The sequence below is a fragment of the Streptacidiphilus cavernicola genome (genome assembly GCF_042510955.1).
Taxonomy (GTDB): Bacteria; Actinomycetota; Actinomycetes; order Streptomycetales; family Streptomycetaceae; genus Streptacidiphilus; species Streptacidiphilus cavernicola.
In genome coordinates this window covers 1-113,792 of record NZ_JBHFAB010000025.1, presented here as the reverse complement: position 1 = coordinate 113,792, position 113,792 = coordinate 1, and the positions used below count along the sequence as shown (strand labels likewise).

General features: G+C 73.6%; 96 protein-coding genes and 1 tRNA gene (1 of these 97 running past the window's edge). 52 read left to right on the top strand and 45 right to left on the bottom strand.

The window, feature by feature from the left end; translation table 11 throughout:
• The 3 genes from ACEZDE_RS27570 to ACEZDE_RS27560 all read left to right on the top strand — a co-directional run.
• Nucleotides 1–917, top strand: the 3' portion of a protein-coding gene (locus ACEZDE_RS27570; protein ID WP_380541485.1) for an N-acetylglucosamine kinase. It extends 64 nt beyond the left edge of the window; 917 of the gene's 981 nt are visible here — the last part of the coding sequence; its start codon lies beyond the left edge, outside the window; it ends in the stop codon at nt 915–917.
• A gap of 62 nt (nt 918–979) precedes the next feature.
• The gene (locus tag ACEZDE_RS27565; protein WP_380541482.1) at nt 980–1,279 is read left to right on the top strand and encodes a CopG family transcriptional regulator; all 300 of its coding nucleotides are present in this window, start codon (nt 980–982) and stop codon (nt 1,277–1,279) included.
• A gap of 127 nt (nt 1,280–1,406) precedes the next feature.
• Nucleotides 1,407–2,033, top strand: a complete 627-nt coding sequence (locus ACEZDE_RS27560; RefSeq protein WP_380541479.1) for a hypothetical protein — start codon at nt 1,407–1,409, stop codon at nt 2,031–2,033.
• A 237-nt stretch (nt 2,034–2,270) separates the two neighbouring features.
• On the opposite strand, the gene ACEZDE_RS27555 is transcribed toward ACEZDE_RS27560, so the two are convergent.
• The 7 genes from ACEZDE_RS27555 to ACEZDE_RS27525 form a co-directional block, all read right to left on the bottom strand.
• Complete coding sequence (locus tag ACEZDE_RS27555; protein ID WP_380541476.1) at nt 2,271–3,377, bottom strand: methyltransferase domain-containing protein; 1,107 nt, start codon at nt 3,375–3,377, stop codon at nt 2,271–2,273.
• Nucleotides 3,378–3,973: 596 nt separating this feature from the next.
• Nucleotides 3,974–4,279, bottom strand: coding sequence for a hypothetical protein (locus ACEZDE_RS27550; protein WP_380541473.1), 306 nt, complete (start codon nt 4,277–4,279; stop codon nt 3,974–3,976).
• A gap of 78 nt (nt 4,280–4,357) precedes the next feature.
• A complete protein-coding gene (locus ACEZDE_RS27545; RefSeq protein WP_380541470.1) occupies nt 4,358–5,584 on the bottom strand; it encodes a helix-turn-helix domain-containing protein in 1,227 nt (408 codons plus the stop codon).
• Between the two features lie 292 nt (nt 5,585–5,876).
• Complete coding sequence (locus ACEZDE_RS27540; protein ID WP_380541467.1) at nt 5,877–6,029, bottom strand: hypothetical protein; 153 nt, start codon at nt 6,027–6,029, stop codon at nt 5,877–5,879.
• A 48-nt stretch (nt 6,030–6,077) separates the two neighbouring features.
• Nucleotides 6,078–6,782: a peptidyl-tRNA hydrolase gene (locus ACEZDE_RS27535; RefSeq protein WP_380541465.1), complete on the bottom strand. Its 705-nt coding sequence runs from the start codon at nt 6,780–6,782 to the stop codon at nt 6,078–6,080.
• Between the two features lie 22 nt (nt 6,783–6,804).
• Nucleotides 6,805–7,503, bottom strand: a complete 699-nt coding sequence (locus tag ACEZDE_RS27530) for a ThuA domain-containing protein (RefSeq protein ID WP_380541462.1) — start codon at nt 7,501–7,503, stop codon at nt 6,805–6,807.
• A 147-nt stretch (nt 7,504–7,650) separates the two neighbouring features.
• A complete protein-coding gene (locus tag ACEZDE_RS27525; RefSeq protein WP_380541459.1) occupies nt 7,651–8,775 on the bottom strand; it encodes a LacI family DNA-binding transcriptional regulator in 1,125 nt (374 codons plus the stop codon).
• 216 nt (nt 8,776–8,991) lie between these two features.
• Here ACEZDE_RS27525 and ACEZDE_RS27520 point away from each other — a divergent pair, with 216 nt between their 5' ends.
• The 3 genes from ACEZDE_RS27520 to ACEZDE_RS27510 are packed head-to-tail and all read left to right on the top strand — an operon-like array spanning nt 8,992 to nt 12,108.
• Nucleotides 8,992–10,146: a Gfo/Idh/MocA family protein gene (locus tag ACEZDE_RS27520; RefSeq protein WP_380541456.1), complete on the top strand. Its 1,155-nt coding sequence runs from the start codon at nt 8,992–8,994 to the stop codon at nt 10,144–10,146.
• Between the two features lies 1 nt (nt 10,147).
• On the top strand, nt 10,148–11,257 hold the full coding sequence (locus ACEZDE_RS27515) for a dihydrodipicolinate synthase family protein (protein WP_380541453.1): 1,110 nt from the start codon (nt 10,148–10,150) through the stop codon (nt 11,255–11,257).
• Nucleotides 11,254–12,108: a sugar phosphate isomerase/epimerase family protein gene (locus ACEZDE_RS27510; protein WP_380541450.1), complete on the top strand. Its 855-nt coding sequence runs from the start codon at nt 11,254–11,256 to the stop codon at nt 12,106–12,108. Before ACEZDE_RS27515 ends, ACEZDE_RS27510 begins: the two co-directional genes overlap by 4 nt.
• A gap of 20 nt (nt 12,109–12,128) precedes the next feature.
• Here the strand turns inward: ACEZDE_RS27510 and ACEZDE_RS27505 are convergent, their stop codons facing one another.
• Nucleotides 12,129–13,136: a hypothetical protein gene (locus ACEZDE_RS27505; protein ID WP_380541447.1), complete on the bottom strand. Its 1,008-nt coding sequence runs from the start codon at nt 13,134–13,136 to the stop codon at nt 12,129–12,131.
• A 371-nt stretch (nt 13,137–13,507) separates the two neighbouring features.
• Here ACEZDE_RS27505 and ACEZDE_RS27500 point away from each other — a divergent pair, with 371 nt between their 5' ends.
• Nucleotides 13,508–15,406 (top strand): glycoside hydrolase family 9 protein, encoded by a 1,899-nt coding sequence (locus tag ACEZDE_RS27500; protein WP_380541444.1) that lies wholly within the window; start codon nt 13,508–13,510, stop codon nt 15,404–15,406.
• A gap of 3 nt (nt 15,407–15,409) precedes the next feature.
• On the opposite strand, the gene sigJ is transcribed toward ACEZDE_RS27500, so the two are convergent.
• Nucleotides 15,410–16,333 carry an RNA polymerase sigma factor SigJ gene (gene sigJ, locus ACEZDE_RS27495; RefSeq protein WP_380541441.1) on the bottom strand — a complete coding sequence of 308 codons (924 nt, stop codon included), beginning with the start codon at nt 16,331–16,333 and terminating at the stop codon, nt 15,410–15,412.
• A gap of 86 nt (nt 16,334–16,419) precedes the next feature.
• Nucleotides 16,420–17,646: a carboxylate--amine ligase gene (locus ACEZDE_RS27490; protein WP_380541438.1), complete on the bottom strand. Its 1,227-nt coding sequence runs from the start codon at nt 17,644–17,646 to the stop codon at nt 16,420–16,422.
• Nucleotides 17,647–17,818: 172 nt separating this feature from the next.
• Between ACEZDE_RS27490 and ACEZDE_RS27485 the strand changes: the two genes are divergently transcribed.
• From ACEZDE_RS27485 to ACEZDE_RS27475, 3 genes are read left to right on the top strand one after another with little or no spacing between them, the layout of a single operon-like run.
• Complete coding sequence (locus tag ACEZDE_RS27485) at nt 17,819–19,048, top strand: FAD-dependent oxidoreductase (RefSeq protein WP_380541435.1); 1,230 nt, start codon at nt 17,819–17,821, stop codon at nt 19,046–19,048.
• Between the two features lie 16 nt (nt 19,049–19,064).
• Entirely contained in the window at nt 19,065–20,840 is a 1,776-nt protein-coding gene (locus ACEZDE_RS27480; protein ID WP_380541432.1) for a glycosyltransferase, read from the top strand.
• 11 nt (nt 20,841–20,851) lie between these two features.
• Complete coding sequence (locus ACEZDE_RS27475; RefSeq protein ID WP_380541429.1) at nt 20,852–22,237, top strand: glycoside hydrolase family 16 protein; 1,386 nt, start codon at nt 20,852–20,854, stop codon at nt 22,235–22,237.
• Between the two features lie 5 nt (nt 22,238–22,242).
• On the opposite strand, the gene ACEZDE_RS27470 is transcribed toward ACEZDE_RS27475, so the two are convergent.
• The 8 genes from ACEZDE_RS27470 to ACEZDE_RS27435 form a co-directional block, all read right to left on the bottom strand.
• Nucleotides 22,243–23,067: a polysaccharide deacetylase family protein gene (locus ACEZDE_RS27470; protein ID WP_380541426.1), complete on the bottom strand. Its 825-nt coding sequence runs from the start codon at nt 23,065–23,067 to the stop codon at nt 22,243–22,245.
• The gene (locus tag ACEZDE_RS27465; RefSeq protein WP_380541423.1) at nt 23,064–24,029 is read right to left on the bottom strand and encodes a glycosyltransferase family 2 protein; all 966 of its coding nucleotides are present in this window, start codon (nt 24,027–24,029) and stop codon (nt 23,064–23,066) included. Before ACEZDE_RS27465 ends, ACEZDE_RS27470 begins: the two co-directional genes overlap by 4 nt.
• Nucleotides 24,029–25,354 carry a lipopolysaccharide biosynthesis protein gene (locus ACEZDE_RS27460; protein WP_380541420.1) on the bottom strand — a complete coding sequence of 442 codons (1,326 nt, stop codon included), beginning with the start codon at nt 25,352–25,354 and terminating at the stop codon, nt 24,029–24,031. The genes ACEZDE_RS27465 and ACEZDE_RS27460 overlap by 1 nt, the downstream gene beginning before the upstream one ends.
• 6 nt (nt 25,355–25,360) lie before the next feature.
• Nucleotides 25,361–26,731, bottom strand: coding sequence for a glycosyltransferase family 2 protein (locus ACEZDE_RS27455; RefSeq protein WP_380541417.1), 1,371 nt, complete (start codon nt 26,729–26,731; stop codon nt 25,361–25,363).
• Nucleotides 26,728–27,576, bottom strand: a complete 849-nt coding sequence (locus ACEZDE_RS27450; RefSeq protein WP_380541414.1) for a glycosyltransferase family 2 protein — start codon at nt 27,574–27,576, stop codon at nt 26,728–26,730. Before ACEZDE_RS27450 ends, ACEZDE_RS27455 begins: the two co-directional genes overlap by 4 nt.
• 322 nt (nt 27,577–27,898) lie before the next feature.
• Nucleotides 27,899–30,013: a putative bifunctional diguanylate cyclase/phosphodiesterase gene (locus ACEZDE_RS27445; RefSeq protein ID WP_380541411.1), complete on the bottom strand. Its 2,115-nt coding sequence runs from the start codon at nt 30,011–30,013 to the stop codon at nt 27,899–27,901.
• Nucleotides 30,010–30,816: an SAM-dependent methyltransferase gene (locus ACEZDE_RS27440; protein ID WP_380541408.1), complete on the bottom strand. Its 807-nt coding sequence runs from the start codon at nt 30,814–30,816 to the stop codon at nt 30,010–30,012. Before ACEZDE_RS27440 ends, ACEZDE_RS27445 begins: the two co-directional genes overlap by 4 nt.
• Before the next feature lie 102 nt (nt 30,817–30,918).
• Nucleotides 30,919–31,848 (bottom strand): oxidoreductase, encoded by a 930-nt coding sequence (locus tag ACEZDE_RS27435; RefSeq protein WP_380541405.1) that lies wholly within the window; start codon nt 31,846–31,848, stop codon nt 30,919–30,921.
• A 117-nt stretch (nt 31,849–31,965) separates the two neighbouring features.
• Between ACEZDE_RS27435 and ACEZDE_RS27430 the strand changes: the two genes are divergently transcribed.
• Complete coding sequence (locus ACEZDE_RS27430; RefSeq protein ID WP_380541402.1) at nt 31,966–34,308, top strand: ArnT family glycosyltransferase; 2,343 nt, start codon at nt 31,966–31,968, stop codon at nt 34,306–34,308.
• Between the two features lie 94 nt (nt 34,309–34,402).
• Here the strand turns inward: ACEZDE_RS27430 and nagB are convergent, their stop codons facing one another.
• Together nagB and ACEZDE_RS27420 are read right to left on the bottom strand one after the other, a co-directional pair.
• Nucleotides 34,403–35,185, bottom strand: coding sequence for a glucosamine-6-phosphate deaminase (gene nagB / locus ACEZDE_RS27425; RefSeq protein ID WP_380541399.1), 783 nt, complete (start codon nt 35,183–35,185; stop codon nt 34,403–34,405).
• Between the two features lie 163 nt (nt 35,186–35,348).
• Entirely contained in the window at nt 35,349–36,092 is a 744-nt protein-coding gene (locus ACEZDE_RS27420) for an AraC family transcriptional regulator (protein WP_380541396.1), read from the bottom strand.
• Between the two features lie 54 nt (nt 36,093–36,146).
• Between ACEZDE_RS27420 and ACEZDE_RS27415 the strand changes: the two genes are divergently transcribed.
• From ACEZDE_RS27415 to ACEZDE_RS27400, 4 genes are all read left to right on the top strand, one after another.
• A complete protein-coding gene (locus ACEZDE_RS27415; RefSeq protein ID WP_380541393.1) occupies nt 36,147–37,364 on the top strand; it encodes an MFS transporter in 1,218 nt (405 codons plus the stop codon).
• A gap of 119 nt (nt 37,365–37,483) precedes the next feature.
• Entirely contained in the window at nt 37,484–40,804 is a 3,321-nt protein-coding gene (locus tag ACEZDE_RS27410; protein WP_380541390.1) for a LysM peptidoglycan-binding domain-containing protein, read from the top strand.
• A gap of 36 nt (nt 40,805–40,840) precedes the next feature.
• Complete coding sequence (locus ACEZDE_RS27405) at nt 40,841–42,112, top strand: transglycosylase family protein (RefSeq protein WP_380541388.1); 1,272 nt, start codon at nt 40,841–40,843, stop codon at nt 42,110–42,112.
• A gap of 171 nt (nt 42,113–42,283) precedes the next feature.
• Nucleotides 42,284–42,991, top strand: a complete 708-nt coding sequence (locus ACEZDE_RS27400; RefSeq protein WP_380541385.1) for a hypothetical protein — start codon at nt 42,284–42,286, stop codon at nt 42,989–42,991.
• Between the two features lie 56 nt (nt 42,992–43,047).
• Here the strand turns inward: ACEZDE_RS27400 and ACEZDE_RS27395 are convergent, their stop codons facing one another.
• Nucleotides 43,048–43,440: a YciI family protein gene (locus tag ACEZDE_RS27395; RefSeq protein WP_380541517.1), complete on the bottom strand. Its 393-nt coding sequence runs from the start codon at nt 43,438–43,440 to the stop codon at nt 43,048–43,050.
• 239 nt (nt 43,441–43,679) lie between these two features.
• On the opposite strand from ACEZDE_RS27395, the gene ACEZDE_RS27390 reads away from it, so the two are divergent.
• From ACEZDE_RS27390 to ACEZDE_RS27380, 3 genes are all read left to right on the top strand, one after another.
• Entirely contained in the window at nt 43,680–45,500 is a 1,821-nt protein-coding gene (locus tag ACEZDE_RS27390; protein ID WP_380541382.1) for an MFS transporter, read from the top strand.
• A gap of 213 nt (nt 45,501–45,713) precedes the next feature.
• Complete coding sequence (locus tag ACEZDE_RS27385) at nt 45,714–47,390, top strand: cellulase family glycosylhydrolase (RefSeq protein ID WP_380541378.1); 1,677 nt, start codon at nt 45,714–45,716, stop codon at nt 47,388–47,390.
• A 55-nt stretch (nt 47,391–47,445) separates the two neighbouring features.
• Complete coding sequence (locus ACEZDE_RS27380) at nt 47,446–48,597, top strand: GH12 family glycosyl hydrolase domain-containing protein (RefSeq protein ID WP_380541375.1); 1,152 nt, start codon at nt 47,446–47,448, stop codon at nt 48,595–48,597.
• Nucleotides 48,598–48,687: 90 nt separating this feature from the next.
• On the opposite strand, the gene ACEZDE_RS27375 is transcribed toward ACEZDE_RS27380, so the two are convergent.
• The 5 genes from ACEZDE_RS27375 to ACEZDE_RS27355 form a co-directional block, all read right to left on the bottom strand.
• Nucleotides 48,688–50,283 carry an APC family permease gene (locus tag ACEZDE_RS27375; RefSeq protein ID WP_380541372.1) on the bottom strand — a complete coding sequence of 532 codons (1,596 nt, stop codon included), beginning with the start codon at nt 50,281–50,283 and terminating at the stop codon, nt 48,688–48,690.
• A 160-nt stretch (nt 50,284–50,443) separates the two neighbouring features.
• Nucleotides 50,444–50,878, bottom strand: a complete 435-nt coding sequence (locus ACEZDE_RS27370; protein ID WP_380541369.1) for a MarR family winged helix-turn-helix transcriptional regulator — start codon at nt 50,876–50,878, stop codon at nt 50,444–50,446.
• A 106-nt stretch (nt 50,879–50,984) separates the two neighbouring features.
• The gene (locus tag ACEZDE_RS27365) at nt 50,985–51,188 is read right to left on the bottom strand and encodes a cold-shock protein (protein ID WP_380501362.1); all 204 of its coding nucleotides are present in this window, start codon (nt 51,186–51,188) and stop codon (nt 50,985–50,987) included.
• A 303-nt stretch (nt 51,189–51,491) separates the two neighbouring features.
• A complete protein-coding gene (locus tag ACEZDE_RS27360) occupies nt 51,492–52,448 on the bottom strand; it encodes an alpha/beta fold hydrolase (RefSeq protein ID WP_380541366.1) in 957 nt (318 codons plus the stop codon).
• Nucleotides 52,449–52,517: 69 nt separating this feature from the next.
• Complete coding sequence (locus ACEZDE_RS27355; protein ID WP_380541363.1) at nt 52,518–52,685, bottom strand: hypothetical protein; 168 nt, start codon at nt 52,683–52,685, stop codon at nt 52,518–52,520.
• 86 nt (nt 52,686–52,771) lie between these two features.
• On the opposite strand from ACEZDE_RS27355, the gene ACEZDE_RS27350 reads away from it, so the two are divergent.
• Genes ACEZDE_RS27350 through ACEZDE_RS27340 form a run of 3 tightly spaced genes read left to right on the top strand, consistent with a single transcriptional unit; the run spans nt 52,772 to nt 55,037 of the window.
• The gene (locus ACEZDE_RS27350; RefSeq protein ID WP_380541360.1) at nt 52,772–53,746 is read left to right on the top strand and encodes a helix-turn-helix domain-containing protein; all 975 of its coding nucleotides are present in this window, start codon (nt 52,772–52,774) and stop codon (nt 53,744–53,746) included.
• Nucleotides 53,747–53,750: 4 nt separating this feature from the next.
• Complete coding sequence (locus ACEZDE_RS27345) at nt 53,751–54,344, top strand: pentapeptide repeat-containing protein (RefSeq protein WP_380541357.1); 594 nt, start codon at nt 53,751–53,753, stop codon at nt 54,342–54,344.
• Nucleotides 54,345–54,365: 21 nt separating this feature from the next.
• On the top strand, nt 54,366–55,037 hold the full coding sequence (locus ACEZDE_RS27340; RefSeq protein ID WP_380541354.1) for an NAD(P)H-binding protein: 672 nt from the start codon (nt 54,366–54,368) through the stop codon (nt 55,035–55,037).
• 7 nt (nt 55,038–55,044) lie between these two features.
• On the opposite strand, the gene ACEZDE_RS27335 is transcribed toward ACEZDE_RS27340, so the two are convergent.
• The 4 genes from ACEZDE_RS27335 to ACEZDE_RS27320 all read right to left on the bottom strand — a co-directional run bounded on the left by ACEZDE_RS27335 (nt 55,045) and on the right by ACEZDE_RS27320 (nt 60,762).
• Nucleotides 55,045–58,026 (bottom strand): SGNH hydrolase domain-containing protein, encoded by a 2,982-nt coding sequence (locus ACEZDE_RS27335; RefSeq protein WP_380541350.1) that lies wholly within the window; start codon nt 58,024–58,026, stop codon nt 55,045–55,047.
• A 26-nt stretch (nt 58,027–58,052) separates the two neighbouring features.
• Nucleotides 58,053–59,747 carry a glycosyltransferase family 2 protein gene (locus ACEZDE_RS27330; protein ID WP_380541347.1) on the bottom strand — a complete coding sequence of 565 codons (1,695 nt, stop codon included), beginning with the start codon at nt 59,745–59,747 and terminating at the stop codon, nt 58,053–58,055.
• A 152-nt stretch (nt 59,748–59,899) separates the two neighbouring features.
• Nucleotides 59,900–60,367: an SRPBCC family protein gene (locus ACEZDE_RS27325; RefSeq protein ID WP_380541344.1), complete on the bottom strand. Its 468-nt coding sequence runs from the start codon at nt 60,365–60,367 to the stop codon at nt 59,900–59,902.
• Entirely contained in the window at nt 60,364–60,762 is a 399-nt protein-coding gene (locus ACEZDE_RS27320; protein ID WP_380541341.1) for an ArsR/SmtB family transcription factor, read from the bottom strand. The genes ACEZDE_RS27325 and ACEZDE_RS27320 overlap by 4 nt, the downstream gene beginning before the upstream one ends.
• 123 nt (nt 60,763–60,885) lie before the next feature.
• Here ACEZDE_RS27320 and ACEZDE_RS27315 point away from each other — a divergent pair, with 123 nt between their 5' ends.
• Nucleotides 60,886–62,142 (top strand): FAD-binding protein, encoded by a 1,257-nt coding sequence (locus tag ACEZDE_RS27315; protein WP_380541338.1) that lies wholly within the window; start codon nt 60,886–60,888, stop codon nt 62,140–62,142.
• A gap of 22 nt (nt 62,143–62,164) precedes the next feature.
• Here the strand turns inward: ACEZDE_RS27315 and ACEZDE_RS27310 are convergent, their stop codons facing one another.
• Both ACEZDE_RS27310 and ACEZDE_RS27305 read right to left on the bottom strand, forming a co-directional pair.
• Nucleotides 62,165–63,343: a magnesium and cobalt transport protein CorA gene (locus tag ACEZDE_RS27310; RefSeq protein WP_380541335.1), complete on the bottom strand. Its 1,179-nt coding sequence runs from the start codon at nt 63,341–63,343 to the stop codon at nt 62,165–62,167.
• A gap of 301 nt (nt 63,344–63,644) precedes the next feature.
• Nucleotides 63,645–64,610: a DUF1152 domain-containing protein gene (locus ACEZDE_RS27305; RefSeq protein ID WP_380541332.1), complete on the bottom strand. Its 966-nt coding sequence runs from the start codon at nt 64,608–64,610 to the stop codon at nt 63,645–63,647.
• A 100-nt stretch (nt 64,611–64,710) separates the two neighbouring features.
• On the opposite strand from ACEZDE_RS27305, the gene ACEZDE_RS27300 reads away from it, so the two are divergent.
• The 4 genes from ACEZDE_RS27300 to ACEZDE_RS27285 all read left to right on the top strand — a co-directional run bounded on the left by ACEZDE_RS27300 (nt 64,711) and on the right by ACEZDE_RS27285 (nt 67,894).
• Nucleotides 64,711–64,784: transfer RNA gene (locus tag ACEZDE_RS27300), tRNA-Met, on the top strand.
• A 172-nt stretch (nt 64,785–64,956) separates the two neighbouring features.
• A complete protein-coding gene (locus tag ACEZDE_RS27295; protein ID WP_380541329.1) occupies nt 64,957–66,480 on the top strand; it encodes a DEAD/DEAH box helicase in 1,524 nt (507 codons plus the stop codon).
• Nucleotides 66,481–66,650: 170 nt separating this feature from the next.
• Nucleotides 66,651–67,208 (top strand): hypothetical protein, encoded by a 558-nt coding sequence (locus tag ACEZDE_RS27290; protein WP_380541326.1) that lies wholly within the window; start codon nt 66,651–66,653, stop codon nt 67,206–67,208.
• A complete protein-coding gene (locus tag ACEZDE_RS27285; protein ID WP_380541323.1) occupies nt 67,208–67,894 on the top strand; it encodes a hypothetical protein in 687 nt (228 codons plus the stop codon). The genes ACEZDE_RS27290 and ACEZDE_RS27285 overlap by 1 nt, the downstream gene beginning before the upstream one ends.
• A 58-nt stretch (nt 67,895–67,952) precedes the next feature.
• Here ACEZDE_RS27285 and ACEZDE_RS27280 read toward each other — a convergent pair whose 3' ends face one another.
• Entirely contained in the window at nt 67,953–68,180 is a 228-nt protein-coding gene (locus ACEZDE_RS27280; RefSeq protein WP_380541320.1) for a DUF6458 family protein, read from the bottom strand.
• 191 nt (nt 68,181–68,371) lie between these two features.
• Here ACEZDE_RS27280 and ACEZDE_RS27275 point away from each other — a divergent pair, with 191 nt between their 5' ends.
• The 5 genes from ACEZDE_RS27275 (at nt 68,372) to pgi (ending at nt 73,069) form a co-directional block, all read left to right on the top strand.
• Complete coding sequence (locus tag ACEZDE_RS27275; protein ID WP_380541316.1) at nt 68,372–68,743, top strand: STAS domain-containing protein; 372 nt, start codon at nt 68,372–68,374, stop codon at nt 68,741–68,743.
• A 22-nt stretch (nt 68,744–68,765) separates the two neighbouring features.
• On the top strand, nt 68,766–69,230 hold the full coding sequence (locus ACEZDE_RS27270) for an ATP-binding protein (RefSeq protein ID WP_380541313.1): 465 nt from the start codon (nt 68,766–68,768) through the stop codon (nt 69,228–69,230).
• Between the two features lie 342 nt (nt 69,231–69,572).
• Nucleotides 69,573–70,154: a response regulator gene (locus tag ACEZDE_RS27265; RefSeq protein ID WP_380541514.1), complete on the top strand. Its 582-nt coding sequence runs from the start codon at nt 69,573–69,575 to the stop codon at nt 70,152–70,154.
• Entirely contained in the window at nt 70,151–71,353 is a 1,203-nt protein-coding gene (locus ACEZDE_RS27260) for a sensor histidine kinase (RefSeq protein WP_380541310.1), read from the top strand. Before ACEZDE_RS27265 ends, ACEZDE_RS27260 begins: the two co-directional genes overlap by 4 nt.
• Nucleotides 71,354–71,404: 51 nt before the next feature.
• The gene (gene pgi, locus ACEZDE_RS27255; RefSeq protein WP_380541307.1) at nt 71,405–73,069 is read left to right on the top strand and encodes a glucose-6-phosphate isomerase; all 1,665 of its coding nucleotides are present in this window, start codon (nt 71,405–71,407) and stop codon (nt 73,067–73,069) included.
• Between the two features lie 46 nt (nt 73,070–73,115).
• Here pgi and ACEZDE_RS27250 read toward each other — a convergent pair whose 3' ends face one another.
• Complete coding sequence (locus ACEZDE_RS27250; protein WP_380541304.1) at nt 73,116–73,910, bottom strand: SDR family NAD(P)-dependent oxidoreductase; 795 nt, start codon at nt 73,908–73,910, stop codon at nt 73,116–73,118.
• A gap of 86 nt (nt 73,911–73,996) precedes the next feature.
• Between ACEZDE_RS27250 and ACEZDE_RS27245 the strand changes: the two genes are divergently transcribed.
• A complete protein-coding gene (locus ACEZDE_RS27245) occupies nt 73,997–74,896 on the top strand; it encodes a thioesterase family protein (protein ID WP_380541301.1) in 900 nt (299 codons plus the stop codon).
• 141 nt (nt 74,897–75,037) lie between these two features.
• Here ACEZDE_RS27245 and ACEZDE_RS27240 read toward each other — a convergent pair whose 3' ends face one another.
• Nucleotides 75,038–76,213, bottom strand: a complete 1,176-nt coding sequence (locus ACEZDE_RS27240) for an ROK family protein (RefSeq protein ID WP_380541298.1) — start codon at nt 76,211–76,213, stop codon at nt 75,038–75,040.
• 74 nt (nt 76,214–76,287) lie between these two features.
• Between ACEZDE_RS27240 and ACEZDE_RS27235 the strand changes: the two genes are divergently transcribed.
• Nucleotides 76,288–78,501 carry an alpha-galactosidase gene (locus ACEZDE_RS27235; protein ID WP_380541295.1) on the top strand — a complete coding sequence of 738 codons (2,214 nt, stop codon included), beginning with the start codon at nt 76,288–76,290 and terminating at the stop codon, nt 78,499–78,501.
• A 245-nt stretch (nt 78,502–78,746) separates the two neighbouring features.
• Nucleotides 78,747–82,295 (top strand): choice-of-anchor D domain-containing protein, encoded by a 3,549-nt coding sequence (locus tag ACEZDE_RS27230; protein ID WP_380541292.1) that lies wholly within the window; start codon nt 78,747–78,749, stop codon nt 82,293–82,295.
• Nucleotides 82,296–82,355: 60 nt separating this feature from the next.
• On the opposite strand, the gene ACEZDE_RS27225 is transcribed toward ACEZDE_RS27230, so the two are convergent.
• The gene (locus ACEZDE_RS27225; RefSeq protein ID WP_380541289.1) at nt 82,356–82,847 is read right to left on the bottom strand and encodes a GNAT family N-acetyltransferase; all 492 of its coding nucleotides are present in this window, start codon (nt 82,845–82,847) and stop codon (nt 82,356–82,358) included.
• A 107-nt stretch (nt 82,848–82,954) separates the two neighbouring features.
• Here ACEZDE_RS27225 and ACEZDE_RS27220 point away from each other — a divergent pair, with 107 nt between their 5' ends.
• On the top strand, nt 82,955–85,375 hold the full coding sequence (locus tag ACEZDE_RS27220; protein ID WP_380541286.1) for a Tex family protein: 2,421 nt from the start codon (nt 82,955–82,957) through the stop codon (nt 85,373–85,375).
• Between the two features lie 152 nt (nt 85,376–85,527).
• Here the strand turns inward: ACEZDE_RS27220 and ACEZDE_RS27215 are convergent, their stop codons facing one another.
• The 6 genes from ACEZDE_RS27215 to ACEZDE_RS27190 form a co-directional block, all read right to left on the bottom strand.
• A complete protein-coding gene (locus ACEZDE_RS27215; protein WP_380541283.1) occupies nt 85,528–87,159 on the bottom strand; it encodes a glycoside hydrolase family 13 protein in 1,632 nt (543 codons plus the stop codon).
• Nucleotides 87,160–87,226: 67 nt separating this feature from the next.
• Nucleotides 87,227–90,235, bottom strand: coding sequence for an AAA family ATPase (locus tag ACEZDE_RS27210; protein WP_380541280.1), 3,009 nt, complete (start codon nt 90,233–90,235; stop codon nt 87,227–87,229).
• The gene (locus ACEZDE_RS27205; protein ID WP_380541277.1) at nt 90,235–91,392 is read right to left on the bottom strand and encodes an exonuclease SbcCD subunit D; all 1,158 of its coding nucleotides are present in this window, start codon (nt 91,390–91,392) and stop codon (nt 90,235–90,237) included. The genes ACEZDE_RS27210 and ACEZDE_RS27205 overlap by 1 nt, the downstream gene beginning before the upstream one ends.
• Before the next feature lie 51 nt (nt 91,393–91,443).
• Complete coding sequence (locus ACEZDE_RS27200) at nt 91,444–92,085, bottom strand: nucleoside/nucleotide kinase family protein (protein ID WP_380541274.1); 642 nt, start codon at nt 92,083–92,085, stop codon at nt 91,444–91,446.
• Between the two features lie 128 nt (nt 92,086–92,213).
• On the bottom strand, nt 92,214–93,737 hold the full coding sequence (locus ACEZDE_RS27195; protein ID WP_380541271.1) for an MFS transporter: 1,524 nt from the start codon (nt 93,735–93,737) through the stop codon (nt 92,214–92,216).
• Nucleotides 93,738–93,852: 115 nt separating this feature from the next.
• Complete coding sequence (locus ACEZDE_RS27190; RefSeq protein WP_380541267.1) at nt 93,853–94,668, bottom strand: MerR family transcriptional regulator; 816 nt, start codon at nt 94,666–94,668, stop codon at nt 93,853–93,855.
• Between the two features lie 93 nt (nt 94,669–94,761).
• On the opposite strand from ACEZDE_RS27190, the gene ACEZDE_RS27185 reads away from it, so the two are divergent.
• The 7 genes from ACEZDE_RS27185 to ACEZDE_RS27155 all read left to right on the top strand — a co-directional run bounded on the left by ACEZDE_RS27185 (nt 94,762) and on the right by ACEZDE_RS27155 (nt 101,336).
• Nucleotides 94,762–95,052 (top strand): YiaA/YiaB family inner membrane protein, encoded by a 291-nt coding sequence (locus ACEZDE_RS27185; protein ID WP_380541264.1) that lies wholly within the window; start codon nt 94,762–94,764, stop codon nt 95,050–95,052.
• A 42-nt stretch (nt 95,053–95,094) separates the two neighbouring features.
• Nucleotides 95,095–95,880 (top strand): hypothetical protein, encoded by a 786-nt coding sequence (locus ACEZDE_RS27180; protein ID WP_380541261.1) that lies wholly within the window; start codon nt 95,095–95,097, stop codon nt 95,878–95,880.
• A gap of 201 nt (nt 95,881–96,081) precedes the next feature.
• A complete protein-coding gene (locus ACEZDE_RS27175) occupies nt 96,082–96,891 on the top strand; it encodes an MHYT domain-containing protein (RefSeq protein ID WP_380541258.1) in 810 nt (269 codons plus the stop codon).
• An 82-nt stretch (nt 96,892–96,973) separates the two neighbouring features.
• Nucleotides 96,974–99,892, top strand: a complete 2,919-nt coding sequence (locus ACEZDE_RS27170; protein ID WP_380541255.1) for a sensor histidine kinase — start codon at nt 96,974–96,976, stop codon at nt 99,890–99,892.
• A 23-nt stretch (nt 99,893–99,915) separates the two neighbouring features.
• Nucleotides 99,916–100,359: a roadblock/LC7 domain-containing protein gene (locus ACEZDE_RS27165; protein WP_380541252.1), complete on the top strand. Its 444-nt coding sequence runs from the start codon at nt 99,916–99,918 to the stop codon at nt 100,357–100,359.
• 4 nt (nt 100,360–100,363) lie between these two features.
• The gene (locus ACEZDE_RS27160; RefSeq protein ID WP_380541249.1) at nt 100,364–100,759 is read left to right on the top strand and encodes a DUF742 domain-containing protein; all 396 of its coding nucleotides are present in this window, start codon (nt 100,364–100,366) and stop codon (nt 100,757–100,759) included.
• Complete coding sequence (locus ACEZDE_RS27155; protein WP_380541246.1) at nt 100,740–101,336, top strand: GTP-binding protein; 597 nt, start codon at nt 100,740–100,742, stop codon at nt 101,334–101,336. Before ACEZDE_RS27160 ends, ACEZDE_RS27155 begins: the two co-directional genes overlap by 20 nt.
• A gap of 37 nt (nt 101,337–101,373) precedes the next feature.
• On the opposite strand, the gene ACEZDE_RS27150 is transcribed toward ACEZDE_RS27155, so the two are convergent.
• Both ACEZDE_RS27150 and ACEZDE_RS27145 read right to left on the bottom strand, forming a co-directional pair.
• On the bottom strand, nt 101,374–102,165 hold the full coding sequence (locus tag ACEZDE_RS27150; protein WP_380541243.1) for a lysophospholipid acyltransferase family protein: 792 nt from the start codon (nt 102,163–102,165) through the stop codon (nt 101,374–101,376).
• Between the two features lie 157 nt (nt 102,166–102,322).
• Nucleotides 102,323–102,790 carry a DUF4395 domain-containing protein gene (locus tag ACEZDE_RS27145; RefSeq protein WP_380541240.1) on the bottom strand — a complete coding sequence of 156 codons (468 nt, stop codon included), beginning with the start codon at nt 102,788–102,790 and terminating at the stop codon, nt 102,323–102,325.
• Between the two features lie 208 nt (nt 102,791–102,998).
• Between ACEZDE_RS27145 and ACEZDE_RS27140 the strand changes: the two genes are divergently transcribed.
• From ACEZDE_RS27140 to ACEZDE_RS27115, 6 genes are all read left to right on the top strand, one after another.
• Nucleotides 102,999–103,409, top strand: coding sequence for a thioredoxin family protein (locus tag ACEZDE_RS27140; RefSeq protein ID WP_380541237.1), 411 nt, complete (start codon nt 102,999–103,001; stop codon nt 103,407–103,409).
• A 225-nt stretch (nt 103,410–103,634) separates the two neighbouring features.
• Nucleotides 103,635–104,420 (top strand): electron transfer flavoprotein subunit beta/FixA family protein, encoded by a 786-nt coding sequence (locus tag ACEZDE_RS27135; RefSeq protein ID WP_380541235.1) that lies wholly within the window; start codon nt 103,635–103,637, stop codon nt 104,418–104,420.
• A gap of 55 nt (nt 104,421–104,475) precedes the next feature.
• The gene (locus ACEZDE_RS27130) at nt 104,476–105,444 is read left to right on the top strand and encodes an electron transfer flavoprotein subunit alpha/FixB family protein (RefSeq protein ID WP_380541232.1); all 969 of its coding nucleotides are present in this window, start codon (nt 104,476–104,478) and stop codon (nt 105,442–105,444) included.
• Nucleotides 105,445–105,574: 130 nt separating this feature from the next.
• Nucleotides 105,575–106,972 carry an AMP-binding protein gene (locus tag ACEZDE_RS27125; protein WP_380541511.1) on the top strand — a complete coding sequence of 466 codons (1,398 nt, stop codon included), beginning with the start codon at nt 105,575–105,577 and terminating at the stop codon, nt 106,970–106,972.
• 48 nt (nt 106,973–107,020) lie between these two features.
• Entirely contained in the window at nt 107,021–107,980 is a 960-nt protein-coding gene (locus ACEZDE_RS27120) for an ROK family protein (RefSeq protein ID WP_380541229.1), read from the top strand.
• Between the two features lie 97 nt (nt 107,981–108,077).
• A complete protein-coding gene (locus tag ACEZDE_RS27115) occupies nt 108,078–109,097 on the top strand; it encodes an NUDIX hydrolase (RefSeq protein ID WP_380541226.1) in 1,020 nt (339 codons plus the stop codon).
• 3 nt (nt 109,098–109,100) lie between these two features.
• Here the strand turns inward: ACEZDE_RS27115 and ACEZDE_RS27110 are convergent, their stop codons facing one another.
• Nucleotides 109,101–109,607, bottom strand: a complete 507-nt coding sequence (locus ACEZDE_RS27110) for a DUF1990 family protein (RefSeq protein WP_380541223.1) — start codon at nt 109,605–109,607, stop codon at nt 109,101–109,103.
• Between the two features lie 59 nt (nt 109,608–109,666).
• Between ACEZDE_RS27110 and ACEZDE_RS27105 the strand changes: the two genes are divergently transcribed.
• The 4 genes from ACEZDE_RS27105 (at nt 109,667) to ACEZDE_RS27090 (ending at nt 113,698) form a co-directional block, all read left to right on the top strand.
• Nucleotides 109,667–110,491, top strand: coding sequence for a DUF4184 family protein (locus ACEZDE_RS27105; protein ID WP_380541220.1), 825 nt, complete (start codon nt 109,667–109,669; stop codon nt 110,489–110,491).
• Between the two features lie 77 nt (nt 110,492–110,568).
• Nucleotides 110,569–111,792 (top strand): geranylgeranyl reductase family protein, encoded by a 1,224-nt coding sequence (locus ACEZDE_RS27100; protein ID WP_380541508.1) that lies wholly within the window; start codon nt 110,569–110,571, stop codon nt 111,790–111,792.
• Between the two features lie 86 nt (nt 111,793–111,878).
• On the top strand, nt 111,879–113,036 hold the full coding sequence (locus ACEZDE_RS27095) for a sensor histidine kinase (RefSeq protein WP_380541217.1): 1,158 nt from the start codon (nt 111,879–111,881) through the stop codon (nt 113,034–113,036).
• Nucleotides 113,033–113,698 (top strand): response regulator transcription factor, encoded by a 666-nt coding sequence (locus ACEZDE_RS27090; protein WP_380541214.1) that lies wholly within the window; start codon nt 113,033–113,035, stop codon nt 113,696–113,698. The genes ACEZDE_RS27095 and ACEZDE_RS27090 overlap by 4 nt, the downstream gene beginning before the upstream one ends.
• The last annotated feature ends 94 nt before the right edge of the window (nt 113,699–113,792 follow it).

The window sequence follows — 113,792 nt, the reverse complement described above, 5'->3', positions numbered from 1 at the left end:
GCAAGACCGACCTGGCGTTGATCGCCGAGGACGGCGGCCTGCTGGCGAGCGTCCGGGGGCCCGGTTCGACCTCCCCGGGCGGCGGCACGCTGGCACCGCTGGTGGCCGAACTCGCGGCCTCGGCCGGGCTCGACCCGGCGGGCCCGATCGCCCGGCACACCTCCGCCTGCCTGGCCAACGTCGACCTGCCGGAGGAGGAGGTCGCGCTCTCGGCCGAACTGGCGGGCCTGGGCTGGTCGGAGACCTCCCAGGTGCTGAACGACACCTTCGCTCTGCTGCGTTCGGGCACCCAGCGCCCCTGGGGCATCGCCGTGGTCTGCGGCGCCGGGATGAACTGCGCGGGCGTCGGCCCGGACGGCCGCACCGCCCGTTTTCTGGCGCTCGGCTACCACACCGGCGACTGGGGCGGCGGACGCTGGCTCAGCAACGAGGTGATGCACGCCGCGATGCGGGCCGAGGACGGCCGCGGCCCGGAGACCCTGCTGCGGCAACGGGTCGCCGGGTACTTCGGCGAACGCTCGGTGGAGGACGTCGCCGTCGCCGTCTACCAGGGCAGGTTGACGGAAGATCAGATCCTCCTGCTCACCCCGCTGCTGTTCGCCGCAGCCGAGGACGGCGACCCGGTCGCGCTCGCCCTGGTGGACCGTCAGGCGGACGAGGTCTTCCTGATGGCCCGCTCGGTCCTGGACCGCCTCGACCTGGCCGGAACGGACGTCGAGGTGGTCCTCGGCGGCGGAATCCTGGCCGGCAGACACCCGCTGATCACCGAGACCGTCGAAGCCAGACTCAAGGAACACGCCCCAGCAGCCCTGCCCCGCTACGCCGACGTCCCCCCGATAGCCGGCGCCGCCCTCCTCGGTCTCGACCACCTGGGCGCGGGCCCGGACGCCCTGGCACGGCTACGGGCCTGCTACTGACTGGGCCGGACCAGCTGGCAAGTACGGGAAGTACGGGAAGTACGGGAAGTACGGTCGAATGTATGGGATCCAAGAAGGTGACAGTGACCATTCCGGAGGATCTCCTGGAGGAGATCCGGGCAGACGCCGCTGAGCGCGGCATCTCGGCGTATGTGGCCGAGGCGCTGCGGTTCAAGCACGACCGTGACCGTCTGCTGGAGCTGGTCGGCTGGCTTGAGGAGGAGCACGGGCCGGTCACGGACAGCGAGAGGTCGGCGGCCTACGAGTCGATGGACGACCTCGACGCCGAGCACAGGCGTCGCCAGGCCGGGCACCGTGGCAACGGTAATGACGGCGGCGCTGTCCCTCGCCGTCCGCGGTGACAGGTCACCGTCTTCACCTCGGACGTGGACGACCTGGAGAAGCTGCTTCCTGACCGGATCGTTGTCAGAAAGGCCTGAGAGGACGTTCTGAACCGCTCCGTCCTATCTGACCTTTGGCTTGGGACGGGTGAGCGGCTTCGATCCTATGCTGACGGTCGTGCAGGTACTGGGTATGAGCAGTGAGGACGAGATGGTCGCCTGCTTTTTGCGCGGCGAGCTGTCCAGCCGGAGGTTCGGCCCGAACCTCCGGTCCCACCTGGTGGCAGCCGGACAGGCCGAGCAGTTGCTGACGCATCCGGACCTCTCCGACGCTGGAGCGAACTTCGCGCGTCGCGCCCTTCTCGCTGCGGTGCGCGGGTACGGCGAGAACCGCGACCTGTACGAAAACTTCCCGACTCAAGTCACGTGGACCAGAGCACTCCTGTCCGCCGCCGAGGCAACCAACGTGCGCTACCTCGACTATTCCTACTGGGTCGAACTGTCAGGTGGCAGCCGACGGCCGACCGACGCGGCTGCGCACATCAAGGCAGGGCTACGGGCGTTCGACGTGCCCAACAAACGGTTCGTCGACGCAGCCCACGCCCTCATCAGAGGCGAGCGGTTTCCTCCGCTCATCCTCGTCGGCGAGAGCCAGGACAATCTGGTCTGCCTTGAGGGCAACCTGCGCCTGACCGCCTACGCCCTCGTTGGCTTCCCGACCGGCATCGAGTGCCTGATCGGAATCGCGCCGACCATGGGACGCTGGGCGCGGTAGTACGCGGCGAACGACAGGTATCGGCCCGACGCCGCAGGATGGCGCCGGGCCGATGGCCGGTGTGACCCGGCCTTACCGGTCAGGTCAGACGACGATGCGGACATGTTGACTAGGACGCCTCAAAACGGTTTTGACTTCTAATGTTGGACACACAAAAAGGCCGCTCCCGGCACCTCAGGATCGACCATGGACACGCATTGCTTTAATTCGATCCTCCATCCATTTCCATGATCGAGTTCAGCCGGTGCGGATTGTGTTCATCGGATCGCCCAACCATGGGCGCTGCTCTCCGTCCGGCAGGACCGTGAGCCCGAATTGGTCAAGCTCGGGTCTACCCTCCCGTGCCCACCAGGTGAGCGCTTGCTCTACCTCGTCCCACAGTTGCCTGCCACCAGACTGGTAGGCCGTGGCAAACGGCTCCCCCGTGCGGAAGACGACGGCTGCCCATGAGCGGCTGGTCAGGTCGAAGAACCACGCATTCGTCGTGTCGGCATCCGGCTGGTTGACCACGTGGGCCAGGTCGGGCACGACGAGGCCCGTTACGAATCGTGCCGTCTCGTATTGGCTTCCGAGATCGTTCGGAGTCAGACGCGTCGTGGACCTGATGGCGTCACCAGGGAAGGCCGAGACGTAGTCGGAGAACCGCTCCCAGTCCAAGCGCTGATCCCGGAGTTTCATGAACGCCACGGGGCGCAGAAACGGCCCGCTCGCGCTGCCGTCTTCGTTCACTGTGAGCCGGACCAGTGCATCCTCATTGCCGTAGTGCGTGCCCCACGGCGCAAGGATCACGCCACCGGGCCGGGTCTGGGCGAGCCACGCGGGAGGCACGCTGCGCACGCCTGCGGTGGCGATGATGCGATTGTACGGTGCGTCACGCTGCCAACCGAGTTCACCGTTCCCGCGGATCACATCGGGGTGGAGTCCGGCCCGGCTGAGATTGGTTCGCGCCTGAGCGGCGACCGCCCCGTCCACCTCGACGCTGACTACGTTCTCGCTGCCCAGCCGATGCGCCAGGAGAGCACAGTTCCATCCGGTTCCGGTTCCGATCTCCAGGACCCGGAGGCCAGGCTTCACGTCAAGGTCCCGAAGCATGGAGGTAACAACGGAGGGCATCGAAGCCGAACTTGTGGAGAGGCTTCCGGGCTCAGTGCCCTCGTGCTCACCGTCGTCCCACTGAGTGACGATCGGAACGTCGGTGAACGCTTGGCGCTGCCACTCATCGGGGTCGTCCGTCCGACTGACAGGAACGCTCTCGCCCGTAGTCATGTCGTGCGCCCACATCAAGGTCGGCAGGAAGAGTGCACGGGGCACTGCCTTCAGGCTCTCCACCCAGTCGGGTGTCACGGAGCCAGCTTCGAGAAGGGACCGCACCAGCGCGTCACTGGCGCGGTCCCCCTGCTCAATTGAGCCGTCGATCACTTGCGGTGGCCCCCGTCTCCGGGGGGGCGGGCTGCCGTCCGGCGGGGGCGGCGGCGGCGGAGTCCAGGGCTGACCGGGGTGACCGTCGCCCCCGTCCCCCTGCTCAGAATTGACCGGTTCGAGAGCCATTCTCGGAACCTCCTTCGCTCCTTGTTCGCGTCATCATCAGGCGGTGGCCTGACGGGCCTTGCCTCCCGCTCCGGACACGGCTGGTGAACACGTGTCCGGAGCGGGGGTCTGTGGTCGGGTTACTCCCCGGCGGGCATCCAGCGCCCGGCGGTGCTCCCTGGCAGAGTCGAAGGCCACCTGAATTCGCTCGGCACGTTGCCACAGCGGTAGGTCGATACCGTCCATCAGCCTGCCTTGCGAGTGCAGCGAGGACAGGCGCACGGAGGGAAAGCAGGCTCGAACGGACAGGGTCGCGGTTCGCGGGCCTGCACCTTGATCTCTCGAACCGGTTCCCGTACGCCGCTTTCCGGGTTCAGCCGGTAGACCCGCAATGATCATGCCGCTGTTGGCACTCACGACTCGCCCCCGACCGAGCCAGTCCCGCCCGCCAGCGCCCGTAAGAGGTCTCCGGTCTGCTGCTTGGGCAGCTTTGCAGCGTGAGCCCGCAACAGGTCGGTGATCAGGTGCAGGGCCGACGGGTACAGGGACGTGCGGATGAATGCCTCCGCCTCGTTGCTCCGCCGTATCGGGGAGATCGACCGGATACCGTCGCCGATTCCGGCTTCCGCTGCTGCTACAAGAAACTCCATCATCGAGCGCATCGGCTCAGGGTCAGTCGGCTCGCTCTCGGTGACCAACACCACCTGATCCGTAGTCATAAATAGACCGTAGAGCCGAACATGGCGAAGGGGTGATACAAGCTGTATCACCCCTCTGCGGACCCCCATTTGGGGCATTCAGGCAGCGAGCACGCCTACTGCTTCCGCCAGTGCCACAGCCTCACCCTTCAGGGTGCCCGTGGCCTTCAGTGCCAACTCAGCCGCCAGCGCGCGAGCCGGAGGCACGTACCGGACGCACTCCGGGCTCATCTCGAATGCCGTGGACAGGTAGTGAAGCGCCCCAGACCCCTCCTTGCGGGCCCACTGGGAACGCGCTGCGTCCACGTAGAGCCGCGAACGGCGCTCAAGGCTCTCGATCCCTTCCGGGTTGGTTTCCTCGGCCTTCTTCAGTGCCGCGCCAGGAGTCTTCAGCTCCACGCCCATCGTTACCGCATGGACCGCGCAGTTGCCGGAGCCGAACGCCGTCTCGGGGTGCAGGTAGCCCGGCATCAGCTTTGCCGTCTTGGAGGCTTCGTCCCACCAGCGCCAGGCACTGCCCTCTTCGCCGTCCTGCGCATGCGTGATCGCGGCCTTCAGGCACACCGAACCAAACACGCCACGCAAGTCGTCCGAGCCCTCCTCCAGCAAGGGCCGAAGGGACGCGGCAGCGTCCGTCAGCAGCCGAATGCACTCCTCGGTGTAGCCGGAGGCGCTAAGGCCGTTGGCCATCACCCAGGCCGCCATTGCCAGCCGTGCCGGATCGTCCGACTCCTCAGCGGAGTTGCGCGCACGATCCACCGTCAGCCAATAGAGTTCCGGCTCCGTGATGTGGGCAGCGAACATCTGAGCGAGGCCGTAGGCCGATGCAAGGACCACGTGCGCCCTACGGCGCTCATCACCCTCCGACCGGCGAACAGCCGCCTGGCACGCCGACAGCAGTTCGGGCAGGACTGAGCCCGTTTCCGTTCGGTTCATAGGCGACATGTGCCAGGTCCGCCATGCCTGAGCCACCCGACCGGACAACACCTCCACTGACTCAGGCAGAGCGAGCGGTCGGCCGAAGAGTGGCGCATGGATCGCATCACGAAGGGGTGCGACGTACGGATGCGAGACTCGCCCTCCCTGGTCCACTGGAGCCGACATTGCGGCACCCATCAGCTCAGAGACGTCCGACACGTGCAATGCCCGTGCCAGTTTCACGATCATGGGCAGACTGTGAAGTCGGCGCTCACCGCTCTCGATCTTCCGGAGCCAGACAGCGGAGCGACCAACCAACCCAGCAAGGACGGCGCGCGACATCCCCCGGCGGTCCCGCAGAATGCGGATTCGCTCGCCGACGCTCAACTCTTCTGCAAGTTCCGACACGCCGTCACTCCCTGTCCTCAGCTCGGTGCAATCAGCGTACGCCCGGCACGTGATGAGACACCTGGCCTCAGCACTACGAACTAGCGGAGGAATGCCTCCGGCGGGGGCGCTCTGGCGGGACCCTGGGGCCACGTCTGCGGGTGCGGCTCACCTGTGGCGGGGCAGCGGGGCCCGCTGTGGTTCCTGCGAGCAGTTGGACTCGCGCTCGGCGGTGGGGTAAGGCCAGGTCAGACCCATAATCAGCCCAAGAAACATCGCTCAAGTGGGCTTGATTGAGGCAGGTTTGGGCTCACTACTTATTGAGGGAGTCCCCGTCCAACTGCCACTGCATCAGGCCGTCGGCGTCCTCATGGTCCTTCACCAACTGCCATAGCCCGTTGAACTCGGTCTGTGCGGAGGCGTTGTAGCCGGCCATCAGCGGCACGATGTGAACGGGGCGTGTCAAGAAGGCCGAGGAAAACGCCAGGCCCCCAACGTCCAGCGCAGATCCGGCTCAGCCGCGCCGTAGTGCCGGGTGGTCGGCGATGACCGTGCTGGAGCCCGGCGCTACCTCGGTGAAGCCCGCGTCGCGGACCACCGGCAGGTCGGAGCCGACGAGTTCGGCCCACGTCGCGGCATCGGCGGTGCGCACGGCCAGCGGGAAGCCCGCGGCGCGCCACGCGGCGCGCTGCTCGGGGTCGAGCGCCCACCAGGCGAGCTGCGCGCCGTGTCCGGCCTGGGCCATGGACTTGCCGGTCGACATCGGCACCGCCGGGTTGAACCAGAGCACCGGGACGCCGGGGTCGGCCGCGACCGGTGGCTCGGGGTCGTCCAGCTCGGTTCCGGAGACCTGGAGTTTGGCCAGTTCCCTCGGCCAGCCGTCCAGCGGCACCGGCGGGAAGATCCGCACCTCGGCGGACTTCCCGGTCAGCGTGATGCCGGGCAGTTCCTCGGCCCTGCGCCACTCCCCGCCCCTGGCTCGGCGGACCACCTTGCGGATCCGCGCGTCCTGCCAGACCCGCACCGCTTCGGCCCACTCGCCGTCGGGTTCGGTCACCCGCTCGTCCGAGAGGAGGGTGAGCACGGCACGGGCCGCGGTTTCCAGCGCGTCGGTGTGCGCGGGCGGGTCGATCCGCTCGATCCGCACCACCAGGGGGAGGACGAACTGCGGTGCGGCATCGCGGTCGGCCGCGCGGTCGGCGAAGGGGCTGCTGGTCACCCGCCCATTCTCGCAGGCGGCTTCAGTGCTCGGTCGGCCGCGCCCCGGCTGCCGCGTCCGCGCAGACCCAGCGCAGGGCGCCGGCCAGGTGCTGCCGGAAGGCCGGGTCGGCGTAGGCGGCGGCGTGGTGGCCGAGCGAGGTGTAGAAGGAACGGCCCGCGTCCGGCGGCTCCTGGCACCAGACCAGCGGGTGGTCCGGGCCCATCAGGCCGCCCCGGTAGCGGCTCTCGTCCACCGAGGCGAGCACCCGCACCCCGGCCTCGCGCGGGTTGCTGCGGAAGTCGTACCACTCGTCGTCCCAGGCCCACTGCTCGGGCAGGTGCGCGGTGGCCGGGTGGCTGCGGTCCCGGACGGTGACGACCGCGGGCTGCGGCTCGGGGTGGCTGCGGAAGCGGGCGCCGAGCAGGGAGCCGTAGTACGGCCAGTCGTACTCGGTCCCGGCGGCCGAGTGGACGCCGAGGAAGCCGCCGCCGGAGCGGTGGAACGCCTCCAGTGCGGTGCGTGCCTCCTTGGTGAGGACGGTGCCGGTGGTGGAGAGGAAGACCACGGCTCGGCAGTCGGCCAGGGACTTCCCGGTGAAGGCGGCCGGGTCCTCGGTCGCGGTGAGTTCCAGCCCCTCGGCGTCGGCGACGGCTCGCAGCGCCTCGGTCCCGGCGGGGATGGAGTCGTGGCGGAAGCCTGCGGTCCTGCTGAACAGGAGGACGCGGCGGAGGGGCGGCATGCGGGAGTCCCTTGGGCTTGTGCTTCGGTCTGTGCTCGGGCTCGGGCTCGGTCTTCGGCTGGCGGGGGAGAGGCCGACGTCGAGGTGACGTCGAGATCATTGGAGAGCGCTCTCCAAGAGGAGGTTAGGCGGCCCGCTGCCGAACGGTCAAGACGCCGCCGGGTGCCCGGTGGTGGCCCGCAGCACCGGCTCGACCGGCAGGGTCAGGACGCGAACCGCCCTCTGCCCGCCGGTGCCCACGAGGCCGTCCGCCTGGCCCCCGCCCGCCGCGCCACCGCCCGCCGCGCCCCCGTCCGCCGCACCCGCCACCCCATCGCTCGGCCCCTCCGCCGCCGTGCGCAGGGCGAGCCGGATCGCCTCGGCGCCCATCCGCCGCATCGGCATCCGTACCGTTGTCAGCGCCGGTGACAGATCCGCTGCCAGCGGGATGTCGTCGAATCCGGCGACGGCGATCCCGTCCGGAACGCCGATCCCGCGCTCGCGCAGCTCGGCCAGCACGCCCACCGCGCAGATGTCCGAATGGGCCAGGATCACCCCGGGGCGGCCCCGCCGCAGCAGTCGAGCGGTCGCACGGCGACCACCCTCTCGGCTGAACTCCGACTCCTCCAGCGCCTCGTGATCAAGCGTCAGTTCCCGTTCGGCCAGCGCCTCGCGCACCCCCGCCAGCCGCTCGGCGGAGACCCGGAAGCGGCCCGGCCCGGCGACCACGGCGAAGTCGCGGTGCCCAGCGGCGAGCAGCGCGCGGGTGAGCGCCGCGGCTCCGCCCCGGTTGTCCGGCAGCACGGTGTCGTAGCCGCCGCCGTGGTCGGTGACGGCGGCGACCGCGCCGCCCTCGGCCCGGTAACCGGCCAGCGCGGCGTCGATCGCGGCGGTGGCGTCCGGATCGGTGTAGCCGGAACCGGCCAGGACGATCGCCCGGACCCGCTGGGCGTGCAGCATCCGGACGCAGCGCAGCTCCGTCTCCGGGTCGCCGCCGGTGTTCAGCACCATGGTCAGCAGCCCGGCGTCGGCGGCGGCGTCCGTGGCGCCCCGGGCGACCGCGCCGAAGTACGGGTCGGCGATGTCGTGCAGCAGGACCCCGACGGTCGCGGTGCTGGCGCGGGCCAGCGCCTGGGCCGGGGCGTTGGGCAGGTAGCCGAGCTGGTCGGCGCTGGCCCTGACCCGCGCGGCGAGGGCGTCGCCGACGGTACGGGCCGAGCCGTTGAGCGCGCGGGAGGCGGTCGCCAGGGACACCCCGGCATGGCGCGCCACGTCGCCCAAGGTCACCGCCACCCGCGTGCCTCCTCCTGTCGTGGGCCCCTGTCGTCGGCCCCTGTCCTGCTGTCAGCCCCTGTCCTCGCCAGGGCCGGACGCCGCAGGATACCGGGCCGACCGTCACGCCGGACCCTCTTGACCGGCCCGCCCCAAGGGCCTAGGTTCACCGCCTGGAAGCTCTGGAAAGCGCTTTCCCGACCCATCGCCCCAGACCCTACCGGAAGGACCGCACCGATGACCCGCAGGACGACCATCGGCATCGCCATGAACGGCGTCACCGGGCGGATGGGCTATCGCCAGCACCTGCTGCGCTCGATCCTGGCGATCCGCGCCGACGGCGGCCTCGACCTCGGCGACGGCCGACTGCTCTGGCCCGAACCGGTCCTGGTCGGCCGGGACGAGCACCGGCTGCGCGCCATCGCCGAGCGCCACGGCCTGGAGCGCTGGACCACCTCGCTGGACGCCGCCCTCGCCGACCCGCTCACCGAGGTCTACTTCGACGCCCAGGTCACCCCCGCGCGGGAGAAGGCGCTGCGCGCCGCCATCGCGGCCGGAAAGCACGTCTACACCGAGAAGCCCACCGCGGAGTCGCTGGCCGGAGCCCTCGAACTGGCCCGGCTCGCCCGGGAGGCCGGGGTGTGCAACGGCGCGGTGCAGGACAAGCTTTTCCTGCCGGGCCTGTTGAAGCTCAAGCGGCTGGTCGGGTCCGGCTTCTTCGGTCGGATCCTGTCCGTGCGCGGCGAGTTCGGCTACTGGGTGTTCGAGGGGGACTGGCAGTCGGCGCAGCGCCCCTCCTGGAACTACCGCGCCGAGGACGGCGGCGGCATGGTCCTCGACATGTTCCCGCACTGGCGCTACGTCCTGGACGAGATCATCGCCCCGGTCCGCTCGGTGTACGCGCACAGCGCCACCCACGTCCCGGTCCGTCGCGACGAGCACGGGGCCGAGTACCGGGTGACCGCGGACGACGCCGCCTACGGGATCTTCGAGCTGGAGGGCGGCGTCGTCGCCCAGATCAACTCCTCCTGGGCAGTCCGGGTGGACCGGGACGAGCTGGTGGAGTTCCAGGTGGACGGAACCGAGGGCAGTGCGGTCGCCGGACTGCGCGAGTGCCGCTTCCAGCACCGGGCGGGCACGCCCAAGCCGGTGTGGAACCCCGACCTGCCGGCCACCGAGGACTTCCGCGCGCAGTGGCAGCGGGTGCCCGACAACGGCGAGTTCGAGAACGGCTTCCGCGCTCAGTGGGAGTTGTTCCTGCGGCATGTCGCCACCGGCGCCGAGTACCGCTGGGACCTGCTGGAAGGTGCCAAGGGCGTGCAACTGGCCGAGTTGGGCGCGCGCTCGGCCCGCGAGGGCCGCCGGCTGGACGTCCCGGCGCTGGAGCTCTGAGATGGACCACCGGCCCTTCACCTCCCGTACGGTCTACGCCGCCGCCCATGTGGTGGCCGACGCGGACGGTGGCAACGCGCCCGGTGCGCCCGCCGCCCTGGACTGGGACGCCACGCTCGCCTTCCGGCGGCACCTCTGGTCGCTGGGTTTCGGGGTCGCCGACGCGATGGACACCGCCCAGCGCGGCATGGGCCTGGACTGGGCCGCCACAGCCGAGTTGATCGCCCGCAGCGGCGCGGAGGCAGCGGCCGTCGGCGGCCTGCTCGCCTGCGGCGCGGGCACCGACCAACTCCCGGCGCCCATGGCCGACCTCGATCTGACGGTCATTCAACATGCTTATGAACAGCAGCTGGAGACCGTCGAGGCAGCCGGTGCCCGGGTGATCTTGATGGCGAGCCGCCATCTCGCCGCCGCCGCCCGGGGTCCGGAGGATTACCACCGGGTCTACGGCGAACTGCTGCGGCAGAGCCGGGAGCCGGTGATCCTGCACTGGCTCGGTGACATGTTCGACCCAGCTCTGGCCGGGTACTGGGGCTCCGCCGATCTCGACCGGGCCACCGACAGCGTGCTCGACCTGATCGAGGGGCATGCCGACCGGATCGACGGCATCAAGGTCTCGCTGCTGGACGCCGACCGGGAGACCGCGCTGCGCCGGGCCCTGCCCGCAGGCGTCCGGCTCTACACCGGGGACGACTTCCACTACCCCGAGCTGATCCGCGGCGACGCCGAGGGACGGTACAGCGACGCCCTGCTCGGGGTGTTCGACCCGATCGCCGTCCCCGCCGCGGCGGCGCTGCGCGCACTGGACGCGGGTGACCTCGACCGCTACGACGAACTCCTGGGCCCCACCGTTCCGTTGGCCCGGCACCTGTTCGCCGCGCCGACCTTCCACTACAAGACCGGCATCGTGTTCCTGGCCTGGCTGGCCGGGCGGCAGGACCACTTCGCCATGGTGGCCGGTGCGCAGAGCGCCCGCTCCGCCGTGCACCTGGTCGAGTTGCACCGGCTGGCACTGGCCGCGGGAGCGCTGCCGGACCGGGAGTTGGCCGCCGCCCGGCTGCGGCAGTTCGCTGCGGTCAGCGGGGTCGATCTGAGCGGAGGCCGTAAGTGACGAGAGCAGCCAGCGGCATCGAGCGGTTGTCGCTCAACCAGATCACCACCAAGGCCTGGTCCCTGGCCGAGGCTGTGCAGGGCTGCGCGGACGCGGGCATCCCGGCGATCGGCCTGTGGCGCGACAAGGTCGCCGAGGCGGGCGGCGCCGACCGGGCTGCGGTGCTGGTGCGCACGGCCGGACTGACCGTCAGCAGCCTGTGCCGGGGCGGCTTCTTCACCGCGCCGACCGGGACGGCGGCCCGTACCGCCGCGCTGGACGACAACCGCCGGGCGATCGAGGAGGCCGCCGTCCTCGGCACCGGCACCCTGGTCCTGGTCTGCGGCGGACTGCCGGACGGCAGCCGGGATCTGGCCGCCGCCCGGGGCCGGGTGCGGGACGCCCTGGCCGAGTTGGCCCCGTTCGCGGGCGACCACGGCGTCCGGCTCGCGGTCGAGCCGCTGCACCCGATGTTCTGCGCCGACCGGGCCGTGGTCTCCACCCTCGGCCAGGCGCTGGACCTGGCCGAGGAGTTCCCGGCCGGGCAGGTCGGCGTCGTGGTCGACAGCTATCACGTGTGGTGGGACCCGGAGCTGTACCGGCAGATCGCCCGCGCGGGGGAGCGGATCGCCGCCTACCAGCTGTGCGACTGGACCCTGCCGCTGCCCGCGGACGCCCTGCTCGGCCGCGGGCAGGTCGGCGACGGCGTGATCGACTTCAGGGCGCTGGACCGGGCGGTGAGCGCCGCCGGGTACACCGGCTGGGTCGAGGTCGAGCTGTTCAACCAGCAGGTCTGGGACACCCCGGGGGAGGTGACGCTCCGTCGGCTGATCGAGCGTCACCTCGCTCATGTGGCACCGCCGCCCGGATAGGACAACGCGCCCCGGAGGGGTCAGCCCGCCAGCGGGTCGGCCCCGAGGAAGCTCTTGACCAGGTCCTGCAGCGCGCTCGGGTCGAAGGCGACGGCACCCGCCGGGGCGGTGGTCGCCGCGGCCTTGGTGTCGAACGAGACCGAGGCCGGGAGCTGCGCCTTGGCCGCCGCCGCCTTGGGGTCGAGCTGCCCCAGGTCCATCGACAGCTCGGACAGCGAACCGTCCTTGTCGATCAGGATGTCGGCGGACGCCTTGCCGGTCGGGACGCCGGTGGGCGCGGCGGTCGGGAAGCTGCCGCCGACCCCGGGGATGCTCTTGGCGATCGGGGCCAGCGCCTTCTGGACGTCGGCGACCAGCTTGCGGGCGGGGGCCTCGACCACGACGTGGTCACGGCCGTTGACAGTGCCCTTGTCAGTCAGCGTCACGTCCCGCGAGAACACCCCGGCCAGCGCGCTGACCAGCTTGTTCTTGGTGGCGCTGTCCAGCGAGGGCGCGGCGGAGGGGGTGTCCGCGCCCGCCTCGCCGTCCAGGCCCTTGGCGAGCTCGTCCAGCTTCTTCGGGTCGATCGAGATCCATTTGCCCTTGATCAGGGACTTCAGCGGGGCGAGGGCGGGCGGCATCTGCCCGATCATCTGCTCCAGGCCGCTGACCGCGTCCGTGGCCGCCGGGTCGCCGCTGAGCCTGACGATGGCGTTCACATCGAGCCGCAGGTACTCCATGCCCTTGACGTCGCGAATCTCGGCCAGCGACTTTCCGTCGCCGGTGTGCACCTCGAAGTCGAGGTTGACCGACGGGTCGGGCCGGCCGTTCGCGGTCTGCTCGGCGTCGAGCACGTCCTTGAGCGGCTTGTCGGCGCTCAGGGTGAGGCTCGCGCCGAGGCCGGATATCGCCTTGGCGTCGGCCGCCGTCGCCGGGGTGCCGCTCGGTTCGAGCTTGTCCATGGCCAGCAGCTGGGCCGGGGTGGCGTCCAGGGAGAACCTCACCGTGAGGGACGTGCTCGCGCCGAGCTTGTCGAAGGCGGTGCCCACCTTCTCGGCGGTCGAGATCTGCTGGGCCGCGCTGCAGGCGGTGACGCCGCCGGCGAGGGCGGCGGCGCAGGTGAGAGCGAGGGCGGCGTGACGTGCGCGGATGATGGTGGGCTCCTTGGTGCGTGGGCCCGGCCGAGGCGGCCGGGCTTGGTTCGGGCACGACTCTAAGCAGGTCTCAGCGGATCCACAGCGTCCGAGCCGCCTCGGAGATCGAATCGAGACCGCCGATACCGAAGCGGTATCCGGTGAGGCCTGCCTCTTGACGCCCCTTCGGCCTGGTCACTACGGTCCTCGCTATCAAGTAAAGAACATTAACCAGCTTCCCTCGGGAGACCTGTATGCGATCGTCGGCCCGCCGAGCAGCGACAGCCGTGGCCGTGAGCGCCGGGCTCGCCGCCGCCGTCATCCCGCTCACCAGCGCCCAGGCCGCGTCGGCCACCGGCGAGCTGCGGGCCGACCAGGTCGGCTACGCCAACCACGACACCAAGATCGCCTACCTGATGACCAGCGCGGCGGTGTCCGGCGAGACCTACCGGGTGCTGGACGCGCACGGCCGGACCGTCGCCAAGGGCAAGGTCGGCAAGGTCAGCCGCGGCTCCTGGAACGCCGCCTACCCGGACGTCTACCCGGTCGACTTCTCCCGGGTGACCCGCAGCGGGAGCTACCGGATCGTCATGAGCGGCCCGGTGAAGGCCAGTTCGGGCCGGATCACGGTGGAGTCCGGCGCGGCGCTCTACGGCACGCTGGTCGCCGACGGGGTGAACTTCTACCAGAACCAGCGCGACGGCGCGCAGCAGGTCAAGGGCGCGCTGAACCGCAAGCCGTCCCACCTCGACGACGCCCGTGCCACCGTCTACCAGCTGCCGCACTTCGATGCGAACAGCGACAACGGCGACATCATCAAGGACAAGGCGCTGACGAAGATCGGCGGCCCGGTCGACGTCTCCGGCGGCTGGTTCGACGCCGGGGACTACCTCAAGTTCACCTTCACCACCGCCTACGCCGACGACCTGCTGTTCGCCTCCGCCCGCAGCCTGGGCCGGCAGGCCCCCGCCTCGCTCACCGCGGAGGCCCGGTTCGGCAGCGACTGGCTGAACAAGATGTGGAACCCGGCCACCAAGACCCTCTACCTCCAGGTCGGCATCGGCAGCGGCGACGCCAAGGGCACCTTCTTCGGCGACCACGACCTCTGGCGGCTTCCGCAGAAGGACGACACCGACAACGCCCCGGCCGACCGCTACGCGGCCAAGAACCGCCCGGTGTTCGAGGCCGCCGCGCCCGGCGCGAAGATCTCCCCGGCCATCGCCGGACGGGTCACCGCCGCGTTCGCGCTGGCCGCGCAGGCCGACGCGGCGGCCGGGCGGACCGCCGCGGCCAGGGCCGAACTGGCCGACGCCACCTCCCTCTACGTCCAGGCCGACACCCACCCCAAGGGCGACCTGGTCTCGGCCGCGCCCAGCAGCTACTACCCCGAGTCCATCTGGCACGACGCGATGGAGCTGGGCGCGAGCGAGATCGTCCTCGCCGAGCAGAGCCTGCACCGCCCCCGCGCCGACTACCGCCCCTACCTGGTCCAGGCCGCGACCTGGGCCAAGGACTACCTGGTGGGCGACTCGGGCAAGGACACCCTCAACCTCTACGACGTCAGCGCGCTGGCCCACGCCGACCTGGCCACCGCGATCCGCCGGGCCGGAAACCCGTCCGGGCTCGCGGTCAGCCGCGCCGACCTGGTCGGCGACCTCAAGGCTCAGGTCGCCAAGGCGGCGAAGGCCTCCAGTGCCGACATCTTCCGGGCCGGCGGCAATGCCACCGACTTCGACGTGGACTCGCACACCTTCGGCTTCATCTCCACCGAGGCGCTCTACCGCCAGGTCAGCGGGGACCGCAGCTACCAGGCCTTCGCCGGTGAGCAGCGGGACTGGCTGCTCGGCGGCAACGCCTGGGGCACCAGCTTCATGGTCGGCGCCGGGACCACCTTCCCCGACTGCACCGCCTCGCAGATCCCCAACCTCTCCGGCTCGCTGAACGGCCGCGCCCCGCTCGACGTCGGCGCCGTGGTCAACGGCCCCAACAGCACCGACTTCTTCAGCGACGGCCTGGGCGACCTGCAGGACGGCACCAGGAAGTGCGAGCACGACTCCTTCACCGCCTTCACCGGCCACGGCAGCGAGTACGTCGACGACGTGCGCTCCTGGCAGACCAGCGAGGAGGCGCTGGACATGACCGGCAGCGCGATCCTCGCCGGGGCGCTGCAGGCCTCCGTCCGGTAGTCCTCAGCTGCCCTGGAGCCGGGTCAGCTTGTCGGGGTTGGTCACCGCGTAGACGCCGCAGACCTGTTCGCCGTCCGGGGTCAGCTCCAGCAGCAGGACGGCGACCGGGGAGTCCGCGCTGAACAGCAGTGCCGCCGGGTCGCCGTTGACCTGGCGGAAGCGGACGTCCATGCCGCCGGGACGCCGCCCGGCCCGGCGGGCGAGCAGCCGGGCCACCAGCGCCCGGCCGTGCAGCGGTCGCGGTCCGGCGGCGGGGGCCTTGCCTCCGCCGTCGGCCCAGAGCGTGACGTCCGGCGCGAGCAGTCGCAGCAGCGCGTCCATGTCGCCGCCCCAGACCGCGGCCAGGAAGCGTTCGGTCACCGCCCGCCGCACCCCCGGGTCGGCCCGGAACCGGGGCCGCCCGGCCCGCACCCGCTGCCGCGCCCGGTGCGCCAACTGCCGTACCGCGGCCGGGCTGCGGTCCAGGATCACGGCGATCTCGGGGTGCGGGTAGCCGAACACCTCGTTCAGTACGAAGACCACCCGCTCCAGCGGGGTGAGCGTCTCCAGCACCACCAGCATCGCCAGCGACACCTCCTCGGCCCGCACCGCCGGGTCCTCGGCCGGGCCCTGGTCCGGGCCGGTGGCCAGCGGCTCCGGCAGCCACGGGCCGATGTAGAGCTCGCGCCGCCGCCGGATCGCGGCCTGCCGCGCCAGCGCCCGGTTGACGGCGACCCGCACCAGGTAGGCCCGGGGGTTGGCGATCTCCGCCAGTCCCTCGGCACTGTCCGGCCGGTGCCGGGCGGCCCAGGCCAGCCAGGTCTCCTGGAGCAGGTCCTCGGTGTCCGCGACGCTGCCCACCATGGCGTAGACGATGGAGAACAGCAGCTCCCGCTGCGCGGTGAACTCCGCCGTCACCCCGTCGTCGTGCGCTGTCGCCTCGGACATCACCGCTCCTCCCGCCGTCAGCTTCCACCCCATCAGAGCGAAGCGCCCCACGGAGTGTGACCGGACGGCGCGCGGTGTGAGCCGGATCACTGACGGCGGGTCAGCCCCTCCCGGGCCCGGCGGGCGACCGTGCCGCCGAAGCGCACGGCCTCGGCGACCGCCGGGGCCGGGTCGTCCCGGCAGAGCCAGGCCCGCTCGGTGCCGCGCCGCGGCAGCAGGTCCGCGGGCAGGGCCTTCCGCTGCCAGGCCCAGACCGCGGCGGACGGCAGGTCCAGCTGGCCGACGCCGTAGCCGCGGCTCCGCTGCCGGGGGCCGCGCGGCAGCGGACGGCCGGTCAGGTCCAGGTGCAGGCAGCGCACCACGTCCAGCCCCGCCACCGTCTCCAGCAGCCGGAACTGGGCGCCGGTCCTCGGGTTGAAGTCGACCAGCTTGTACCGGCCGTCCCGCCGGTCCAGTCGCCAGTCCAGATCGGCGACGCCGCGGTAGCCGATCCGTCGGCAGAAGTCGGCGGCCTGCTCGGCGAGACCCGGGTTGGCCAGCGCGCGGGCCCGGGTGGTCACCCCCGCGTCCGGCGGCCAGGAGCGCAGCTTGAGCCCGGTGAAGACGACCGGGGGCCCGCCGTCGGCCGGGCAGTAGAGGTGGGTGAACCAGTCCTCGGCCCGGTCGGCCGGGAGGCACTCCTGCGCCAGCACGGACAGCGCGCCGTCCGGCGGGCAGGCCGCCAGCAGCTCCCGCTCGTCGCCGACCATGGTGGTGTGCCGGACCACGGGGGCCCGCAGCCGGGTCCACGGCTCCAGGTTCTTCAGCACCAGCGGGTAGCCGAGATCCCGCCCGGCCGCGACCAGTTCGGCCCGGTCGGCCGGGGTTCGCGAGCGCGGGGCGGGCACGCCGTGCTCCAGGCAGAGCCGGTACAGGCCGCCCTTGTCGGCCAGCCGCCGCGGCAGCGTCGGCGGTACCGGCGGCAGCAGGAAGCACGCGGACAGCCGGTCCGCGTGCTCGGCCAGCAGCAGCGCGGCCTCGTCGTCGGTCGGCACCGGGACGCTGCGGCGGCCGATCGCCGCGCCGATCGCCAGCAGCGCGTCCACCAGCGCCGCGGGCTGCTCAAGGCCGGTGGTGGGACGGACGAAGCGGCGGACGGCGTAGCGGGACACCGCCGCCGGGGTGAACCGGTCCTCGACCATCGCGTGCACCGGCACCCCGGCCCGGCCGAGCGTCCGCAGCACGCCGACGCCGCCCGCGTGCTGCGGATAGCGGCCGACCTTGACGAGCAGCGCCGGGACCGTACGGTCCAGGTCGGGACCGGAACCTTGCATGGCGACCTCGATGCGGCTGGGCCCTGCGACCGATCGGCCCTGCGGCCGATCACGGTGTGCCCATTCTCCGGGCCGGGCCGGAGCGCCGCGAGCGGAGGCGCGCGGGTGCCGCCGCGCGCCCTCCGCACAGATGGTGTGCACTGGGAGGTGAGCCGTGCGAGGAGGACCACCGATGGCTGTATCCCGCTCCACCTCGGCCGACGGTGTGCCGGTCACGGTGATCGGCGCGGGACCGTACGGCCTGGCCGCCGCCGCGCACCTGAGCGGGCACGGGGTTCCGCTGCGGGCCTTCGGCCAGCCGATGGACAGTTGGCGGACCCGGATGCCGGCCGGCATGTTCCTCAAGTCCACACCCTCGGCCTCCAGCATCTCCGACCCGGTCGGCGCCTTCTGCCTGGACCGGTTCCGGGCCGCCGAGGGCCGCCGCCCCGAGGGCGACCTGCACCCGGTGCCGCTGGACGAGTTCGTCCGCTACGGGCTGTGGTTCCAGCGGCAGGCCGTCCCCGACCTGGAGACCGCCGCGGTGCGTCGGGTCGACGCGGACGGCGGTGGGTTCCGGGTCGAGCTGGAGTCGGGCGAGGCCTTCGGCAGCCGCTCGGTGGTGCTGGCTACCGGCCTCGGCCCGTTCGCCCGGATCCCGGCCCAACTGGCGGACCTGGCCAGGACCGGGCTGGTCTCGCACCCGTCCGAGCACGCGGACTTCGCCGGCTTCGCCGGGCAGCGGGTGGCGGTGGTCGGGGCGGGCCAGTCGGCGCTGGAGAGCGCGGCGCTGCTGCTGGAGGCGGGCGCCGAACCGGTGCTGGTGGCCAGGACCGACCGGCTGCTGTTCGGCGAGCCTCCGACCCGGGACCGGCCGGAGCAGCGCCCGCTGGCTCGACGCCTGGTCAAACCCGCCTCCCCGCTGGGCCCCGGCTGGTCGCACCGGGCGTTCAGCGGCGTCCCCGGCGGCTACCGGTACCTGCCCCCGGGGGTGCGCCGGCACTTCCTGCGGACCGTGCTCGGCCCGTCCGGGGCGTGGTGGCTGCGCGGCCGGGTGGAGGGCCGGGTCGAGGTGCTGACCGGCCGTGCCGTGCGGGCCGGGGAGGACGTCGGCGGCGGCGCGCGGCTGACCCTGGTGAGCCGGGACGGCGGCAGCACGGTGCTGGAGGCCGACCACGTCCTCGCCGCGACCGGGTACCGGGTCGACCTGGACCAGATCGCGCTGCTGGCCCCCGGCCTGCGGGACCGGGTGGAACGGACCGGCGGGGCGCCGCGGCTCTCCGCCGGGTTCGAGTCCTCGGTGCCCGGCCTGTACTTCACCGGCCTCGCCGCGGCGGCGACGTTCGGTCCGGTGCTGCGCTTCGTCTGCGGCACCGGCTTCGCGTCCGACCGGATCGGCGCGGCCGTGGCGGCCCGCGGATGACCGCGGAGGGGAGCCGGTGAGCGACAGCGCGGCGCACCCCGCGGGGGCCGTCCGCGCCGCGCGGGCCGTCCGCGCCGACCGGGCCTTCGAGCCGCTCGCGTTCGCCGCGCGGGCGGCGCTGCCGTTGGCGCTGCTGCTCTGGCTGCTCTCGCTGCGGAGCGTGGACCTGGACCGGATGGGCGACCTGGGCCTGCTCCAGGTGCTGCCCGCGCTGTACTGGGTCGCGGTGGGGGTGCTCACCGCCGGGTTCACGCTCGCGGTGGCCGACCGCAGGACCGGCACCGGCTGGCTGGTCGGCTACCTGCTCGGGCTGATCGCGATGATCCACTCCACCCCGGCCGTGCTCTACTCGGAGCTGCGCTACTCCTGGGCCTGGAAGCACATCGCGGTGATCGACGCCGTGCTGAACCACGGCGGATCGGTCCCGCACGCGGCGGACCTGGCCATCTACAACCAGTGGCCGGGCTTCTTCCAGCTCAACGCGCTGCTGCTGCGGGCCACCGGGCTGCACTCGGCGCTCGGCTACGCGGCCTGGACCCCGCCGGTCGTCAACGCCCTGCTGCTGGCGCCGCTGCTGCTGGTCTACCGCTCGGTCAGCCGGGACCGGCGGCTGGTCTGGGGCGGTGTCTGGATCTTCTACTCCTGCTCCTGGGTGGGCCAGGACTACTTCTCCCCGCAGGCGTTCGCGTTCCTGCTCTACGTGGTGGTGCTGGCGCTGGTGTTCCGGCAGCTCTCGGCCGGGTCGGGCCGCCCGGCGGCGGGACGGGTGTGGACCCCCGGGCGGCTGCTGCCGGTCCTGGTGCTGCAGGCCGCGATCGTCTCCTCGCACCAGCTGACCCCGCTGATGATGGTCACCGCGCTGGCCGCGCTGTCGCTGCCGCGCGCCAACCGCCGGGTCACCGTGCCGCCACTGCTCGGCGCGGTGCTGCTGATGCTGCTCTGGGACGCCACCGTGGCCCGCCCGTACATCACGGCCAACCTGCACAGCTTCGGGACGGCGCTGCTGTCTCCGGACGGCAACGCGGTCGCCGGGATCGCCGGGCTGGGCGCCGCCGCCCCCGGACAGGTGGTGGTGGACTGGATCGACCGCGGGCTGACCGCGACCGTGGTCCTGCTGGCGCTGCTCTGCTTCGTCCGCCGCCCCTGGGTGCGCCGCTCCGGCATCCCGCTGATCGCGGCCTCCCCACTGCCGCTGCTGGTCGCCAACAGCTACGGCGGGGAGATGATCTTCCGGGTCTACCTGTTCGCGCTGCCCGGCAGCGCCTTCCTGATCGCCGCCCTGATCCTGCAGCCGGGACCCCGGGCGCGGCTGCGCGAGGCGGGCGCGTTCGTGCTGGCGCTGGCGCTGCTCGGCGGGCTGTTCTTCGGCTACTACGGCAAGGAGCTGATGAACCGCTTCACCCCGGGCGAGGTGTCCGCGGCCGGCTACGTCACCGCCACCGCGCCGGCGGGCTCCACGGTGGTCGCGCTCACCGGCAACGTCCCCGGCTTCTACCAGGACTACGACCGGCACGTGCTGATCCAGCTGAGCCAGGAGTCCGACGACGTCACCACGCTGCTGGTCCGGGACCCGCTGGCGGGGCTCGAACTGGCGGTCGGCGACCAGGTGCGCACCGGCTACCTGCTGCTCTCCCGGGGGCAGGCCGCCGAGTGCTACCTGACCGGGGTGCTCCCGGCCGACACCATGGCGCGGCTGCAGGCCGCGGTCGCCGGGGCGCCCGGCTTCACCGAGGTCTACCGCGACCCGGACGCGGTGGTCTACCGGTTCGGACCGACGGGGGTCGGCGGATGAGGGGAGCGAGGATGAACCGCGGCTTGGCCGATCCGGTGCTCGCCCTGTCCGGCTGGGCGGCGCTGGTGGCGACCCTGCTGCCGGCGGCGGAGCCGGTCCGGGTACTGCTGGTGGTGGTCTTCCTGGTGCTCTGCCCCGGCGCCGCCGCGGTGCGGGCGGGGACGCCCGTTTCCCGGCCCGGGGCCAGGCCCGGGTCGGACGGCCGGGAGCGGGAGTCGGCGCGGCTGGAGGCCGCGGTGCTCACCGTCGCGCTCAGTCTGGCGATCGGGGCGCTGGTCGCCGAGGCGTTCTTCCTCAGCCGCAGCTTCACCGCCGCACGGGCGTTGGCCACGCTGGCCGCGGTCACCACCCTGCTGGTGCTCACCCGCCGCCTGCGCCGCCGCCGCGCGCGGACGACGGACGATGGCGGCCCGGTCGTCCCGCCGAACCCCGCGCCGGACGGTGCGCCGCCGGACCCCGCCCGGCCGGACCGTGCGCCGTCGGACCCGGCCCGGCCCCGCCCCGGCCCGCTGCGCCGGACCCGGCGGGTGACGCCCGCGCTCGCCCTGGCCGTGGCGCTGGCGCTGACCGCCGCGGGCTGCGGCGGCGGCGCGGCCGTCCCGCAGCTGTCCCCGTCCAGCCCGTCCGCCGCCCCGTCGTCCCCCTCCGGGGGGTCCGCAGGCCCGCCTCCGGCGCCCGCCGCGCCGGGACCGTGGCACCAGGTCTTCGACGACGAGTTCAGCGGCACCAGCCTGGACACCTCCCACTGGGCCACCTGCTACGACTGGAACGTCAACGGCTGCACCAACGCCGGGAACCACGAGACCGAGTGGTACCTGCCCAGCCAGGTGACCGTCGGCGGCGGCCTGCTCAACCTCACCGCGCAGCGGCTGAGCACCACCGGCAGCGACGGCGTGCACTACCCCTGGCGCTCCGGGATGGTCTCCACCGGCCGGGACTCCTGGTACGCGAACCCGCGGCACACCTTCACCTACGGCTACTTCGCCGCCCGGATCAAGGTGCCCGCGGGGGCCGGCTTCTTCCCGGCGTTCTGGCTGATGCCGGCCTCCCGCACCACCCCGCCCGAACTCGACGTGATCGAGTTCATCGGGGGCACCAGGACCGCGGTGATGACCGTGCACTGGGTCGGCCCCGGCGGCAAGGACCTGCACGAGGGCAAGCACTACGTCGGCGCGGCCGACTACTCGGCCGGCTACCACGTCTTCGCGCTGGACTGGGAGAAGAACTCGCTGACCTGGTACATCGACGGGGTCGCCCGGCTCTCGCTGACCGAGCACGTCCCGCACGTGCCGATGGAGGTGCTGCTCACGCTCGCCGTGGGCTTCCCCTCCGCGCCGCCCGCCTCGGCCGACTCCGCGGTGATGCGGACCGACTGGGTGCGGATCTGGCAGCACTGACCCGGTCAGTCGGTGGGTGGCCCGCCGACCGGGCGGCCGAGGCCGGCGCTGACCCTGCGGTAGGCACGCCAGCCCCTGGTCCGCAGCCGTTCCGGGTACGGGGCCACCGGGGCGCCCCAGCCCTCGGTCCAGGCCTGGAACTGCTCCGCCGGGGTGTCCGCGCGGACCATCAGCCGGGAGATCCGCAGCGCGTTGTCGGCGGGGGAGCTGAACGCGTAGCCGACCGAGGTCGCCGAGGACCAGCCGGCCTTCTGCACCTTGCGGCGCACCGAGGCGTTGGAGTAGCCGTGCGGGTGGGCGAACGACTCCACCGGGTGCGACAGCAGCTCCTCCAGGTCCCGTTTGCAGCCGAACACCTCGTCGCACAGCTTGCGCCCGGGGAGCGTGTCCAGCTGCGGATGGGTCCTGGTGTGGCCGCCGATCTCGATGCCGCAGGCGTCCAGGGTGGCGATCTGACGCCAGTTCAGCATCGGGGCCGGGGGCAGCAGACTGCCCCGGGCGGTGCCGCCGGGCGGGTGGACCGCCCCGGTGGTGACGTACAGGGTGGCCGGCAGGTCGCGGTCGGTCAGCAGCGGGGTGACCGTCCAGTAGAAGTCGGCGAAGCCGTCGTCGAAGGTCAGCACCGCGGAGCGGGGCGGCAGCACCGGGCCGCCGCGCAGCGCGGCGACCAGGCGGCGCAGCGGCACCACGGTGAGCCCGGCGTCGGCGATCCGGTCGAGCTGCTCGGCGAACACCCGCGGGCTGACCGTGAACGGCGCGATCCAGGGGGGAGGGTCGTCCGATACCGAGTGGTACAGGAAGACCGGGACGGCGTTGCCCGAGCTGGTCATGTCGCACCTCCGCCGATGGGGCGTACCGGGGCGGCCGGGGCACGGTACGCCGCGCGCAGCCGGCCCTCGGCGTAGCCGAGCAGGGTGGCGCCGGCCCCGGCGGCCACCGCCGCCGCGGTGCCGGGGGAGCTGCCCGAGCCGGGCCGCAGCCCGCGGGCCAGCGCCCGGGGGAGGGCCGAGCGCAGGTAGGCGCGCTCGCTGGCCAGGCCGGGTCCTGATCCGGCGTGCCGGGCCACCGCGGCCTTGGACAGCCCCTCCGCGTAGCAGCGCGAGCGGAAGTACGACCAGCGGGTACGGGCCGCGGGGACGTGGTGCCGGACCACCGCGGCCGGCTCGTAGAGCAGCACGCCGCCGGGGTCGCGGGCCGTCATCCGCAGGCACAGCTCGGTCTCCTCGCAGCCCAGCGGACGGGTGCCGACCCGGCCGAGGTCGGTGCGGAAGCCGCCGGCGGCGAGCACCGCCGCGCGTCGGAAGGACATGTTGGCGCCGATGAAGTTCCGCACCGGCGACCGCTGTTCGGCCATGCCGCGGTAGCAGCAGCCGACCACCCAGTCGAACTCGGGCGGGAACCAGTCCGGGCGGCCGGTCTCCCACCAGGGCAGCACCAGGCCGCCGACGCCGAGCACCCGGGGGTCGCGGTAGCCGTCCAGCAGCCGGCCGCTCCAGTCCGGCTCGGCCACGGCGTCGTCGTCCAGGAAGGCGACCACCGCGCCCCCGGCCTCGGCCACCCCGGTGTTGCGGGCGCCGGACAGGCCCTGCCGCTCCCGGTTGCCGACCACCCGTACGCCGGTGAAGCGGGCGCGGGCGCGGGCGGCCAGCTCCGGGCAGTGGTCCACCACCAGCAGCAACTCGCCGACCGGGGTGCGCTGGGCCTGGACCGAGCGGATCGCGGCGGACAGGTCCTGCCAGCGGTCCAGCGTGTAGGCGCAGACCACGACGGACAGTGGCATCTGCTGGTCCATCACGTCCTCCTCGGCTCGACCGGCAGCCAGCGCCGCAGGGTGACCAGCAGCGGCAGGCCGAGCGCGCACTCCGCCGCCAGCCACGCCACGCCGACCCCGGTGACCCCGAGCCGGGGGATCAGCAGCACGCTGAGGCCCAGCACCAGCACGCACAGCACGGCCTGGAGCAGCACCACCCAGCCGAGCCTGCGGCGCGCCCTGGCCACGTCGACGGCCACGCTCAGCACCAGGTTGGGCAGCGCGGACAGGGCCAGCAGCCGCAGCAGCGCGGTGCCGTGCGCGGAGTACTGCGGCCCGAACAGCGCCAGCAGCCAGGGCGCGGCCAGCAGCAGCACCGCGACGGCGGCGGCCAGCAGCACCGCGTTGTGCCGCAGCACCCGGCGGGCCTGCTCGACCAGCCGCTCGGGCGCCCGCGCGGCCTCGACGATCAGTGAACTGCCCATGTTGTAGGCCACCATGTAGAGCGTGTAGGCGATCACCCAGGCCAGCGAGAAGTAGGCGCTGCCGTCCGGGCCGAGCCGGTTCAGCACCAGCAGCGGCACCACGTTGTACGCGGCCATCCGGAACTGCGCGCCGACGTAGTCCGCCGCCGCGTAGCCGAGCAGCCGCTGCGGCGGCGCGGCCTCGCGCTGCGCCCGCCGGTGGGCCGGCACGGCGCTGCGGAACAGGAAGACATTGGTGACCACCAGGGCGATCAGCAGCGCCCCGGTCCAGGCGGCGAGGATGCCGGCGCCCAGCGCCAGGATGCCGCAGAGCGCCAGCAGCCCGGCCTTGACCGCGGCGAACAGCGCGTTCTCGCCGAGCACCCAGCCGGTGCGGCGCAGCCCGGTGAGCGCGCCGTCCTGCAGCACGAAGATGGAGTAGCCGGCCGCCCCGGCGATGAAGCAGACCGCCGTCGCCGGGTGGCGCAGATGGCCGAGGCCGGGCGCGACCACCGGGACCAGCAGCAGGAACAGCGCCGCGACCACGGTGGTGCAGACCGCCCCGGCCAGGTAGCAGCACCGGGCCAGCCGCCCGGCGTGCGGCCCCGAGGCCGGGACGAAGCGCACCAGCACGTCGGCCAGGTTGAGCTGGCCGATCCCGGACAGCAGCATCACCGCCGACAGCGCGGCGTAGCTGCGGCCGACCTCGGCGGTGTCGTACCAGGAGGTGGCGAGCACCCAGAAGGCCGCCCCGAGCGCGGCGGTGAGCAGTGAACTCAGGGTCAGCACATGCCCGTTGCGGAGCAGCGGCTCACCGTCCAGGACCTTGCCGAAGCGCGCCCTGAGCGGGGCCGGGCCGCGCGGCCCGGCCAGCGCCGCCGGAGTCTCCACCCGGGTGGTCATGGCCGCTCAGCCCCGGTCCGCGAGCCGGTGCGTCTGGCGCAGGCTGCGCAGATAGCCCAGCGGCCCGTACAGCATCCCCTGGACCTCCAGCAGCGAGAGCCGCCGGGACCAGCCGCCGTCCGGCGCGGTCGCGGCGCCCCGGCGGCGGGTGGCGGCGTAGTGGACGCCGCGCGGCAGCCGCCGGGCCAGCGCGGGCAGCATCCGCGGCTCGTTGGCGACCGCGGCGGCCAGGAAGGCGCCGAACCCGGCGCCGTAGCCGAACGCCTGCGCCGGGAGCGCGTCCAGGTCCCGGCTGGGCCGGTGCCAGACGATGGCGTCCGGACGGTAGGCGAGGGTGGCCCCGGCGACGATGGCGCGGAAGAAGCCGAGCAGGTCGTCGCCGCCGCGGGCGGCGGTGCCGGTGCCGGTCGCCGGGTCGAAGCCGCCGATCGCGCGCAGCAGCCCGGTCCGGAACGCCATGTTGGCCCCGGAGCCGAACCGGCCCGCGGTGAACGGGAACAGCGGGTCGCCGGGCGGCTCGGCGAGCGACCAGGTGCGGGCGGTGAAGCCCTTGTCGTAGCCGCCGTGCCGCTGCAGGTCGGACTGGGTCCTGGTCTCCAGTTCGGCGGGCAGGATCAGCCCGGTCACGCAGCCGATCCGGGCGGAGCCGGCGAAGCCCTCGGCGAGGGCGGCCGGCCAGTCCCGGTCGACCAGGGTGTCGTCGTCGGTGAAGGCGGTGATGTCGCCGCCGACCTCGGCCAGCGCCCGGTTGTGCGCCCTGGCCAGTCCGGCCACCGGTTCACGTAGGTAGCGGATCTGCCCGTGGTAGCGGCCGCGGACCATCGCCTCGGCCTCGCCGTCGTCCGGCGCGTTGTCCACGACCAGCACCTCCAGCCGCGGATAGCCGGTCCGCAGCAGCGAGTCCAGGCACTGGCGCAGCGGCCGGACCCGGTTCCGGGTGGCCACCACGACGCTGATCGCGGGCGGGTCCCTGAGCACCAGGGCCCGGGGCAGCCGGCACGGGCGGGCGCCGGCCGCGTCGCCGCCGGGCAGTTCGTCGTCGTCGGTCTCCAGCACGGCGAGGGCTCGGGCGTCGGCGGCGCGGTGCGCGGCGACCGCGTCGGCCAGCTCCCGGTGGACGGCGGCGACCAGCGCCTGGCGCGACCCGGCGGCGTCGTCGGGCGGGCCGGTCACGGTGACCACTCCTAGCGGGTGCCCGTGCAGTCGCGCCAACGCCAGCACGCGCCCGCGCGGGTCGGCGGGCCCGGTCCCCCCGGGCGAGCGCAGCCCGTCCGGTTCGTCCAGGTCCAGGTCGACGACCCGGACGGCGGTGTAAGGCGATTCGCGGGCGGCAAGGCAGGGGCAGGCCGCGTCGGTGCGCCGGTCGTAGCCGTTCATCGTCCCGCCGCGGCAACGGTGGCCGCGGACCGGGCGCCGGGGCGCTCGGCGAGCAGGGTCCGCAGCACCCGGCGGCCGTCGGAGACGGCGTGCAGGTGCGAGCGCCCGTTGCGGCGGGGGAGTTCGAGGCTCGGGACCTCGGCGATGCGCAGTCCCGAGCGGAGCGCGTGGGCGACCATCTCGGCCTCGATCTCGAAGCCGGTGGAGCGCAGGTCCAGTTCCTCCAGGAAGCTGCGCCGGAAGGCGCAGTAGCCGTAGCAGAGGTCGGTCAGCAGGGTGTCGTAGAGCCGGTTGACGACCGCCAGCAGGGCCTTGTTGCCGAGCGAGCGGAACGGGGTGAGGTCCAGCGAGCCGCCGCCGGCCACGAACCGGGAGCCCTTGACGAAGTCGTAGCCGTTGTCCAGGAAGTGCAGGTAGTGCGGGATCTCGCCGGGCCACATGCTGCCGTCGGCGTCCAGCATCACCACGTACTCGCCGGTCGCCGCCCGGAAGCCGGTGCGCAGCGCGTTGCCCTTGCCGGCGCCCTGCTGCGGGACGCTGCGCACGGTCGGCAGGATCTGCGCCGCCATCCGCAGGGTCGCGTCGCTGGAGTCGCCGTCGACCAGGATCACCTCGTCCACGCAGCGCGGGATCTGCTCGAAGACCCAGGGGATGTTGCGGGCCTCGTTGTGGGCCGGGACCACCAGGCTGACGGTGTGTCGGGGCGCGGGGAGGTCGTCCTGGCGCCGCAGCGGGTGCGGCCGTGGGCCGCGGTCGGTGGCGCGGCGGCCCCGGGGGGCCTCGTCGGCGCGGCGGTTGCCGCGGGTGCCGGTCCTGCGTTCGATCCTGGGCAGGGTGGTGCTCATGGCGGACGGCCTCTCCGTGCGTCAACGGAGCGAGGAGCGGCCCAGGACGGGCGGTCGCGGAACGACCGCAGGAGCGGGCCGGTCGGCCGCGGCGCGGTGACGGTGGTCGGGGGCCGTCACGGGGCGGGCCGGGCTTCCTCGCGGGAAGGTGAACGGTCGACTGGGGCAGCGGGCCCGGAGACGGGCGGTCTGCCACGGACGCCGCCAAGGACGCCGCTCGGCCTCGGACGCCGAAGCGCCAACTGGTCTACTGGCCAATGTTCTGTGCCAGGGCACCATCATCGGCGGGCGCCGACGCCAAGTCAAGTGGTTTCAGACGCTTTTATCGGTTATGGGCGGAATTGCCAGCGGCGATCCGCTGCGAGATCTCGCCCGGACGCACCGGCCTGCCGTAGTGCCACCCCTGGGCCCAGTCGCAGCCCATCGCCCGCAGCCGCTCGGCGTGCGCCTCGGTCTCCACCTCCTCGGCGGTGACGGTCAGACCCAGCGTGTGCGCCAGCGAGACCACGCCGCCGACGATCCGCCAGCCGAGCGCCTCGTCCTTGGCCGGGTCGTGCAGGTCGGAGACGAACGAGCCGGCGATCTTCAGCCCGGCCACCGGCAGGTCGCGCAGGTAGGAGAGGTTGGACCAGCCGGTGCCGAAGTCGTCCACGGCCAGCGTCACGCCCATGTCGACCAGCGCGTGCAGCGCCTTCAGCGACTGGTCGTCGCGCCCCACCACCGCGCTCTCGGTGATCTCCAGCTGCAGCCGCCGCGGATCGAGGCCGGTGCTGTGCAGGATCCGGGCGACGTCCGACACCAGGCCGGGGTTGCGGGTCTGCCGGCCCGCCACGTTCACGTTCACCTGCGGCGCCGCGTCGCCGAACCGGCGCACCCACTCGGCCGCCTGACCGCAGGCCTGCTCCAGCACCCAGCGGCCCAGCGGCATGATCACGCCGGTCTCCTCCGCGGTGGCCACGAACTCGTCCGGGCCCAGCACTCCCAGCTGCGGGTGCCGCCAGCGGACCAGCGCCTCGACCGCGACCAGGGCGCCGTCGGGGAGCGCGCACAGCGGCTGGTAGTCGACGTAGAACTCGCCCCGGTCCAGGGCGGCCGGCATCCGCACGGACACCGCGTAGCGGTTGACCGCGCGGGCGTTGCGCCCCGGGTCGAACAGGGTCCAGCGACCGCGCCCCTCCTCCTTCGCCCGGTAGAGCGTCAGATCCGCGGCCCGCACCGCGGCCATCGGCGTGGTGGTGGCCACCGTCCGCTCCAGCACCCCGACGCTGGCGCCCACCGAGAGCTGGTGGTCGCCGACCGGGAGCGGGTGGCCGAGCGCGTGCAGCACCGTCTTGGCCACCGAGACCGCCTGCTGCTCGCCGCGGCAGTGCTCCAGCAGCACCACGAACTCGTCCCCGCCGAGCCGGGCCAGCAGGTGGCCGGTCGGCGCGAGGGCCGCCCCCAGCCGGTCGGCCACCGCGACCAGCAGCTGGTCCCCGGCCTCGTGGCCGAGGCTGTCGTTGATCACCTTGAAGCCGTCGAGGTCGATGTAGCAGAGCCCGATCCTGGCGCCCGGGGCCGGGTCCTCGAACAGGCCCTCCAGCCGCTCGAAGAAGGCCGCGCGGTTGGGCAGGCCGGTGAGCGGGTCGTGGGTGGCCTGGTGCCGCAGCCGCTCCTGCAGCCGGTAGCGGTCGGTGATGTCCTCCAGCATGGCCACCTGGTACTTGGGGTCGCCCTGCTCGTCCCGGATCAGCGAGACGGTCAGGTGGGTCCAGACCACCTCGCCGTCCTGCCGGTAGTAGGGCTTGTCGCACTGGAACCGGTTGCGCTTCCCGCTGATCAGGTCGCCGTAGGCCTCCCACACCCCGGGGGTGTCCTCCGGGTGCACCAGGTCGTCCACCCGGTTCCCCTCCAGGTCCTCGACCCGGGCGCCGAACAGCTCCCCGAGCGCCGGGTTGACCTCCAGGATCCGGCCCTCGGTGTCGCCGATGCCGATGCCGATGGCGGCGCTCTCGAACAGCGCCCGGAACCGGGCCTCGGAGGCGGACAGTGCCCGTTCCGCGTCCTCCCTGGCGCTGTCCGCGGCCAGCCGGATGCTCTCCTGCTCGTGCAGGGTCTGCTCACGCAGCGCCACCGCCCAGCCGGCCGCGAAGGCCCCGGCCAGCTCCGGGCCGCGGCCGTCCGGCAGCGGCGGCTCCTGAACCAGCTGCACCGCGCTGGCCAGCATGGCCGGGTCGGTGTAGTGGGCGTGCACCAGCAGGGCGCCGACCTGCTCGGCCGAGGCGGGGTCGAACGGGTGGTCGTTCCTGGCCCGGTTCAGCAGCTGGGTGGTCCTGGCCACCAGCCGGCGCCTGGTCCCCGGGGTGAGCGTGCCGCCGTGCCCCGCGTGCAGCACTTCCGCCCAGGCCTGGCAGAAGGCGTCGGTGGCGGCCCCGGTATCGCCGGGTGGAGCGGTCACGAGCGGCGCCCCACACCCACCATGCCCACCAGTCGCTCCGGGTGGGGCTCGACCGCGGCCGGGTTCTCCGGGTGCCACTCCGAGAAGTACACGACACCCGGTTCGACCAGCTCGAAGCCGTTGAAGAGGCTGACGATGCGGTCCTTGCTGCGCATGGTCAGCGGGGTCGGCGTCCGGGCATAGAGGTCCTGGTGCGGGCCCGCCTGGTCCGGACGTCCCTCAAGACCGGCGTGCGAGAGCGCCAGCATGCTGCCCGGCGGCACGGCCTGGTGCAGCTGCCGGACGATCCGCTCCGGGTCCTCCTCGTCGCTGATGAAGTGCAGCACCGCGACCATCAGCACCGCGACCGGCTCCCCCGGCGCCAGCAGCTCCGCCACGGCGGGCTGGGCGAGCAGGCCGGGGACGTCCCGCATGTCGGCCTCGACCACCGCGCTGAGCGGGTCGTCCTTGAGCAGCAGCCGGCTGTGCGCCACCGCGACCGGGTCCCGGTCCACGTAGACCACGCGCGCGTCCGGGATGGTCTCCCGGGCGATCTCGTGCACCGCGCCGAAGGTCGGGATGCCCGAGCCGATGTCGAGGAACCGGGAGACGCCCTGCTCGGCGACGTACTGGACGGCGCGGCGGAGGAAGGCGCGGTTGGCCCGCATGATCATCGGCAGGTCCGGCCAGAGCGCGATGGCCTGCCGGGCCATCTCCCGGTCGACCGCGAAGTTGTGGGATCCGCCGAGGTAGTAGTCGTAGACCCGGGCCGCGTTCGGCTTGTCCAGATCCGTCCCTGCGGGCACCCACTTCGGTCGCGTCATGGCTGGACCTTTCCGGGTTCCGGGAGCGCGCATGGCTAGTAAAAGCCTCCTACGGTCGGATACTTGGCGCAACCCACAGAATTCGGGACCCGGTCCCCCCGGTCACTCCCGTCGGCTGCTCCGGTTCGGCTGCTCCGGGTCGTCGCCGAGCGCGTCGAGGGCGGCGCACTCCTGGTCGGTCAGCCGCAGCGCGCCCGCGGCCAGGTTGGCGAGCAGGTGGTCCGGGTTCCCGGTGCCGGGGATGGCCAGCACATGCGGTCCCTGCCGCAGCGTCCAGGCCAGCCTGACCTGGGCCGCGGTCGCCCCGTGCGCCTCGGCCACGGCGGTGACCACCGGGTTCTCGACCGGGCCGGCACCCGCCTCCTTGCCCGCCCCGGCGATGGCGAAGAACGGCACGAAGGCGATGCCCGCCTCGCCGCAGAGCCGGAGCAGGCCGTCGGAGCCCGCCCGCCGGGAGTCCACGCCGTAGCGGTTCTGCACGCAGACCACCGGGGCCACCGCCCGCGCCTCGGCCAACTGCGCGGCGGAGACATTGGAGACGCCGAGGTGGCGGATCAGCCCGGCCCGGCGCAGCTCGGCCAGGGCGCCGAAGTGCTCGGCGATCGAGCCGCCGCCCTTGACCCGCAGGTTCACCACGTCCAGGCAGTCCCGGCCGAGCTGGCGCAGGTTCTCCTCGACCTGCCCGCGCAGCTGCTCCGGGGCGGCCCAGGACCAGTCGCCGGAGGCGTCGCGGCCGGGACCGACCTTGGTGGTGATCACCAGATCGTCCGGGTAGGGGCCGAGCGCCCGGTTGATCAGCTCGTTGGCGGAGCGCAGCGAGGAGAAGTAGAACGCGGCGGTGTCGATGTGGTTCACTCCGAGCTCGACCGCCCGGCGCAGCACGCCGAGCACCCGGTCGCGGTCGCTGGGCGTCCCCAGGTCGAAGGGGCCGCTGCCGGTCAGCCGCATCGCGCCGAAGCCCATCCGGCGCACCGTCAGGTCGCCGAGCCGCCAGGTGCCGGACGCCGCCGCGGTGATCGTTTCTGAGGTCATGGGCGGAGTCTGCCATCCACCGCGCGACGGCAGGAAGCCTGATCAGTTCCTGTGAATCCGGCAAACAGGGCGTTTCGCTCCCAGTCAGAGCTATTTTCCCGGGGCAGTCTCGGATCCATGGCAACGACCGCGACCCTCGCCCCCGCGCTTCCCCGTCCCCGGACCCTGGCCGAGCCCCGCTACGCCCGTCCCGCGCTGATACTGGTCACCGCCGTCGCCGCCGTGCTCTACGCCTGGGGGATCGGGCGGAGCCAGTACCACCCCTTCTACGCCGACGCGGTCCGCAGCATGACCGGGAGCTGGAAGGCCTTCGTCTACGGCTCGTTCGACCCGGGCAACACCATCACCCTGGACAAACTGCCCGGATTCCTCTGGCCGCAGGCGCTGTCCGCGCGGGTCTTCGGCTTCCACGCCTGGGCGCTGACGCTGCCGCAGGTGATCGAGGGGGTGCTGAGCGTCCTGGTGCTGTACCGGGCGGTGCGGCGCTGGGCCGGGGTGAACGCGGGGCTGCTCGCGGCCGGGTTCCTGGCGCTGACCCCGGTCGTCGCCGGACTGTTCCGGACGGCGGTCGAGGACCCGGCGTTCACCCTGCTGCTGCTGCTCGCCGCGGACGCCGCGCAGCGGGCGGCCCGGGAGGCGCGGCTGCGGACGCTGGTGCTGTCCGGGGTCTGGGTCGGGCTGGCCTTCCAGGCGAAGATGCTGGAGGCGTTCGCGGTGCTGCCCGCGCTGGCGCTGGTCTACGCGGTGTCGGCGCCTGCGCCGCTGCGGCGCCGGGCGGGGCACCTGGCGGTGGCGGGCGCGGTCGCGCTCGGGGTCTCCGCGTCGTGGATGCTGCTGGTCACGCTCACCCCGGCGGGGGAGCGGCCGTATGTGGACGGCAGTACGAACAACTCCGCGGTGAGCATGGTGGTCGGCTACAACTTCCTCACCCGCTTCTCGTCGCTGGGAGTCAACGCCGCTGACACCGGCAGTGTCCCGGCGATGGGCGCGGGCCGTGCCGAGCACGGGGCCGCGGGGGGCGCGGCGGGGGCCGGGGCAGCGGGGGTGACCGGGGCGGGGCGACCGGGCTTGCACGGGACGGCGGGGGCGGCGGGCTCGGCGGGCGGGGCAGGTGCGGCGGGCTCGGCGGGTACGGCGGGTACAGCAGGCTCGGTGGGTGTGACGGGTGCAGCAGGGGCGGCGGGTACGGCGGGCGCGGCAGACGTAGCGGGCTCGGCAGGGGCGGCGGGCGCTGCTGTCGGGTCGGGTGGGGTGGGCGCGCACGCGGGTGGGGGGCGCCACGGTGGGTTCGGTGGCGGCGACAGCGGGTGGGGGAAGCTGCTCAGCGGGCCGATGGCGGCGGAGACCGGCTGGTTCTACCCGCTCGCCCTGGCCGGACTCGGCCTCGGCCTGGTCCGCCGCAGGCGCATGCCCCGCACCGACCCGCTGCGGGCCGGGCTGCTGCTCTGGGGCTGCTGGCTCGGGGTGTTCTTCCTGGTCCTGAGCGCGGGCAGCGTCGGCGGGCACACCTACTACCTGGGCGTCATCGCGGCCCCGCTGGCCGCGCTGGCCGGTGCCGGGACGGTACTGCTGTGGCGGGCCTACCGGGCCGGCGGCCCCGCCGCCTGGGTGCTGCCGGGGACGGTCGCGGCGACGGCGGCGTGGGGGGCGGTACTGGCCGACGGCTACCCCTCGTTCCTGCCGCCGCTGGTCCCGGCGGTGCTGCTGCTCGGGCTGGTCGCGGTGCTGCTGCTCAGCGTCCCGCTGCTGCGCCGTTCGCGGCCGGAACGACTGTCGCCGGGACGGCTGTCGCCCGGACGGGCGGGTCTGGTGGTGGGTCTGGCGGCGATGCTGGCCGCCCCGGCGGTGTGGACCGCCTCCGTCCTCGACCCCGCCTACGAGTCGGCGATGGGCGCGGTGGGACCGCCCGCCGTCCGCAATCTGATGGGCTTTCAACTTCCGCAGCACCAAGGGAAGCCGGCGTCGGCCCTGGCCATGGGGTCACCCGAAGCCGGTGCCGGTACCGGCACTGCCGCGGCCAGGGCCGCCGGCGGGGCCGCGGCCGGGTTCGCCGCCGCGATGCGCTCGTCGGGGACGCTGACGCCCAGTCAGACCGCGCTGTACGACTACACCCGGGCCCACCGCGGGACGGCCCGCTTCCTGTTCGCGACCACGAGTTGGACGCTCGCCTCGCCCTACATCCTGGCGACGGGCGCCCCGGTCCTCCCCATCGGCGGCTTCGGCGGCCAGGCCCCGTCCCCCAGCCTGGCCGCGCTGCAGGGCGACGTCGGCTCGGGGGCGCTGCGCTACGTCCTGCTCAGCGATGGGACGTCGGCGCTCCCCTGGGGCGGCGGGGCGGGCGGCTCCGCCACCACCGCCGCCGCGCAGGCCTCGCGCTGGGTCAGCGCCAGCTGCGCCGCCGTCCCGCCGGGCAGCTACGGCGGGGGAGTGGCCGGCACCCGGCTGTACGACTGCTCGTGAGGGGCCGCCCCTGAAACGCCTGCGGCGGCTCCGGGGGAGCCGCCGCAGGTTTTGATCAGGTGTCAGTTCGATCGCGCATCAGTTTGACTGTGCGTCAGATCGACTGCCAGCTCGGCTTCGCCGCGTAGGTCGCCCGGAAGTAGTCGGCGAGCTTCAGCCCGGACGCGGCGGCCTCGTCGACGACCACGGTTGCGTGCCGGTGCAGCTGCAGCGCGGACGCCGGGACCAGCGCCGAGAGCGGGCCCTCGACCGTCGCGGCGACCGCGTCGGCCTTGCCCTCGCCGGTGGCCAGCAGCACCAGGTGCCGGGCGTCCAGGATGGTGCCGATGCCCTGGGTGATGACGTGGTGCGGGACTTCGTCCAGGCTGTCGAAGAAGCGGGCGTTGTCCACCCGGGTGCGCTCGGTCAGCGTCTTGATCCGGGTGCGCGAGGCGAGCGAGGAGCAGGGCTCGTTGAAGCCGATGTGACCGTCCGTGCCGATGCCCAGCAACTGCAGGTCCACGCCGCCGGCCTGGGCCAGTGCCTGGTCGTAGGCCTCGCAGGCGGCGGCGATGTCGTCGGCGCTGCCGTCCGGGCCCATGAAGGAGGACTCGGTCAGCCCCAGCGGCTCGACCACCTCGCGCAGCACCACCGAGCGGTACGACTCCGGGTGGCCCTTCGGCAGGCCGACGTACTCGTCCAGCTGGCAGATCCGGGCGCGGGCGACGTCCAGCCCGGTGTCGCGGACCCGTTCGGCCAGGGCCTGGTAGATCGGCAGCGGGGTGGATCCGGTGGCCACACCGAGCAGCGCGTCGGGCTTGCGGGTCAGCAGGTCGGCGATCGCCGCCGCGATGAGCGCACCGCCGGCGGCGGCGTCGGGAACGATCACAATTTCCATGCTGGTCCCATTCGTTCTGGTTCGTCCTGAGCACGCCGGATGAGCGTTCGTGGTATAGACCAATTTAGCAGAAAGCGCCGGTCACCCGCCGTGACGACCGTACCGTGGACACCTGCTCGGGGACGTGAGGACACCGGCTCGGCGACGGCCCGGCGGCACCGGCTCAGCCGGGGAGCCGGTACTGGCCCGGGGTGGTGCCGAAGGCGTGCCGGAACGCCTCGATGAAGGCGCTGGTGGTGCTGTAGCCGCAGGCGGTCGCCACGGCGGTGACCGAGCCGCCGCCGGCCAGCAGGGTGAGCGCGTGGTGCAGCCGGTTCTGCGCCCGCCACTGCGGGAACGACATCGTGGTCTGCGCCCGGAACAGCCGACTGAGCGTCCGCTCGCTGGCGCCCACCGCCGCGCCCAGCTCGGCCAGGCTGCGCGGATCGGCGGGATCCTCGCGCAGCAGCTCGGTGACGTCCCGCAGCCGGGGGTCGGCCGGGGTGGGCAGCCACAGCGGCAGTTCCTCCACCCGGCGCAGCTGGTCCAGGGCGACCTGCTCCAGGTGGCCCCGCTGAGACCCGGTCAGTTCCCGGTCCTCGACCAGGGCGGTGATCACCTCGCGCAGCAGCGGGGTCACCGCCAGCACCGTCGGCCGGTCCAGCCGCAGCGGGTTCACCGCCACCTCGAAGACCAGTGACAGCATCCGGGTCGGCCCGTGCGCCCGGTGCGCGTGCGGCACCCCGGCGGGCAGCCAGACCGCCCGGAACGGCGGGACCACCCATGCGCCGACGTCGGTGGAGACCTGGAGCACGCCCGCGCTGGGGTAGACCAGCTGGTGCTCGGCGTGGTGGTGCCAGTCGACCCGCTCGCGGTGGTTCAGCGCGACCTGGGTCGGTCCGTCCAGATGTTGGCGGGCTGTCGACACAATGAGGCAGCATACCGGTAGCACGCAGCCACCGCGGCTCGGGAGCCTGGACGCATGACCACACCCGCCGCCACCGCCCCGTTCAGCCCCGCGCCGCTGCCGTCCGACGGCTCGGCCGCCTCCTCCTGGAAGCGGATGCGGCTCTGGGGGGCCGCGCATGCCGTGGACGACCTCTACCAGGGCCTGGTGCCCGCCTGCGTCCCCTACTTCGTGCTGGACCGGCACTACGGCTACGTCGCCGCCGCCGGGCTCACCATGGCCGCCACGCTGGGGAGTTCGATCCCGCAGCCGTTCGTCGGGGTGCTGGTCGACCGGCGTCGGCTGCCCTGGCTGGCGGCTGCGGGCGTGGCGCTCGCGGGCACCGCGCTCGGCCTGTCCGGGCTGCTCCCCTCCTATGCCGCCGTGTGGACCCTGATCCTGCTCTCCGGGCTCGGCGTGGCGATGTTCCACCCGGCGGCCGGGCGGTCGGCCCGCGAGGCCGCCGGTGACAGCGCCGGGGCGATGAGCGTCTTCGCGGCCGGTGGCAGTGTCGGCTTCTTCCTCGCCCCGGTGCTGGCCACACCGGCGCTGGTGGCCTGGGACGTCGGCGCCACGGTGCTGTTCGTCCCGCCCGCGCTGCTGATCGCCTTCGTGCTGCTGCGGCACCAGCGCCGCACCGCCGCCGCGGCCGGGGCCCGCGCCGCGGCGCCGGACGGGACCGACCGGTGGCGGCCGTTCCTGGTGCTGACCGGGGTCGAGGTGGTCCGCTCGGTGGCCTTCTTCGGGGTGAACACCTTCATCGAGCTGTACTGGCTCCGCGACCTGCACGCTTCGCGCGCCGTCGCCGGTACCGCGCTGGCCTGCTTCCTCGGCGGCGGCGTCGCCGGGACGCTGCTCGGCGGCCGGATCGCGGACCGGATCGGCATGGTCCGCACGGTCCAACTCGGCGCCCTCCTGGCCGTGCCGATGCTGGCCGGGCTGCGGCTGGCCCCCGGCGGCGGCTTCCCGGCGGCGGCGCTGCCGCTGCTGTTCGCGGTGCTGGCCGGGATCGCGCTGAACATCCCGTTCGCGGTGCTGGTGAAACTCGGGCAGGACTACCTGCCGACCCGTCCCGGCACCGCGGCCGGGGTCACCCTCGGCCTGGCCGTGAGCATCGGCGGGCTGCTCTCCCCGCTGCTGGGGCTGATCGCCGACGCGTACGGTCCGCAGGCGGTGTTCACCGTGCTGTGCGGGGTCCCGGTGGTGGCCCTGGCGCTGGGCCTCGGACTGCGTGAGCCGTCGGCGTTCGCGTGACGGTTTCCCCGGGGCATCTACCGAATCATGTGACAAACCGTCACCCTGTTCACGAGGCACACATGCGAGCACACTTTCAGCACACATGACGTCAGCTCATCCGACGGAGGGGAGCGCCTGTGAACCGCGAGCCGCGCACCGCCGCCTCGCTGGTGCGCGCGCTGGCGAGCCTGGTGCTGCTGGCGGCGCTGCTGCTGGCGCTCCCGGTCGCCCTGCTGTACGGGACGCTGGCGCTGGCCGGGCCGGGCGGGGCGCCGCTCCCGGCCCACCTCTCCGAGCTGTTCACCGACGCGGACCGGGGGCAGGGGTTCGTCTGGGCGCTGACCGCGCTGGGCTGGGTGGCCTGGGCGATGTTCGCCCTGGGCACGCTGGTCGAGCTCGCGGCACGGCTGCGCGGCCGGGTCGCCCGGCGGCTGCCCGCCCTCGGCTGGTCGCAGCGGGCCGCCGCGGTGCTGCTGGGGGCGGTGTTCGCGCTGGTCCCCGCGGCCGGGGCGTTCGCGGCGCCGTCGGTGGCCGCACCGCCGGGGATCACCGCGCCGGTCGCGGTCGGCGCCGGGGCGAGCGCAGGGGCGAACGGTGGGACGGACGCCGGGACGGCGTCGGGTGCGGCTGCGGCGAGCGCCGCGTCCGCCACCGGATACACCGTGCCCGCGGCGCGTCCGGCCGAGACGCTGTGGACCATCGCGCAGTCCCAACTCGGCAGCGGCGCACGGTGGAACGACATCGCCGCGCTCAACGAGGGCCGGGTGATGGACGCCTCCGGCACGGTCTTCCACGCGGACCTGGCGCTCAGCCCCGGGTGGACCCTGCGGATGCCCGCGGCGTCGGCGTCGGTGCCGGTGTCCGCGCCGGTGGAGACGGTCACCGTGCACCGGGGCGACACGCTCAGCAGCATCGCCGCGGAGCACCGGGTGCACGGCGGTTGGGAGTCGGTCTACGCCGCCAACCGGACGGTGGTGGGCCCGGATCCGGACATGATCCTGCCCGGCGAGCGGCTGCGCCTGCCGGGGACGGGCACTGCCGCGGCAGCCTCACCGGCTACGGCACCCGCACCCGCACCGGCACCCGCTCCGGCGCAGGCCGGGACGGGGCCGGGGACGGGGGCGTCGACGGCGGACCCGGCCGCCCCCGACCGCACCGGAGCGACGGCTGCCCCGGACCGGCCCCCCGTCGAGGCCCCGGCGCAGGCTGCCGCCCCCCGGGCCGAGGCGTCGGCCCCGCTGCGGCTCCCGGCCGGGACTGCCACCGTGGCGATCGGCGCGGGCGCGCTGCTCGCAGCGGGGCTGGTCGGGCTGCTGACCCGCCGTCGGATGCTGCAGCAGCGCCGCCGCCCGCCGCGCCGCCGGGTGGCGATGCCCAGCGTCGAGGAGCAGCTGTACGAGACCTTCCTCCGGGCCATGGCCGACCCGGCCGGGCTGGACCTGCTCGACCGCACGCTGCGCACCCTCGGCATGAACTGCCTGGACACCGACACCGAACTGCCGCTCCTCGCCGCCGTCGCGCTGCGGCCCGGCGGGACGGTGGACCTGCACCTGGCCGAGCCCGCGCCCGCCGTCGCCCCGTTCACCGGCTCGACCGACGGACGGCTGTGGCGCTGCCACGCCCCCGACGCCGACCTGCTCACGGTCGAGCGCGCCCGGGACGTCCCGGCCCCCTACCCGGCGCTGGTCACCCTCGGCCGGACGGTGGACGGCGTGCACATCCTCGCGGACCTGGAGACCGTACGGCACCTGCACCTTGACGGGACGGCCGAGGAGGTCGCCGCGGTCGGACGGGCCCTGGTCGCCGAGTTGGCGGCCAGCCCGCTCGCCGACCGGCTGCGGCTGATCCCGCTCGGCAGCGCCGCCCCGCTGGTCGGCCGACTGGTCCACGACACCGACGGCGAACGGCTGGTCAGCTGCGCCGATCCGGAGGCGGCGCTGTCCCAGCTGGAGCAACACCGGTCAGAACTGGAGCGGACCTTGACGGCCTGTCAGGTCGCCAGCCCGCGTTCGGCCCGCTCACAGGGGGTCGCCGTGGACGCCTGGGCCCCGGCGCTGCTCTGCACCGACCACGAACTGACGTCCCATCAATTTGACCGGTTAGGACGGGTCCTGTCCGGGCCCGAGCACCGCTGCGTCGCCGCGGTCACCCCCGTCGTCCCCGGTGCGCCCGGCTGGCGGCTGGACGCCCGCCCCGGACACCACCCGGTGGCGGACAGCCTGCCCTTCGCGGTCGAGCTGCAACGCCTCGGCGAGGAGGAGTTCGCCGCCGCCCTGGCCGTGCTCGCCGCCACCCAGCAGCCCTCCGACCTGCCCGAACCCGCCTGGACCGGCCTCCACCCGGACGCCGACGCGGCGCTGCCGGACGCTCCGCTGCCCGACATGGCGGGGGAGTCGGAGCAGGAGCCCGACCCGGACCGGGACGACGACCGGGACGACGACCCCTTCGTCATCCCGGTACTGGCATCGCACGCCCGAGCCACCGGCGGCGCCGTCGCCGCCTCGGCGACGTCCGTCCCGCTGCTCGACTTCGACCTGCCGGGCAGCGCGGGCAGCGGTCGGACGGCCGGTCGGCACAGCCTGCTCCCGGTGCTCGGCTCCGGCTACCGCGCCGTCGAAGCCGCCGCGCTGTCCGCGTCCGACGCTACTTTCGGGCCGACCCGGCCCCCGGCCCGCGCCACGGCATCGCCGGACGCGGCCTTCCCACCGCGGATCCTGCTGCTCGGCCCGGTGCGGGTGATCGGCGCGGCCGGACCCACCCCGGTCACGTTCGCCGACCTCAGCAGACTGACCGCGGTGGCCGCCCTGTTGGCCACGCATCCGGAGCCGGATCCGCGGCTGCTGGACGCCGTGCTCGACCCGGTCCCCTACGCCGCGGACCGGTTGATGGCCGCCCGCAGCGCGCCGCAGGCCCGGTTCGAGGCGCTGGCACGGCTGCGCGACTGGCTGGGCAACGGTCCTGACGGGACGTCATGGACGGCGGCCACTGCCTGGCGGCTGCACCAGGCGGTCAGCTGCGACTGGACCGACTTCCAGGAGCTGTACCGGCTCGGCATGAACGCCCGTGGCCCGGCCGAGGACGCCGCTCTGCGCCGCGCCCTCGACCTGGTCCGCGGCGGTCCGTTCCTGGGGGCGCACCACCTCTACCCCTGGGCCGAGCCCTTCCGCCAGGACATGATCTCGGCCGTCATCGACGCCTCCTACGAACTGGCCAAGCGCTGCTTCACCGCGGGCGACCTGCCCGGCTGCGAGGCGGCGCTGCACCGCGGCCTGGCCGCCGTCCCCGAGGCCGAGATCCTGCACCGGGGACTGATCCGGCTCTACGCCACCGCCGGGCACCGCGACCAGGTTGCGGCGTCCATCACCCGGCTCGCCCAGGTCAACGACGCGCTGGGCTGCCTCGACTACGAACCGGAGACCCTCCAGCTGTTCAGCATGATCTCAAGCCGCCGCAGCTGACCGAGACCCGGTCGGCAGGGGAGAAGGAGCACCGAGATGAGCCTCGCCAACGGACGCCACCGCCGACCCCAACCCCCCGGCGCCGCCGGGACCACCCTGGCCAGGGCGGCGGGTGTGACCGCGGCCGGAGCCGCCGCGCTGCCGGTCCTGGCGGCGGGTCAGGCGCACGCCGCCACGTCCTCGGTCTGGGACAAGGTCGCCGCCTGCGAGTCCAGCGGCGACTGGCATGTGAACACCGGCAACGGGTACTACGGCGGCCTCCAGTTCAGCGCCTCCACCTGGGCGGCGTACGGGGGGACGCGGTACTCCGCCACCGCGGCCGGGGCGACCGAGGCCGAGCAGGTCACCGTGGCCCAGCGGGTGCTGAAGGGCCAGGGGCCGGGTGCCTGGCCGGTGTGCTCGGTGCGCGCGGGGCTGACCCGTGGCAACGGCGCGAGCGGCGGCCCGGCGGTCCGGCCCGCCGCCGCGGGCGACGCGGTCCGGAAGCCTGCCGTGGTTGAGGCCTCCGCCGAACAGCCGGTCAGGGCCCCGGCAGGGAAGACCCCGGCCAAGGCCGGTACCGGGCACACCGTCGAGCACACCGTCCGGCACGGCGACACCCTCTGGGCGATCGCCGAGCAGCTGCGGATACCCGGCGGCTGGCAGCCGCTCTACGCCGCCAATCGCGCCGTGGTCGGCGCCGACCCGGACCTGATCCTGCCCGGTGAGCACCTGACCTGGCACGCCGCGGCCACGACCGCCGCCCCCGCCACGAAGACCACTCCGGCCAAGGCCGCGCCCCCGGCCAAGGCCGCCACCGCGCCCAAGACCGCCACCCCCGCGCCCGCCAAGCCCAAGCCCGCTCCGCCGAAGCCCGCCCCGGCCAAGCCCAAGCCGGCCAAGGCAGCCGCCGCGTCGAGCCACTTCGTGCGGCCGATCAGCGCCTCGTTCTGGATCTCCGAGGGCTACGGCGTCCCCGGCCCCTGGCAGGCCGGGCACCACACCGGCGTGGACCTCGCCGTCCCGGTCGGCACCACCGTGCACGCGGTCGGCGCGGGGACCGTGGTCAAGGCCCAATGGGGCGGCGACTACGGAAAGATGGTCGAGGTCAGGCACGCCGACGGCCGCTACAGCCTGTACGCCCACCTCTCCCGGATCGACGTGCACGTGGGCGAGGCCGTCTCCGCGGGCACGACCCTCGGCCTGTCCGGGGCGACCGGCAATGTCACCGGACCGCACCTGCACTTCGAGGTCGACACCACCGAGTCCTACGGCTCCGACATCAACCCGCTCGGCTGGCTCGCCCAGCACGGGGTGTCGCTTACCTGACACCCGTCCCGACCTGCGGCTGACGGAACGTCAAGCCCCGTTTCTTCACGCGGATGCAGCGGAGGGTCAACGGTTTCTCAACTGTCCCCACTCGGAGTGGTGCTAGGGGAACCGGTGTGGGACCCTACCCGTGTCGGCATGGGGGCGACGGAGAGGCAGGGCTGACTGGTGATGGAACTTGAAGCCGTGAACGACAACGACCTCAACGACGGGGACCCGCGCGGGCTGTTCGCGTCCTACCTCGACGCGGCCGGACTGCGGCGCGAGCAGCCGTTCACCGCGTTCCGGGCCGGGGAGACGGTGCTGCGCGGCGACGGCATGCTGTTCCCCGCCGACCCGGCCCACCCGGCCGCCCCCGCCTACCTCGACCTCGGCGCCGAACTGCACGCGACCGTGGGGCTGCCGCCGGGCCGCCACCCGGTCTGGCTCCGGGTCGAGCCGAACGCGCAGGGCGACCCGCAGGTGGTGCTGGCGGTCGTCCCCTTCGGCCACGGGACGCCGGTGCGCTGGGCCACGAACGCGCGGACGGCCTGCCCGATCCGGTCCGGGCTGCTCTGCCTGGGCCCGGTGGAGGCCGACCCGCGCACCCGGCTGCGGCTGCTGGCGCTGGCCCGTCCGGAGATCCACCGCCGCGGGCTGCCCGAGCCGGGGGTCGGGGCGCTCTTCGACAAGGCCCTCGCCGCCGCGCCCGACACCGCCGCCGCGCCCGGCGCCTTCCGCAAGGGCTGGCAGGTCCTGCCGGACCCGGCCACGGGCGCCGATCTGGTCGGCGTCCTCACCCGGGCCCGGGTGGGCCGCCAGGCGATCGGCCGGGCCACGGACGGCTCGATCGCCAGCTATGTGCTCGACCTGACCGCCGGGTCGGACGCCCGGGGCTGACCGGCCCCGGATCCGCCGACGCCGCGGCGGCCGGGGGTTCCGGCCGCCGCGGGGCGTCACGCGTCGAGGTCGGGCGCCGAGATCACCGGCTGGACGTGGATCGGCATGTTCAGCGGCCGTCCGCCGGGGCCGGGGGCGGTGGAGATGTAGGCGGCCAGGTCGTAGGCGGTCTCCGCGGAGGGCAGGTCGACCACCCAGTAGCCGGCCAGGAACTCCTTGCTCTCCGGGAACGGGCCGTCGGTCACCAGGGTCTCGCCGCCGCCCCCGGCCCGGACGATCCGTGCGGTGTTCGGCATGTCCAGGCCCTGGGCGTCGATCAGCTTGCCCAGCGTGCCGATCCGCTCGATGACCCCGCCCATGAACCCGATGTGCGCCTTGAGCTCGTCCTGGCTCCACTCGGTGATCGGCGGGAAACCGGCGGACTCCTGGCTGAACTGCATCAACAGCATGTACTTCACGGTGTGCTCCTTGTCAGGTTCCGGTGCGCCGGTGCGGCGCCCTCATCCATGAGTCGGGGCCGGACGCCGGTTCTCTACATGCCTGTGCACGGCTCTTGGGATCGACCGTATTTCCTTTCGCGCTCCCGTGCGCCCTCGACGGGCACCGGTGCGCTCATGGGAATAGATGACAAATGCATCTAGTCTTTGAGAAGGTTGTAGGTAGCAACCAGTGAAATGAGGACAACCCCATGGTCGGCGACACACCGCCCACCCTGCCCGCCGCGGATCCGCATGCCGAGCACGGTCCGCGCTACAAGTGGATCGCACTCTCCAACACCACCCTCGGCATGCTGATGGTGATGATCAACCAGTCGATCGTGCTGATCGCGCTCCCCGACATCTTCAAGGGCATCAAGCTCAACCCGCTGGACCCCCACAACACCAGCTACCTGTTGTGGATGATGATGGGCTTCATGGTGGTCACCGCCGTGCTGGTGGTCTCCTTCGGACGGCTCGGCGACATGTTCGGCCGGGTCAGGATGTACAACCTGGGCTTCGCCCTGTTCACGGTCTGCTCCATCCTGCTCTCCCTCACCTGGGGCAGCGGCAGCCAGGCCGCGCTGTGGCTGATCGGCTGGCGGGTGGTCCAGGGCATCGGCGGCGCGCTGATCTTCGCCAACTCCACCGCGATCATCACCGACGCGTTCCCGGTCAACCAGCGCGGCACCGCACTGGGCATCAACGTCATCGCCGGCATCTCCGGCGGCTTCATCGGCCTGATGCTGGGCGGCGTGCTGGGCCCGGTCGGCTGGCGCTGGATCTTCCTGGTGTCGGTCCCGGTCGGCATCTTCGGCACCATCTGGGCCTACCTCAAGCTCAAGGACACCGGACACCGCAACCCGGCCAAGATGGACTGGTGGGGCAACCTCACCTTCGCGGTCGGCCTGATCGCGATCCTGGTCGGCATCACCTACGGCATCCAGCCCTACCACGGCGCCAGCACCGGCTGGAGCAACCCGTGGGTGCTCAGCTCCATGATCGGCGGCGTGGTCGTGCTGATCCTCTTCGGCTGGATCGAGACCAGGGTCGCCGAGCCGCTGTTCAACCTGTCGCTGTTCCGGATCCGCGCCTTCGTCGCGGGCAACCTGGCCAGCCTGCTGACCGCGCTGGGCCGAGGCGGCCTGCAGTTCATCCTGATCATCTGGCTGCAGGGGATCTGGCTGCCGCTGCACGGCTACAGCTTCAGCCGGACCCCGCTCTGGGCCGGCATCTACATGATCCCGATGACGATCGGCCTGCTGATCGCCGCGCCGATCTCCGGGCTGCTCTCGGACCGCTTCGGCTCCCGGCTGTTCACGGTCGCGGGGGCGCTGCTCAATGCGCTGAGCTTCGGCCTGCTGATGGTCCTCCCGGTGAACTTCTCCTACCCGGTCTTCGCGCTGATCCTGATGCTGAACGGGCTGGGCGCCGGCCTGTTCGCCTCGCCGAACCGGGCCGAGATCATGAACTCGGTCCCGGCCAACCGGCGCGGCGTCGGCGCCGGGATGACCGCGACCTTCCAGAACTCCGCGATGGTGCTCTCCATCGGCGTCTTCTTCAGCCTGATCGTGGTCGGCCTGTCGACGCACCTGCCCAGCGCCATGTACAGCGGGCTCGCGACCCAGGGCGTGCCCGACGCGACCGCCCACCAGGTCTCCCAACTGCCGCCGCTGGCCGTGCTGTTCGCCGCCTTCCTGGGCTACAACCCGATGCAGCAGCTGCTCGGTCCGCAGGTGCTGCACCAGCTTCCGGCGGGCAAGGCGGACTACCTGACCGGCCGCAGCTTCTTCCCGCACCTGATCACCGGTCCGTTCCAGGACGGCCTGGCGGTGGCCTTCTGGTTCGCGCTGGGCGCCTGCCTGATCGCCGCCGTCGCCTCGGCCGTCACCGGGGGCGTCAAGCCGGTGAAGGTCACCACGGCCGGCTCCGAGGAGCTGGAGGAACTGGTGGAGCCGACCCCGGCGGTCGGCGACGAGCCGGTCTCCGCCGCGGACGTCCGCCAGGCGCTGCGAACCTCCGGTGACGGCTGACCGTCACGCGCGGGGAAGGGGTCGGAAGCCGGGTGCTTCCGACCCCTTTTTCTCTTTGCGGAGGTGGGAGCGCTCCCGGAACCTGGCCATGACAAGTTCAAGAAGTGAACACTGCAACCTCTCTTGACGGTGTGTCGGTCCGCTGGCTTCATGTTTTCCAGCGTCATCCGGCGGCTAAATCGCCAAGACCTGAAAGGTTTGGTGTTCTCTTCTATGGAAGCGCTCCCACAACTACGCCTCGCGCTGGCCGGGGCCCTACTGGTGGCGGCCGGCACGGTGGCCGTGCTCGCCCCCGGCGCGCACGCCGCGTCCACCGGCGCGGGGGCCGGCTACTGGCACACGTCCGGGAGCACGATCCTGGACGCGGACAACACTCCGGTGCGCATCGCCGGGATCAACTGGTACGGCTTCGAGACCCCGGACGCGGTGGCCCACGGCCTCTGGAGCGCCGACTACAAGACCGTGGTCGACGACATCAAGAGCCTCGGCTACAACACCATCCGGATCCCGTTCTCCAACCAGATGGTGGAGTCGCCCACCGTCCCCGCCAACATCGGCCACTACGCCAACGGCGGGCCGATCAACACCGACCTCACCGGCCTGAACTCGCTGCAGATCCTGGACAAGATCATCGACCGGGCCGGCGCCGACGGCCTCAAGGTGATCCTGGACGACCACCGCTCCGAGGCGGGCAACAGCGCCGAGCAGAACGGCCTCTGGTACACCAGCAGCTACACCGACCAGGACTGGCTGAACGACTGGAACACCATCGCCAAGCGCTACGCGGGCAACTCCACGGTGATCGGCTTCGACCTGCGCAACGAGCCGCACACGCCGACCGGCGTCGCCTACGCCCAGGGTGCGACCTGGGGCAGCGGCGACCCGGCCACCGACTGGCGGCTCGCCGCCGAACGAGCCGGGAACGCGGTCATCGCCGACGACCCGGGCGCACTGGTCTTCGTCGAGGGCATCAGCAACTACCCCTCGGCCACCGCCTCCGGGGGCTATGACGACGACTGGTGGGGCGGCAACCTGGACGGGGTGGCCCAGTACCCGGTCACGCTCGACTCGCCGAACCACGTGGTCTACTCGGCCCACGACTACGGCCCGCAGGAGTTCCAGCAGACCTGGTTCAACTCCGGCACCACCGCGGCCTCGCTGGACGCGGTCTGGGACGCGCACTGGGGCTACATCGCCAAGCAGAACATCGCGCCGGTCTGGGTCGGCGAGTTCGGCACCGGCAACACCGCCGCCTCGGTCTCCGACCCGACGGCGGGCTCGCAGGGGCAGTGGTTCTCCAGCCTGCTCTCCTACATCGGCGGCAACCACCTCAGCTGGACCTACTGGGCCCTGAACGGCGAGGACGCGTACGGCCTGCTGGACAACCAGTACGACCTGACGCCCGCGCTGGCCGCGAAGCAGGCGGCGCTGGCAGCGATCGAGTTCCCGCTGCCGGGCGCGGGCGGCGGCAGTACGTCGACGCCCACGCCCACCGGCACGTCCACGCCGACGCCCACCCCGACGCCGACGGTCACCCCCACGCCGACCCCCACCGCGACGGCGACCCCGTCCGGCGCCTGCGCGATCAGCTACACCCTGCAGAGCGAGTGGCCCGGCGGCTTCTCCGGCGTGGTGGACGTCAAGAACACCGGCACCGCCGCCGTCAACGGTTGGACCGTGCGGTTCGGCTTCGGCGGCGACCAGAGCATCACCAACTCCTACAACGCCACCCTCACCCAGAGCGGCAGCGGCGTCACCGCCGTCAACGCCGCCTACAACGGCGCCATCGCGCCCGGAGCCGACGTCAGTTTCGGCTTCCAGGGCACCTGGCAGTCCAGTGACGCCGCCCCCACCGGCTTCACCCTGAACGGCACCCGCTGCTCCGGCTGATCCGGCCGAGCAGTCCGCGCACCCGGCCACCCCCACTGTGCGAAGGAGACCGACCATGCGTCACCCCCACCGCCCGTTCCGTCGGACCAGGGCCGCGACCGCCGTCGCCGCCCTGCTCGCCGCCCTGCTGATCCCGTTCGCGGGAGCCACCGGCGCGCAGGCCGCCGACACCACCACCTGCGCCCCGCAGGGCACCCTGCCGGTCGACAACGGCGAGTACACCCTGCAGGCCAACGAGTGGAACTCCAGCGCCCAGCAGTGCATCACCTCCAGCGGCGGCACCGCCTGGTCGGTCAGCACCGCGAACTTCAACCTCGGCACCAGCGGCGCGCCCGCCACCTACCCCTCCCTCTACAAGGGCTGCCACTGGGGCGCCTGCACCACCGGCAGCAACCTCCCGATCCAGATCAGCAACCTGGGCAGCGCGACCAGTTCCTGGAGCACGGTGCAGCCCGCCTCCGGCGCGTACGACGTCGCCTACGACCTGTGGATCAACTCCACCCCGACCACCAGCGGCCAGCCGGACGGCACCGAGATCATGATCTGGCTGAACAGCCGGGGCGGGGTCCAGCCCTTCGGGTCGCAGACCGGCACCTCGACCGCGGCCGGGCACAACTGGAACGTGTGGACCGGGCAGCAGACCTCCTGGAAGATCATCTCCTATGTGCTGCAGGGCGGCGGGACCTCGTTCAGCAACCTGGACGTCAAGGCCCTGATCAACGACGCGGTGTCCCGGGGCTCGGTCAACCCGGCGCACTACCTGATCGACGCGGAGGCCGGCTTCGAGGTCTGGCAGGGCGGCCAGGGGCTCGGCACCAGCAGCTTCTCCTTCGACGCGACCGCGGGCAGCAACTCCGGCGGCGGTGGCGGCGGCGGGACCGGCGGTGGCGGGACCGGCGGCAGCGCCGGCTGCACCGCCGCGCTGAACACCGACAACCAGTGGAACAGCGGCTTCACCGACACGGTGACCGTCACCAACACCGGCAGCGCGCCCACCAAGGGCTGGACGGTGGGCTGGACCTGGCCCAACGGGCAGCAGGTCACCGGCTCCTGGAACGCGACCCTGAGCCAGTCCGGCAGCGCGGTCACCGCGTCCGGCCTCTCCTACAACAGCGCCATCGCCCCGGCCGCGAGCACCAGCTTCGGCTTCCAGGGGACCTGGACCGGCAGCAACGGCGCCCCCACCCTCAGCTGCACCGCGAGCTGAGTCGCCGTCGCTCCGAGCGCGCCGCCCCGGTCCGACGCACCCCGCGTCGGACCGGGGCGGACGTCGCCACGGCGGCCGTCACCGCCGTCGTCACTCCACGACCACGCCCTTGTCCGCGTGCGTCCCGGCCGCGCTGACCGGGACGTCCGGGTTGCGGAACCAGGAGCCCTGCACCGCCCACTGGATCAGCATCAGCACCACGCCGAGCAGCAGCGAGCCGATGCCGATCACGGTCACCCCGCCGGTGTCGCCGAAGAAGGGCAGCTTGATCGAGGTCTCGCCGTAGTCGGGGGCGGCGTAGACGTCGAAGGCCGCGTAGCAGAAGAAGTACAGCAGCAGCAGGCCGCCCAGGCCCGGCAGCAGGCCCTTGAAGACGAAGTCGCCGACGCTGCGGGTGAGCACCTTGCGGAAGTACCAGACCGAGGCGAAGCCGGTGAGCCCGTAGTAGAAGGCGATGCCCAGGCCGACCGAGGAGATCGAGTCGGAGAGCACGTTGCCGCTGATGACCACCAGCAGCACGTAGAAGGCGATCGAGGCCAGGCCCATGCCCAGGGTGGACCAGGTGGGGGTGAGGAACCTGCGGTGCACCCGGGCGAAGTGCGAGGGGATGGCCTTGTGGGCGGCCATCGAGAAGCTGGTGCGGGCGGTCGGCAGGATCGTGGTCTGGGTGGACGCGGCCGAGGAGGTCAGCACCATGAAGATCAGCAGCTTGGCCATGAACCAGCCGAAGCCCTTGTCGCCGAAGACGGCGCTGCCGAGCCCGGACAGCACGTCCCCGGCGTTGTCCGGGTTGGCGAGGCCGTTGCCCTTGTCACCGACGCCCGCGAAGGCCTGCGCCGAGGTGGCCACCAGGGCGTAGATGCCCAGCAGCAGCACGGTGGAGATCACCGCCGCGCGCCCTGGGGTGCGCTCCTTGTCGGCGGTCTCCTCGTTGACCGAGACGGCGGTGTCCCAGCCCCAGTAGATGAACACGGCGAGCAGGATGCCCGAGGTGAGCGCGCTGGTGCTGGGCACGTCGAAGGGGTTGAACCAGGACCAGGAGAGGTGCAGCGAGCCGGCCGGCGCGTGGTTCGAGTAGGTCTTGACCAGTGCGGTGATCGAGAAGACCACCAGCATCAGCACCTCGACGCAGAGCAGCCAGCGTTGCAGCGCCGCCGAGATCTCGATGCCGATGTAGCAGATCAGGGTCATCACCACGATCCACACCACCCCGGCCACCGTGGTCCAGGTGGTGCTGCTCGCCAGCCCGGGGAAGCCGAGCAGCTGGAAGCCGTAGGAGCCGGCGATCTGGGCCAGGTTCGCCATCACGATGATGTCCGCGATGATGATGCCCCAGCCGCCCATCCAGCCGGTGCGGGGCCCGAACGCGCGGGCGGCCCAGGTGAAGGTGGTGCCGCAGTCCGGGTCGATCTGGTTGAGTTCCTTGTAGGCGTAGGCGATCAGCAGCATCGGGATGAAGGCCAGGATGGTGATGATCGGGGCCTGCAGTCCGACCGCCACCACGATGAAGCCCAGGGTCGCCGCCAGGCTGTAGGCGGGGGCGGTGGAGGCGATGCCGATGGCGATCGAGGAGAACAGGCCGAGGGCGTTGCCCTTGAGGCCCTTCTCACCCGACCCGGAGCCGCTGCGGACGTCGGACGCGGGGGAGGCGCCGGAGCGGGGAGCTGACGGTGGGGGTGTGCTCATCTCGTGATTCCCGGGCCTTTCAGGGTCGGACCTGGGGCGCGCGGTGGCGCGCTGCCATGGCCGGATCGTAGGTGCTGGCAGCCCGGCCACGACAGCCTGACAGCACGTCAGACCCGAAAAATCCCAGGGGAACCCCGGTGTCACCCGGTTGGCCGAGCGGTCAGGACTCGACCAGGCGGCGGAGCAGCGCGACCGCCTCGACCAGGGTGCGCTGCTCGTCCGGGTCGAGCCGGGTCCGCACCGCTTCGAGCAGCCAGCTCTCCTTGGCGGTCCTGATCTCGGCGAGCAGGGCCAGCCCGGTCCCGGTCGCGGCCATCACCACCTGGCGGCCGTCGGTGGCGTGCGGGCGGCGGCCGACCAGGCCCTGCTCCTCCAGTGCGGCCAGGGTCGCGCCCATGGACTGCGGGCGCACCCGCTCCGCCCGTGCCAGTGCCGCCGGGGTGTCCGGGCCCTCGAACGCGAGCCGGCTCAGCACGGCCGCCTGGGACAGGGTCAGCGCGGCGCCCTCGTGGGCGGCGCGCATCCGGCGCATCAACTGCCCGGTCAGCACGCTCAGCTCGGCGGCGGCCCGGGCGACTTCGTCTTCGTGGACCATGCGGTCACGCTATACGCCAGGACGCAGTCGTGCCCCGGACAGGGCGAACCGGTACGGGGCACGACTGCGTTGGCGCTGTACTACGGGTACTGCCGCCGGGTCCGGGTCAGATGACGCGGATGTTCTCGGCCTGCGGGCCCTTCTGGCCCTGCGCTATCTCGAACTCCACCTGCTGGCCCTCGAGGAGCTCGCGGTAGCCCTGCGCGTTGATGTTGGAGTAGTGGGCGAAGACGTCGGCGCCGCCGCCGTCCTGGGCGATGAAGCCGAAGCCCTTCTCCGAGTTGAACCACTTCACGGTGCCGGTAGCCATGCTGCTCCCTGTCAGGAGTTGGGGGCGTGCCTGGTGCCCGCCCTCAGGGTTGAGGTGATCGCCCTGGTCCTCCGACTGGTGCACAGCACAACGCCCACGGCCGGAGACCGCGGGCACGTGAGACTTCGGAACCACGACTGCTGCCGGGAAAGGTATCGGATATGCGTTCGCCTGGCTACGGTGAGCAGGCAACAGTATGGTCAACTAGGCCGAAATCGCGCCCTATTCGCGGCCCTTCGTCCGGATGCTGGGACGCCCGGGGGCCGCGGGCCGGGTCGCTCGGGGGGGGGGTCTGCCGCCGGGTCAGGTCGCGCCGCGCAGCAGTCGGCGCCACTGCTCGGCGCTCCAGTCGCTCGGCCTGGTGGTCGCGATGAAGTCCTCCAGCAGCGCCAGGAACCGGTGCGGGTCGCTGTGGAACGGGAAGTGCCCCGCGCCCTCGAAGACCTCCAGCCGGCTGCCCGGCATCGCCAGGTGTGCGGTGTGCGCGTGGCCGACCGGGAGCACGCTGTCGCGCGAGCCCCAGAGCAGCATGGTCGGCATCCCGCGGACCAGGTAGCAGCGGTCGAGCATGGTGACCACCTGGCCGCGCCAGTCGACCACGGCGCGCAGGGTCCTGATGAAGGCGCTGCGGGCGGTCGCGTCCGGCAGCGCGTCCACCAGGTTGAGCAGGTCGGGGGCGTCCCGGCCGAGGTCGGTGTCGAACAGCCGCATCAGCTGGACGAAGAGGCGGCTCTGCAGCCGTGCGGTGGGCAGCCGCAGCGAGGAGAGCATCAGGTCGGCGCCGGGCAGTGACGCCGCCCGCAGTACCGGGTTCACCTCGCGGCCCACGCCGCCGGTGCTGACCAGCACCAGCCGCTCGGTGCGCTCCGGGAACTGGTACGCGAACTGCATCGCCACCCCGCCGCCCAGCGAGTGCCCGACCAGGGTGGCGCGTTCGACGCCGAGCACCCCGAGCAGGTCCCGCATCCCGTTGGCGTAGGCGGCCACCGAGTAGTCGGCCCGCGGCTTGTCGGAGTCGCCGTGGCCGAGCAGGTCCGGGGCGATCACGGTGAAGTTCCGGGCCAGCCCGGGGATCAGGTCGGCCCAGGTGGCGGAGGAGTCGCCGATCCCGTGGATCAGCAGCACCGCCGGGCCCGACCCGGCGATCCGGTAGGCCCTGCGGTAGCCGTGCACGACGTGGTGGCGCAGTTCCACGTCGCCGTCGGCGACGCTGCGCAGCCGTCCCGCGCGGAGCGGGCGGTGGCTGGGGGTGACGGACATCGGCACACCTCCTCCTGCTCCTTCGAGAGTAGGGCGGCTGTGCGGTGCGCGGTTTCCGGGAGGTTTCGGTCAGTGCTCGCGTTGCGCCAGTTCGGCCAGCACCCGCTGGGCGTCACGGTCGGGGAGGTCGCTGCTGCCGGACAGCGGCGGGCGGGGTCCGGACTGGCGGCGGTGGTTGCGTTCGAGGGCGAGGACGAGGAGGGCCAGAAGGATGAATGCGACGACTGCTGTGGTCATGGCAGTAATTGTTCTCTCAACTGATTCCTGCCAGAAGTGGCAGGCGTGCCCTGTACCGACAAAATCCCGCCAGCTACTCTGGGCGCATGCTCAGAACTGTCGCCGTGGTGCTGATCGACATGACCGCCCCGTTCGAGTTCGGCGTGGTCTGCGAGGTCTTCGGGATCGACCGCACCGAGGACGGGGTGCCGCCGTTCGACTTCCGGGTCTGCGCCGAGCGCCCGGGGGAGCCGCTGCGGCTCAGCGTCGGCGCGCAGATCATCCCGGAGCACGGCCTGGACGCGCTGCTGGACGCCGACCTGGTGGCCGTGCCCGCCTCGCTGATCCGGGGCGAGTACCCGCCCGCCGTGCTCGACGCGGTCCGCGCCGCCGCGGCCCGCGGCGCGACCGTGCTGACCGTCTGCAGCGGGGCGTTCCTGGTCGGCGCGGCCGGACTGCTGGACGGCCGCCGCTGCACCACCCACTGGCGGCACGCCGAGGAGTTCGCCGCCCGCTTCCCGCTGGCCAAGCTGGACGCCGACGTGCTGTTCGTGGACGAGGGCGACATCATCACCAGCGCCGGCACCGCCGCGGGGATCGACGCCTGCCTGCACCTGGTCCGCCGCGAGCTGGGCTCCGCCGCGGCCACCGCGATCGCCCGCCGGATGGTCGTCCCCCCGCAGCGGGACGGCGGCCAGCGCCAGTACATCGCCGTCCCGATCCCGGAGCGGGAGGCCGACAGCCTGGAGCCGCTGCTGGCCTGGCTGCAGCAGACGCTGGACCAGGACCACACGGTCGCCTCGCTGGCCCGCCGGGCCCGGCTGTCCACCCGGACGCTGGCCCGGCGCTTCGCCGCGGAGACCGGCACCACCCCGCAGCGCTGGCTGGCCTCGCAGCGGGTGGCGCACGCCAGGGAACTGCTGGAGCAGTCCGCGCTGGGCGTCGACGAGATCGCCCGGGTCTGCGGCTTCGGCACGGCGGCGCTGCTGCGGCACCACTTCCGGCGCGTGGTCGGGGTGACCCCGATGGACTACCGGCGCACCTTCGCCCAGCCGGACTGTCGGACCCCGGGTGTTCAATGACGGCATGGCAGACAACGACTCCTCCCCGGTGGTCCGGGCCGAGGACTGGTACGGCCGCGAGCTCGACGGGGGCAGCTACACCGGCTACCGCTTCCTGGACACGGACTGGACCGAGGTCAGCGCCCGGGGCGCGGTGTTCGACGGGTGCACCTTCGCCGGGGTGAAGTTCAACGCCTCCCGGCACACCGGCGCGGCCTTCACCAACTGCACCTTCCGCGGCTGCACCTTCTTCGACACCCGTTTCACCGACTGCAAACTGGTCGGCAGTCAGTTCCAGCGCTCGGAGTTCACCCTGTTCCAGGTGAGCGGCGGCGACTGGTCCTTCGTCGGGCTGCCCGGCGCGGACCTGCGCCAGGCGTCGTTCGAGGACGTCCGGATGCGCGAGTGCGACCTCGGCGGCGCCCGGCTGGAGAAGGCCGCGGTGACCAGCTGCGACCTGTCCGGGGCGGTGCTGACCGGCTGCCGGCTGTCCGGCGCGGACCTGCGCGGCAGCGACCTCTCCGCGCTGGACCCGCGGACCGCGGAGATCCGCGGGGCGGTCATCGACCTGCCCCAGGCCGCCCAGCTCGCCACCGCGCTTGGCCTGCACGTCCGCTAGTCCGCTCCTAGGATCGGAGGCATGCGTACCGTCATCGCCGGAGGACACGGCCAGATCGCCCTGCACCTGGAACGCCTGCTCGCCGCGCGCGGCGACACCCCGGTCGGGCTGATCCGCAGATCCGGGCAGCAGGAGGCGGACCTGCGCGCGGCCGGCGCCGAGCCGGTGCTGTGCGACCTGGAGTCGGCGACGGTCGAGCAGGTCGCCGCGGTGCTGGAGGGCGCGGACGCGGCGGTGTTCGCGGCCGGGGCCGGTTCCGGCAGCGGCGCCGACCGCAAGGACACCGTGGACCGGGCCGCCGCGGTCCTCTTCGCCGACGCCGCGGAACGGGCCGGGGTGCGGCGCTTCGTGGTGGTCTCCTCGATGGGCGCCGACCGTGAGCCGCCGATCGGCACCGACCCGGTCTTCGCCGCCTACCTCCGTGCCAAGGGCGCCGCCGACGCGGACGTCACCGCCCGCGACGGCCTCGACTGGACCATCCTGCGGCCGGGCCGGCTCACCGACGACCCGGCCGCCGACCGGGTGTTCCTCGCGCCGCGGACCGGCCGCGGCAGCGTGCCGCGGGCGGACGTCGCCGCGGTGATCGCCGCGCTGCTGGGCGCCCCGGCGACGGCCGGGCTCACCCTGGAGCTGATCGCCGGGGACGTCCCCGCGGACCGCGCGGTACGCGAGGCGGGGGCCCCGCGGGGCTGACGGCGGGTCAGCCGCCGCGCTGCTCCGCCGTCACCCAGCCGACCCGGAGCGGGTGTCCGGGCAGCGTCGCCGGGCCCGGCGAGCCGCCGAGGGCCTCCGGCAGGCCGCCGCCGACGGCCAGGTCCAGCACCAGGAACATCCCGTGGTCCACCGCCCGGCTCCAGACCGCCGGGTCGATCCCGGCCGCGGTCACCCGGTGGTACTCGCGGCCGTCCAGGTACCAGCGCACCTGCTCCGGGCTGACCGAGCGGTCGACCTCCACCGCGTAGCTGTGGAAGCCCTGCCCGCAGCCGGGGCACGGCTGCTCGCCCGAGCCCAGGCCCTGCGGCTCCCGGCACGGGCCGCCCCGGGCGACCCCGCAGTGCAGCGTCCCGAACACCGAGGGGCGGCCGTTCGCCGACTCCATCACGTCCCACTCGCCGACCCCCGGCCAGCCGGTCCAGCCGTCCCGCAGCGCGCCGCCCAGGGCCCAGAAGGCGGGCCAGTACCCGGCCGCGGCCGGCCCGGTGAGGTCGGGCAGCTGGATCGAGGCCTCGATCCGCAGCACCCCGCCGGGCGGCGCGGCCAGGTCGGCCCGCCGGGACTCGATCCGGCCCGAGCTCCAGGCGCCGTCGGCGGACCTGGTCGGCCGGATCTCCAGCGAACCCCGGCCGTCCAGCCGGACGTTGGCGGTGGAGCCGGTCATCGTCTCCACCTCGCCGGTGCCCCAGGCGGCGGCCGGGCAGCCGGGGTAGCAGGTGCCGGTGTCCTCCCGCCACAGCGCGGCGGACGGCTTCGCCCCGGCCGGGCCGTCGAAGTCGTCCCGGAACAGGACCGTCCAGCCCCGGCCCGCGGCGGGCGCGGTCGGCGCGGCAGGCGTGGCGGCCGCGGCCGGGGCCGGGGCCGGGTCGAGGACGGCGGCGAGCAGCCGGCCGACCCGGGCGGTGAGCACCACCGCGGCCACGTCGGTGAGGTGCGCGCCGTCCCGATAGAGCAGGATCCGGTCCCGCACCGCCGGGCAGTCGGGGCCGGTGCCGGGGCAGAGCACCGGATCCAGGTCGATCATCCGGACGCCCGGCTCCCGCCCGGCGGCGACGGCGTCCGCCAGCGGGTCGGGCAGCAGCGCCTTCGCCCGGGGGAAGGCGCAGGCGCCCGGGTCGGCGGGGTGGGCGGAGACGCAGGCCGGGATGTCGGCGCCGGGCACCGGGGTGTCCTTGACGTAGACGATCGGCGCTCCGGTCGCCCGCAGCGGCGCGAGCGTCTGCTCCCAGGCGGCGGCCAGCGCGGTCCGGTCGGCGGTGTAGTCGTTCAGCGAGGCGATGACGATCAGTTCGGGCCGTGGGCCGGACCGCAGCGCGGCCAGGGTACTCGCCCGCCAGCTGTCGCACTCGGTGTAGGTACGGCCCAACTGCGGGTTGGTGACCGTCAGTCGGGGCAGCGGGCAGCCTTGCTTGACCAGTTCCTGCAGCGCCCAGTGCCGCTGCGCGGCGACGCCGAGCAGGGTGGAGAACCACTGGCCCGCGTGCGAGTCGCCGAGCAGCACGATCCGGTGTGCGCCGGCGGTGTCGCCGAACACGCAGTCCGCCGGGCTGACCGTGGCCGCCGGGGCGGTCTCGCAGTCCCGGTCCGGCGGGAAGCTGTTCCGGGCCTGCACCGGGTCGGGGACCACCGGGCCGCTGAGCGGGGCGCCCGGGTCGTGCCGCAGCAGCGCCGTCCCCGTGGTCGCGCCCGGCGGCAGCCCGGCCAGGCTGACCGGGCCGCCGGTGCCGAGCAGGTGCAGCGTCCCGGTGCCGGCCACCAGGGCCAGCACCACCGGGATGACGATCGAGCTGACGCCGAGTGAGAGCCCGCGCCGGGGCAGCTCGGTGACCACCGCCGAGTTGCGCAGCGGGCGTTCGACCCAGCGGGTCGCCGCCGCCGCGGGCAGCGCCGCGGCCAGCGTCAGCGCGGCCTTCACCGGCCAGCCGAGCGGGCCGAACCGGGCCTCGGCGAGGACCAGCACCGGCCAGTGCCACAGGTAGAGGTTGTAGGAGAGCCGGCCGACCGCGCGCGGCCCGCGCCGCGCCAGCAGCCGGCCGACCCCGTAGCGGGGTCCGTGCGGGGTGCCGTCCCGGTCCGGCGCACCGGCCAGGATCACCGCCGCCGTGCCGAGGGTCGGCAGCAGCGCGGCGGTCCCCGGGTAGGGCGTCGCCGCGTCGTAGCGCAGGCAGGCCCAGCCGATCGCCGCCGCGCCCGCCCAGCCGCAGAGCGCGCGCAGCGGGCCCGGCCCCTTCAGCCTGCGCCAGGGCAGCAGCGCCAGCAGCGCGCCCACCCCGAACTGCCAGGCGCGGGACGGGGTGCCGAGGTAGGCCAGCGAGACCGAGCTGCGGCTCCAGGACAGGCAGAGCAGGAACGAGCCCGCGGTCGCGGCGGCGGTCATGGCCAGCAGCACCAGCCGGGCCGGGCGCGGACGCCGCGCCGCGACCAGCACCACCAGGGCCACCAGCGGGGCCCAGACCAGGTAGAACTGCTCCTCCACCGCCAGCGACCAGAAGTGCAGCAGCGGGCTGGGGTCGCGTCCGGCCGCCAGGTAGTCGGTCTGCTCGTCGACGAAGCGCCAGTTGGAGACGCTGAGCGCGGCGGCCAGCACATCGTGGTCCAGGTCGGTCCGCCGCAGTGGCGCGACCAGCCACAGGCCCAGCGGCACCACCGCGACCAGCACCAGCGCGGCCGACGGCAGCAGCCGCCGGGCCCGCCGGGCGAAGAACTCGCCGAGCGCGATCCGCCCGGTGGCCAGGGCCTCGCGGAGCAGCAGCGAGGTGATCAGGTAGCCGGAGACGACGAAGAAGACGTCCACGCCCACGTAGCCGCCGGCCAGGTGCGGCACGGAGGCGTGGAAGCCGAGGACGGCGAGCAGAGCGACGGCGCGCAGCCCCTCGATGTCGGGGCGGAAGCCGGCCCCGGGCCGGGGCGGCGTCGCGGTGGTGGGCCGCGCCGGTACCGGCGGGGCCTGGGCGGCGGTGTGCGGCATGGGAAGCGGTGACCTTCCTGTCCCGGTCAGGGCAGCATCGGGTTGACCCGGCCGGAGGCCAGGAGGGCGATCAGGACGAGCGAGGCGCTGACCGCCAGCCCCTCGGGCCAGCGGCGCGGCAGCAGGCCTCGGGCACCGCCGTCGGCCCCGGCCCTGGCCAGCGCCCCGGTCCCGCCCCCGGCCCCGCGGCGCGGCGCGCGCCGCGGGCGCAGCTCCCGGAGCAGGTCGCGCAGCAGCGGCAGGCCGAGCTGGCACTGCACCAGCAGGTAGAGCGCGAGCCCCCAGTTGGGCTCCCAGCCGTAGCGGGCCACGTCCAGCGCGATCCCGGCCGCCGCAGCGCCGTTGGAGCCGGCCACCCAGCAGGCGGAGACGATGACGACCCGTCGGGCCAGCCCGCCGGGTCGGGCCCCGCCCGCGCCGGTCGGCACCCAGGCGGCGCTGCGTCCGCGCAGCACGTGCCAGCAGGCGGCGCCGGCCGCGACGCCCATCAGCAGGTTGGCCCGGACCACTTCCAGCCGCCAGCGGGTCCTGCTGACCCGCGGCAGCAGCACGTGCCACAGCCAGAGCGGCGCGAGCAGCGGCAGCACGTGCCAGGGCCGGATCCGCTCCGGGTAGCAGAACATCATCACCAGCGGCGGCAGCGGGGCGGCGAAGGTGTTGACCACCAAGGTCAGGTAGCCGACCACGCCCTCGTAGAAGCACAGCCGCATCCGCCAGGGCGCGCGGGCCCGGCGCAGCTCGTCGCCGCGCAGCAGGTGCAGGTTGCCCATGGCCCAGCGGTACTGCTGGTTGACGAACGGGGCCAGGCCGTCCGGCGAGGTGCCCTTGGCGACCAGCACCGGGACGTAGAGGGTGCGGTAGCCGTGCGCGTACAGGCCGAGGCCGGTGTACAGGTCCTCGCTGTGGTCGAGCCGGGCGAAGCCGCCCGCGGCGTCGAGCGCCTCGCGGCGGTAGACCGCGTTGCTGCCGCAGCAGATGGCGGCGTCGCTGGCGTCCCGCGAGGGCTGGATCCAGCGGAAGAACCACTCCTGCGCCGATCCGGCGGCCCGCTGGATCCAGCCCATGCCGGCGGTGGTGTCGAAGCACTGCGGGCTCTGCACGATGCCGACCGCGGGGTCGGCGAAGTAGGGGAGCAGATGCTGGAGCAGGTCCGCGCGGGGCGCGAAGTCGGCGTCCAGGATGGCCACGAAGGCGCCCTGACTGAGCGTCAGCGCGTGGTTGAGGTTCCCGGCCTTCTTGAGCCGCCCCCGGTCGGGGCGGACCACGTAGCGGAAGCCGTGGTCGGCGGCGAGCCGGGCGACCTCGGCCCGGTCGGCGTCGTCCAGCACCCAGACCGTGAGCGGGCCCGGCCACTCGACCCGTGCGGCGGCGCGGTAGGCGTTGGCCAGCACCGCCAACGGCTCGCCGCAGGTGGGGAGGTAGAGGTCGACGGCCGGGTGGGCGGCGGGCTGCCAGCCGCGGAGCAGCAGCCGGTGCGCGTGCAGGGTGATCCGGCGCGGGCGCAGGCTGTTGACCGAGGAGAGGCACAGCGCGACCAGGTTGAGGCCGAGGACGCCGAGGAAGGCCCAGAGCGCCGGGGTGCGCAGCGAGAAGGCGAACATGCTCGCCGCGGTCAGCGAGAAGGCCAGCGAGCTGCACAGCAGGACCCAGCGCCGCTGCGGCCCGAAATACCAGTAGAGCTCCTGATCGTCCGGAGGGGAGGGAAGGTGATGGATCGTCAAGACGGCCCCCGAGCTGGAGTGATGACAGCTTCTACGGGCACGCTAACCGTTTTGGTCTAGACCACAGTGGTCTAGTCCATGTGCTGGGACGATCGGTCCGGTGAACGTTCGGGGACGGCATCCGGAGCGGTGCCGTCCCCTTGCCGCCGCGGCTACCCCGCGGTCGGCAGGCCCTCCGCGAGCACGTCGAAGAACGCGGACCAGCCGTGCCTGGTCCGCACGTACTCCTCCGCGCCCAGGTGGCCGAGCTGCTCGAACTGCATCTCGGTCCGGCCGTCGCCGAGGTCCTTGAGCACCACGGTGACCAGCTCGACCTTGGGGTCGTCGGCATCGGCCGGGTTCTTCAGGGTGAGCACCAGCCGCTCCGGCTCCACCACCTCGCGGAAGTCGCCGTGGAACAGCAGCTCCATCGGCTCGGGCTGGTCCACGTGCATGATCGCGCGCCAGGCGCCGCCGGGGCGGACGTCCATGCTCAGCGTCTCCAGCGGGACGCGGCTGGTCGCGCCGAACCAGGCGGCGAACTGGGCCGGGTCGGTCCAGGCGCGGAAGACCAGCTCGCGCGGGGCGTCGAAGACGCGGGTGAGGGTGAAGCCCTCGGTGGGGGCGGCGGTGTCGCTCATGGCGTCGGTCCTTCTTCCTGCCCGGTGTCCCGGGTTTCCTGGGTGTCCTGCTGTGCCTGCTGCTGCAGGTCGCGGAGGTGGTCGGCGAGGGCGGCGAAGCTGTCCTCCCAGAACCGCCGGTAGTGGTCCAGCCAGTCGGAGGCCTCGCCGAGCGGCGCCGCCTCCAGTCGGCAGGGCCGCCACTGGGCGGTCCGGCCCCTGGTGATCAGCCCGGCCCGCTCCAGCACCTTCAGGTGCCGGGAGATCGCCGGGAGGCTCATCGCGAAGGGCTCCGCCAGCTCGGTGACCGTCGCCTCCCCGGCGGCCAGCCGGGCGAGGATCGCCCGCCGGGTCGGGTCGGCGAGGGCGGCGAAGACGGTGCTGAGCCGGTCGTCGCCGGCCTGGTCGCGCTCCATCTACTTAACCACCTTGTTAATTAACTTCTGTGTTAACCATAGCGCCCGAGCTGGGACTGTCAAGCCCGGCCCAGGGCCTAGGGTGGTGACCGCCGACAACGGACCTGGCAGGGGAGCGGACACATGGCGAGCAGCGACGGCGTGACCAACTGGGCCGGGAACGTCGCCTTCGCGGGCCCGCTGCACCGGCCCGCCGACCTGGACGGGCTCCGCCGCACCGTGGCCGCGGCGGCCTCGGTCCGGGTGCTCGGATCCGGCCACTCCTTCAACCTGATCGCCGACCCGGACGCCGGAGGGACCCTGCTCTCGGTGGCCGGGCTGCCGCCCCGCTACCAGGTCGACCCCGGGCGCGGCACCGTCACCGTCGCCGCGGGCCTGCGCTACGCCCAGGTCGCCGAGCGGCTGCAGGCGGACGGCCTGGCGCTGGCGAACCTGGCCTCGCTCCCGCACATCTCCGTCGCCGGGGCGGTCGCCACCGGCACCCACGGCTCGGGCGCGGGCAACCAGGGCCTGGCCTCGGCCGTGGCCGGGCTCGAACTGGTGGGCCCGGACGGCGACCTGGTCCGGCTCGACCGCGGCTCGGACGGCTTCGACGGCGTCCCGGTCCACCTCGGCGCGCTCGGCGTGGTCACCGCCGTCACCCTGGACGTCGAACCGGCCTACCAGGTCGCCCAGCACGTCTACACCGGCCTCGACCTGGACGCCCTCACCGCCGACCCGGCCGCGGTCACCGGCGCGGGCTACAGCGTCAGCGTCTTCACCGACTGGCACGCCCCGACGGCCCGGGTCTGGCTCAAGCGCCGGCTGGACCAGGCCCCGGCGCCGGCCACCCTGCTCGGCGCTCTCCCGGCCGACACCGCGCAGCACCCGCTGCCCGGCCTCCCGGCCGCCCACTGCACCGCCCAGTTCGGCGTCCCCGGCCCCTGGCACGAGCGGCTGCCGCACTTCCGCCCCGACTTCACCCCGAGCGCGGGCGAGGAGCTGCAGTCCGAGTACCTGGTCCCGGCCGGGGCGGCCCCGGCGGCGTTCACCGCGCTGCGCGCGCTCGGCCCGCGGATCGCCCCGCTGCTGCAGGTCTCCGAGATCCGCACGGTCGCGGCCGACCGGATCTGGCTCAGCCCCGGGTACGGCCGGGACTCGGTCGCGCTGCACTTCACCTGGCGGAAGGACCCGGCGGCGGTGGCCCCGGTACTGGCGGCGCTGGAGGCGGCGTTGCTGCCGCTGGGCGCCCGCCCGCACTGGGGCAAGCTGTTCACGGCGACCCCGGCCCGTGCGGCGGCGCTCTACCCGCGGGCCGACGACTTCCGGAAGCTGGCCCAGGCCCACGACCCGGAGGGGAAGTTCCGCAACGGCTTCCTGCGCGGCCTGCTGACGGGCTGACAGCTGGGCTGACGGACGGGCGTCAGAGCCAGTCCCGCCGCTTGAAGACGACGTAGAGGGTGGCGCAGACCACGGCCATCAGCGCGATCGCGAAGGGGTAGCCGAAGGCCCACTTCAGCTCCGGCATCCTGGTGAAGTTCATCCCGTAGACCGTGCCGATCAGCGTCGGCGCGAACAGGATGGCGGCCCAGGAGGAGATCTTCTTGATCTCGTCGTTCTGCGCGTGCCCGGCCTCCGCCAGCAGCTTCATCTCCTCGTTCTGCGCCTGGGAGACCAGGGTCGCGTTCACGGTGAGGATGTTCTGCAGCATCTGCCGGAAGCCGTCCACCCGCTCCGCCGCCGTGGTGGCGTGGTCGGCGACGTCGCGGAGGTAGCGCTGCAGCTCCTCGTCCGTGCCGTACTTGAGGAAGCCGGCCTCCAGGTTGCGGAGGATCTCCAGCAGCGGCCGGGTCGCCCGCTGGAACTCGATCACCTCGCGGGACAGCTCGTAGATGCGCCGGGAGACCTGCTTGTCGCCGCGGAACACCTCGGTCTCGATCTCGTCGATGTCGTGCTGCAGCCCGGCGATCACCGGCGCGTAGCCGTCCACCACGGCGTCCAGCACCGCGTAGAGGACCGCCTCGGGGCCGAGCGCCAGCAGTTCCGGGTCGGCTTCGAGCCGGCGGCGCACCGCGGACAGGTCGGGCGACTGCGAGTGCCGGACGGTGAGCACGAAGTCCGGGCCGACGAAGAGGTGGATCTCGCCGAAGTCGACCTCCTCCACGTCGTCCAGGTAGCGGGCGGCGCGCAGCACCACGAACAGGGTGTCGCCGTAGCGCTCCAGCTTGGGCCGCTGATGCGCCACGATGGCGTCCTCGACCGCGAGTTCGTGCAGTCCGAAGCGCTCGGCGGCCTGCAGCAGCTGTGCCTCGGCCGGGCGGAACAGGCCGATCCAGGCCATGCTGCCGGGCTTCCCCGGCACCTGCTGGTAGATCTCGGAGAGGCTGGTCGGCGTGGCCACCCTGACCCCGTCGCGGTAGACCGCGGCGTCGACGATGGAGCGCTCCAGCGACACCGGGTCGGAGCGGTGCTCGGGACGCGGGTCCATGGAGTGCTCGGGGGCCGGGACCGGCTCGACGGCGCCGGACGCGGCCGGATCGCTGACCGGTCGGCTGAAGGGCCGCATGCTCGCACGCACAGCTCGTACACGCCATTCCGACATGACTGGGTACCTCCGGGGAACGGCCGGAAACCCGTGTTCGCACCGCTGCGCGCGATAAACAGGGACCCGCTCCGCGGTGCGGCGACGACGCTAGCGACGACCGGGGCGGAGGCGGGGCACGCGGCGGTACGGGGTCCGGGTGCCGGAAAGGGGGAACGGGGGCCGGGGGCGGGTCCGACTTCGACCCGGACTACTGCTTTCCACCGCTCACCTCCTGCTGTCGCCACCGCGGGACGCCGGTTCGGACGTCACAGTTCAAGGTCATTCTAGTCGGACGGAGGCCCGGCCCTACCCACCGGGGTCAGTGCGGAAACGTCCGCGGCGGCCGCCAGTTCGGCAGTTCGTCCCGGAACCTCGCGATCACCGAACTGATCTGCCTGGTCAACACGGTGTGCTCAAGTCGGTCCAGGTACAGGTGCCGTCCGGCCAGACCCGGCAGATCCACCGTGAAGTACACCGCCATCAGCGGATTGACGAACAGTTCGCTGCCGCTGGTGCGGCTGGTGAAGCGGACGTCGCCGACCTCCCCGCGCAGCGCCGCGGCGATCGAGCCGTTGACGATGCTGGGGTGCGTCGGCGTGGCCGCCTGGGCGTGCGCCACCGCGTCCAGGTAGAGCGCGCCCTCCCTGCTGGCGCGGGGGATCGACAGGGCGCCCAGGTAGGCGCCGTCCCGCTCCAGCGCGGCCAGGTTCTCCAGCACCTGCACGTGGTTCACGCCGTGGAAGGCGTCGACGCCGAAGCCCAGGCTGGCCACCAGCCGCTGCGGGACCTCCGGCATCCCGTTCACCGCGGCCAGGCTGGCCATGTCCTCCTCGGGGGTGCCGAGGCCGGCCTCGTCGCCGCGCATCAGGATGTCCGTGCCCCCGTCCACCAGCACGATCGCGTCCACCCCGCCCAGTCGCGCGACCAGCTCCCGGTAGGCGGCGCGGAGCGGCTCCACCCCGGTCCGGTTCAGCGCGTACACGGTGCTGGGCAGGCCCTGCAGCTCCAGCCAGCGGGCCAGGGTGCGCTCCGGGAAGTAGTCGCCGCGGGCCCGGGTGTCCGGGCGGACCGCGGCCACGTCGGGGGCGGCCCAGACCTCCTGGTCCAGCCCGTACAGGTCGGCGAAGGAGAGGTTCGCCAGGTGCACCTCCCGTCCCGACCCGCGCAGCGCCAGCGCCAGCGGGAGGCCCGCGTAGACGTCGAAGCCGCCGCCCGCGCCGGCCACCAGGATCCGGCGCGCGTCGCGCAGCCGGCTGAACATCGGGGGTTCCAGGAGGGAGAACACCCGCCGGACCCTAGCCCGGCCCGGCGGCGGGCGCAGGATCCTGGCCGGGGGAAATCCCGGCGGGCTGATCACGGCGCTCTGGTACAGTTGGGTTCACCGACGCGGGGTGGAGCAGCTCGGTAGCTCGCTGGGCTCATAACCCAGAGGTCGCAGGTTCAAATCCTGTCCCCGCTACTTGAACTCTGTAGGCCCGGCGTTCTCGCTGGGCCTACAGAGTTTTGCGTGTGAGTCCGCTCACTCCCTGCGGAGAACGACTCTCCGCCGCCCCCTGGCTCGTTCTTGCGATCCTCCGCGCCCAGCGCAGCGGAGCTCTCCTCGAAGCGTGCCGCTACGAGGAAGGTTCTCTGTGAACCATCGCACCAGCCGTACCAGTGACCAGCGCTCCGGCACCCGCTTCGGCCGTCCCGTGGGGACGGGCGGCCGCAGCGGCTCCGGCAGCGCTGGCGGGCAGTTCCGGGGCCGTCCGGCCCAGGGCGCGCCGCGCCGCCGTACCAACACCCCGCCGCAGGGCGAGTTCGAGATGCCGGTCAGCACCACCCCGGCGCTGCCCGCCGTGGCGACCTTCGCCGAGCTGGACATGCCCAACGGCCTGCTCGCCACGCTCGCCCGTGAGGGCGTCACCGAGCCGTTCCCGATCCAGGGCGCGACCCTCCCCAACACCCTGGCCGGGCGCGACGTGCTCGGCCGCGGCCGGACCGGCTCCGGCAAGACGCTGGCCTTCGGCCTGGCGCTGCTGGCCCGCACCGCCGGTCGCCGGGCCGAGCCCAAGTGCCCGCTGGCGCTGGTGCTGGTCCCGACCCGCGAGCTGGCCCAGCAGGTCAACGACGCGCTCACCCCCTACGCCACCGCGGTGAACCTGCGGATCACCACGGTCGTCGGCGGCATGTCCATCGGCCGCCAGGCCGGTGCGCTGCGCCGCGGCGCCGAGGTGCTGATCGCCACCCCCGGCCGGCTCAAGGACCTGATCGACCGCGGCGACGCCCGGCTCGACCGGGTCGGCATCACCGTCCTGGACGAGGCCGACCAGATGGCCGACATGGGCTTCCTGCCCCAGGTCACCGCACTGCTGGAGCAGGTCCGCCCGGACGGCCAGACGATGCTGTTCTCGGCCACCCTGGACCGCAACGTGGACCGCCTGGTCCGCCGCTTCCTGACCGACCCGGTGACCCACTCGGTGGACCCCTCGGCCGGTGCGGTGACCACCATGGAGCACCACGTGCTCTACGTCTCGGACACCGAGAAGCGCGCCGTGGCGGTGGAGATCGCCGCCCGCGACGGCCGGGTGATCATGTTCATGGACACCAAGCACGCCACCGACAAGCTGGCCAAGGAACTGCTCGCCAACGGCGTCCGCGCGGCCTCGCTGCACGGCGGCAAGTCGCAGCCGCAGCGCAACCGGGTGCTGGAGCAGTTCAAGGACGGCCAGATCACCGCGCTGGTGGCGACCAACGTCGCGGCCCGCGGCATCCACGTCGACAACCTCGACCTGGTCGTCAACGTCGACCCGCCGACCGACCACAAGGACTACCTGCACCGCGGCGGCCGTACCGCCCGCGCGGGGGAGTCCGGCACCGTGGTCACCCTGGTGCTGGCCAACCAGCGCCGGGAGATGGCGCGGCTGATGGCCGACGCCGGGATCACCCCCAACAACGACCGGGTCCGGGCCGGCGGCGACGCCGAGCTGTCCCGGATCACCGGCGCCCGCAAGCCCAGCGGCGTCCCCGTGGTCATCGCCGCGCCGGCCCCGGCCGTCCCGTCGCAGAGCCCGCGCGGCCCGCGCGGCGGCGGCTCCAACGGCGGTGGCGGCAACCGCAGCCGCCGTCCGCGGCGTCCCTCCTCGGGCGGCGCGCGGCCGACCCGCGCGGCCTGACCGCGCACCGGCTGACGCACCGGCAGATCCCCTGTCCGAAGGGCCCCGTACCGCGACCGGTACGGGGCCCTTCGGCATGCCCGGGGACATGAATCCGGTGAATCCGGTAAGTCGCCTGACGAGGCGGCACGCCGTACCGGGCCTGCCGCGAACCACAGGAGAGGAACGGCATGTCCACAGGTTTGATCATCGTGATCGTGGTGGTCGCCGTCGTCGTGGTCGCCCTGATCGGCGTCGCGGTGGCGATGCCCCAGCTGCGCAGCAGGCGGTTGCAGCAGCAGTTCGGCCCGGAGTACGAGCGGGCGGTCGCTCAGCACGACGGGGACGCCAAGGAAGCCGAGCGCGAGCTGTCGGAACGGGTGAAGCGCACCGGTGAGCTGGAGCTGCACCCGCTCGACCCGGCCCAGCGGGAACGCTACCTGGCCCGGTGGACCGCGCTGCAGGAGCAGTTCGTGGATGCGCCGGGCAAGGCCGTGATCGACGCGGACCGGCTGCTGACCGAGCTGCTGCGCGAGCGCGGCTACCCGGAGGACGACCAGGAGTTCGCGCTGTCCGTGCACCACGCCGGCTCCCTGGACGGCTACCGGGTCTCCCGCAGCGCGGCCGACCGTGCGGCGGCGGGCTCGGCCACCACCGAGGACCTGCGCGACGCCTTCGTACGCGCCCGCGAGACCTTCGACGAACTGGTCACGGAAGGCACCGGCACCACCACGGAGAGGACCAACTGATGAGCGACGACCGCACGTTCGCCGAGCGCGAGCACGACGCGCTGCCGGACCCGAGCTACCACGACGACGACAGCGAGCAGGGCGACAGCGAGCAGCGCGACGAGGCCTGGCGCGACGAGGACCGGGCCGAGGGCCGGGAGGTGGACAAGGACCTGCGCGCCCCGGCGGTGGTGGAAGCCGCCGCCGAGGCGGACGCCGCCGAGACCGACGACACCGACGCGGTCGATGACGCCGACGCGGCGGCCCAGGATGAGCGCCCGGTGCTGCCGGGCCAGCGGCAGGGCGACGCCGACCTGGCCGTCGGCGGCGGGTTCGGGCCCACCGACGACTACGGCAGCGACGGCTACGGCCAGGCCGGGCAGTCGGTGACCGCCGTCGCCGCGAAGACCGACCGGCGGTTCTTCGAGGAGTCCGTCGCGGACAAGCTGCGGGACCGCTGGCAGGCCATCCAGATCGACTTCGTGGACGACCCCCGGAACTCGGTGGAGCGGGCCGAGAGCCTGCTCGACCAGGTCTCCACCCAGCTCACCGAGGCCGTGGCGAGCCGCCGCCAGCAGTTGCACGGCAACTGGCAGAAGGACGGCGGCCAGGCCGGCGTCGCGTACGACGGCGGCGTGGCCACCGAGGACCTGCGCACCGCGCTGCAGGAGTACCGGCAACTGGTCAACCAGCTGCTGGCGCTCTGACGCCCGGTCAGCGGTCGGCCCCGGTACGGATTCCGTACCGGGGCCGACCGCTGTGCGGTTATTCGTAGTAGCGGCGCTCGCGGACGATCTCCTCGCCCTCGACCGGTCCGCCCAGCGGCGGCCGGCGGCGCCGGTACATCCCGGCGATGGTGACCACGCCGAGCAGTCCGGCGGCCATCAGGATCACCCCGACCACGGTGAGGTTCATCCCCGACACGTGCCAGTCCACCCCGAACGTCAGAATCGCGCCCAGTGCGAAGACGGCGATACAGCCTCCGATGCCCATCTCCCAGTCCCCTTCGGTTGGTGCTGTCCGGATCCTGCGCCTACCCGCGATCCCGGTGGTCACGTCCCGTGGTCGCGTCCCGGTCCGCGGCAGCGGATTTACCGGGCGCTCACCGGTCCGCACCGGGTTTCGGATACCGTGGAGACGCTCTGGAGCGGCTCGTAGACCGGCCATGGGACGAAAGAGGACAGATGGACCATGCAGGCGTCGGGGCGACCGGCAGCGACCGGTTCGCGGTGGAGATGCGCACCCAGGACGGCATCGCCGTGCTCACTCTGCGCGGCGAACTCGACCAGGACACCGCGCCGCCGTTGCGCACCCTGCTGGACCTGGCCCTGGACGCGGGGGTCAGCCGGATCGTGGTCGACTGCGCCGGTCTCGACTTCTGCGACTCGACCGGGCTGAACGTGCTGCTCGCGGCGCGGCTGCGGGCGGAGTCCGGGACCGGGGCGATCGAACTGGCCGGGCTGCGGTCGGCGGTGGCCCGGATCTTCGCGATCACCGGGGCGTCCGCGGTGTTCACCGTGCACCCCTCGGTGGACGCGGCGCTGGCGGTCTCGTGAACGGCCGTCGGGGGGAGACGCGATGAGCACGACCCGGTCCCAGGGGCCCGACGGCGCGCGGGCCGGCCTCCCGCCCGGCGGCCAGACCCGGCGGCTCGCCCTGTCCGGCACCCGTGGCGTGGTCGGCCGCTGCCGCGACTTCACCCGGACGGCCCTGCACGACTGGAACTGGCTCCCGGCCCGCAACGACGAGCAGGAGGCGGTGGCCGAGGACGTGCTGCTGCTGGTGTCCGAGCTGGTCACCAACGCCTGCCTGCACGCGGAGGGCCCCACCGAGCTGGCGCTGCACTGCACCGACACCAGGCTCAGGGTCGAGGTCTCGGACCACAACGCGCTGCCGCCGGTGCCGCGGACACCGCACCAGGCGACCCGTCCCGGCGGGCACGGCCTGCACATCGTCTCCCGGCTGGCCCAGGACTGGGGCACGGAGATCCGGAGCAGCGACAAGACGGTCTGGCTGGAGGTCCGCTCCCCGCTGGGCGGATGAGGGGGAGAAGGGGAGAAGGGGCGGGCACCCCCCCGTAGTGCCCGCCGCCAGGCGCCCTCGGGCACCGCGGGCCATTCTGGTCGTACCCGAACGGGACCGCCACCCCCGACCAGGGGTCGTCGTCCCGCCGACCGGGGGTGACCTGCGGGTAAGCACCGATTCGCGCACGCAATCGGCCTGGGGTACGGTCACGCGGAACTCTCCCCCGGCCGACGTCAGGAAACCCCCGTGGCTCCACCAGCAGCGCAGGAACGGTCCCCGGACCGTGAGCCGGCCCCGGTGACGACCCCGATCCGGGTCGTCATCGTGGACGACGAGGCGCTGATCCGGTCCGGCCTGGCGATGATCCTGGACACCGCCCCCGACATCGAGGTGGTCGCCACCTGCACCGGGCAGGAGGCGCTGGACCTGGTCCGCGAGCTGGCCCCGCGGGTGGTGCTGCTGGACGTCCGGATGCCTGACGTGGACGGACTGACCCTGCTGCGCCGGATCCGGGCGCTGCCCGCAGCGCCTTACGTCGCGATGCTGACCACCTTCGACACCGACGAGTACCTGGACCGGGCGATCAGCCTGGGAGCCGGCGGCTTCCTGCTCAAGGACACCGAACCGGAGTTGCTGGCCCGCTCGGTCCGGGCGGTCGCCACCGGGGCCGGCTGCCTGTCCGCGCCGGTGCTGCGGCGGCTGCGGGAAAGCGCGCCGCGGCGGACCGGCCGGACCGCCGAGGCGATCGACACGCTGAGCGAGCGCGAGCGCGAGGTGCTGGCCTTCCTCGGCCAGGGGCTGTCCAACATCGAGATCGGGGCCAGGATGCACCTGGGCGCGGCCACCGTGAAGGACTACGTCAGCGCCGTGCTCACCAAGCTCGGCGTCGCCAACCGGATCCAGGCCGCGGTCCTGGCCGAGCGGGCCGGGCTGGTCGAATGAGCCGGCTCGCGGGCATCAGGGACGCGGTCGCGGCGGTGCCGCTGTGGTTGCGCCGGGGCGCGGTCACGCTGCTGCTGGTCGCCGCGTCCACGGTGGACGCGCTGCTCAACTTCCCTCCGCCGCGCGACTGGACCTTCACCGTCTCGATCGTGGCGACCGGGGCGCTGCTGCTGCGGCGCAGGCTGCCGCGGACCGTGCTGCTGATCGCCCTGCCCGGCCTCTACGCGGGCACCGCCGCGGTCGCCGCGATGGCCGCGCTCTACTCGGTCGCCCGCTCCCCGCGCCGTCCGGTCGGCCAGGTCTGGATCGCCGCGGTGCTGGTCGGGATAGGGATGTTCATCCCCTGGCCGCTCGGCGACTTCGCCAAGGAGAGCAGCAGCGACCTGGCCCAGGACCTGATCTACGCGGTGATGCTGGCGGCGGGCCCGGCCGCGCTCGGCCTGCTCGCCCGCACCCGGGAGGCGCTGTCCGAGCGGGTCGCCGAACTGGCCCTGCTGCGCGACCAGGAGCGCGAGCTGCACGCCGAGACCGTGCTGGCCAGAGAGCGGGCCAGGATCGCCAGGGAGATGCACGACGTGGTCTCGCACCAGGCCGGTCTGATCGCGGTCCAGGCCGGTGCGTTGCAGGTCACCGCGGCCGACCCGGAGGTCAAGGCCACCGCGGGGACGCTGCGCGGGCTGGCGGTGGCGACCCTGGAGGAGCTGCGCAGCATGATCCTGGTGCTGCGGGCGGCCGGGGCCGGGCCGACCGAGCTGGCCCCGCAGCCCAGGCTCTCCGACCTGGCCCGGCTGGTGGCCGAGTCCGAGGTGGCGGCGGTACTGCGGATGCCGGAGCCGGGGACGTCGGCGGCGGTGCCGCCGCTGCCCGAGCCGGTGGAGCGGGCCGCCTACCGGACCGTGCAGGAGGCGCTGACCAACGTCCGCAAGCACGCGCCCGGCGCTCGGACCGAGGTCTCGCTGCGGGTCGAGGACGAGCGGCTGCTGGTCTCGGTAGTGAACGCTCACCCACCGCGCGAGGTCCGCTCCTCCTGGACCGACCTCTCCGACCTCCCCGGCGGCGGCCACGGCATCGTCGGCCTGCGCGAGCGCGCGACGCTGCTGGGCGGCGACCTGACGACGGGTCCGACCGCGGACGGCGGCTTCGGCGTGCTGCTCAGCCTGCCGGTGGCCGCCCCGGCCGAGGAACGGTCCGCGGGATAGGCTCGGACCCGTACTGATGGATCCGCAGTGAGCTGGAATGGAGTCAACGCGATGTCCTCCGAGGGAACCCGTTCCGACCGGCTGCCGCTCGACCGCTCGCCGGAGTGGGCGGAGCTGGGCAAGCACCGGGCACAGCTGGGGGAAGTTCACCTGCGCGAGCTGTTCGCCGCCGACCCGCAGCGCGGCGAGCGCTACGCCCTGCAGGTGGGCGACCTCTACCTGGACTACTCCAAGCACCTGGTCACCGACGAGACGCTGGCCCTGCTGCGGCAGCTGGCCGCCGCGCGCGGGGTCGCCGAGCTGCGGGACGCGATGTTCCGCGGCGACAAGATCAACATCACCGAGCACCGGGCCGTCCTGCACACCGCGCTGCGCGCACCGCGCGACGCGGTGATCGAGGTGGACGGCGAGAACGTGGTCCCGGCGGTGCACGCGGTGCTGGACAAGATGGCGGCCTTCGCCGACCGGATCCGCTCCGGTGAGTGGACCGGGCACACCGGCAAGCGCATCCGCAACATCGTCAACATCGGCATCGGCGGCTCGGACCTGGGCCCGGCCATGGCCTACGAGGCGCTGCGCGCCTTCACCGACCGCGAGCTGACGGTCCGCTTCGTCTCCAACGTGGACGGCGCCGACCTGCACGAGGCGGTCCGCGACCTGGACGCCGCCGAGACGCTGTTCATCGTCGCCTCGAAGACCTTCACCACCATCGAGACCATCACCAACGCCACCTCGGCCCGCGACTGGCTGCTCACCGAGCTGCGCGCGGACAAGGACGCGGTCGCCAAGCACTTCGTCGCCCTGTCGACCAACGGCGCCGGGGTCTCCGACTTCGGCATCGACGTCGCCAACATGTTCGAGTTCTGGGACTGGGTGGGCGGGCGCTACTCCTACGACTCGGCGATCGGCCTGTCGCTGATGATCGCCGTCGGCCCGGACGCCTTCCGGGAGATGCTGGCCGGATTCCACCTGGTCGACGAGCACTTCCGGACCGCGCCGCCGGAGCAGAACGTCCCGCTGCTGCTCGGCCTGCTCGGGGTCTGGTACGGGGCGTTCTTCGACGCCCAGTCGCACGCGGTGCTGCCGTACTCGCACTACCTGTCCAAGTTCACCGCCTACCTGCAGCAGCTGGACATGGAGTCCAACGGCAAGTCGGTGGACCGGGAGGGGCAGCCGGTGCGCTGGCAGACCGGCCCGGTGGTCTGGGGCACCCCCGGCACCAACGGCCAGCACGCCTACTACCAGCTGATCCACCAGGGCACCAAGGTGATCCCGGCCGACCTGCTGGGCTTCGCCAGGCCGGTCGCCGACCTGCAGCCGGGGCTGGTCGCCCAGCACGACCTGCTGATGGCCAACCTCTTCGCCCAGGGCCAGGCGCTGGCCTTCGGCAAGACCCCGGACGAGGTCCGCGCCGAGGGCGTGGCCGAGGAGCTGGTGCCGCACAAGACCTTCAAGGGCAACCACCCGACCACCACCGTCCTGGCCGAGGAGCTGACCCCCTCGGTGCTGGGCCAGCTGATCGCCCTCTACGAGCACAAGGTGTTCGTCCAGGGCGCGGTCTGGAACATCGACTCGTTCGACCAGTGGGGCGTGGAGCTGGGCAAGGTGCTGGCCAAGAAGATCGAGCCGGTACTGGTCGAGGGCGAGGGGCTGGACGCGCTGGACTCGTCCACTGCGTCGCTGGCCACCCGCTACCGCGGGCTGCGCGGGCGCTGACGGCTCCTGCTGCGACGCTTGCTTTGACGCTTGCTGTGACGGAGCGTCACCAGGGCATCGCCACGCCGCCGTTGGGCCTGATGATCTGGCCGGTGACAAACCGGGCGGCATCGCTCACCAGGTAGCGGACGGCGTGGGCGATGTCCTCCGGCTCGCCGATCATCCCCAGCGGGGACATCCGGCGCAGCGGTTTCTCGGCGGCGGCGCGGGCGGCCTCGTCCACGCCGCCGTCGGGCAGCAGGTAGTGGCGCTCGGTCATCGCGGTGCGCACCAGGCCCGGCGCCACCGCGTTGACCCGGACCCCGAACCGGCCGACCTCGGCGGCCAGGTTCCGGGTCAGCTGGACCACGGCGGCCTTGGAGACCGAGTAGCTCATGATCTCCGGCTGGCCGGTGTCCACCGCGCCGGAGGCGGTGTTGACGATGCTGCCGCCGCCGGCCGCGCACATGATCCGGGCGGCGGCCTGGCAGCCGTGGAAGGTCCCCTTGAAGTTGACGTCGAGCACCGCGTCCAGGTCCGCGACCTCCACGTCCACCACCCGGCCGGTGCGGATGATCCCGGCCACGTTGACCAGGATGTCGAGCCGGCCGTGCTCCTCGGCGGTGTTGCCGATCAGCGCGAAGACCGCCGCGCGGTCGGTCACGTCCAGGGCGGCGGCGCTGGCGGCCTTGCCGATGCCGTCGGCGGTGGCCTCGGCGGCGGCGGCGTTGACGTCCGCGCAGACCACGTGGGCCCCGGCGGCGGCGAGCTGCTGGGCGGTGCCGCGGCCGATGCCGCTGCCCGCGCCGGTGACCACGGCGACGCGTCCGCTGAGGTCGAACGGATCTGCTCGGTTCGTCATGGAGTCACTGGTACCAGCGTGACCTTGAAGGGGGAAGCGGTAGTACAGTATGTACTGACCAGTAACTTAGCGAGGGGCGGCCAGTCGTGAGCACAGCGACGGCAGGGACAGAGCAGGCGTCGGAGTTCGACCGCGGCATCGCGGTGGCCGCCCGGCCGGGTGCCGCGTCCGTCTACGATGCGGAGCTGGACGGCGGCTGGCGGATCGGCGGCGGCATCAACGGCGGACTGCTGCTGGCCCTGGTCGGCAACGCGCTGCGGGCCGAGCTGGGGCGGGACGGCGGCCATGCCGACCCGTTCTCGATCAGCGCCTACTACCTCTCCGCCGCGCGCTCCGGGCCCGCCGAGGTTCGGACCGAGACGGTCCGGCGCGGGCGGAGCGTCAGCACCGGCGCGGCCACCCTGCTGCAGACCGCCGAGGACGGCACGGCGGTGGAGCGGCTGCGGGCGCTGGCCTCCTACGGAGACCTGGCCGCGGCCGAGGGCGACGTGCGGACCAGTGCGACGCCGCCGGAGATGCCGCCGCCGGACCAGTGCATCGGCACCGAGCACGCCCCTCCGGCCTTCCTCAGCCAGGCCGACCTGCTGCGGCGGCTGGACCTGCGGCTCGACCCGGCCTGCGTGGGCTGGGCGCTGGGGGAGCCGTCCGGGAACGGGCGGATCCAGGGCTGGCTGCGGTTGGCCGACGGGCGGCAGCCGGACCCGCTGATGCTGCTGCTCGCCGTGGACGTGCTGCCGCCGGTCACCTTCGACCTCGGCCTGCCCGGCTGGACGCCGACGCTGGAACTCACCGCGCACGTCCGGGCGCGCCCGGTGCCCGGATGGCTCCGGGTGACCCACTCCACCCGCAACCTGGCGGGGGGCTTCCTGGAGGAGGACGCCGAGGTCTGGGACGAGTCCGGCCGCCTGGTCGCGCAGTCCCGCCAGCTCGCGGCAGTCCCGCGGGGCGCGGGGTCCGCGGGAGCCGCTGAGGGCAGCGGGCGGTAGCGGCGGGGGCTGGTCGGCCCTGCCGGGGCCTGCGACACATCCGAGGTCCGCGCCCGACTGGGCCTCCGGCACCTGCGGGCTCGGACCTCCGGCGGGCTGGGCTGGGCCTGCGGCGGGTCCGGGCTGGGCTTGCGGCGGGGTTCAGCGGGTGGGGGCGAAGAGGCGTTCCGCGGCGACCGCCGCGCCGCCTCGGGCCCAGGCTTCGAAGGGGAGGGGGCGCAGCAGGAGGTCGCATGCGGCCGCCGCGCCGAAGGCCTGGGCGGTGAAGGCGGTGCGGACCTGCTCGGCGAACAGGTCGTAACTCGCCACGCCCTCGCCGGAGATGATGACGCGTTCGGGGCCGATCAGATTGGCGACCGAGGCGATGGCCAGCCCCAGCGCCTCCCCGGCGCGGGCGAAGACCGCGCGGACCGCAGGGTCGCCGCCGTGGGCGAGCCGTACCGCCTCGGCCATGGTCAGCCCCGGGTCGCCGGTCGCCTCCCTGGCCTGCTCGGTGATCGCCCGGGTGGAGGCGACGGCCTCCACGCAGCCGGTGTTGCCGCAGCCGCAGACCCGGTCGCCGCCGCCCAGCGGCAGATGGCCGATCTCGCCGGACACCCCGTACGCACCGGAGACCACCCGGCCGCCGACGGACAGTCCGCAGCCGATCCCCGCCCCGACGGTGACCAGGGCGAACGAGGACAGCCCCGCGCCCGCGCCGAACCACTGCTCGGCGACGGTCAGCGCGCGCACGTCGTTCTCGACCACCACGGGCGTGCCGACGGCCTCCCGCAGCAGCCGGGCCAGCGGCACCTGCCGCCAGTCCAGGAACGGGGAGTAGCGGACGACGCCGCCGCTGCCGTCGACGTCCCCCGCGACGGTCACACCGATGCTGTGGATCGAGCCGTCGCCGCCTGAACCACCGCCGAGCGCCGTCGCGTCCACCGCCGTGCGCAGGCGGCGGACCAGGCGGGCGATCGCGGGCACGACCGTGCCGACCTCCCGCGAGCGCAGGGCGGCGCGTCGGGTGAGCAGGGGCCTCGCGGTGAGGTCGGTGACCACGCCGATCAGCTGGTCCGCGGTCGCCTTCACCCCGATGAAGCGGGCGCGTTCGCCGCGTACCGCGATCAGCGTGGCCGGACGGCCGGTGGCGCGGCGGGGGGCGGGCTCGTCGAGTTCGATGATCCAGCCGTCGGCGAGCAGCGGGGTGACGACCTTGGTGACCGCGCCGGGGGAGAGCCCGGTGCGGCGACCGGTCTCGGCCCGGGTCAGCGGTCCGTGCGCCAGCAGGGTCTGGAACACCAGGGCGGCGGCGGGCGGCTGGTCGGCGAGGGTCACCGGCTCAGCATAGTTCCGGAGGACTATGTTGACTCCGGAAAGAAACTCCCCCCCCTGGAAGGACACCAGCCTCCATGGCCTCCGCCTCCACCCCGGTACGGATCATCACCCTGCGCGCCGCCGGCGCCGCCCTCGTCGTGGAACTCACCGAACCGGTGCCCCGGATCCTGCACTGGGGACCGGACCTCGGCGAGCTGTCGGACGCGGACGCCGCCGCGCTGAGCCTGACCGCCGAGGGCGCGGTGCTCAACAACGCCCTGGACCGGCCGCGCCGCTTCACCGTCTGGCCGACCGAGGCCGAGGGCTGGCTCGGCACCCCGGCCCAGCAGGGCCACCGGGGCGGGGTGGCGACCGCCCCGCGGCTGCGCACCGTCGGCGTCGAACAGCAGGAACTCCCGTGCGGGGGAAGTGAGCTGACGATCCGTCTGGTCGACGGAAACGCCGACCTGGACATCGTGCTGCGGTACCGGCTGGAACCCTCCGGGGTGCTCGCCGCGCAGGCCGAGGTCACCGGTCGGGCAGCGGCGGACGGCGGGCCCGCCGCGCCGTACGACCTGGCCGAACTCACCCTGCTGCTGCCGCTGCCGTCGCGGGCCGCCGAGGTGCTGGACTTCACCGGGAAGTGGAGCCGGGAACGGGTGCCGCAGCGCGCCCCGCTGCAGCACGGCAGCCGGTTGCGCGAGGTGCGCCGGGGCAAGCCGGGGGCGGACTCGCCGTACCTGCTCGCGGTCGGCGTGCCGGGGTTCGGCTTCCGCGAGGGGGAGGTGTGGGGACTGCACGTCGGCTGGAGCGGCGACCAACGCTACCTGGTGCAGCGGCTGCCGGAGGGCGCGGGCGCGCACAGCTCGGCCCTCGGCGGGGGCGACCTGCTGCGGGCCGGGGAGATCCGGCTCGGCCCGGGGGAGACCCACCGCACCCCGGTCTGCTACTTCGCCTGGTCCGGCCAGGGGTTGGACGGTCTGGCGGACCGCTTCCACACCCTGCTGCGGGCCCGGCCAAACCACCCGGTCGGCCCGCGGCCGCTGCTGCTCAACAGCTGGGAGGCGGTCTACTTCGACCACGACCTGGACCGGCTGCTGCGCCTGGCCGACCGGGCCGCCGAGGTCGGGGTGGAGCGCTTCGTGCTGGACGACGGCTGGTTCCTCGGCCGCCGAGACGCCACCGCCGGGCTCGGCGACTGGACCGTGGACCCGGCGGTGTGGCCTGACGGACTGTCACCGCTGGTCGACCACGTCCGCGGGCTCGGGATGCAGTTCGGGCTGTGGGTCGAGCCGGAGATGGTGAACCCCGACTCGGAGTTGGCCAGAAACCACCCCGACTGGATCCTCGGCCCCTCGTCCGGGCTCGGCCCCACCTCGCGGCACCAGTACACGCTGAACGTGGCCCACCCGGACGCCTGGCGGTACCTGCTGGAGGCGCTCGACGCGCTGGTGCGGGCCTACGCCCTCGACTACCTGAAGTGGGACCACAACCGGGAGCTGCTGGAGGCGGTGGCGCCGGGCCCCGGCGGCGACCGGCCGGGCGGACACGCGCAGGTGGAGGCGCTGTACCGGCTGATCGACGCGCTCAAGGAACGGCACCCCGGGCTGGAGATCGAGAGCTGCGCCAGCGGCGGCGGCCGGGTCGACCTGGGCATCCTGGAGCGGACCGACCGGGTCTGGGCCTCGGACTGCAACGACCCGCTGGAGCGCCAGTCGATCCAGCGCTGGACCGGGCAGCTGCTGCCGCCCGAGCTGGTCGGCAGCCATGTCGGCGGCTCGCCCAGCCACACCACCGGGCGCGCCTCCGCTGACGGCTTCCGCCTGGCCACCGCGCTGTTCGGGCACGCGGGCATCGAGCAGGACCTGACCCGCTGCACCCCCGAGGAGCTGGCCGCGATCACCGCCTGGTCGCGGCTGCACCGGGAGTTCCGGCCACTGCTGCACAGCGGCCGAGTGGTCCGCGCGGACCTGGCGGACGACGCGGTACTGCTGCACGGCGTGGTCGCGGACGGCGCGGAGCACGCCCTGTTCTGCTGGGCCCGGCTGGCGACGTCGGCCGACGCCCAGTCAGGAAGGGTGCGCCTGCCGGGGCTTGATCCGGCCGGTCGCTACCGGGTGCGGATCCGCTCCGAGTTGGGCCGGCCGCGGCTGCACCAGACCGCCGGGCCGGCCTGGACCGTCCAGGCGCTCCAGGGCTGGACCGTGCTGCCGGGGGCGGTGCTGGCGCTGGCCGGGCTGCCGATGCCCACCCTGGATCCGGAGCAGGCGATGTTGGTCGAGGTGCGGCGACTTGAGGATCACGTTTGATCTTGCGATCAAAAGTATGGATTCAACAGAGTTGTGTCTGGATATTGCGACGGGGTGTCAGAGGAGTTACGGTCCCCTTGCGTCGCGGGCGCTTCGCCGTGCCCTGCCGCGCTGCGTCAACTCCCTTATCCGCTCCTCCACCCCACCTGATGCGCTGCCGTCGGTACGGATCCGGCGCCGCGCGTCGAAAGGAGCAGTAGGTGTTCCGGTCCATGCGAGACGTAAGACGAGCGTGCGTCCTGGCGGTGACGACCTCGGTGATAGCCGCCGGGGGCGTGCTCGGCCTGGCGGCAGCGCCGGCCTTCGCGGCCACCGCCACCGGCGGCAGCGGCGCGAGCCTGCCGTACGTCGAGGTACAGGCGGAGAACTCCGCCACCAACGGGACTGTCATCGGCCCGAGTTACACCCAGGGCCAACTGGCCGACGAGGCGTCCAACCGCAAGGCGGTGACGCTGACCGGCACCGGCAAGTACGTCACCTTCACCACACCGGTGGCGACCAACTCGATCGACTTCCGCTACAGCATCCCGGACGGCGCGGGCGGCGCGGCCTACACCGCGCCGCTGTCGTTCTACGTCAACGGGGCCAAGCAGAGCGACTTCACCCTCACCGACGCGTACAGCTGGTACTACGGCAGCTACCCGTTCACCAACACCCCCGGCAGCAACCCGCACCACTTCTACGACGAGGTGCACCGGCTGTTCCCGACCACCTATCCGGCCGGGACCACCTTCACCCTGCAGGTCGACGCGGGCGACAACGCCTCCGCGTACACCATCGACTTCGCCGACTTCGAGCAGGTCGGCGCGGCGCTGACGCAGCCGGCCAACTCGGTCTCGGTCACCAGCGAGGGCGCCGACGCGAGCGGCGTCGCCGACTCGACCGGCGCCTTCAACGCCGCGGTCGCGGCGGCCGGCGCGGGCGGCACGGTGTGGATCCCGCCGGGCACGTACAACATCCCGGGCCACATCACGGTCAACAACGTCACGGTCGCGGGCGCCGGCATGTGGTACTCCACCGTCACCGGCGCGGCCCCCGGCTTCTACGGGCTCGGTGAGCCCGACAGCTGCGGCGTCGGCGGCAACAAGGGAGTCAGCAGCAACGTCCACCTGTCCAACTTCGCGATCTTCGGGCAGGTCACCGAGCGGGTCGACTGCGACCAGGACAACGGCATCGGCGGCGCGATGAGCAACTCCACCGCGTCGAACATCTGGATCGACCACCTGAAGGTCGGCGCCTGGATGGACGGGCCGATGGACGGCCTGGCGCTGAGCGGGATGCGGATCAGGGACACCACCGCGGACGGCATCAACTTCCACGGCGGCGTCACCAACTCGTCGGTCACCAACAGCGACATCCGGAACACCGGTGACGACGGCATCGCGACCTGGGCGGACTCCGCCCTCGGTGCCGACGCCAACGACACCATCTCCAACAACACGGTGCAGGACCAGATCCTGGCCAACGGCATCGCGATCTACGGCGGCCACGACAACACCGTCAGCGGCAACCTGGTGCAGGACTCCGGGCTCAGCCAGGGCGGCGGCATCCAGGTCGGCCAGCGCTTCACCTCCACCCCGGTCGGCACCACCACCATCAAGAACAACACCCTGATCCGGGACGGCAGCCTCGACCCGAACTGGCAGTTCGGCGTCGGCGCGCTGTGGTTCGACGGCAGCCAGGGCGCGATCACCGGCCCGATCAACGTGACCAACGCGCTGATCGAGCAGAGCCCGTTCGAGGCGGTGCAGTGGGTCGAGGGCACGGTCAGCGGCGTCTCGCTGAACAATGTCAGCATCATCGGCACCGGCACCTTCGCGCTGCAGGAGCAGACCGGCGGCGCGGCCACGTTCACCAACGTCACCGCGACCGGAGTGCTCGGCCCGGCGGCGGTCTACAGCTGTGAGGGCGGCAATTTCGCCGTCACCGACGGCGGCGGCAACTCCGGCCTGGACGGGACGGCGTTCTGCGGCCAGCAGCCGACCACCCCGACCTTCCCGCCGTACCCGCCGTCCGGCGTCACCGCCAACCCCAGTGCGCTGAACTTCGGTTCGGTCGCGACCGGGGCGACCAGCGCGGCGCAGACGGTCACCGTCTCCAACCCGACCAACGCCGCGGCGTCGGTCTCCTCGATCGCCGCCAGTGGTGACTTCTCGCAGACCAACACCTGCGGCTCGTCCATCGCGGCGAACGGCTCCTGCACGGTCAGCGTGAAGTTCAGCCCGACCGCGACCGGCGCCCGCACCGGCAGCCTGACCGTCAACGCGGGCGGGATCACCAACACGGTCAGCCTCTCCGGCACCGGCACCGCGCCCGGCCCGGTGCTGAACGCCTCCCCGGCGGGTCTGTCCTTCGCCTCCACCGTGGTCGGCAGCACCGCCGCGGCCCAGGCGGTGACCGTGACCAACTCCGGCACCAGCACCGCGACCGTCTCCGGCGTCGCGGTGAGCGGTGACTTCTCGCAGACCAACAACTGCACCACCATCGCGGTCGGCGGCTCCTGCACGGTCAACGTCGCCTTCAAGCCCACCGCGGGCGGCGCCCGCAGCGGCAGCCTGACGGTGACCAGCAACGCCAACAACAGCCCGACCTCGGTCGGCCTGTCCGGCAGCGGCATCGACAGCACCACCAACATCGCGGCCGGGAAGCCGGCCACGGCGAGCTCCAGCAACAGCCCCTACGTCGCCACGAACCTGACCGACACCGACACCTCCTCCTACTGGGAGAGCGCCGCCAGCTTCCCGCAGTGGGCGCAGGTCGACCTCGGCCAGAGCTACAGCACCGGCAAGATCGTGCTGAAGCTGCCGCCGGCGGCGGCCTGGGCGACCCGTACCGAGACGCTGTCGGTGCAGGGGTCCACGGACGGATCCACCTTCTCCACGATCGTGGGCTCGGCCGGCTACACCTTCGACCCGAGCGCCAACGGCAACTCGGTGACCATCAGCTACCCGGCCACCACGGCGCGGTACCTGCGGGTCAACATCACCGCCAACACCGGCTGGAGCGCGGCGCAGCTGTCGGACTTCGAGGTCTTCCCGAGCGGCAGCGGCGGCGGGACCACTCCGGTGGGGACGCTGTCGACCAGTCCGGGTTCGTTGACGTTCGCCAGTCAGGCGTTGAACACCGCGAGTGCGGCGCAGTCGGTGACGGTGACCAACACCGGTACGGCTGCGGCGAGTGTCACCGGGGTGTCGACCACGGGTGACTTCTCGCAGACCAACACCTGCGGTTCCTCGATCGCGGTCAACGGCTCCTGCACGGTGAGTGTGAAGTTCACCCCGACCGCCTCGGGTGCCCGTACCGGGAGCCTGAGCATCGCGGGCAACGCCTCCAACAGCCCGGCCACGGTCGCGCTGAGCGGCACCGGGGCCGGCACGGTGAGCACCAACCTGGCGGCCGGCAAGGCCACCAGCGAGTCCAGCCACACCGACGTCTACCCGTCCTCCAACGTCACCGACGGCAACCAGAACAGCTACTGGGAAAGCGCCAACAACGCCTTCCCGCAGTGGGTCCAGGTCAACCTCGGCTCCGCCCAGAGCGCCAGCCGGGTCGTCCTGCAACTGCCCTCCGGCTGGGGCGCCCGCACCCAGACCCTCACCCTGAGCGGCAGCACCAACGGCACCACCTTCACCACCATCAAGGCCTCCGCCGCCTACACCTTCGACCCCACCACCAACAACACCGTCACCCTCACCTTCCCCGCCACCACCGACCAGTACTACCGCGCCACCTTCACCGCCAACACCGGCTGGCCCGCCGGCCAACTCTCCGAATTCCAGGTCTGGAACACCTGACCCCACCCCGCAACACGGCGCCGCCGGACGGAACTCCGCCCGGCGGCGCCGCCATGTGCGTTACAGGCGCCGGTACATGATGTGGAGTCCGACGTAGCCGAGGGTCGGGTGCAGGAAGCCCTCGGGGAGGGTGGCCAGCACCTCGAAGCCCAGGGACTTCCAGAGCGCGACCGCGCGGGTGTTGGACTCCACCACCGCGTTGAACTGCATCGCCCGGTAGCCCTCGGCGCGGGCCCAGGCCAGGACGTACTCGCCCAGCGCCCGGCCGGTGCCCTGCCCGGAACGGGCCGGGTCGACCATGAAGCTGGCACTGGCGATGTGCGCGGCGCCGCCCATGTGGTTGGGGTTCATCTTGGCGCTGCCGAGGACGGCGCCGGTGGCCTCGTCCACGGCGACCACGGTGCGGCCCGGCGGTTCCAGCATCCACATCGCCCTGGCCTGCTCCGGACCCAGGTCGCGGGGGTAGGTGTAGGTCTCGCCTGCGGCGACGACGGTGTGCAGGAACGGCCAGATCGCCGCCCAGTCGGCTTCGGTCGCTTCGCGGATCAGCATGATCACCAGTCTCCGCCGCGACCCGCCGGGAGGCCAGAGGTTTTCGCCGGCGGGCGGGTAGCGGCACAATGCAGTGCGGTATCCCAGCGAGAAGGCGGTAACTCAGCGTGACTCCTCAGAGTGCTTCCATCCAGCAGACCATTGCCGAGGAACTCGGCGTACGCGGCGGCCAGGTCCAGGCCGCGGTGGACCTGCTCGACGGCGGCGCGACCGTGCCGTTCATCGCCCGCTACCGCAAGGAGGCCACCGGCGAGCTGGACGACGCCCAGCTGCGCACCCTGGAGGAGCGGCTGCGCTACCTGCGCGAGCTGGAGGAGCGCCGGGCCGCGATCCTGGAGTCGATCAGCAGCCAGGGCAAGCTGGACGCCGCGCTGGAGGCGCAGATCCGCGCCGCCGACTCCAAGGCCCGGCTGGAGGACATCTACCTCCCCTACAAGCCCAAGCGCCGCACCAAGGCCCAGATCGCCCGGGAGAACGGCCTGCAGCCGCTGGCCGACCTGCTGCTGGCCGACCCTTCCCGGGACCCGCAGGCCGAGGCGGCCGGCTACCTGGGCGAGAACGTCGCCGCCGCCGCCGCCGCACTGGAGGGCGCCCGCGCCATCCTGGTCGAGCGCTTCGGCGAGGACGCCGACCTGCTCGGCGAGCTGCGCGAGCGGATGTGGGGCCGGGGCCGGCTCTCCGCCAGGGTGCGGGACGGCAAGGAGGAGGCCGGGGCGAAGTTCTCCGACTACTTCGACTTCGCCGAGCCGTTCACCAAGCTCCCCTCGCACCGCATCCTGGCGATGCTGCGCGGCGAGAAGGAGGACGTGCTCGACCTCACCCTGGAGCCCTACGCCGACGAGGCCGACGCCGAGGCCCCCGGTGGCTACGAGTCGCGGATCGCGCAGCGGTTCGAGATCGCCGACCGCGGCCGGGCCGCCGACCGCTGGCTGCTGGACACCGTCCGCTGGGCCTGGCGCACCCGGCTGCTGGTGCACCTCGGCATCGACCTGCGGCTGCGGCTGCGCACCGAGGCCGAGGACGAGGCGGTCCGGGTGTTCGCCGCCAACCTGCGCGACCTGCTGCTCGCCGCCCCGGCCGGGACCCGCGCCACGCTCGGCCTGGACCCGGGCTTCCGCACCGGCGTCAAGGTCGCCGTGGTGGACGCCACCGGCAAGGTGGTCGCCCATGACACCATCCACCCGCACGTCCCGGCCAACCGTTGGGACGAGTCGATCGCGACCCTGGCCAGGCTCTGCGCCAAGCACAAGGTCGACCTGATCGCGATCGGCAACGGCACCGCCTCCCGGGAGACCGACAAGCTGGCCGGGGACCTGATCAAGCTGCACCCGGACCTCAAGCTCACCAAGGCCGTGGTCTCCGAGGCGGGCGCGTCGGTCTACTCGGCCTCGGCCTTCGCCTCGCAGGAGCTGCCGGACCTCAACGTCTCCATCCGCGGCGCGGTCTCCATCGCCCGGCGGCTCCAGGACCCGCTGGCCGAGCTGGTGAAGATCGACCCCAAGTCGATCGGCGTCGGCCAGTACCAGCACGACCTCTCCGAGGCCAAGCTGTCCCGCTCGCTGGACGCGGTGGTCGAGGACTGCGTCAACGGCGTCGGCGTGGACGTCAACACCGCCTCCGCGCCGCTGCTGACCCGGGTGTCGGGCATCGGCGCGACCCTGGCCGAGAACATCGTGGCGCACCGCGACGCCAACGGCCCGTTCCGCAGTCGCCGGGCGATCAAGGACGTGGCCCGGCTCGGCCCCAAGGCGTTCGAGCAGTGCGCGGGCTTCCTCCGGATCCCCGGCGGTGACGACCCGTTGGACGCCTCCAGCGTCCACCCGGAGGCCTACCCGGTGGTGCGGAAGATCATCGCGGCCACCGGCGGCGAGTTGAAGGCGCTGATCGGCAACGGCTCGGTGCTGCGCGGGCTGCGTCCGACCGACTTCGCGGACGAGCAGTTCGGTGTGCCGACGGTCACCGACATCCTGCGCGAGCTGGAGAAGCCGGGCCGCGACCCGCGTCCGGCCTTCCGCACCGCGGCGTTCAAGGAGGGCGTGGAGAAGCTCTCCGACCTGGAGCCGGGGATGCTGCTGGAGGGCACGGTCACCAATGTGGCGGCCTTCGGCGCGTTCGTCGACATCGGCGTGCACCAGGACGGCCTGGTGCACGTCTCGGCGCTGTCCCGGACCTTCGTCAAGGACCCGCGCGAGGTGGTCAAGTCCGGCGACATCGTCCGGGTGAAGGTGCTGGAGGTGGACATCCCGCGCAAGCGGATCTCGCTGACGCTCCGTCTGGACGACGAGGCCCAGCCGAAGCAGGAGCGCGGCCCGCGCCAGGGCGGAGCCGGTCAGGGCAGCGGCCAAGGCGGCCAGGGCGGTCAGGCGCAGGGCGGCCAGCGCGGCGGCGGCCAAGGCGGCGGCGGCCAGGGCGGCGGCGGCCGGTCGCAGCAGCAGCGGACGCCCCGGCCGCGCAACGAGAACCCGGCCGGGAGCGGCTCCAACAGCGCCATGGCGGACGCGCTGCGCCGGGCCGGGCTGACCCGCTGAGCTGTCGTCACTGACGGTGGTGTCGCTGCCATCAGCGGATGGGACAGTGGATCCTGTCGCCCGATTGGTTCGGCCACCCGCCCGTACCCTCCTACGATGATCGAAGGAAGCCCCGCCCGCTCCCCCGTGCGGAAGGGGCTTCCTTCTCTCGTTCAGTCCTCGGACCAGCGCAGCCAGACCGCGGTGTCGGTCGGCAGCAGCGTCCCCTCCAGCGGCCCGCTCGCCAGCAGCACGCTGGCGCCGTCCGGCAGCGCCACCGGGGTCGGTCCCAGGTTCACCACACAGCGGAAGTCGGCCCCGCGGGCGAAGTCCAGCACGTCCTCGGCGGACGGCAGCCAGCGCATCGGGCCGTCGCCGAGGGCCGGTTCGGACCGCCGCAGCCGCAGCCCCTCCCGGTACAGCTCCAGGTGCGAGCCGTGCGCCCCGGACTGGGCCTCGGCGGTCAGCTCGCGCCAGTGCGCCGGCTGCACGTCCAGCCAGGGCGCGGCCCCGGCGCCGTCCGGGCTGAAGCCGAACGGGGGGTGCGTCCCGCTCCACGGGACCGGTACCCGGCAGCCGTCCCGGCCCGGGTCGGTGAAGCCGGAGCGCAGCCAGGCCGGGTCCTGCCGCAGCTGGTCCGGGATCTGCTCGATCTCCTCAAGGCCCAGTTCGTCGCCCTGGTAGACGTAGACGCCGCCGGGCAGCGCGAAGGTCAGCATCGCCGCGGCGCGGGCCCGGCGGGTGCCCAGCTCCAGGTCGACCGGTCGGCCGAACAGCCGTCCGCGGTCGAAGCCGTAGGTGGTGTCGGCCCGGCCGTAGCGGGTGACGTGGCGGGTGGTGTCGTGGTTGGACAGCACCCAGGTCGGCGGCGCGCCGACCGGGGCGTGCGCGGCGAGGATGTCGTCGACCACGGTGCGCAGCGCCTTGGCGTCCCAGGCCGACTTCAGCAGCGGGAAGTTGAACGCGGTCTGCAGCTCGTCCGGGCGCAGGTAGCGGGCGAAGCGGACCGGGTCGTTCTCCCACAGCTCGGCCACGAAGACCCGGTCGCCGGGGTAGGAGTCGGCCAGGCGCCGCCAGCTGCGGTAGATCTCATGGACGCCCTCCTGGTCCCGCCAGGGGTCCGGCTTGCCGTGGTGGCCGGCCGAGTCCGGCAGCCCGGCCTCCTTGACCAGGTGGTCGGTGACGTCGATCCGGAAGCCGTCCGCGCCCAGGTCCAGCCAGAACCGCAGCACCGACTCGAACTCGGCCCGGACCGCCGGGTTCTCCCAGTTCCAATCCGGCTGCTCGGGCGCGAACATGTGCAGGAACCACTCGCCGTCCGGTCCCTCGGTGCGCTGCCAGGCCGGGCCGCCGAAGTGCGAACGCCAGTCGTTGGGCGGCAGTTCGCCGTCCTCGCCGCGGCCGGGACGGAAGTGGAACAGCTCCCGCTCGGGCGAGCCGGGGGCCGCGGCCAGCGCCGCGCGGAACCAGGGGTGCTGGTCCGAGCAGTGGTTCGGGACCAGGTCGACGATCAGCCGGAGCCCGGCCGTGTGGCACTCGGCGATGAGCTGCCCGGCCTCGGCCAGGGTGCCGAAGCGCGGGTCGATGTCGCGGTAGTCGGCGATGTCGTAGCCGCCGTCCGCCAACGGGGAGACGTACCAGGGCGAGATCCACAGCGCGTCGACGCCCAGGTCCACCAGGTAGGGCAGCCGGCTGCGGATCCCGGCGATGTCGCCGGTGCCGTCGCCGTCGCCGTCGGCGAAGCTGCGCGGGTACACCTGGTACAGGGCCGCGCCGCGCCACCAGGGCCGGGAGTCGTCGGTCATGCTGGTACCTCCGGTTTGCGGGGGAATCCGGTGGGAACGCGCCCGGTACGGCGGCCCCACCACCGCCCTACCCAGCGCCGTGCTGGTGCAACGTCGATCCGCCGCGCCCCTTGCGGACCTCCAACTGGGTGGGGATGCGTCCGCGCAGGTCCGCGACATGGCTGACAATACCCACGGCGCGGTCCCTGGCCCGTAGCCGGTCGAGCTCGTCCAGCACGTCCTCCAGGGTGTCCTCGTCCAGCGAGCCGAAGCCCTCGTCGATGAACAGGGTGTCCAGCGGCATCCCGCCGGCCTCGTCGGTGACCACGTCGGCCAGGCCGAGCGCCAGTGCCAGCGAGGCGAAGAAGCTCTCCCCGCCGGAGAGGGTGGAGGTGTCGCGGCTCTGCCCGGTCCACGCGTCCAGCACGCTGAGGCCGAGGCCGGACCGGCCCGCGCCCCGGCTCCTGGCGTCGTTGTGGGCCAGCGAGTAGCGGCCCTGGGACATCACCTTGAGCCGGGCCCCGGCCGCCTCCGCGACCTGTTCCAGCCGGGCCGCCAGGACGTAGGTCTCCAGCGACATCCGCAGCGCGTTGGCGGTGCCGGTGCCGGCGGCGAGGAAGGCCAGGTCGGAGACCGTGCGGTGGTCGGCGGCCAGCGGCGCCAGCCGGCGCAGTTCGGCCGCGAGGCCGGCGCTGAGCCGGTCCAGCTCGGCGCAGCGCGCCCCGGCCGCCTGCACCGCCGCGTAGGCGGACCGCAGTTCGGCCTCGGCCGCCGCCAGCACCGCCCGGTCGGCGGCCGGATCGGCCGCTGCCAGCGCCGCCGCGGCGGTGAGTTGAGGGTCCGTCAATTCGGCGTTGGCCTGGGCCAGGTCGTCCCGGTACTGCTGCACCCCGGCGCGCAGCCGGGCGGTCTCCGGATCGGGCAGTGCGGCCCGTCCGGCCTGCTCGGCGTCGGTGAAGCCCTCCCGCTCGGCCGCCGCCAGGGCCTCCCGCTCGGCCCGCGCCAGCGTCTCCGCGCCCGCGGCGGCCTCCCGGACCGCGGCCGCCGCCGCGGCCAGGCCGTCCGCCAGCGGTTCGAGCTCGGCGACCCGGGCCGCCACCGACGCGGCCCCGGCCCGGCCCCGCGCCAACTCGGCGGCCAGCTCCCGCTGTTCGGTCGCCAGCGCCTCCAACCTGGCGGTCCTGGCCGCGACCAGCTCCGCCGCCTGCCCGGACACCGCGGTGCGCCGCTCGTGCTCACGCTCCAGCCGGTCCAGCTCCTCCTGGGCGCGCAGGCCCTCGGCCGCGGTGCGGCGGTCCCGCTGCTGCTCCGCCTCCAGCCGCTGGACCGCCTCGCGCAGTTCCCCCGGCGTTCCCTCCCCGGCGACGGCGGCCAGCGCCGCCGCGTCCCGCTCCAGCCGCCGCAGCTCCTCGCCGGTCTGCTCGGCGGCGCGGGCGGCCTCGCGGTAGCGCTGCTCGGCCCGCTGCTCCTGTTCCCGGGTCACCCGGCCCGGTCCGGCCGGGGCCGGGGCCGGGTGCTCGGCGGAGCCGCAGACCGGGCAGGGCGCGCCGTCGGCGAGCCGTTCGGCCAGCTCGGCCGCCATCCCGTCGAGCCGGCGCTCGCGCAGGTCGAGCCAGCCCTCGCGGGCTGCCTCGGCGTCCTCGCGCTGCCGCAGCCCGCGCTCCCCGGCCTGCGCCAGCCCCGCTCGCAGCGTCCCGGCCTGCTCGGCGGCGTCGGCCCGGCGGCGGGCCTCCGCCACCTGCTCGTCCAGCCGGTCGGCGCGCCCGGCCGCCGCCCTGGCCTGCTCCAACCCGGCGCCGGCGCGCTGCCGCTGACCGGGCCACTCGTCGGTCAGCCAGGCCTCGGCCTCGGCCCGCACCGCCTCGTCGTCGTCGCGCTCGCGCTCCAACCCGGCCCGGTCGCGTTCAATGGCGAGGAACCGCCGCTCGGCCGAGAGCAGGGTCCGCAGACCGCCCAGCTGCTCGCGCCAGTGCCGCTCGGCGGCCGTCAGCTCCTCGGCGTCCGCGCCCGCGTGGGCGGCGGGAAGGGCGGCCCGGTGGAACCGCTCCTGCTGCTCGCAGCGCTGCTGGGCCTGCGCGGCCCGGTACCGCAGCCGCAGCAGCGGCAGCACCGCCTCGGCCCGCTGCGCCCGCTCCAACCGGTCCAGCGCTTCGCGCTGCTGCCCGTCCTGCTGCGCCAGCTCGCCGGAGCGGCGGACCGCGCGGCGGTGCCGGGCCTGCCGGTCGGCCAGCACCTCGACCTCGCGGGCCCGTTGCTCGGCCAGCTCGCGGCGCTGCTCCACGGCCTGCTGCCGGCAGTGCGCCACCGTCAGCTCCTCCCTGGCCTGCGCCCGCAGCTGCGCCGCCCAGCCCAGCGCCGCACCGTCGGTCGCCGCGGCCGGCGTGGTCACCGGCGGCAGCGGGTCCACCGCGTCCGCCGCCCGGCCCGCGGCCTGGCGCAGCCGCTCCAGGCTCGCGCCGACCTCGCCCAGCACCGCCTGGCAGTCCTTCTCGGTCCGCTGCCGACGCTCCGTCAGCCAGTCCTCCACCGCGCCGAACCGGGCCGTATCGAACAGCCGCCCGAGCAGCTCGGCCCGGTCCGGCGCCCCGGCGTGCAGGAACCGGGCGAACTCGCCCTGGGGGAGCAGCACCACCTGGCAGAACTGCTCCCGGCTCATCCCCAGCAGCTGCTGGATCTCGGCGCCGACCTCCTGGTGCGAGGTGCTGGCTGCCCGCCAGCCGCCGTCGGCGTCCCCGCCGGTCCACTCACGGAGCAGGGTCCTGGCCTTGTCGACGGTGTCGCCGCTGCCGCGCTTCTTGGCCCGGGGCTGCTCCGGGCTGCGGGTGACCTCCAACCGCCTTCCACCGAGGGTCAGTTCGAGCCGGACCTCGGTCCGCACCCCGGCCCCGGCGTGGTCGCTGCGCAGCCGGGTCCGCGGTCGCAGCCCGGGGACCGCGCCGTAGAGCGCGTAGCAGACGGCGTCCAGCACGCTGGACTTCCCGGCCCCGGTCGCCCCGCGCAGCAGGAACAGCCCGCCGGAGGCGAGCGCGTCGAAGTCCACCACCTGCGTTCCGGCGAACGGGCCGAACGCGGTCACGGTGAGCCGGTGCAGCCGCATCAGCCCCGGCCCCCCTCGCCGCGCGAGCCCGCGGCCTCCACCGCTTCCCGCAGCAGCAGCCGTTCGCCCGGGTCCGGATCGCTGCCGCGGACGTGCCGGACGAAGCCGAGCGCGATGTCGGCGTCGCTGCGGCCCCTGGTCCGTGCCGCGTAGGAGGGCAGGCCGTCGCCGCCCCCGTCCTCCGGTGCGAAGACCAGCTGCAGCGAGTGCGGGAAACGGGCCCTGAGCTGCTCCATCGCCCGCTCCGGACGGCCGGGGTCGGTGATCACCGCCTGCACCCAGGCGTCCTGGTGCCGGGTCAGCGCCGGGTCGGCGAGCAGCTCCGCCAGCGTCCCGCGCAGCCGGGCCAGCGGCCGGGGCACCGGGCAGTCGATCCGACGCGCCGTCAACTCCCGCTCCGGGACCAGGTCGACCAGCCACATGCTCTTGCGGTGGTCGGCCTCGGAGAAGGAGTAGGCCAGCGGCGAGCCGCTGTACCGCAGCCGCTCGCGGAGCACCTGGCTGCCGTGCAGATGGCCCAGCGCCGCGTAGTCCACCCCGTCGAACACCGAGGCCGGGACGCTCGGCACGCCGCCCACGGCGATGTCCCGCTCGCTGTCGCTGGCCTCGCCGCCGACCACGAAGGCATGCGCCAGCACCACCGACCTGGTCCCGGCCGGACGGGTCGCCAGATCCGCCCGGACCCGCCCCATCGCCGCCTCCAGCACCGCCGCGTGGCTGACCGCGGCGGCCCCCAGCTCGCCCCGGGTCAGCGCCGGCTCCAGGTACGGCACCCCGTACACGGCGACCGGGCCGTGCTCGTCCGCCAGCAGCACCGGCTCGCCGCAGCGGGCCACCTCGGTCCGCAGGTGCACCCCGGCCTGCTCGATCAGCCGCGCGGCGATGCCCAGCCGCCGCGCCGAGTCGTGGTTGCCGGCGATCAGCACCACCGGCACCCGCAGCTCCGCGAGCTGCCGCAGCACCCGGTCGAACAGCTCGACCGCGCCCAGGCCCGGGATGGCCCGGTCGTAGACGTCCCCGGCGACCAGCACGGCGTCCACCCGCTCGGCGCGGACGGTGTCGACCAGGTGCTCCAGGAAGGCGCGCTGCGCCGGAAGCAGGTCCTCCCGGTGGAGGGTCCGCCCCAGATGCCAGTCGGAGGTGTGCAGCAGTCGCATGGTCCACGACAGTAACAACGACCACTGACATTCCGGACGCCGCGGCGGCGGTCAGGGCTCGGACCGCACCGTCACCACGCGGGTGCAGCCGTCCCTGGTCGCCTTCACCAGCTCCCCGTTGGGCATGTCGTTGCCGCGCACCCAGGCCCGCGCGGCGGCCTCGTCCCGTCCCCCGGCGCGCTGCCGCTCCAGCAGCCGCCGCTCCCGTACCGGGTCCGGGGTGTCGAGGTACCACACCGCGTCCAGCAACTCCCGGGCCTGCGGCCAGCCGGGCCGCGAGGCGGCCAGGTAGTTCCCCTCGGTCACCACCAGCCGCGCCGACGGCGGCACCACGTGCCGGGCCGCGACCGGCTCGTCCAGCTCCCGGTCGTAGTCCGGCACGTACACCGGGTACGGGTCCGCCGAGCGCAGCCGCCCGAGCAGCGCGACGTAGCCGCGGACGTCGAAGCTGGGCTCCGAGCCCTTCCGGTCGGTCAGCCCGAGCCGCGCCAGCTGGGCGTTCGACAGATGGAACCCGTCCATCGGCACATACGCCGCGACCCCGTCCCCGAGCCGCCGTTCGACCTCCCGTACCAGGAACCGCGCCAGCGTCGACTTCCCCGCGCCCGGCGCCCCGGCCACCCCGAGCAGCACCCGCCGCCCGGCCCCGGCCACCAGCGCGAGCACGTCCTGCACCAACCCGTCCGCGTCCATGACCGGCCAGGCTAGCGCGACTGCCGGCCGCGGGATCGTCACCGCGGGCTCCGGCGGGGGACGGGAAGGCCCTGCCGATCCTGCTCGGGGGAGGCAGGAGCGGCAGGGCCGGTACGGGGGCGCGGGGGTCAGACCCGGGCGTCCAGCTCGACCTCGGCGTCGCTCGCGGCCTCCGCCGCGGCCTCGGCCTTCACCGTCGAGGCGGCGGCGACCAGCGCCGGGCGGGAGACCCGGGTGAGGCCGAACAGGGCGACCGCGACGGTCAGCAGCAGGGCGCCGGAGGCGATCGCGAAGCTCGCGGTGAACTGGCTCTCCGCGGGCAGCGGCGGGACGCCCGCCGGGAGCCCGGCGATCAGCTTGGAGGCCAGCAGCGAGGTCACCACCGCGGAGGCGATGGAGCTGCCGACCGACCGGGAGATGGAGTTGATGCCGTTGGCGATCCCGGTCTGCTCCAGCGGGACGCTGGCCGCGATCAGGGCCGGCATCGAGGCGTAGCCGAAGGCGATGGCGATTCCGGCCAGCATCCCGGCGGCGATCACGTTGGGGGTGCTGCCGTGGCCCCAGGCCAGCCAGGCGAAGCCGGCCACGCCGACCAGGGCGCCGAGGGCCAGGGTGTAGCGGGCGCCGATCCGGCGCACCAGCAGGCCGCCGACCGGCGCGGCCACCAGCGAGATCAGCGCGCTGGGCAGCAGGTACTCGACCGAGGCGCGCAGCACCGACGCGGTGAAGCCGTACCCGGCCAGCCGCTCCGGCATCTGCACCAGGTAGGAGATGCCGATGAACTGGGCGAAGGAGGCGAAGCCGACGAACAGTCCGGCCACGTTGGTGAAGGCGACCTGGCGGTGGCTGAACATCCGCATGTCCACCAGCGGGTTCCTGACCCGCAGCTCGACCAGCACCCACACCGCGGCCATCACCACCGCGCCGAGGAAGCAGCCGATGATCCGGTCCGAGGACCAGCCCCAGGTGTGGCCCTGCGAGATGCCGAGCAGCAGCAGTACCAGGAACACCGCCAGGGTGCTCGCGCCGAGGAAGTCGATCCGGCCGCCGGTGCGCTTGCCGCCGTCCGGGACCAGGAAGGCGACGGCCAGCAGCGCGAGTGCGGAGACCGCGGTGGAGAACCAGAACACCGAGTGGTAGTCCGGGTGGTTACCTTGCGTCAGCAGTCCGGTGACCACCAGCGAGAGCCCGCTGCCGAACGCGAGGGTGCTGCTGACCAGGGCCATCGCGCCGTGCAGCTTCTCCTGCGGGACCTCGTCCCGGATCACCGACAGGGCCAGTGGGAAGATCGCGGTGGCGGAGCCCTGGAGCACCCGGCCGACGATCAGCAGGCCGAGCGAGGTGGTGCTCGCGGCCAGCACCGAGCCGATGATCATGACCACCAGGACCGCGAGCAGCGTCCGCTTCTTGCCGTACTGGTCGCCGACCCGGCCCAGCAGCGGGGTGAACACGGCGGCGGAGAGCAGGGTGGCGGTGGTGACCCAGCTGACCCCGGCGGCGCCGGCGTGCAGGTCGGCGCCGAGCAGCGACAGGATCGGCACCACCTGGGTCTGCGCCATGGCGACGACCATGGCGGCGAGGCCGAGGGCGAGGATCAGCGGGGTGCTGCCGCGGCGCGCGGACGCGGCGGGCGGGGTCAGTGCGTGGCTCATGTGGGTCAGCGGTCCTTCGGAAGGTTCATGAGCTTGATGCTTTAGGACATCAAGCAATAGCAGAACCGTAGGCCCGAAAGGTTGATGTAGTCAAGTTAAAGGTTCAGGTCGAGAACTATCGGCGGGGCTCGGCCCGGTGTCGGGCCAGCACGTCGCCGATCTCCTCGTGCACCCTGCGGTCCATCGCCAGCGAGAACTCCACGTCCACCACGGTCCGCGCCACCGGGCGGAGCCGGGCCAGGGTCTCCGCCAGCCGGGCCGTCTCGGCGGAGCCGATCCGACCCCCGCGCGGCGCCAGCAGCTGGAGCCGGTCCAGCAGCTGACGGTTGATCAGCTCGACGAAGAGGTCCGCCAGCGCGTCCGCGCTGGCCCGGACGCCGTGCGCGGTCTCCAGTACGGCGGCCAGCGGGATGCCCTCGGCGACCAGCGCGGCCGAGGCGTCCAGCAGCCTGCGGCTGACATGGCTGACCCTGTCCCCCTCGACCTGGACGTAGCCCAGCGCGCGGGCGGTCTCCAGGGTCGCGGCGTCGGCCTGCCCCGCGTACGCGGCGTCCAGCTCCTGCAGCGTCATCGGCACCGGGACCTCCTCGGACCAGGGCGCCGCGATGACGCCCTCCAGGCCCAGCAGCTCGGCCACGTCCCGGCCGTCCTCCCAGGCGCTGAGCAGCTCGGCGATGCCGCCGAGGGTGTGGCCCCGGTCGAGCAGGTCGGCGATGATCCGCAGTCGGGCCAGGTGGTCCTCGGAGTACCAGGCGATCCGGCCCTCGCGCCGCGGCGGGGGCAGCAGCCGGCGCTCGCGGTAGAAGCGCAGCGTCCGCACCGGGATGCCGGCCTCCGCGGCCAGCTCCGCGGTGCGGAACTCGCGCGCGCGGCGCCGCGGCGGCTGGTCCGACCCGGGTGCGGCCGGTGCGGGGGCAGAGGGATCGTTCACCTGAGCGAGCCTAGCCGCCCCCGCGGCCTGCTTGAGTACCCGATGGGTACGCGTACTCATGACGGGCCGCCGGGGCGGGCGGATGCTACCGACATGGCCACTCCTGTCAAGCACAGCACCACCGCCGCCTACCACGCGCAGGCCGTCATCTCCTTCGCTGTGTCGCTGCTCGCCATGGGTGTCGGCATCGCCTACCTCTCCACCGGCCCCTGGGTCCGCGCCTTCCTCGGGCTCGGGCTGCTCTACGTGGTCACCTCGGCGTTCACCCTCGCCAAGGTGATCAGGGACCGGCAGGACGAGAACCAGGTGGTCTCCCGGGTGGACCAGGCCCGCCTGGACAAGCTCCTGGCCGAGCACGACCCGTTCCGGGTCGACGCCTCCTGAGGCTCTTACCGAATCCGCGCCGGGACCGTACACAATGACCGCGTGACCGACGATCAGAACACCCCGCCGCCCGACGAGTCGGCGGGTCCGGCGGGCCCGCCCGGCCCGGTCGCCCCGGGCCTGCCGCCCGGCGGGCGCTGGACGGAACAGCTGCGCCGGTTCGAGCCCCCGGCCTGGCGGCGGCGGACCCGGGGCGAGCGCCGCTGGTCGGTGACGCTGGCCCTGCTGGTCGCCGTCTGCGTGCAGCTGGCCCTGCCGGTCCAGCTCACCATCAGCCCGCACTGGCTGCTGCCCGCGCTGGAGCTGCTGCTGATGGCCTCGCTGCTGGTGGCGGACCCGCACCTGCGGCTGGAGCGGCACACGCCGCAGGTGCGCACGCTCGGCCTGCTGCTGGCGGGCGCGGTCAGCGTGGCCAACGGCGGCTCGGCGGTGCTGCTGGTCCGCGACCTGATGCTGCGCGGCGACACCGCGGTCACCGCCAAGGGGCTGCTGGTGGCCGGGGCGGGGGTGTGGCTGACCAACATCATCGCCTTCAGCCTCTGGTACTGGGAGTGGGACCGCGGCGGCCCGGCCGTGCGGGCGATGGGCACCCGGGACTATCCCGACCTGCTCTTCCCGCAGATGCAGCAGCAGGGGCTGGCCCCCGCCGACTGGGAGCCGCAGTACCCGGACTACCTCTATGTCGCCTTCACCAACGCCACCGCCTTCAGCCCCACCGACACCATGCCGTTGTCCCGTTGGGCGAAGCTGCTGATGACCATGCAGTCGGTGGTCTCCCTGGTCACCCTGGCCCTGGTGATCGCCCGCGCGGTCAACGTGCTGCAGTAGAAAGGGACTTCACGCGCGGCGGTGCCGACAGACCTCGTCTCCAGTGCAGCACAGTCGCCGCTCCGGCGGGCGCGAATAGCCGATCTCCGCGTAATCGAGTGAATGCGATCGGTAGTGTCCGCTGCGCCCGGCGGGAGCACACCTGCCCCACCGGTTACGGCGTGGGAGCGGTGAGGCGGACCTATGGTCGGTATGACTGGGATGGGGAGTACTACTGAACTGGGCTACGGCTGGCTCACCCCGGGACTCTCCTACGCCATGGCCGTCTTCGGCTCCGCGCTCGGCCTGCGCTGCATGGTCCGCGCGGTCGCCGCGGAGGGCCGCTCGCGCCGCAACTGGCTGCTCACCGGAGCGTCCTCGATCGGCGTCGGCATCTGGACCATGCACTTCATCGGGATGCTGGGCTTCGCCGTGGTCGGCACCGAGATCCGCTACAACGTGCCGCTGACCCTGCTCAGCCTGCTGGTGGCGATCCTCTTCGTCGGCGCCGGGGCGTTCGCGGTCGGGTACGGGCGGCACCGCGGGCGCGCGCTGCTGCTCGGCGGGCTCACCACCGGCTCCGGCGTGGCCGCGATGCACTACCTCGGCATGTACGCGCTGCGGCTGAACGGCACGGTGGGCTACCGCCCGGTGCTCGTCGGCGTCTCGGTCGCGATCGCGGCAGTCGCCTCCACGGCCGCGCTCTGGGCCGGGCTGAACGTACGCGGACCGCTGGCCGCCGGAGCGGCGGCGCTGGTGATGGGACTGGCCGTCAGTTCGATGCACTACACCGGGATGTACGCGGCCGTCATCACGGTGCGCCCGGCGGTGCAGGGAGCGGTGCTCCCGGGCGCGACGGTGATGGACTTCATCTTCCCGCTCGCGGTGGGGCTGGGCTCGGCGCTGTTCCTGACCTCGGCGTTCGTCGCGCTGTCGCCCTCGGCGCAGCTGCCCGCGGCGGGGCGGGCCGAGCCGAAGCCGCCGGTCCCGGTCCGGGCGGCCGGGTCCACCCGCGCCGCGGGGCCGGTGTGACCCGGCGCGGCCGTCAGGCTGTGACCTCCGGTCGGCAGACCGCCACGCCCCACTCCGTCCCCCAGCAGCGAACGAGGTTGTGATGCGTCAACCCCGGGGATCCGCCCCCGTCGGCCCGGACCGCCCGGACGGTCCGAGCCGTCCGCGCCCCGCCCACGCCGGTCCGCCCGCGGACGAGCGGGACGGCCGGTCGTCCGCGGAGCAGGCCGTGCCGGCGGCCGACTCCGCGACGGTCCTCGCCGTCGCCGATCGGCGCGGACCGGACGCCGACGCCCCCGCGACCGCGAGCGCGAGCGCGACCGCTGCCGCCCCGGTGGAGCCGCCCGGTCCGGCCGGGCCGTTCTGGCGACGGCTGCGGCCCCGCACCGTGCGGGCCCGGGTGGTGGCGCTGCTGATGGTGCCGGTGGTGTCGTTGATGGCGCTGTGGGGCTTCGCCACCGTCACCACCGCCCAGGACGTCACCGGGCTGGTCCGGTTGAAGCAGGTGGACGCCCTGCTGCTGACCCCGGTCGACCGGACCGTCAGCGCGTTGCAGGCCGAACGCACCGCCGCCGCTGTGTATGTGGCTGCGCCGACGCCCGGCCGCGCCGACGCGCTGGCCGTCCGCGGCCGGGCCACCGACTCCGCGGTGGCCGCGCTGAACGACGGCATCGCCGCCGGAGCGGCCGACGGCGCCGGTCTCGGGGCCGAACTCCCGTCCCGGTTGGCCGCGTTCAGGGCGTCGGCGGCCGGGCTCGGCGCCCTGCGCGGCAAGGTCGGCGCGGGCACGGTCGGCTGGTCGGCGGCGATGGCGGACTACGACGGCGTGGTGGCGTCGGTGTTCGGCATCGACAGCGCGCTGAGCGGGATGCGCGGCAGCACGGCCACCGCCGCTGTCGGCTCCGATCCCCGGGTCCTGCTGGAGCTGGCCCGCGCCCGCGACCTGCTGGCCAGGGAGGATGCCGCGGTCCAATCCGGTTTGTTAGCAGGGAGGATGACGGGGGATCAGTACCAGGAGTTCACCGGCTCCGCCTTCGCCCGGCAGGCCCTGGCCGGTCCCGCCGCGGCCGACCTGCGACCGGCTGACGCCGCCGCCTACGCCGCGGTCGAGCGGAGCCCGGGGGCCGCGGCCCTGCTCGCCATGGAGAACGCGGTGCGCGCGGGCGGTGCGGGCGGGCGGGCCGTCCGCGGGGTGTCCGCGACCGGCTGGGCCAGGACCGCGGGCGACCTGCAGAGCCGCTACGCCGCCGTGGAGTCCGCGGCCGGTGCGGGCGCCGGGGCCGGGGCCGACGCGTTCCGGCTCGGGGTGTTCACCAGCAGCGGCGCGGCCGTGCTGTTCGGCCTGCTCGCGGTGCTGCTCTCGCTGCTGATCTCGGTCCGGATCGGCCGCCGCCTGGTGGTCGAACTGGTCGACCTGCGCAGCTCCGCACTGGATCTGGCGAACCACCGGCTGCCCGAGGCCATGCGCCGACTGCGCGCGGGCGAGGAGGTGGACGTGGACGCCGAGGCGCCGCTGCTGGAGGCGGGCGAGGACGAACTCGGGCAGGTGGGCGCGGCGTTGAACACCGTGCAGCGGTCCGCGCTGCAGGCGGCGGTGGAGCGGGCCGAGGTGCTCTCCGGCGTCTCCGGGGTGTTCGTCAACCTGGCCCGGCGCAGCCAGGTCCTGGTGCACCGTCAACTCGCGCTGCTGGACGCGATGGAGCGCCGCACCGAGGACCCGGGCGAGCTGGCGGACCTGTTCCGGCTGGACCATCTGACCACCCGGATGCGCCGCCACGCCGAGGGCCTGATCATCCTCTCCGGCGCGGTACCCGGACGCGCCTGGCGGCGCTCGGTGCCGCTGCTGGACGTGGTCCGCTCCGCGGTGGCCGAGGTGGAGGAGTTCTCCCGGGCGGAGGTGCGTCCGCTGCCGCGGGTCTCGGTCGTGGGCGGGGCCGTCGCCGACCTCACCCACCTGGTGGCCGAACTGGTCGAGAACGCCGCGACCTTCTCCCCGCCGCACACGAAGGTGGTGGTCACCGGGGAGCGGGTGGGCACCGGGTACGCGCTGGACATCGAGGACCGGGGCCTCGGGATGAGCGGCACGGCTCTGGCCGAGGCCAACCGCAGGATCGCCGAGGGCCAGCAGGCCGACTTGTTCGACAGCAACCAGCTCGGCCTGTTCGTGGTCAGCCGGCTGGCCCGGCGGCTCGGGGTCCGGGTGTCGCTGCGGACCTCGCCGTACGGCGGGACCACGGCGGTGCTGCTGCTGCCGACAGCGATGCTGTCGCCGGAAGGGGCGGCGAGGTCGAAGCCGGGGGCGAAGACGGTGCCCAAGGCAGTGCCGAGGCCGGAGCGGCAGCCCGTATCGGCAGCCGACCCCCACACCGGGGTCCGGGCAGAGCCCAGCGGGGTGCCCAGCGGTGAGCGCGGTGCCGGGACCGGCGGGGAACTCCGCGCTGAACCCTGGGGCGAGCCCCGGTGGGAGCCTCGGGCTGTGCCTCTGGCGAAGCCCGGTCGGGGTTCCCGTTCGGAGGTCGGGTCGGAAACCGGGCCGGAGTCGGAGCCGCGGCGGGCGGGCTGGACCGCGCCTGAACCCGCGGCAGAACCTGCGCCCGCCACCGCGTCCTCGCGGGAGCCGCGTCGCCGCCCGCACGGGCCGTCCGGCGGTGGGCTGCTTGAGGCGGTGCCGTCCCCTGCCGCTGCCGCGACGGCCGGGGCGGAGCAGGACGAGCTTCCGCGCCGGGTCCGGCAGGCCAACCTGGCCGCGCGGCTGCGCGAGGCACCGGATGCCATGGCCTCGCCGGGGACCGGGGCCGGAACCCCGCCCGGCGGAGCCGGAGCCCGGGGCCGGGACCGCAGCCCGGACAGCGTCCGGGCCACGATGTCCGCGATGGCGGACGGCTGGACCAGGGGCCGCACCGCGGCGCCCGGCCGCAGGCCCACCGAACCGCCGACCTGGCCCCCGGAACCGGCCGCGCCGTCCGGCCCCCGCGCGGCGCGCGGTGTTGCCGCCGTGCCTCCGACCGACGACTCCCAGTGAGAGATGAGAAGGGAACAGCCCCGATGGTCACCGCGCTGCGCCAGACCGGCGAACTCAACTGGCTGCTGAACGAGTTCGTCTCCGGAGTGATCCGGGTCCGACACGCCCTGGTGCTCTCCAGGGACGGCTTGGCGCTGGGCGCCTCCGCCTCCCTCGGCCGGGAGGACGCCGAGCACCTCGCCGCCGTGGCCTCCGGATTCCACAGCCTGGCCCGGGGCGTCGGGCACTACTTCGACGCGGGCCAGGTGCGGCAGACCATGGTCGAACTCGACGACGGCTTCCTCTTCGTGGTCGCCGCGGGCGACGGCACCTGCCTGACCGTGTTCAGCGAGGTGGAGGCCGATGTCGGCCTGATCGCCTATGAGATGGCCCGGCTGGTCCAGCAGGTGGGCGAGCACCTGTTCAGCCCGCCGCGCAGCGACCGGGGGCCCGCTCCGGGCCCGTCCGGCGCCCCGACGGGAAGGTGAGGCAGTGCAGCACGGCTCCGACGCCCGCTGGTACGACGACGAGGCGGGCCCGCTGGTCCGCCTCTACGCGCTGACCCGCGGTCGCACCAGGGGCAGCGGCGAGTTCTTCGACCTGATCGCGCTGATCTCCGCGAACACCCCGTACGGCGCGGACAGCCCGTACGGGCCCGACGTCAGTCTGGCCCCCGAGGCGGCGGCCATCCTCGACCTCTGCCGGGCCCGGCCGCAGACGGTCGCCGAGATCGCCGCCGGCTGCGACCTCCCGGTCGGCGTGCTCCGGGTCCTGCTCGGCGACCTGCACGACGCAGGCCTGATCCAGGTCGACCGGCCCATCCTGCCCGCCATGCTCCCCAACGAGCGCATCCTCCGAGAAGTGATCAATGGCCTCCGCGCACTCTGAGCAAGAACCCCAGAACCCCGACCGGCTCAACCTCAAGATCCTGGTGGCCGGCGGCTTCGGGGTCGGCAAGACCACCCTGGTCGGCACCGTCAGCGAGATCCGTCCGCTGCGCACCGAGGAGCGGCTGACCGAGGCCGGCCGGGAGGTGGACGACACCGGGGGAGTGGAGCAGAAGACCACCACCACGGTGGCGATGGACTTCGGCCGGATCACGGTCAGGGACGGGCTCTCGCTCTACCTCTTCGGCACCCCCGGGCAGGACCGCTTCTGGTTTCTCTGGGACGAGTTGGCGTACGGCGCGCTGGGCGCGGTGGTGCTCGCCGACACCCGCAGGCTGGAGGACTGCTTCCCCTCGGTGGACTACTTCGAGCGGCGGTCGATCCCGTTCGTGGTCGCCGTCAACTGCTTCCACGGCTCGCGCCGCCACGCCGCCGAGAAGGTCTCCCTGGCGCTGGACCTGGACGCCGGGACGCCGGTGCTGCTCTGCGACGCCAGGGACCGCGAGTCCGGGAAGAAGGTGCTGATCACCCTGGTCGAGCACGCCAGCCGCCGGCATACGGCGCGGCTGCTGGCGTGACGCCGGCAGCCCCTGCCGCCGTGCCCCCGACGTACCGTCAGCCCTGCCCGGCCTTGGCCTCGGCCGCTGCCGCCCGGCGGGCCGCCTTCTCCGCGGACTCCTTCTCGTCCTCGGCCTCGGCGACCTCCAGCGTCGGTGCGCTGCCGCCGAGGTGCGCGGGCTGCCACCAGGCGTCGTCCGGGCCGCTGGGGGACTCCGGGTAGGTGGTCTGCGCGCGGTCCAGCAGTTCGGTCATCGCCGCCCGCAGCCGCCGGGTGACCATCACTGGCTTGTCCTCGGCGCTGAGGTGGATCGGCTCGCCGATGATGATGGTGATCGGGGTGTGACGCCGGGTCAGCGTCTTGGGGCGGCCCTTGGTCCACAGCCGCTGGGTGCCCCACAGCGCCACCGGCAGCAGTGGCACCTTGGCGTCCGCGGCCATCCGGGCCGCGCCGGTCTTGAACTTCTTCAGCACGAACGAGCGGCTGATGGTGGCCTCGGGGAAGACCCCGACCACCTCGCCCGCCCTGAGCGCGGCGACCGCGGTCTCGTACGCGGGCTGGCCGTCCGAGCGGTCCACCGGGATGTGCCGCATGCCGCGCATCAGCGGTCCGGAGACCCGGTGCCGGAACACGTCGTCCTTGGCCATGAAGCGGGTCTTGCGCTTGCCGGCCTTGAGCGCGCCCCAGCCGGCGAAGATGAAGTCGAGGTAGCTGACGTGGTTGCTGACCAGTACGGCGCCGCCGGTGCGCGGGACGTTGTCCGCGCCGATGATCTCGATCTTCAGATCGAGGGCGCGGAACAGCGTCCGTGCTGCCCCGATGATCGGCGGGTACACGAGATCGGCCACGGTCAGTCCTACTTCCCAGGCTGGGTCGCCCGCTTCGACGGTATGTCGATGTATCGTCCCCCGTTCGACGGCGCCCTGTCACTCCAGGTAGCACCCGCATTCGAGAGACCGCGGTCACACCGCCGGACTCCACCCTACTGTTCGGACCTGTGCTTCCCTACCGGCCGGACGGACGAACCCGGTCCTCGCCCCGGCGGAGCAGCAGATACGCCTCGCAGCCGAGGCAGTAGCCGAACGCGGCGTTCAGGAACGCCGCCGCCAGCGCCAGGCCGGTCGCGGCCAGACCGAGCCAGGTCGCGCCGGTGAGGTAACCGAGCGTGCCGACCACCGTGAAGCCGAAGCCGACCCCCTGGGCGAACCGCGGCGGCGCGGCGGCCTCCAGTTCGGTCGGCGGCTCCAGCCGGGGTCGGACCAGGGTGCGGAACAGCCAGCCGTAGGGCGAGCGGCCGAGGCCGCCGAAGGCGCCGAGGGCGAACACCACGGCCTGGGCGGCGAGCAGCCAGCCGATGCCGGTGAGCAGCACCACCACGAGGACGACGCTGGTCAGCGCCGCGGCGAAGCGCGGACCGCGCGGATCGACGACGGCGCCCGCGGACGCGGGCAGGGGTGTGGACAGAGTGGACACGGGGGACTCCGAGGGGTTCCGGAACGGGCTGGGGGCCGATCTCTGCTGGGCGAGGCGAAGCGCCGGGTCAGCGACAGCGCGAGGCGGCGGCGCGGCACAGGTCGATGACCAGGCGCCGGGTGAGCGCGGTCCGCTGGCCGGGTCCGGAGGAGTCCATACCGCGCATGGTACGCGCGCCACGCCGGGCCGAGCAGGCATGCTTGGTGTCATGACAGGACTGTGGGTGTGCGTGGCGGTGCTGGTGCTCTCCGGTGGGTACGGTCTGCTGCGCGCCCGCCGGGGCGGGAGGCTGAAGGTGCGGGACGGCGGAGTGCGGCTGAGCGAACGGGAGTTGGGGGCGCCGCTGGGCGAGCGGGCGACGCTGGTGCAGTTCTCCTCGGCGTTCTGCCAGCCGTGCCGGGCCACCAAGCGGGTGCTGGGCGAGGTCGCGGGCATGGTCGAGGGGGTGGCCCACGTCGAGATCGACGCCGAGTCGCAGCTCGACCTGGTCCGCCGGCTGGACATCCTGCGCACCCCGACCGTGCTGGTGCTGGACGCGGACGGCGCGCTGGTGCGCCGCGCGGTCGGCCAGCCGCGCCGCGCGGACGTCATCGCGGCGCTGGGCGCGGCCGTCGCCTGACCCCGGGTCCACCGCTGCTCGACGTCACGGCCGGTCAATAGGTGCAACGTCACAGTGACGCGGAGTTGCGGTGTGCATCACGATGCACTTGCGTGAGGGAGTATTGGGGCGACCGTAGTCGGACCGCCCGCCGAGGCGGTGGAATGACCTGCGTCGGAGCGTAAGCTACTCGCTAGTAGCATGAAGTTGCCGAACGAGATCCAGTACCAGTACAGGAGACAGGCCGTGAGCTTGAGGATCGTTGTCTGTGTGAAGTACGTGCCCGACGCGACGGGTGACCGCCGTTTCGCCGACGACCACACCACCGACCGGGATTCCGTCGACGGACTCCTCTCGGAGCTGGACGAGTACGGCGTCGAGCAGGCGCTGAAGATCGCCGAGGCGTCCGGCGACGCCGAGGTCACCGTGCTCACGGTCGGCCCCGACGACGCCAAGGACGCGCTGCGCAAGGCGCTGTCCATGGGCGCCGACAAGGCCGTGCACGTGAACGACGACGACATCCACGGCACCGACGCCATCGGCACCTCGGCGATCCTGGCCAAGGCGATCGAGAAGACCGGCTTCGACCTGGTGGTCTGCGGCATGGCCTCGACCGACGGCACCATGGGCATCGTCCCGGCGCTGCTCGCCGAGCGGCTCGGCGTCCCGCAGGTCACCCTGCTGTCCGAGGTTGCCGTCGCCGACGGCAAGGTCACCGGCCGCCGTGACGGCGACACTGCCACCGAGCTGCTGGAGGCCTCCCTCCCGGCCGTGGTCTCGGTCACCGACCAGTCCGGCGAGGCCCGCTACCCCTCCTTCAAGGGGATCATGGCCGCCAAGAAGAAGCCGGTGGAGTCCCTGGACCTGGACGACCTCGGCATCGAGGCGGACGAGGTCGGCCTCGGCGGCGCCTGGACGGCCGTCGACAGCGCCACCGCGCGTCCGGCCCGCACCGCGGGCACGATCGTCAAGGACGAGGGCGAGGGCGGCAAGGCGCTCGCGGAGTTCCTGGCCTCGCAGAAGTTCATCTAGAGCCTCGCGCTCACCGCAACCTTGACGACCACGAATGACTCTGGAGAGCTGAGCAATGGGTGAAGTCCTCGTCCTCGTCGACCATGTGGACGGTGCCGTCCGCAAGCCGACCCTCGAACTGCTGACGCTGGCCCGCCGGATCGGCGAGCCCTCGGCGGTCCTCCTCGGTGCCGGTTCCGCCGCCGCCGACCTCGCCGCCAAGCTCGGCGAGTACGGCGCGGCCAAGGTGTACGCCGCCGACGCCGCCGAGTTCGCCGACTACCTGGTGGTCCCCAAGGTGGACGCGCTGGAGCAGATCGCCAAGGCCGCCGCCCCGGCCGCGGTCCTGGTCACCTCCTCCGGCGAGGGCAAGGAGATCGCGGCCCGGCTGGCGCTGCGCCTCGGCTCCGGCGTGATCACCGACGCGGTGGACGTCAACGCCGGCGACGGTGGCCCGGTCGCCACCCAGTCGGCGTTCGCTGCCTCCTTCACCACCCGGTCGCGGGTCTCCCGCGGGGTGCCGGTGATCACCGTCAAGCCCAACGCGACCAGCCCCGAGGCCGCCGCGGCGGCCGGTGCGGTGGAGACCGTCGCGGTCACCTTCGGCGCCGCCTCGACCGGCACCAAGGTCACCTCGCGCACCGCCAAGGTGGCTTCCGGCCGCCCCGAGCTGACCGAGGCCGCGATCGTGGTCTCCGGCGGTCGCGGCGTCGGCGCGGCCGAGGGCTTCGGCGTGGTCGAGGAGCTGGCCGACTCGCTCGGCGCGGCGGTCGGCGCGAGCCGCGCCGCGGTCGACGCCGGCTGGTACCCGCACAGCAACCAGGTCGGCCAGACCGGCAAGCAGGTCTCGCCGCAGCTCTACGTCGCCAACGGGATCTCCGGTGCGATCCAGCACCGGGCCGGCATGCAGACCTCGAAGACCATCGTCGCCGTCAACAAGGACGCCGAGGCGCCGATCTTCGAGCTCGCCGACTTCGGCGTGGTCGGCGACCTCTTCAACGTGCTGCCGCAGCTGACCGCGGAGGTCAAGGCCCGCAAGGGCTGACGCTTTTCGGGGTGGGCGCGGGGGGCTGCTCGGTTCGGCTGGTGCACCTGGGTGCGTGGCTGGGCGCGCAGTTCCCCGCGCCCCTTGCGGTTCTGCCTGGCTTGGCTTCCGGGGAGGGTGAACGGCTGTGTTGCTCAAGGCACTTGAGGGTTCCGGGGACACCGCTGACGCGGTGGTCGTGGCCGGGGCGGCGCTGTCCCGGGAGCAGCTGCGCGCGGCGGCCGGGGCGGTCGCGGCGCGGGTCGCCGGGGCGCCCGCGCTCGCGGTGCTGGCGCGGCCGGGGCTGGAGACGCTGGTGGCCACCGTCGGCGGGCTGCTCGCCGGGGTGCCGGTGGTGCCGGTGCCGCCGGACGCCGGGCCCAAGGAGCGGGAGCACATCCTGCGCGACTCCGGCGCGCCGCTGCTCGCCGTCTCCGCCGCCGACCGCGGTGCGGAGGCGTACGGGGCACGGCTGCTGACGGTCGATCCGGCCGAGCGCGGCGAGGTCCCGGCCGAGCCGGGCGAGGGCACCGCGTTCATCCTCTACACCTCCGGCACCACCGGCGCGCCCAAGGGCGTGCTGCTCAGCCGCCGCGCGGTCGCCGCCGGTCTGGACGGCCTGGCCGAGGCCTGGGCCTGGACCCCGGACGACACCCTGGTGCACGGGCTGCCGCTGTTCCATGTGCACGGGCTGATCCTGGGCGCGCTCGGCCCGCTGCGGACCGGCGGGCGGCTGGTGCACACCGGCAGGCCGACCCCGGCCGCCTACGCCGCCGCCGGGGGCAGCCTCTACTTCGGCGTGCCGACCGTGTGGTCCCGGATCGCCGCCGACGAGCCCGCCGCCAGGGCACTGGCCTCGGCCCGGCTGCTGGTCTCCGGGAGCGCGCCGCTGCCGGTGCCGGTGTTCCAGCGGCTGCGCGAGCTGGCCGGGCAGGCGCCGATCGAGCGCTACGGCATGACCGAGACCCTGATCACGCTGAGCACCCGCGCCGACGGCGAGCGCCGCCCCGGGAGCGTCGGCCTGCCGGTCGGCGCGGTGCGCACCCGGCTGGTCTCGGAGACCGGCGAGCCGGTCCCGCACGACGCCGAGAGCCTGGGCGAGCTGCAGGTCAGCGGGCCCACCCTGAGCGACGGCTACCTCGGACGCCCGGACGCCGACGCCGAGTCGCGGACCGCCGACGGCTGGTTCAGGACCGGGGACGTCGCGGTGATCGGCCCGGACGGCTTCCACCGGATCGTCGGCCGGGCCTCGGTCGACCTGATCAAGACCGGCGGCTTCCGGGTCGGCGCGGGCGAGGTCGAGGCCGCGCTGCGGGACCACCCCGAGGTGCTGGATGCCGCCGTGGTCGGCGCCCCCGACGCCGACCTGGGCCAGGCGGTCACCGCCTTCGTGATCGCCGCGGGCCCGGTCACCGGGGAGCAGCTGACCGCCTTCGTGGCCGAGCGGCTGTCGGTGCACAAGCGGCCCCGCCGGGTGGTCCTGGTGGACGAACTGCCGCGCAACGCGCTCGGGAAGGTGCTCAAGCAGGCGCTGCTGCGGCAGTGCTGAACTGGAGGAACTGGACAGACCGCCCGCGCGGCGCTGAGACTTCCGGGCATGGACGAGACGGTGGCCGCGGTCGACATCGGCGGAACGAAGATCGCGGGCGCACTGGTGGACCGGCGCGGCCGGCTCACCGCCCCGTGCCGGCTGCCCACCCGGGCGGCCGGGGACGCCGGGGGCGTGCTGGCGGCGGTGACCGGGGTGCTGGACCGGCTGGCCGCCGGGCCCGGCTGGGCCGCGGTGCGGGCGGTGGGGATCGGCAGCGCGGGCCCGGTGGACGTGGCCAAGGGCGCGGTCAGCCCGGTCAACATCCCGGCCTGGCGCGACTTCCCGCTGGTCGAGGCGGTCCAGCGGCATCTGGAGGGCCTGCCGGGGAGCGGACGTCCGGTGGTGCTGACCGGGGACGGCCCGGCGATGGCTGCCGCCGAGCACTGGCAGGGGGCGGCCAGGGGCTTCCGCAACGCGCTGTGCATGGTGGTCTCCACCGGCGTCGGCGGCGGCCTGGTCCTGGACGGCCGGCTCTACCCGGGTCCCAGCGGCAACGCCGGGCACATCGGCCACATCAGCGTCGACCTGGACGGCGAGCCCTGCCCCTGCGGCTCCCGGGGCTGCGTCGAGGTGCTGGCCTCGGGCCCGGCCATCGCCCGGCGGGCGCTGCGGCAGGGCTGGCGCCCGGCCGACCCGGACCGGGCCGACGCGGGCGCCGTCGCCGAGGCCGCGCGGGCCGGCGACCCGGTCGCGCTGGCGGGCTTCGCCCGCGCGGCGCGGGCGCTGGCGGCCGGGATCGCCGCCACCGCGACCCTGGTCGAGCTGGACGTGGCGGTGGTCGGCGGCGGGGTGGCCGGGGCCGGGGAGATCCTGTTCGACCCGCTGCGGGAGGCCCTGCACAGCTACGCCGTGCTGCCCTTCGTCCGGCAGCTGGAGCTGCGCCCGGCCCGGCTCGGCACCGACGCCGGACTGGTCGGCGCCGCCGCCGCGGCGGCGCAGGCGCTGCGCCTCGACGGCTGGAGCTGACCGCCGTCGTCAGCGCGGCGGCCCGGTGACGCGCCCTCGACGGCGGCCCGTCCCCTCTGCGTACGATGCTGCGAGCAACCGTCGAACAGGGGGCAGTGTGATCGTCTGGGTCAACGGCACATTCGGCGCGGGAAAGACCAGCACGGCAAGGGAGTTGCAGGCGCTGATCCCCGGCAGCACGGTGTTCGACCCGGAGTCGGTCGGTGCGTACCTGCGCTGGATCCTGCCGCCCGGGGAGCTCGTCGGGCTCACCGACTTCCAGGACCTGACCGCCTGGCGCCGGCTGGTCCCGGACACGGCCGCGGCGCTGCTGGCGCAGCTGCCGGGCACCCTGATCGTCCCGATGACGCTGCTGCGGCAGGACTACCGGGACGAGGTCTTCGGCGCGCTGGCCGCGCGCCGGGTCCCGGTGCACCATCTGCTGCTGCACGCTGAAGAAACGATCCTGCGAAAGCGGATCGAGGGGGACGACCAGGAGGCCCGCGCGGCCCGGCAGTGGCGGCTGGACCACCTCGACGCCTACCGGCGGGCCCGGGGCTGGCTGGAGCGCGACTGCGTGACCGTCGACACCGCCGAGGCGACGCCGCGTCAGGTCGCCGAGCGGATCGTGGAGATCGTCCGCTCCGGGGCCGCGCTCTGCCCCATCGTCCAGGACCCGGTCTCCGGGCGGGACACCCTCGCCGCCGCGGTGCTGTTCTTCGACGAGCAGGACCGGGTGCTGCTGGTCGACCCGGTCTACAAGCCCGGCTGGGAGTTCCCCGGCGGCGTGGTCGAGGACGGCGAGGCGCCCACCGCCGCGGCCGTCCGCGAGGTGTCCGAGGAGCTGGGGCTGCGGCTCGACCCGTCCCGGCTGCGGCTGCTGGTCACCGACTGGGAGCCGCACCGCGGCCCGCGCTCCGGCGGGATGCGGCTGGTCTTCGACGGCGGGCTGCTGACGGACGACCAGCGGGCCCGGCTGGTGCTGCCGGACGCCGAGCTGCGCGCCTGGCGCTTCGTCAGCGAGGCGGAGTCGGCGTCGCTGCTGCCGGACAGCAAGCGCGACCGGCTCGCCGCGGCGCTGCGGGCCCGCGCGGCGGGGGCCCCGCTCTACCTGGAGGCGGGCGCGAAGGCCGGCTGACACTCAGGCGCGGGCGAGCCTGCGCAGTACCCGGCCGCAGCGGCGTGCGTACAGCTGCTGGAACAGCGGGACCAGTGGCCCGCCCGCCCGGGTGTACCAGCGGGCCGGGCGGCTGAACGCGGTGACGGTGAACCAGACCGCGTCGCCCTCCCGCTGGACCAGGAAGCCCTCCTCGCCGCACTCCGGGTGCCCGGCCAGGGTGCCGTAGCCGAAACCGGCCTCGACCTCCCCGTCCACCGCCCAGACCACCTCGCAGGGCGCGCTCAGCGCCAGCCGCCCGACGCCCAGCAGCACCCGCACCCGTACCCCCGGTGCGGCGCGGTCCGCGTCGGCGGCGGGGCGGACCCCGACGGCCCGGTGCATCCGCCAGGACAGCACCGCGTCGCCGGCCGCCGCGAACACCGCCGGGCCCTGGCCCAGCCGGGTGCGGTAGTACAGGTGCGCGTAGCCCTCGGGCAGCGGGCCGTCCGCGCGGGTGGCGCCGGTCTCCGGATAGCTGAACCCGCTCATCGCCCCAGCCTAGGGCCGGTCGGGGTGCCGACGCCGCCCGGACCCGGCAGGATCGTGCTGTGCCCTTCACCTTCAGCCACCCGGCCGCCGTCCTCCCGCTGATCACCGGAGGCCGCGGGCGCGGCCGACTGGTCGCGTCCGCGCTGGTCGCCGGTTCGCTGGCGCCCGACGCGATGTTCTTCGCCGACAGCCTGCTGCCCGGCAGCTACGACACCGGCCGCACCCTGCACCGGCTCCGGGCCGTCCCCACCCTGGACGTCGCGGTCGCCGCCGCGCTGGTCGCGGGCTGGCACGGACTGCTCAGAGAGCCGCTGACCGCCCTGCTGCCGGACCCCTGGGCCGACCGCGCCGACGCCGCCACCGCGCCGCTGCGCAAGCCCGGCAGCCGCCCCACCTGGCAGGACGCCGCCTGGTTCGCCGGCTCCGCCGCGCTCGGTGCGGCCACCCACATCGGCTGGGACTCCTTCACCCACCGCGGCTGCGCCGGGGTCCGGCTGCTCCCGGTGCTGGACCGGGACTTCGCCGGAATGCCCGGCTACCAGGCGCTGCAGTGGGGCACCTCCGCGGTGGGCCTCGGCGCGCTCGCGCTCGCCGGGAGCCGGGTCCTGCGCGGTCGCACCGACGTCCCGCCGCGCCGGACCGTGCTCACCCGGCGGGCCCGGCGGCGCGGCGCCGCACTGGTCGCCGCGGGCGCGGTCGCCGGAGCGGCCCACCGCTGCCTGCGCGACCTGCCGACCGGCCCCGGACGGCGGCCCACCGGCTCCGAACTGGTCGCCGTGGTGTCCTTCGGCGGGGGCACGGGCGCGCTGCTCGGCGCCGCCCTGCACGCCGCGGCCACCCGGCTGACGAGCCGTCCGAACAGCGGTCTTACCTCGGCCCCGTAAGATGAGGCAGCGTGACGCAGATCCAGGGCCCCAGCGGCGACCAGCCCCCGTCGAGCGACGAGCTGACCAGCAGTGAGTTGACCGAGTCGAGCGCGGACGACAGCGGCGCCGACGAACTGAGCGGCGTGTGGGACGTGGTGGTCGTCGGCGCGGGCCCGGCCGGCGCCTCGGCCGCCCACGCCGCCGCGTCCGCGACCACCGCCTCCGGCGCGGCCCCCCGGGTGCTGCTGCTCGACAAGGCCGCCCCGCCCCGCTACAAGACCTGCGGCGGCGGCATCATCGGCCCGTCCCGGGACGCGCTCCCGCCCGGCTTCGTGCTGCCGCTCCGGGACCGCGTGCACGCCATCACCTTCTCCCTGGACGGGCGGCTGCAGCGCACCCGCCGCTCCAAGCGGATGCTGTTCGGCCTGGTCAACCGGGACGAGTTCGACCAGCGCCTGGTCCAGTGCGCCGAGAAGGCCGGCGCGGTCCCGGCCACCGGTGTCACCGTGACCGGCGTCCTGGCGAACGACGACGACACCGTCGTGCTCTCGCTCCAGGACGGACGGACCGTCACCGCCCGCGCGGTGGTCGGCGCGGACGGCAGCGCCGGACGGATCGGCGCGCACGTCGGCGTCAGCTTCGACCAGGTCGACCTGGGCCTGGAGGCCGAGATCCCGGTGCCGCCCTCGGTCGCCGCCGCCTGGAGCGGACGCGTCCTGCTGGACTGGGGCGGCAGCATCCCCGGCTCCTACGGCTGGGTCTTCCCCAAGGGCGACAGCCTCACCGTCGGCGTCATCGCCGCCCGCGGCCAGGGCGCGGAGACCCGCGCCTACCTCAAGCAGTTCATCGCCCGGCTCGGCCTGTCCGGCTTCACCCCCTCGATCGAGTCCGGCCACCTCACCCGCTGCCGCGCCGAGGGATCGCCGCTGTTCAAGGGCCGGGTGCTGGTCGCCGGGGACGCCGCCGGGCTGCTGGAGCCGTGGACCCGCGAGGGCATCTCCTACGCGCTGCGCTCCGGACGGCTCGCCGGGGAGTGGGCGGCCAGGGTGGCCACGGCCGAGGACGCCACGGACGTGCGCCGGCAGGCGCTCAACTACGCCTTCGCGATCAAGGCGGGCCTGGGCGTGGAGATGCGCACCGGGCGCAAGCTGATGACCGCGTTCGAGCACCGCCCGCAGGCGTTCCACGTCGCGGCGGTCGGGCTGCGCCCGGCCTGGAAGGCCTTCGCCCGGGTGGTCCAGGGCCACACCACCTTCGCCGGGCTCACCCGCGAGCACGGCCTCGGCCGGCAGACCATCGACCTGCTCACCCGCAGGTAGCCGGGGGCGGGTACTCCCCGGGGAGTACCCGGACCGTCCCCGCTCGGCGGACGCCCGCGGCCCGCGGGATGGCCTACCGTGCAGGAATGGACCACCCCAGGGACGCCGACCGCCGGCATCGGCCACGGATCGTGGCGGTCGCGGTCGGCGTCGCACTGATCGAGGCCGTCGGCACCCACGCGGCGCAGCACTCGCAGCCGGGACGGCACAGCCTGGACCAGCTCGGGTACCTGCTGCTGCTGGCGGGCCCGGCCCTGCTGCTGCTGCGCGACCGCTTCCCGGTCGCCGTGTGCTGGGGCGCCGCGGCGGTGTGCGGGGCCTATCTGATCGTGGGCTACCCGTACGGGCCGGTCTTCCTGAGCGTGGTGGTGGGCTTCGTCAACGCGGTGCTGGCCGGGCACCGGAGAGCGGCCTGGGCCGCGCTGGGCGGGCTCTACCTCTCCCATCTGGTGCAGGCCCTGGTGCACGGGGGCATCGACGGGTGGCAGGAAGCGGGCCTGCTGGCCTGGCTGCTGCTGGTGGTGCTGGCGGCAGAGGTGGTCCGCAACCGGGTCGAGCAGCGGGAGCAGCGGCGGCTGGTCCGCGCCGAGCGGGAGCAGCGGGTCGCCGACGAGCAGCGGATGGGCATCGCCCGCGAGCTGCACGATGTGCTGGCGCACAGCATCTCGCTGATCAACGTTCAGGCCGGGGTCGCGCTGGAACTGCTGGACGGAGACCCGGACCAGGCGCGGACCGCGCTGACCACGATCAAGAACACCAGCAAGGAGGCCCTGGGGGAGGTCCGCCAGGTGCTGGGCACACTGCGTTCGCCGGGCGGCGGGGGCGCCGCCGCCGCTCCGCTGTCGCCCGCACCCGGGCTGGCGCGGCTGGGGGAGTTGGTCGAGCAGGCTCGGGCGGCGGGGCTTGAGGTGGCTCTGAACCGCTCGGGTGTGGTGCGGGCGCTGCCGCGGGGGGTCGAGCTGGCCGGGTTCCGGATCGTCCAGGAGGCGCTGACCAATGTCATCCGGCACTCGTCGGCGCGGACGGCGGTGGTCGCCGTGCACTACGGGGAGGCCGGGCTGAGCCTGGACGTGCGGGACCCGGGCCCGCTGTCCGCCGCGGGCGGGCCGCGGGCCGGAGGGTCCGGCAGCGGGCTGACCGGGATGCGCGAGCGGGTGGCCGCGCTGGGCGGAAGCGTCTCGGCCTCGCCCGAGGGCGGGGGATTTCATGTCCATGCTGAACTGCCGTTCCAGGAGGCGCCGTGATCCGCGTACTGCTCGCCGACGACCAGGTCCTGGTGCGGGCCGGGTTCCGCTCGCTGCTGGACGCCCAACCGGACATCGAGGTGGTGGGCGAGGCCGACGACGGCCGCGCGGCGGTGCGGCTGACCGGCGAACTGCGGCCCGACGTGGTGCTGATGGACATTCGGATGCCCGAGCTGGACGGGTTGGCGGCGACCCGGCTGATCTCCGGGGACTCCGGGCTGGGCGCGGTCAAGGTGGTGGTGCTGACCACCTTCGAGCTGGACGAGTACGTGTTCGAGGCGTTGCGGTGCGGGGCGGCCGGGTTCCTGGTCAAGGACACCGAGCCGGCCGAGCTGGTCCGTGCGGTCCGTGCGGTGCACGGGGGTGACGGGCTGCTGTCGCCGGGGGTGACCCGGCGGCTGATCTCGGAGTTCGCCGCGAGGTCCAAAGAGCCGGAGGCGGCGGCGCCGCTGGCGCGGCTGACGGAACGGGAGCGGGAGGTGGTGGCGCTGGTCGGCATGGGCCTGTCCAACGACGAGATCGCGGGGCGGCTGGTGGTCAGCCCGCTGACGGCGAAGACGCATGTGAGCCGGGCGATGGTGAAGTTGGGGGCGCGGGACCGGGCGCAGTTGGTTGTACTGGCGTACGAGTCGGGGTTGGTGCGGCCGGGGTGGCTGGGCTGAAGTCTGTACTGGGCTTGGGTTTGCCTGCGGCGCGGGTGGGTGCATGGTTGCGGGGGCGGGCCGGGTCGGGGTCGGCGCTCGGGGGCCGGCTGCG

Excerpts from the sequence above, each read along its gene's own strand:
- ACEZDE_RS27565 (WP_380541482.1), top strand. The coding sequence starts at position 980 with ATGGGATCCAAGAAGGTGACAGTGACCATTCCGGAGGATCTCCTGGAG.
- ACEZDE_RS27550 (WP_380541473.1), bottom strand. The coding sequence starts at position 4,279 with ATGACTACGGATCAGGTGGTGTTGGTCACCGAGAGCGAGCCGACTGAC.
- ACEZDE_RS27530 (WP_380541462.1), bottom strand. The coding sequence starts at position 7,503 with ATGCCGCCCCTCCGCCGCGTCCTCCTGTTCAGCAGGACCGCAGGCTTC.
- ACEZDE_RS27520 (WP_380541456.1), top strand. The coding sequence starts at position 8,992 with ATGACCCGCAGGACGACCATCGGCATCGCCATGAACGGCGTCACCGGG.
- ACEZDE_RS27515 (WP_380541453.1), top strand. The coding sequence starts at position 10,148 with ATGGACCACCGGCCCTTCACCTCCCGTACGGTCTACGCCGCCGCCCAT.
- sigJ (WP_380541441.1), bottom strand. The coding sequence starts at position 16,333 with ATGTCCGAGGCGACAGCGCACGACGACGGGGTGACGGCGGAGTTCACC.
- ACEZDE_RS27490 (WP_380541438.1), bottom strand. The coding sequence starts at position 17,646 with ATGCAAGGTTCCGGTCCCGACCTGGACCGTACGGTCCCGGCGCTGCTC.
- ACEZDE_RS27485 (WP_380541435.1), top strand. The coding sequence starts at position 17,819 with ATGGCTGTATCCCGCTCCACCTCGGCCGACGGTGTGCCGGTCACGGTG.
- ACEZDE_RS27475 (WP_380541429.1), top strand. The coding sequence starts at position 20,852 with ATGAACCGCGGCTTGGCCGATCCGGTGCTCGCCCTGTCCGGCTGGGCG.
- ACEZDE_RS27470 (WP_380541426.1), bottom strand. The coding sequence starts at position 23,067 with ATGACCAGCTCGGGCAACGCCGTCCCGGTCTTCCTGTACCACTCGGTA.
- ACEZDE_RS27465 (WP_380541423.1), bottom strand. The coding sequence starts at position 24,029 with ATGGACCAGCAGATGCCACTGTCCGTCGTGGTCTGCGCCTACACGCTG.
- ACEZDE_RS27460 (WP_380541420.1), bottom strand. The coding sequence starts at position 25,354 with ATGACCACCCGGGTGGAGACTCCGGCGGCGCTGGCCGGGCCGCGCGGC.
- ACEZDE_RS27455 (WP_380541417.1), bottom strand. The coding sequence starts at position 26,731 with ATGAACGGCTACGACCGGCGCACCGACGCGGCCTGCCCCTGCCTTGCC.
- ACEZDE_RS27450 (WP_380541414.1), bottom strand. The coding sequence starts at position 27,576 with ATGAGCACCACCCTGCCCAGGATCGAACGCAGGACCGGCACCCGCGGC.
- ACEZDE_RS27440 (WP_380541408.1), bottom strand. The coding sequence starts at position 30,816 with ATGACGCGACCGAAGTGGGTGCCCGCAGGGACGGATCTGGACAAGCCG.
- ACEZDE_RS27435 (WP_380541405.1), bottom strand. The coding sequence starts at position 31,848 with ATGACCTCAGAAACGATCACCGCGGCGGCGTCCGGCACCTGGCGGCTC.
- ACEZDE_RS27430 (WP_380541402.1), top strand. The coding sequence starts at position 31,966 with ATGGCAACGACCGCGACCCTCGCCCCCGCGCTTCCCCGTCCCCGGACC.
- nagB (WP_380541399.1), bottom strand. The coding sequence starts at position 35,185 with ATGGAAATTGTGATCGTTCCCGACGCCGCCGCCGGCGGTGCGCTCATC.
- ACEZDE_RS27415 (WP_380541393.1), top strand. The coding sequence starts at position 36,147 with ATGACCACACCCGCCGCCACCGCCCCGTTCAGCCCCGCGCCGCTGCCG.
- ACEZDE_RS27405 (WP_380541388.1), top strand. The coding sequence starts at position 40,841 with ATGAGCCTCGCCAACGGACGCCACCGCCGACCCCAACCCCCCGGCGCC.
- ACEZDE_RS27400 (WP_380541385.1), top strand. The coding sequence starts at position 42,284 with ATGGAACTTGAAGCCGTGAACGACAACGACCTCAACGACGGGGACCCG.
- ACEZDE_RS27395 (WP_380541517.1), bottom strand. The coding sequence starts at position 43,440 with ATGCTGTTGATGCAGTTCAGCCAGGAGTCCGCCGGTTTCCCGCCGATC.
- ACEZDE_RS27390 (WP_380541382.1), top strand. The coding sequence starts at position 43,680 with ATGGTCGGCGACACACCGCCCACCCTGCCCGCCGCGGATCCGCATGCC.
- ACEZDE_RS27385 (WP_380541378.1), top strand. The coding sequence starts at position 45,714 with ATGGAAGCGCTCCCACAACTACGCCTCGCGCTGGCCGGGGCCCTACTG.
- ACEZDE_RS27380 (WP_380541375.1), top strand. The coding sequence starts at position 47,446 with ATGCGTCACCCCCACCGCCCGTTCCGTCGGACCAGGGCCGCGACCGCC.
- ACEZDE_RS27375 (WP_380541372.1), bottom strand. The coding sequence starts at position 50,283 with ATGAGCACACCCCCACCGTCAGCTCCCCGCTCCGGCGCCTCCCCCGCG.
- ACEZDE_RS27370 (WP_380541369.1), bottom strand. The coding sequence starts at position 50,878 with ATGGTCCACGAAGACGAAGTCGCCCGGGCCGCCGCCGAGCTGAGCGTG.
- ACEZDE_RS27365 (WP_380501362.1), bottom strand. The coding sequence starts at position 51,188 with ATGGCTACCGGCACCGTGAAGTGGTTCAACTCGGAGAAGGGCTTCGGC.
- ACEZDE_RS27360 (WP_380541366.1), bottom strand. The coding sequence starts at position 52,448 with ATGTCCGTCACCCCCAGCCACCGCCCGCTCCGCGCGGGACGGCTGCGC.
- ACEZDE_RS27355 (WP_380541363.1), bottom strand. The coding sequence starts at position 52,685 with ATGACCACAGCAGTCGTCGCATTCATCCTTCTGGCCCTCCTCGTCCTC.
- ACEZDE_RS27350 (WP_380541360.1), top strand. The coding sequence starts at position 52,772 with ATGCTCAGAACTGTCGCCGTGGTGCTGATCGACATGACCGCCCCGTTC.
- ACEZDE_RS27345 (WP_380541357.1), top strand. The coding sequence starts at position 53,751 with ATGGCAGACAACGACTCCTCCCCGGTGGTCCGGGCCGAGGACTGGTAC.
- ACEZDE_RS27340 (WP_380541354.1), top strand. The coding sequence starts at position 54,366 with ATGCGTACCGTCATCGCCGGAGGACACGGCCAGATCGCCCTGCACCTG.
- ACEZDE_RS27335 (WP_380541350.1), bottom strand. The coding sequence starts at position 58,026 with ATGCCGCACACCGCCGCCCAGGCCCCGCCGGTACCGGCGCGGCCCACC.
- ACEZDE_RS27325 (WP_380541344.1), bottom strand. The coding sequence starts at position 60,367 with ATGAGCGACACCGCCGCCCCCACCGAGGGCTTCACCCTCACCCGCGTC.
- ACEZDE_RS27320 (WP_380541341.1), bottom strand. The coding sequence starts at position 60,762 with ATGGAGCGCGACCAGGCCGGCGACGACCGGCTCAGCACCGTCTTCGCC.
- ACEZDE_RS27315 (WP_380541338.1), top strand. The coding sequence starts at position 60,886 with ATGGCGAGCAGCGACGGCGTGACCAACTGGGCCGGGAACGTCGCCTTC.
- ACEZDE_RS27310 (WP_380541335.1), bottom strand. The coding sequence starts at position 63,343 with ATGTCGGAATGGCGTGTACGAGCTGTGCGTGCGAGCATGCGGCCCTTC.
- ACEZDE_RS27290 (WP_380541326.1), top strand. The coding sequence starts at position 66,651 with ATGTCCACAGGTTTGATCATCGTGATCGTGGTGGTCGCCGTCGTCGTG.
- ACEZDE_RS27285 (WP_380541323.1), top strand. The coding sequence starts at position 67,208 with ATGAGCGACGACCGCACGTTCGCCGAGCGCGAGCACGACGCGCTGCCG.
- ACEZDE_RS27280 (WP_380541320.1), bottom strand. The coding sequence starts at position 68,180 with ATGGGCATCGGAGGCTGTATCGCCGTCTTCGCACTGGGCGCGATTCTG.
- ACEZDE_RS27275 (WP_380541316.1), top strand. The coding sequence starts at position 68,372 with ATGGACCATGCAGGCGTCGGGGCGACCGGCAGCGACCGGTTCGCGGTG.
- ACEZDE_RS27270 (WP_380541313.1), top strand. The coding sequence starts at position 68,766 with ATGAGCACGACCCGGTCCCAGGGGCCCGACGGCGCGCGGGCCGGCCTC.
- ACEZDE_RS27265 (WP_380541514.1), top strand. The coding sequence starts at position 69,573 with ATGATCCTGGACACCGCCCCCGACATCGAGGTGGTCGCCACCTGCACC.
- ACEZDE_RS27260 (WP_380541310.1), top strand. The coding sequence starts at position 70,151 with ATGAGCCGGCTCGCGGGCATCAGGGACGCGGTCGCGGCGGTGCCGCTG.
- pgi (WP_380541307.1), top strand. The coding sequence starts at position 71,405 with ATGTCCTCCGAGGGAACCCGTTCCGACCGGCTGCCGCTCGACCGCTCG.
- ACEZDE_RS27250 (WP_380541304.1), bottom strand. The coding sequence starts at position 73,910 with ATGACGAACCGAGCAGATCCGTTCGACCTCAGCGGACGCGTCGCCGTG.
- ACEZDE_RS27235 (WP_380541295.1), top strand. The coding sequence starts at position 76,288 with ATGGCCTCCGCCTCCACCCCGGTACGGATCATCACCCTGCGCGCCGCC.
- ACEZDE_RS27225 (WP_380541289.1), bottom strand. The coding sequence starts at position 82,847 with ATGCTGATCCGCGAAGCGACCGAAGCCGACTGGGCGGCGATCTGGCCG.
- ACEZDE_RS27215 (WP_380541283.1), bottom strand. The coding sequence starts at position 87,159 with ATGACCGACGACTCCCGGCCCTGGTGGCGCGGCGCGGCCCTGTACCAG.
- ACEZDE_RS27210 (WP_380541280.1), bottom strand. The coding sequence starts at position 90,235 with ATGCGGCTGCACCGGCTCACCGTGACCGCGTTCGGCCCGTTCGCCGGA.
- ACEZDE_RS27205 (WP_380541277.1), bottom strand. The coding sequence starts at position 91,392 with ATGCGACTGCTGCACACCTCCGACTGGCATCTGGGGCGGACCCTCCAC.
- ACEZDE_RS27200 (WP_380541274.1), bottom strand. The coding sequence starts at position 92,085 with ATGGACGCGGACGGGTTGGTGCAGGACGTGCTCGCGCTGGTGGCCGGG.
- ACEZDE_RS27195 (WP_380541271.1), bottom strand. The coding sequence starts at position 93,737 with ATGAGCCACGCACTGACCCCGCCCGCCGCGTCCGCGCGCCGCGGCAGC.
- ACEZDE_RS27185 (WP_380541264.1), top strand. The coding sequence starts at position 94,762 with ATGGCCACTCCTGTCAAGCACAGCACCACCGCCGCCTACCACGCGCAG.
- ACEZDE_RS27175 (WP_380541258.1), top strand. The coding sequence starts at position 96,082 with ATGGGGAGTACTACTGAACTGGGCTACGGCTGGCTCACCCCGGGACTC.
- ACEZDE_RS27170 (WP_380541255.1), top strand. The coding sequence starts at position 96,974 with ATGCGTCAACCCCGGGGATCCGCCCCCGTCGGCCCGGACCGCCCGGAC.
- ACEZDE_RS27165 (WP_380541252.1), top strand. The coding sequence starts at position 99,916 with ATGGTCACCGCGCTGCGCCAGACCGGCGAACTCAACTGGCTGCTGAAC.
- ACEZDE_RS27155 (WP_380541246.1), top strand. The coding sequence starts at position 100,740 with ATGGCCTCCGCGCACTCTGAGCAAGAACCCCAGAACCCCGACCGGCTC.
- ACEZDE_RS27140 (WP_380541237.1), top strand. The coding sequence starts at position 102,999 with ATGACAGGACTGTGGGTGTGCGTGGCGGTGCTGGTGCTCTCCGGTGGG.
- ACEZDE_RS27130 (WP_380541232.1), top strand. The coding sequence starts at position 104,476 with ATGGGTGAAGTCCTCGTCCTCGTCGACCATGTGGACGGTGCCGTCCGC.
- ACEZDE_RS27120 (WP_380541229.1), top strand. The coding sequence starts at position 107,021 with ATGGACGAGACGGTGGCCGCGGTCGACATCGGCGGAACGAAGATCGCG.
- ACEZDE_RS27110 (WP_380541223.1), bottom strand. The coding sequence starts at position 109,607 with ATGAGCGGGTTCAGCTATCCGGAGACCGGCGCCACCCGCGCGGACGGC.
- ACEZDE_RS27095 (WP_380541217.1), top strand. The coding sequence starts at position 111,879 with ATGGACCACCCCAGGGACGCCGACCGCCGGCATCGGCCACGGATCGTG.